The sequence below is a fragment of the Halobacillus salinus genome (assembly GCF_004684905.1).
Taxonomy (GTDB): Bacteria; Bacillota; Bacilli; order Bacillales; family Halobacillaceae; genus Halobacillus; species Halobacillus salinus.
Map to the genome: position 1 here is coordinate 1 of NZ_SRJC01000007.1, position 115,343 is coordinate 115,343.

The window sequence follows — 115,343 nt, forward strand, 5'->3', positions numbered from 1 at the left end:
CATCCATATTTAGGTTAAACTGAAAGTGAGTCATCATTATTCCTCCTGCACAAGTTTTTAGCGGTAAAAACATTGTGGTCGGAATGATGATGGCTTATTCTTTTTACACAATTATAAGGACTTAATCCAACGGAAGACGCACTCGTCGAATTCAACCGTGTATTTCGACGTTTCAGCAACAATGGGAGACGCACCCGTCGAATTCAGCCGGGTATTCCGACGTTTGAGGCTCAACCAGAAAGGCATTCGTCGATATCTCATTCGCATTGCGACGATCCAATAACCCAAAAAGCCAATTACGTCGTATTATCCATAGAAAAAAGCAGTAACGCCTAAACGTCACTGCTTTTACTTATTGGAGGCTATATACCTTTCCCGATGAATCTTGCACATCCAATCCTAAGGCTTGAGCCGTGGAGTGCTCGAGTTCTTTCATGAGTTCTGGATTATCAATCAGAGATTGACCGTAAGATGGAATCATATCCTTCAGTTTCTCTTCCCAATCTCCCATATACTCAGGGAAACATTTGTCCATCAGTTCCAGCATGATCGAAACTGCAGTCGAGGCTCCTGGAGACGCACCGAGAAGTGCGGCTAAGGTTCCGTCTTCTGAGCTTACGACTTCTGTACCGAAGCGAAGGGTTCCTTTTCCTTCCTCCGTATCTTTAATGATTTGTACACGTTGACCGGCAACGACCAGTTCCCAATCCTCGCTGTCTGCTTCTGGAACGAATTCTCGCAGTTCTTCCATGCGCTGCTCTTTCGATAAGAGAAGCTGTTGGATCAAGTACTTCGTGAGCGAAGCGTTTTTCAATCCGCTTGCCGACATCGTCACCAGGTTGTCTCGTTTTACAGACGTGATCAAATCGGACATCGAGCCCGTTTTCAAGAACTTAGGGGAGAACCCTGCGAAAGGACCGAATAACAAGGTCTCTTTGTTCTCGATGAAACGGCGGTCAAGGTGTGGTACAGACATTGGCGGCGCACCGACAGGAGCCTTGCTGTACACCTTCGCATCGTGCTGAGCTACAATGTCTGGTTTCTGACACACAAGAAATAATCCGCTGACCGGGAAGCCTCCAATACCCCGGCCTTCTGGAATCTTGGATTTCTGTAGCAAGTGCAGGCTGCCTCCGCCACTTCCGACAAAGACGAACTTCGCTTTGTGGTGTTCAATGGTACCGTTTTCAAAGTTACGTACCTTCACTTCCCATGATTCATCGTCTTGACGCTCTACATCATAGACTTCTGTTTGATACTGAACATCGACGTCCGTATCTTCTAAATGATTCATCAATAGACGCGTCAGCTCACCGAAGTTCACATCGGTACCAGCATCCACCTTTGTCGCGGCTACCGGCTGATTCGCATCACGGTCTTTCATCATGAGCGGCATCCAGTTTTTCAATGTTTCATACTGATCTGTGAACTGCATCCCTCTGAACAAAGGATGCTCAGACATCGCTTCATATCGCTTACTCAAGAATTCAACATCCCGTTCCCCGCGGACAAAACTGATGTGAGGAAGAGGACGGATGAAGTCACTAGGACTCTCGATTACATTCCGGTTCGCAAGGTAAGACCAGAATTGCTGCGAAACACGGAACTTCTCATTTATATCAAGCGCTTTGCTGATATCGACTGAACCATCTTCCTGTTCTTTCGTATAGTTCAGTTCGCAAAGAGCAGCATGACCTGTTCCTGCATTGTTCCATTCGTTCGAGCTTTCTTTCCCTGCGCTATCCAGTTTTTCAAACACTTTAATGTTCCAATACGGAGCGACCTCTTTTAGCATCGTACCGAGCGTTGCGCTCATGACGCCTGCCCCGATTAAAATAACATCTGTTTCGATATGTTCTTTGCTCATATCTCTCATACTCCCTGTCATTGTTTTAGGACTTTACACTCTTTTTATAATTTTCCGTAATTTTAGTGTATCATTATGAAGAGAATATGAAAACGTTTAGATGGGTGTTCCTTTCTCAATTTTTTACAAATAAAAAGAGAGCGCACACCTTCCGTCGCCCTCTTTAATAGCTATAAAAATCACGCACTGTCCGCAGGTAAACGCTCCACTTCTTCCCCTCGTTGTAAGTACCATCCTTCGAAGGAATGCGTCCAATGAGAAGGTAGATCGTCCACCTTCACCACTTGAACAGGAGTCGCACGTATCGTTGTCGATAGCGATGCCAGCCCAACCCACTTTTGAAAAATGTTCGCAGACTTTTCCATCTCTTCAATCTTGTTCCGCTTAACCAAAAGGCACTTCGTATGGAAGCCTCCCTTTTTCACCTGAAAAATGGATCCGTTGATTGTGTACTCCGAATAGCGCACATCCAGTACGCGTGATGTGATGACTAGCAACAACAGGACTCCCGATAACCACGCCCAGTATTCACTCAAGCCGTATGGAGCGAAGAAGTAGAGAAGCGGCGTCGCTATGATCCAAACCCAACTTGGTGTCAAAAGTCGGAGGATTAGTGCCCGGCGCGGAAGACGATGCATTTGGTTTGAAACCTTGTAGTCTGGCAGCAGTTCCTGTACCAGTCTCTCCGCTTCTTGAACCGTTAGAAAAGGATAGAGCTTATTGACCTCCTCCCCCTCTTCTTCTCCTCCTGCAGAGATCAGCTTCACTTCGGTCAGCGACAGCAGCCTCTTTATAAATGTCTGACGGAATTCAACCGCCTGCACCTGCTTCTTGGAAATGCTGAACGACGTCTCCTCAAAGAAACCTTTCTTCATATAGATCCCCTCAGAATCAGAGGATATTTCATACCGGCTGTAACGAATGTACGTCCAAATGAAACCTCCCACCAAACAGGCGAGGACGGCCGCAATCCCCCACAATGAAAGCTTCCACCATGTATCTCCATAACTATTCAAGAAATCGGAGAAGACAATTGTCTGCCCAGTACCTTTCTCAAACTTTGAAAGAAGAGACCCAAAAACCGGGACGACGGCTAGGAAACTGAAGGAAGAGAAGGTCGCTTTTTTGATATGGTGCATCGATGGCGTAAAGTGAACATGACGGCTCTCCTCTATTTCTTCGATGTAGGATGCTTCTGGTTCCACTTCTTCATCTGGAGAAATTTCCTCTTCCGCCTTAGTTTCTTCGACCTCATTTTCAGATTCATCCGGCGCAGCAGGAAGATGGACAAGGAGTCCCTCCAACCAGTCGGCGTCCTCCAGTTTCAGAACCTTGAAATCTATTGTCTTATCTTCCTGGGAAGCGACTTCTAATTTCATCGAAGTAGTGCCCGTCCATTTATGAAACAGCTTTTTCTTACGATGGACGTGTTGTACCTTAGAAAACGGGACTGTTTGTTTCTGTTCACCGAGCCCTTTCCTCCGTACCGTAATGGCATGACTGCTGACTTGATAAGTGCTTATGTACCACTGAACCGGAATAGCAATCAACCGTACAGCAAAATAAACCAGGACAAAATACTTTCCATAGGTGAACAACCATAGATCCGAATTTCTGATCACTACAAAATAGAAAAGGATGAAAGAGACTATTTCCCTCAAGACGTTCCACAGCTCGTGCAGCATCCAGAGCGGATGATAACGCTGCTCGTTCATTCTGCCTCCACCTCCTCGATCTTGGCATAGTGAGCTATCTTATTCCGCAGGCTCTTGGCTTCTTTTTCATATAAAAAAGGCATCGCATAGTTCGAACCGGTCGTCTGAACAGAAATGCTCATCATTTTATACTTTCGCATCATCATTCCCTGTTTCGTGGAGACGGCCGAGATTTTCGCCATCGGAATGACTTGCTCCGTCTGCTTTAAGGCACCTGTCTTAATAAGAAGAAACTCCTCCGTCACGCCGTATCGGGTATTCTTATACTTGAAGAACGGGGTAATCAAGGAAGGTATAGTCAACAAAACTATCAAAATAGCCAACCCAAGCAAAACCCAGGCCACCCACTCGGGCCACGAGAAGTAGCTATATAAGGCAAATACCCCTCCTAAAACACCTAACGTCACAATCGACCCCAATAATTCCTGCATGACCATCACCTTAACACTGTCCCTAGGCAACCTTTCCGCCGGACTAGGTACGTATGTATCCAACACCCATCACACTCCCAAAATAATCTACTATCCCATACGCACAAGATAGAAAAAAGTTCCAATGAATTTTGGGGACAGGGACCTTGTCCCATTTTCACAAACTAAAAAACCCTTCTGCTTAGGCAGAAGAGTTTTAATTGAGACGTTCCCAAACGATTTCGTTATTCTGTCGCTCGCCTTGAATAAAGACAGGCTCGCTGGAAATAACCATCTGATCATCTCGAAAACGAACATATCTAAGTTGGGTGTCCCCTTCCCAATTGGGATTGAGACTGACTTTAATATTCTGTTCGATTGTAGCTTGTTCCGGGTCGAGTTGATAAGAACCGGAGTAGGCCAAGTATCCATTCGCCGCTGCGGCTACCGCTTTTTGCGGGCCAGAGTGAAGGTCTCCGCCAGCATACGACAAGCGGCCTGCACTCATGATCTGCACTGACATATGTCCATCCTCATGGTAAATGGCAATCCCGTCCGCATCTTCCCCAAGCGGATAGGTCACTTTCCCGTTCTTGTTGCACACTTTATAGCGAACCAATCGCCAAGAGCCTATTAACTTCTCATTCATCGATTGTTTTTCTTGATTGTTCATGTAGAATCTCCTTTTGTTTTCTCTACTTATCATTTTAACAAAAAGACAGCTATAGGGTTTGTAGATTGCTTGCTCTGGTCTGGAGAATATCTTTTTCAAACAGACCAAAAGAATATAGCAACACTTCACAAAAATTATTATAAATTTTAATTTAATATTTTATTTTTATACAAATGAAACTTCTCTAAAATTATAAACGTCTAATATTTTACATAAGAATTAGTTCTATTATCGAATGAACATTCTCTTAAAAAGCTTCTCTCTTTCATCATTAGTGTTAACGAAAACAATATATATTTCTGTCAAAATTAGTACGATAGATCATCACCGTCTGAAATAAGTAAAACCGAAAAAAGAGGTTCAGTGCGAAAATGTTAACTATTTTGTCATAAACCTTGAAAACACACCAACTACAATATATATTCTTTATATAAATAATAAATAACAAAATTTTAACTAGGTGGGGAATAAATGAAAAAATTAATCTTAAAAAATAAAATAGCTTCAATTATAGTAGCAACATTATTAGTAATAAGTTTAGGCGGAGGAGTTTGGATTTATACCTCTTATGCTCAAGAAGCACCTACACTAGAACCCGGTCAGGAATTAACGGTAGAAGTCGATGAAGCAAGTTCTACGGACGAGCATGTGGAAGTAGAGGAGGAAAGAACCCAATCCGTTGAACAAGAGTTTCCGATGGATATGGGGGAAGGAGAAATTCGAACAGCGCTTCACTTGATGTCCCACCAGAAAGTGAAAGCGAAGAAAAAATGGGGAGCCTTGCCATTAACGGAAGAGCGCGTAAATCGTTTGATTACCGTTGTGCAAAGTGGCGATTACAATAACGGTAATCAATACTTGGACATTTTGAACGCCTGGAAAAACAAAGACTTCTCTGAAGCAGATAAACATCACAACACCATTTGGAGATTAAAAGACGGCACCGTAGGAAAAGCGACCGGCGTGTTGAACAAAGAACAAGAAATAGCGTTCGTTGAAGAAAAATTCGGAAAAAAAGAGGAGTGATCTTGGGGGTCAGGGACTTTGTCCCGCTTAGTGGGACAAGGTCCCTGACCCTACCTACTCTCGCCCCATAAACTCATTCACGAAGATGGCTGCAATGATAAGGAGGATTCCGACCCACTGCACCCACTGCACGGACTCTGACAGAATGATCATGGCGGATACGATCGCAACCGGTAATTCCACGGAACTCAGGACGTTCGCAAGCCTTCCAGGAATAAGCGGAGATCCAATGGCAAAAAACAGAGTCGGCATGACCCCGCCAACGAGCGCAATACCTAACCCGATCAGCCAGAACCTGCTATCTGCGACTACCAAGGACGGAATGTCACGGAAGAAGACGACCGAGACCAACACGAGCGATCCCATCACCATCCATGCACTACGCATAATCGGCGGTGCCTGAACCTCGACCTGGCCACTGAAGAAGATAAATCCGGCGTAAGCCGTTCCAGATAGTAATCCGAGAATCATTCCCATAAGAGGCAGCTCCACTTCCCCTCCACCTATCACTCCTGACGCAAACACCACTCCCGTTAAGGTAATGACAAGCGCAAGCAGGTTAAATTTTGTTGGACGATTTTTATTCAAGATCCATTCATAAATCATCCCAATCCAAACAAATTGAAATAGAAAGATAATAGCTAGTGATGCAGTTATGTATTGCATGGCACCATAATAGAAGATACTCGTCATTCCTACCGTCGTCCCCATTGCCATCACTTTCAAAACGGACATCAAAGACATCCCTCTCATATCAGACCCTTTTACCAAACTCACGCTCCAGAGCAGCAAGGAGGCGATCAGCATTTGAATGATGTTGACTTGTCCTAGAGAATAACCGTAAGCAAAACTCGTCTTCACAAAAATAGGCGTGAACCCGAAACTAGCCGCTCCAAGTAAAACGAACACAATCCCTCTAGCTTTCATCGACCCGACACTCCCTTCTGCAATAATGATCACCACTCTAGTATAAGTGCCCGCCGTCTTACCTGAAAAGCACCCACCTCTCCTACTATTAATGAACGAGAATAACGCCCATCACAGAGCCACTTTTCCCTTTTTCTATGAAAAAATTCAATAAAAGCGTTTTCAAAAAGAGGATTCTATGCCATAATACTTGTATACAAGTACACTTGATGAACAAAGAAGGTGACCTCATGAAAGAAAATCATGAAAATCTATATCCATCAAAATGGTTAAATAAAGCTTCTGCAGGTGAACGTGTCGCTAGTGAACTTAGGATGCGTATTATTGCCGGCCGAATTGAAAGCGGTTCAATCCTATCTGAGAACAAGCTGGCTGCGGAATTCTCTGTCAGTCGATCACCGATTCGCGATGCCCTGAAAATGCTCGCATCGGAAAACCGAATCCGACTGGAGCGGATGGGAGCCGTCGTACTTGAACTGACTGAAAAAGAAATTCAAGAAATATATGATGTCCGTCTACTAATTGAATCGTTCGTTTTCGAGCGTCTCGTCAAGATGGACACGAGCGCTGTGGTAAAAGAACTTAGTAAAACACTTGAGATGATGAAGATCGCTATTAAATATCATGATGCCGATGACTTCTCGTTTCACGACGTCCTTTTCCACGAAACAATCATCAAATCCATTGATCATTCCCATATGTTGATGATCTGGAACAACTTACGACCGACCATAGAAGGGCTCATCCTCCTATCGATGAGATTACGATTCGAAGAAAGAATTGAGGACTTCGATCGCGTCATCCGCAACCACGAATTGTACATTGAAGCGATTGAGAAGAAAGACCGTGAACTCATGGTTCAATCCCTTCATAAGAACTTCGACGATGTACAGGGCCGAGTGGATGACCTATGGATGTCGCAGCAGACCTACACTAAAGGAGTCGAACACAATGACTAACTATATGATAGGTGTCGATATTGGCACCACCAGTACGAAAGCCGTCCTTTTCTCAGAAAAAGGCGAAGTGATCGGGAATGAAAATATCGGATACCCGTTACACACACCGGACATCTCCACAGCGGAACAGGATCCGGAAGAAATTTTCCAAGCTGTTCAAACCGCAATGACGAACTTAGTGAAACACCACCCGGATAAAAACATTTCGTTCGTATCATTCAGTAGTGCAATGCACAGCCTGATTGCAGTGGATGATAACGACGAGCCGCTAACTCCATGCATTACATGGGCGGATAATCGCAGTGAAGCGTGGGCACAGAAGATCAAAGAGGAATGGAACGGCCACGAAGTGTACAGACGTACAGGAACACCGATCCATCCCATGTCTCCACTAAGTAAAATCACGTGGATTGTAAACGAACGACCTGAGATCGATTCCAAAACGAAGAAATACATCGGCATTAAAGAGTTTGTTTTCAAACGATTCTTCGATGACTACGTTGTCGATCACTCTCTTGCCTCTGCAATGGGAATGATGGACCTTGAAAAGCTAGAGTGGGACGAAGAAGCTCTTTCTGTTGCAGGCATTAACCGCGACAAACTTTCGAAGTTAGTCCCAACAACAGAGGTTTTCACGGACTGTGATGCTTCATTAGCAAAAGCGATTGGTATCGATTCCAAAACGCCATTTGTCATCGGAGCAAGTGACGGCGTTCTTTCCAACCTTGGTGTCAATGCCGTGAAAGATGGAGAAATTGCTGTAACCATCGGTACGAGTGGTGCAATCCGTACCGTCATCAATAAACCACAAACTGACGATAAAGGGCGCATTTTCTGTTATGCCTTAACGGAAGATCACTGGGTGATCGGAGGTCCCGTCAACAACGGCGGCATGATCCTTCGCTGGATCCGCGATGAATTTGCCGCAGCAGAAATGGAAACGGCGAAACGCCTAGGTATCGACCCTTATGAAGTACTTACGAAAATCGCCGAAGGAGTCCGCCCTGGCTCGGACGGGTTGCTTTTCCACCCTTACTTTGCCGGCGAACGTGCGCCGCTTTGGAATCCAGATGTTCGCGGTTCTTTCTTTGGACTGACGATGTCTCATAAAAAAGAACACATGATTCGCGCTGCTCTAGAAGGTGTCATTTATAACTTGTACACGGTGTACCTTGCACTGACCGAGTGCATGGAAGGACCAGTGACACGTATACAGGCCACAGGTGGATTCGCAAGATCTGATGTGTGGCGCCAAATGATGTCCGACATTTTCGAGTCAGACGTTGTCGTACCGGAAAGTTATGAAAGTTCGTGCCTTGGCGCTTGTATTCTAGGACTCTATGCAACTGGTAAAGTCGACTCGTTCGATGTCGCATCCGAGATGATCGGAAGCACGTTCAAGCATGAGCCGAATGAAGAAGCGTCGAAAGAGTACCGTCAACTACTGCCTATTTTTATTAACCTATCAAGAACGCTGGGAGAAGAATACACAAGTATCGCCCAGTATCAAAGAAGCTTACTTAACAACTAGGAGGTCTTACTATGCCATTATTAATGGTCGCAATCGGAATTGTTGCCCTGCTTATCCTAATCATGGGGCTGAAACTAAATACATTTGTATCCTTGATCATTGTCTCCTTCGGTGTCGCGATTCTACTTGGAATGCCTTTGGATTCGATCGTATCTTCTATTGAAGCTGGACTCGGCGGAACACTTGGACACCTTGCATTGATTTTCGGACTTGGAGCTATGCTCGGTAAGTTGATCACAGACGCCGGTGGTGCCCAGCGTATCGCCATGACGTTTGTAAATAAATTCGGTGAAAAGAACATCCAATGGGCGGTTGTTTTCGCATCCTTCGTCATTGGTATCGCGCTTTTCTTCGAAGTCGGACTGGTTCTTTTGATCCCGATCGTATTCGCGATCTCTAGACAGTTGAAAGTATCGATTCTTTACCTAGGTATTCCTATGGCTACAGCATTGTCCGTGACTCACGGCTTCTTGCCGCCACACCCTGGCCCAACCGTAATCGCAGGTGAATACGGTGCCGACCTTGGGGAAGTACTTCTGTACGGTATGATCATCGCGATCCCAACAGTCATCATCGCGGGACCGATCTTTACAAAAGTTGCTCAGAAATTAGTACCAGAGGCCTTTAACCGCGAAGGCGATATCGCTTCTCTAGGCGAACAAAAGCAATTCGAATTAGACGAAACTCCTGGCTTCGGAATCAGTGTATTCACAGCGATGCTGCCAGTAATCCTGATTGCTATTTCTACCATCATCACGCTTTTCCAGGAAATGATGGGTGCGGAAGCAAGTGGTTTCTTAACTGTAATTAATTTAATTGGTAACGCATCCACAGCGATGGTTATTTCCCTTCTTGTTGCGATTTATACAATGGGAATCGCTCGCAATATCCCGATGAAAAACGTTATGGACTCTTGCTCCGCAGCGATTACTCAAATCGGTATGATGCTCCTTATCATCGGCGGAGGCGGAGCCTTCAAACAAGTACTGATCGACGGAGGCGTTGGCGACTATGTAGCCCAACTGTTCGAAGGCACTTCTATGTCGCCGATCCTGCTTGCTTGGATCATTGCAGCAATCCTTCGTATCTCCCTAGGATCTGCAACTGTAGCTGCGCTGACAACTGTCGGCCTTGTCGTACCACTACTTGGTCAATCCGATGTAAACCTAGCTCTTATGGTGCTATCTACCGGAGCCGGAAGCTTAGTTGCGTCTCACGTTAACGACGCCGGTTTCTGGATGTTCAAAGAGTACTTCGGTCTGAGCATGAAAGAAACATTCGGAACATGGACGATACTAGAAACACTCATTTCTGTAGTCGGACTAGCGTTCATCCTATTGTTCAGCATGTTCGTATAAAACCAAAAAGCCAGACACTGCTCATGGGCAGTGTCTGGCTTTTTTTTTGGGGACAGGGCATTTGTCCCAACGAACGGGACAGATGCCCTGTCCCCTAAAGCGATTCTTCATATACAAGTTCTCCGTCTGTATCGAACCCTTGGATGGAGTCCATATCTACTTCGAGAGTGGACCCTTCTGGCACAAAGTAATAGAAACGCTTATCTCCGTTTTCTATAATCTCCGCTTCTTCCTCATAGCTCTCCCCTTTAATATGTAAAGAGGTAATCTCATCTCCATAGACCTCTCCCCAAATAACCGTTTGATAAGCGGGCTCTGCAAAGGCTTCGAGGTTCCCGTTTGTAGATACCGATGTCCTCGTACTGACCTCTTTTTCGGGAACAGGCTCTTCCATTTCGTAGGTAGCGGCGCCTGTACTGAACCATCCACTTTCTCGTTTTTCCAAATTCGCTAGCCCATAACCTTTCTCTATTTCAAAGAATGCAATTCCTATGCCCTCTGCTGTTTCCGCGGTATAAAAAAGCTCTTCACCGTCTGTATAACTCTCATAGAAAGCTTCTTCCATTGTCGTTTGTTTCTGCTCTTCTTCACCAGATGTGCATCCGGCTAAAAGCAGGGCACAACCGATCCATATTAAAAATCGTTGCATCCAATCACCCCTTCCTTCTCATTTTATCAAACGAAGAAAGGGTTCTCTTTATAGAACATTCTTACTTGTCCTTTTAGACTTGTACATTTTTTCGTCCGCAGTCGTGTACAATTCCTCTTTCGACATGCCCTCGCTGAAACACTGGTAACCGTAGCAGAAACTCAAATCTCGAACGAGAGGATCGTTGCTTCTTTTCAGGAACCGACTAATCTCTTCTACGTATGTTTTCGTGCTTTTCCCCTTTTCCTCTATGATCACGATGAACTCATCGCCCCCGAGACGTGCCGGCAGAGCATCTTGGTTAAACACTTTTCTCAAAACCCGGCTGAATTCAATCAGCAGGTCGTCCCCTTTTTGATGCCCATATTGATCATTGATCTGCTTGAATCCATTTAAATCAATCACTACAACTCCGAACGGCCGCTTCGTTTCCATCAGGTGCTGGAGACGCATCTCGTAACTCTGACGATTGTAAAGCTTAGTCAGAGCGTCTTGTTCAGTAGAGTGGGATTCAAGAAATGTGTATGCGACTAGAATACCTAGTACATTGGCGGTCCAGGAAAAGTAGAGCTGGGATTCGAACAACTGCACCACCATCCCGACGATTGGTAAAGCGAAAAACAAAATGAAGATACTAGACACATAGGATGGGACTTTTCCGCGGTTCTTCATAACGAACAACAACATGTAAATATATAAACCGGCTAATACGAAGTAATGAAGATCTTTGAAGTCACCACTGCTGTAGCGATTGGTAAAATGCTCTACTTGAAAATACAGTGGATAGAAGAAATTGATGAGAAGAATAAGTAAGGTTATCACACTCATATGTTGATAGAATCCTTTTTTGTAAATACGTGAAGGAGTCTTCAGGTGGTGGTAGTCAACATAAGAGAGTAACAGTCCACCGAGAATTGGGCCGATTAAAAACAGCATGAAATTCGTAGCATACTCTAGGAAATAGGCGCCTGGAAATAGCTTCTTATCAAATATCCAAGTCAACGGCTCTAAGACGATTGCCGCGGCTGTAGCTGCCATGATCATCCTAAGCAGCTTCTTCCCGAAACTTTCTACTTTCGCTCTCGCCCTCATGATAATAAACAGCACCGCCAGAATAAGAAGAGCAAAAACATTCAATTGAAACTGAACTAAATACTCCATCTACCCCGCTCCCCCCAAAAGTTTCTACCAACCAAAACTAGGACTATATTCACCTATTCACTTAATCATAATCGATAGTCTCGCCTCCGTCAAAACGGGGACAGGCGCCTCGTCCCAGCGGGACAAAGTGCCTGTCCCCTATAAAGCGTTGACAATTTTTAAAGGGGACTATATCATTGATACTGATAATCATTATCAATGATTTAGGGCCCGAACATTGAAAATAAGAATAAAGGTGGAATTCTTTATGACGACCAAACGGTCACTGTCTCTATTAGCTCTATTAATCTCGACTCTAGTCTTTTCTATTCTTGTAGGTTGTTCCGCTCAAGAATCCAAATCTGAGTCAAAGAGTGCTTCGGCTAACTCCGATTCTTCGGAAGAGGAAGCAACAGAAGAAGAAACATCCAAGTATCCGATAACCATTGAGCATGCTTTTGGTGAAACAACAATCGAAGAAAAACCTGAACGCGTAGCAACCGTCCAATGGAACAACCATGATGTAGCACTCTCCCTTGGTGTCGTGCCAGTCGGCTTCTCGGCTGCCAACTACGGCGTACAGGATGACAGTGGAATGCTGCCATGGACAGAAGAAAAACTGAAAGAACTTGGGGAAGAAAATCCAAACATATTCCAAGATACCGACGGCCTTGATTTCGAAGCAGTTGCCGATTCAAACCCCGACGTCATTCTAGCTGCCTATTCCGGTATCACACAGGAAGATTACGATATACTTAGTCAAATTGCTCCAGTCGTTGCTTACGACAAAGGCCCATGGATTACGCCTTGGCGCGAAATGGTGATCATGAATGCGAAAGGCATGGGGATGGAGGAAGAAGGAAAACAATTGGTCGAAGAGACTGACCAATTCATTGAGGAAAATGCTAGTGAATACCCTGAACTCAAAGGAAAAACCGTAGCCTTTGCCAGTATTTCCGCAGACGACCTGTCTCAACTTTATATTTACACACCCGAAGACCCTCGTGGGGCATTTCTAGAAGAGCTCGGAATGAAATATCCAGAAAGTGTTTTGAATGAAATCGGAGAAGACGGTGGCTTTTCCATCACGATCAGTGCAGAAAACGCAGACATTCTGAACGAGGCGGATATCATTGTCAGCTACGGAAATGAAAGTCTACTAGAAACGCTTCAAAATGATCCACTACTTGGAGAAATTCCAGCAGTGAAGAATGGATCGATGGTGTTTGTCGGAGACGGCACAACGCTTGCAGCATCATTGACACCTAGTCCTCTTTCGATCCGCTACACACTTGAAGAGTACTTGAAACTACTTGGAGAAGCGGCTGCTAAAGTAAATGAGTAACCTGGCAGAAGTGAAAGATAATCATGTAATCCCCCAACAAGTACCGAGGTATTTCCCTTCGGTACTTGTGGTTGGTTTTGTACTGCTTGTGGTCAGTATTGTGGCTTCTTTAGCTCTTGGTTCCAGGCCGGTAAGCTTGGAAGAAATTATGAACGGATTGTTTACAACGAACCCTGATTCTTATGGGGCAAACGTCGTTGAAAAGCGTGTGCCGCGTACTGTTTTCAGCCTGTTGTGCGGAGCGGCCCTAGGTGTGTCCGGTTCCCTGATGCAGGCTGTTACCCGTAATCCGATTGCCGATCCTAGTATTCTCGGAGTAAATACAGGAGCCGCTCTCTTTGTTGTTGCTGGGATCGCTTTTTTCAATATCAGTACAGCTGGGGAATATATTTGGCTCGCTTTAGCCGGAGCGCTGCTCACTTCTTTTCTTGTCTTTGGAGTAGGTTCGATGGGACGCGGTGGTGCGACACCATTGAAGCTGCTATTGGCAGGAGCGGCGACTAGCGCAGCGCTCTCCTCATTAGTCATCGCCATTATGATTCCACGTTCTTACGTGATGGACCAGTTCCGTTTTTGGCAGGTTGGCAGTGTGGGGACAGCGGATTGGAGCTCCGTCCAACTATTTATTCCCTTCGTCCTTGTAGGACTCTCTATTGCGATTCTTTCAGCGTCTGCCTTGAATGCGATGGCGTTAGGAGATGAGATGGCTACAGGACTCGGTGTCAAAACAAGTACGCTAAGACTGATTGCGGCAGTTGCAGCCGTTCTATTATGCGGCGCAGCTACAGCACTTGCCGGACCGATCGGTTTCGTCGGACTTCTTGCTACGCACCTGATCCGATTGCTTCTCGGCTCGAACCTGCGTTACCTCATTCCGATGTCCGCGCTGGCAGGGGCTGTTGTGCTGACGATATCGGACGTATGCGGACGGCTCATTGGGCGTCCGGGAGAACTGGAAGTCGGTGTCGTGACAGCCTTTGTCGGAGCACCGATTCTTATTATTCTAGCTATGAAAGCGAAAGTGCGATCTATATGACTACTCAAACCGTTGAATTTATTTTATCAGGCAGAACACAACGCAAACGCAGGTGGTACACGGTTACAGGGATACTCGCTGCTCTTGCTTTCGTGTTGATGTGGGCAATGCTGTTACTCGGAAATACGATTTACCCTGTACAAGATGTAATTCGTGTTCTTTTTGGAGAACAGGTGAGCGGTGCCTCCTTCACGGTCGGAACTCTTCGACTGCCCCGTATGCTGTCAGGTGTATTGGCCGGATTCGCGTTTGGCATTGCAGGAAACACGTTTCAGACCATGTTACGTAACCCACTTGCCAACCCGAATGTGATCGGGATTACATCCGGATCCAGTGCAGCGGCCGTATTTTGCATTATCATTCTGCAAGCGAGTAATTCCGTCGTTTCCATAGCAGCCATTATCGGCGGCTTGGTGAGCGTCTTGTGTCTATACTTTTTATCTCGTTCCAAAGGGAAATCTTTTTCTATCGGAAGGGTCATCCTTGTCGGGATTGGCCTTCAAGCCATGCTGAATGCAGTTGTATCTTACCTTTTATTAATTGGAGCGGAACAAGATATCCCAGCCGCGATCAGGTGGCTCAGTGGAAGCTTGAACGGCATTCAGATGGAGGAAATAACACCAATGTTCCTTATTGTCCTCATCTGTTCCCCGATTCTCATTGTTTTAGGAAAACAACTAAGTATTCTCGAACTCGGTGAGCAGGCAGCTACGTCCCTTGGTGTCCGAACAGATCAAGTAAGAATGGCACTTGTACTAAGCGCTGTCGGCATGATTGCCCTCGCTACCGCAACCACAGGTCCGATTGCGTTTGTCGCCTTTTTATCTGGTCCTATTGCCAAACGGCTTGTAGGTGCCGGAATGTCGAATGTGATTCCATCTGGGCTCGTCGGCATCAACTTAGTACTCGCGTCCGATTTGATCGGCCAATTCGCCTTTGACGTGCGCTATCCGGTCGGTGTTATCACCGGTATTATCGGCGCCCCTTATTTGATCTATTTACTTATACGCATGAATAGGAAAGGAGACTTGTAATGAAACCGACTCATTCTTTTCAGGCAGAACACATCGCCGCTGGTTATGATCAGAAAACGATCCTTCAAGATATTAGTCTCGACATCCCGAGCAATCAAATCAGTGTCATTATTGGTGCCAATGCTTGCGGGAAATCAACCCTTCTGAAAACGATGGCACGACTACTTCCGTCCACATCTGGCGATATAAAGCTCGATGGTAAACCGATTGGCAGTATCCCTTCTAAAAAACTGGCTCGCACCCTTGGACTACTGCCACAGTCCCCGATCGTTCCAGAAGGTATTACCGTTGCGGACTTAGTCGGACGGGGCAGGTTTCCTCACCAAACCTTATTCAGCGGCTGGTCGAAGAAGGATTATGAAGCCGTAGCCGAAGCGATGGAAATCATGAATGTGACCGAGCTCGCCAACCAGTCTATTGATGAACTTTCCGGTGGCCAGAGGCAGCGAGTTTGGATTGCGATGGCACTAGCACAGCAAACCGACATCTTATTCTTGGATGAGCCCACGACCTTCCTGGACATCACCTATCAGGTGGAGATCTTAGACCTCCTCACAGACTTGAACCAGAAATATGGCACAACGATTGTAATGGTGCTGCACGACATCAACTTATCCGCGCGCTATGCCGATCATATCTTTGCCCTTAAAAAAGGTGAACTCATCTCGCAGGGGGAACCTTCTGAGGTCATCACTAGTGAGTTGATTCACGATCTCTTCGGCCTTCATTCCACTGTCATCGAAGACCCGGTCTCGGGATCACCTTCCGTTATTCCGATTGGACGTCATCATGTGAAAAAGGAACCCGTGCTAACATAAAAAGAACGCTTCCCAATGAGAGTCTTTACTCTTTGGGAAGCGTTTTTTTATTGAAGAAAACGGGACAGATGCCCTGACCCTATAAGACCAGCATGAGCAGTTGCATGGTAACGTGGGTCATCATGTGGGCGGTGATGCTGGATACGAGGCCGTATCGCCAGAACAGGTAGCCGTACACAATGCCGCCGATGCCATTTAATAGTAGAGCGCGGGTTGCGACCACTGGAGTCAGCTCTCCGAATATTGCAATGTTGGCTGGGAAGTGTCCAACCGCAAACAGAACGGCTGTAATTAGAATCGCCAGCCAATAGGCTCCATCAGATAAGTTGATCCGTTTTTTCACTTTAGCAATTAAGAAAATGATTAAAGACATGAGAAACATCCGTAACATCACTTCTTCAACTACTCCACCGTAAAAGATGCCCATGAGGAGGCCGACAATGGAAAACGATGAGGACAACTCTTCAAGCTCGGGTAGGAACGCGGTAAAAAGGAGACGATCCGCTCCTACAAGAACCAATCCGACAAGTACTCCTCCTATAATGGCTGCCTTCCATCCACGACCTTTCCAAAGGGAGAGCTCTGTACGCTTCAGCAAAGCCCAACCGGCCAAAGCTAGTAAAAATGTCAAAAAAGCCGTTTGAACAGTGACGGCAACAATCACCAATGTCGTATCAGGAATCGGTACAGGCGGGTTCTTTACCGTATTCAATCCTACAAAAAAGCCCCCGATCACTCCCGCGAGTGTAAACGCCAATACAACCGACCACTTATTCTTCATTATGCTCTCCTCTTTTCTTCTGCTCTGGAATAAACGCCGTCGCCATCGATATTTTCTGCCGGCCTTCTGTAGGCTTGTTTCCTACATAGGGCATCAACACTTGGTTGATTTCCTTGCCCAGCTGATGTGCTTCTTCTTCCGATACATACAAGTCCAATTGATTATATCCAAAGAAGTCCTCCCCCATTCGCGTTTCTCCATCTATATAATTCTCCATATCCCTCATCAAATTCGCAAAGAACATCATAAACAACTCCATATGATCATCCTTCGTCATCTCTTTCGCTTCGTCAGCTGAGAAATGAGCTCCATTTTTCTCGAGAGAATAGGTTTTCTCGACGGCTCCGCGCACTTGTCTTTCTTCGATCACATTTATAATATTATTTTCGGTTAAAGCCTGCAGATGGCGATAAAGCGTTGCCTGCGGGACATCGGTAACCCAATCTTTCAAGTCTTGAACCGTTGCTGGTCCTCTGGCCAAACATTGAATGATCTTCATACGCACTGGATGCAAAATCATGTCTGCTTTATTTTTCACGTTCTTTCACCTCATATTGTTATCATTATCGATAATAATAACAAAAGAATGTAAAATAGTCTATAAAATATAGTTGGGCGTTTCGTTTTTATTGTTAATTGGCATCGCACATGCGGATTAATCAATACCACTAACAAACAAAAAGCCCTGTTCCTTAGAAAATAGAACAGGGCTTTCGTTTACTGAAGCTTCTTAAATACATTTTTCACTTTTGGCACCACATCATGACTGCCACCCTCGGTATTCTCAAACATCATCGATACGAGAAGGTCCTTGTTGCTTGTATCCCAACCGATAAACCATCCATTCTCTTGAAGTTCTTCTCCATCTCCCTGTACTTGGGCAGTTCCCGTTTTCCCGGCTAAACTCAGCCCTTCCACAGGCTCATGTGCTGTACCTTCTGGATCTTTCACAACAGCTTGAAGCTGTTTCGTAATAAAGTCAGCCGTTTCGGCACTGATAACTTGTTCATGCCAGGCCTGACTTGTCTCTTCGTCAGCCAGTAGCGTCGGCTTTAATAACGTACCACCCGTCACAAATGGAGTGTACGTCATGGCTAGATGAAGCGGGCTCATCAATACCTGCCCTTGTCCATAGCCAGTTGCCGCCAGAAGGGCTTCGCTTTCGATTGTTCCTTCTTTTGCAACCTGAGATGACTGAAACGGATAAGCGAAAGGAAGCTCCTCTCCAAAACCGAACTGCTTCGATTCTTCAAGAAGCGTCTCTGCACCAATTTGCACTGCTTTTCTTGCAAAGAAAATATTGTCAGACCGGACCAGTGCATCTCTTACATCGACCTGATTATCAACCGCTGCTCCCGGAACTCGTACCACTTTATATCCCGCATCCGCTCTGTATTCTCTACCGTTGATCGTCAATTCTTCTCCAGGGGTGATCGCTCCTGTCTCTAATCCTATCGATGCCGTGATTGGCTTGAACGTCGAACCTGGTGAGTACGTTTTATTGAATTTATTTCGTGTCGTTCCGTCTGACCCAAGCCCCAAACTGAGTTCATTCGGGTCATAAGAAGGAGTACTGACCAGTGCTTTGACTTCTCCTGTAGAAGGATTAATCGCAGAGGCTGCGCCAGATTCTTTTTTCATTTGATTGAATACGGTTCGCTGAATGGTGGACTCTATGGTCAACGTTACGTCTTCTCCGTCTTGGACAGGCTTTTTAGCGAGCACGATGTTCTGAGGTTCTTCTGACTCTTTTGAAATGAGTACGTTCACTCCTGGTACTCCTCTCAACTGTTCTTCAAAAACCTGCTCTAGCCCGGTCTTACCAATCCGGCTAGTCGTAGTGTATATTTGCCCTTCTCGTTCTTCAAGCTCTTCCGCTGTAATGAAACCAACATACCCGGTCAAATGAGCCGCGGCTGCTCCTAAAGGGTAAATACGTCCTTCACTAGGTTTCTTTTGCACTCCAGCTGGAAAACTTTTGTCTGAAAGAGCGTTCAAACGCTTTTGATCATCTTCAGTAACCTTGGCTATCGGAACAAAAAAGTCATCTTTTACCCATGATTGGTTAATCTCTGCTTCTATATCTTCCACCGATAGGCCTAAAACTTCCGATAAACTCTCTTTCAGCTTTTGTTCATTTTTAATATCCCCAGGAACAACTCCAATTTCTATCACTGGAGCATTCACAGCAAGACCCTTCCCATTCGCATCGAAAATCTCACCACGCTCAGGATCACTCTGCTCCGTACTCACCACATCCCCTTTCTCCATCTCTGGGAACAACAATGCCGGCGACCACTCAATTGCCCAGCGATCAGAATCTTCCCCTTCTTCATAAATCAAATTAGCCGCTTGATCGAAACGGATCTCTCCTCCGACTGACTCCATCGAGGCACTGAAATCAAACGACGGCGTCGATTCTTTATCATATTCCTGTTCTTCTTCAGGAAGTTCATATGTAACTTTCAAATTATCCATCGCCATTTCTTCGTAGTTCGACTGATAGAATTCGATAAACTCCTCTTCTGGCATACCTTCTTTATCTTGTTCACTCAGAAGCTTGTACATCTTTTCGTAGCTCCCACTTTCCCACGCATCTACATAGGAGACGAACGTGTCCTCTGGCTTCGGCTGTTCCGAACAAGCCGCAAGCAAAAAGACAACGACAGCTATTCCGATCCATTTCCAACCGCTCTTCATTCGACCTCTCCTTCCTGATTCCTACTTCCTTAGACAAAAGTATCTTTGTTTTTACTAATTATAACAAAAAACCATAGACTAACGGTGGATTTGGCATTATGGGGACAGGGACCTCGTCCCACCGGGACAAAGTCCCTGTCCCCTTTTTCTCGTTTTTTTCCCTTTTGTATATGCTTTCCATCTCTTATAATTCAAAACTATGGAAATTTTCTAACTAATAATAAAAGAAAGTTACATCAAAGGAGGCAATCATCATGGAACATTTCGGCATTTTATCATTACTACCCTCAGTGCTTGCACTGATCTTGGCTATCTGGTCAAAACGAGTCATACCTTCCCTACTTCTTGGTATTTTAGTAGCGACAGTCATGATCGATATTCAAAACAACGGTCCGCTTCATGCTATTTTATTTTCTATCGTAAACTTATTCGGGGCCGTAGCGGGACATCCGGCTGATGCCGATGCTGGTCTTCAGGGTGTCGGCCTAGTGAAAGGAGCAGGGCGTGCGGAACTCGTCATCGTCGTGTTCTTACTCGGCGCCTTTATCGGCGTACTCAACAAGTCCGGTGGCGCTTATGCTTTCGGACACTGGCTTGCTGACAAAGTGAAAGGGAAAAAAGGCGCACAGCTTTCTACGGCTGCCATGGGAAGTTCTTTATTTACGAGTGCTTACTTCAGCTCGCTTGCTACAGGGGCTGTCTTCCGCCCAATCTATGACCGGATGAATATTTCCCGGGCAAAGCTCGCCTTTTTCCTGGACTCGACTTCCTCCCCAATCAACGTCCTTGTGCCTATCTCAGGCTGGGTCGCGTTCATGGGGGCCTTAATGGTTGATAACATCCCTAGTGTGGACGACCCGGTTGCGGGAATCGCCCAGACCGTACCGTTCAACTTTTATAATATCGTTATCCTTGCGGTTGTGTTCTTAGTCTCAGCTGGAAAAATAAAAGACTTCGGACCGATGAAAGAGTCTGAAAAACTTGCACAAATGACGTCCACCGCTGAAGCGGAAGCCGCAGCATCCAAGGAACCAGACGCAAACGACCGTGCATCGGCTTCCGATATGATGCTGCCACTCGGTATCTCCGTCGCATTACTCGTCTTTCTCGGCTTGTGGAACTATACGTTGATTTACTTTTGGGATCTTCCTAAACTGCCGCTCGATGGAAACAAAATGCTGATCATCAGCTTCTCTGTCGGGATTGTCGTCGCTTATTTCAAATACTTAAGTAAAGGACTGATGACGACACCAGCCTTTCTCGAAGAGCTGTTCGAAGGAAGCAAGTCCGTGATTTTGGGTGGTGTCATCATCATTCTCGCGGTCACACTGGGCGACCTTATGCGCGCCACAGCACCCGAGGGAGTCGGAGCCTCTGCCTTCATCTCAGAAGTTGCATCAGGCGTCATCCCGAGCAGTATCATTCCCGTATCGGTATTTCTACTATCCGGATTTGTCGCCTTCTCTATGGGTACTTCCTTCGGTACTTGGGCCATCATGATGCCGATTGGCGTATCGCTTATGATCGCAACCGGAGGCGACCCGATCCTTGCTGCCGCTGCCGTCCTCTCTGGAGGAGCACTCGGTGACCATACGTCCCCGATATCCGATACAAGTGTCATGTCGTCTATCGGAGCTGACGTGAAACATATGGAGCACATTAACACGCAGCTTCCTTATGCGCTCGTATCGGCCGCTATTGCTTCTGTTATGTTCTTAGTTGCCGGTTTTATAATGTAAAACAAGAAAGGCATGACCAGGATATCCTGGTCATGCCTACTTTTTTGCTGATAGCTCACACTTCGCTTTCACTATCTAAAGACAAGTGTGAAAAGTCTCTCCAAATAAATTGATTATAGAAAGTGATGAGCAACCCAATATTCGCAACCGCAAACGGCCAAAATAGCGGGGTATGCCACACTTCAACCTGAAATAAAGACGGTATATAAATGTAGGCGATCACAAGCTGTATGTAGAAGGAGATGAAGGTCACTTCCAGCCCTTGCACCACTTTTCTCAATACCCTTCCCTCCGTAATTTCACAAAGAGACTCCCAATTGAAGTCTTTATGAAAAAAGGAAGCCAGACTTCTTTCACAATGTCCGCCTACAGGTAAAAGTACAAAGCTGATCGCGAAAGGGAAAAGCCACTTTAAGACCCCGTTCACCTCAAAATAATCAATAATGACGCTACACATCGTCAAGCTCAAGAATGCGGAAAAGAAAAACGGTCTGATTTTTCTTTCTATCCACTTTATCTTCGTATCTTCCATATTTCCATCCTCCCCCAACTAACGAACAAACCTAAGCTTACCAGTTTTTCCAACATGGGGACAGGCACTTCGTCCCAGCGGGACGAGGTGCCTGTCCCCAACGAACCAAAAAAAGCGCCCCATAACAGGGCGCTTCTGTTTTGTTAGTTATTATCCTGTTCTTGTAAGAATGTTAATACTTGTTTCGTTGTCGGCATACCACTTTGGGCACCTGGTTTCATTACCGAAAGTGCAGCTGCCGCATTCGCAAATGCGACCGATTCGTTTAATTCCGTTCCGGCAGATAATTTAGCTGCTAGAGCACCGTTAAAAGTATCGCCTGCTCCAGTGGTATCCACAGGTTCAACAGGGTATCCTTGTACGGTAATCTGTTCTCCCTTCACAAGGATTGAGACGCCCTCTTTTCCTTTTGTGGTAATTAGTTTCGACTCTACCCAAGGATCATCAGCTGTTAACATACGAGCCTCCGTCTCGTTCGGTGTAACAAACGAAGCCCTTTCTAAAAACGTTTCAGGGAGCTTCTGGTAAGGTGCAGGGTTCACAATCAACAGAATTTCGTGCTTCTCTGCCAGTACAGCCACTGCCCCAATTGTCTCAATCGGAATTTCTAACTGAACGAGCAGCACATCACATTGTTCGATCAAGGACTCCTGTTTGTACACCATCTCTGGTGTCAGACCGTGATTTGCCCCTGGTGCCACAATAATACGATTGTCGTGATCGTTAACAATAATCGTTGCCGTTCCAGTAGCCATTCCGGAAAGTTGATAAATGCCGCCCGTGTCTACTCCTTCGCTTGAGAGATGATTAAGGAGGTCTTTTCCAAACACATCATCGCCTACCACTCCGATCATCCGCACAACTGTGCCAATCCGAGCTGCCGCAACAGCCTGATTCGCTCCTTTACCGCCCGGATATGTTGCAAACTGTTCGCCAAGCACCGTTTCGCCTTGTTCGGGCATCACTTTCGTCGTGACGGTCAGATCCATATTAATACTTCCGAATACGGTCACTCTGCTCATGATCGTCCCTCCTTTTGATCGACCTTCTCCCACTGCAGGTTTTTCACCATATTACTATCAACAACCTGTTATATCAAAGCCTTTAGCCGTATTATGTTAATCGGTAGAGGCATAGTGGTCAGTCTAGAGACGTCATTCATTACCAGTTCTTTTTATTATATAATTCCCTGCATCCGCAAAATCACTTCCGCAATCAATGCCGAACCGAGAAACGTTCCGACCATTACACACATCGCCACCACAATACTGCGCCAGCCAAGCTTCACGAAATCCGTCCAAGAGCGACCAATCGCGATTCCGGCATAGGCAAGAATCGGCGTCGTAATTGCAAGTAGATTCACTTCATTTGTAAAAGAAACGACGAGGTCCGATCCCGGGATCCACGGCATGGAGAACAACACACCGATGATCGCAACATACGCAACACTCGGAATATCCCCAGGCATTACTTTTCCAAGAATGAGACCGATCAGGCAAATCCCAATCAAAATCAGCATGCCAGGAACCGCCCCAACAGGCATAACATCATAGCCGATCCAGTTTCCGATCAGCACGACTCCACCATAAATCCCGAGCAGCAACAACCATTCCTGTATATTCTTTATCATCTTATGCGCCCTCCTTCACTTCACGCTTTGCTTCTGTCTTCTTTCTTCTCGTCATGACGTCATACAGCTTCTCTGTCAGAGGGAGCCCGATAAAGATACTCATATAAAGACCAGTCGATAACGACAACAGGTTACTTGCTCCCGCGAAAGCCAAAATCTGTTGTTCCATAGCTGGGAATGCTGCCACGAGAGAACCACTCGCCGCGGCCATCATACTTCCGCTTCCAATTCCTGAAGCCATTGCAAACGACAAAGGATCAAGCGGTGTCCACGTCGCAAGGAAACCGGAGATCAAGCCCATGAACACAGCTCCGAACACCGTTCCGAATATGTAGATAGCCATCACACCACGACCTTCAGGCGAACTGAAACCGTACTTATCCATGATGAGTCCCACATTCGGCTCGCGCGCAACCGAGTGAGTCATCCCTATACTCTCTCGCTTCAAACCAAGCGTCACCGCTACCGGAAGCGCAACCAGAATCGTTGCAAGGTTCCCGAACTCTTGTAGCAGCAGTGCTGGTCCCGCTGCGATAATCTCAGGCAATGCCGGCCCAATGATCACCCCGATCTTCGCAATCAGAAGCGTCACTCCTAACACAATCAGAGGCTCCGCATTCTTTGACTGCTTGTCCTTGACAAGCGGTGTAAAAAAGAGTCCAAGTCCAATCAGAATCGCATAAAGCATCGGTAACAATAAAATAACGCCAGGTCCTACCGTGAAGGAATGCGTCCCCACCATCTCTGTCACCAACACAATACCGAGTACGATGGCGTGGAGTCGCCAGTCTTTCCAAATGTTCGTCAGCTGTTGCTTCACTTGAATCTCCTCCTAACATTTTATTCCTTTTATGTACTAAAGGGTGTTGGTGTTATTATAATATTGTGAATTTTTAAGTCAAGGTGCAACCTTGTTCTCTAATTTGATAAGGAGAGCGTACTTGCTACCAGGAAAATAAAGTATAATTAAGTAGTGCACTCTTATAAAAGGGGAATGATCTTATGTATGTACTAGATAAAGAAAAAAACAGGTTAAAAGAAGTAACTGGAACAACTTTCTTTGAGAATGACCTGAAAGAGAGAGAACACATACAGGAATGGATTCGTAAAAGCCCTGAAGTATTGGGGGAAGAGTTACTCATCATCGGTTGTGAATACGACAAATTCGAAGTAAATGAAAGAATTGACCTTCTCGCCTTAGATAAAGAGGGTAACGTTACAATCATTGAATTAAAAAGGGACATAACAGGATCTAATGTCGATTTCCAAGCATTAAAATATGCCTCTTATTGCGCACGCCTGACACCTTCTGATGTTATCGAAATTCATGAAGACTATGCGAAAAGAGAAGGCTCAACGATAGATCCAACTGAATCATTAATAGAGTTTCTCGAAGTAGAGGCAGAAGAAGAACTCTACACTAAAATAAACACCAACCAGCGAATCATCATTGCCGGTAAGAACATCGATAAACGAATTCTATCTGTATGTACGTGGTTATATGAGAACAACATCGACATTAAGTGTGTCACGATCGAACCTTTTATTCTGAACAATGGTGAAATCCTTATAGACACCAATCAAATCCTTCCCCCATCCAAATTGGAAAATTACTATATTCAGAAGAAACAAGTGAAGAATGACCGTAAAGCATCTGCGAGCGGCGTGGCCCAAGAATTTCTCCAATCTGTAGCAGATGCCATTAACCAAAATAGCGACTATAAAGTGACGTATAACGGAAAGAGAAACTACTTTAAAGGGCGAAAGTTTCTCGACTATCCATGGAACTTCGTATTTGCATATCCAAAGAACAACGATCACGCTACTTGTTTTATAGAGTCTTATGATTCAACTACCGTACAACTGATTGACCAAATTGGAAAGGAATATAAAGAGCAGCTCAGTCAAATGTTAAATGCACCTGTTTATTTAAAACCAGGAGTGAAAAACGAAAATTTACTCCGATTAGTTGTTCAAGTTGACTTCAATGAGAAAGAGCCATTGGAAGAACGAATCAACCGATTCACTCAAGCCTTCTTCAGATTCAAGAGCTTTTTAGAAGAAAAGGCATAAAGAATCTAAACCAAAAGGTGCCCTCCATATGGAAGGCACCTTTTTTTCATTTTCCAAACCAGGCTATCACACCTACCCTATCGATCTCCATAGCAGTGTTTGAACAAAAAACGGTCCTAGATGCACGTCCATCCATATAAGGCAAATCGTTCCCTTGCATCTTTCGCTCGATACTATTAAAGTATATACTGGTTGAATTTTAGCTAAGTTGGTAATGGATAAGATATAGATTTTGTTTACTTTTAATTTTGGGGACTCGAATCCCCTTAAGGAAAGGGTTCAGATATACTATGAAAGAAAATTTCTGGCATGAGTTGCCGAAGCCGTTTTTTGTACTGGCACCGATGGAAGCAGTCACAGACGTCGTGTTCCGTCACGTCGTAAGTGAAGCCGCGAGACCGGACGTGTTCTTTACAGAGTTTACGAATACGGAAAGCTACTGCCATCCAGAGGGAAGAGACAGCTGTCGCGGACGCCTGACATTCACAGAGGATGAACAGCCGATTGTCGCCCACATTTGGGGAGACAAGCCGGAATACTTCCGTGAAATGAGTATCGGCATGGCCGAGATGGGCTATAAAGGAATCGATATCAACATGGGCTGCCCCGCTCCAAACGTGGCACCAAAAGGAAAAGGCTGCGGCCTGATCCGTCGCCCGGATGTAGCTGCTGAAATAATTCAGGGAGCGAAAGCAGGCGGACTGCCCGTCAGCGTAAAAACCCGTCTAGGATATACAGAAGTGGAAGAATGGCGCCACTGGTTGAAGCACCTATTAGAACAGGACATCGCCAACCTGTCCATCCACCTTCGTACGAAGAAGGAAATGAGTAACGTCGACGCACACTGGGAGCTGATCCCGGAGATCAAGAAACTCCGTGACGAAGTAGCACCAGATACGCTTCTAACGATAAACGGCGACATCCCTGACCGTCAAAAGGGGCTCGAGCTCGTTGAGAAATACGGCGTAGACGGCGTTATGATCGGACGTGGGGTCTTCCACAACCCGTTCTGCTTCGAAACCGAGAAGAAAGAACACACAAGCGAAGAGCTACTCGACCTCCTTCGCCTGCAGCTTGATCTTCATGACAAATACCATGAAGAACTAGAGCCGCGCCAATTCAAACCGCTCCGTCGTTTCTTCAAAATCTACGTCCGCGGATTCCGTGGAGCAAGTGAACTGAGAAACCGACTAATGAGCACGCATTCGACCGATGAAGTCCGTGCGCTGCTTGATGAGTTTGCGGAGAATGGTGGCGTGAAGGAAGAGAAGAGCTTCACTGTTTCTTAAAAGCCATATAAAAGAGAGGAAAGCCGTTTGAGCTTTCCTCTCTTTTTTTGCCTTACTTATATTTATTCATGATTTGTTCTGGGATGTGGCAGTAATCATCCGGACATCGCTCTAATCTGTCTTGGTGTTCTTCTGCACTTTTTACATAGTTTACTAGAGGCAGTACTTCCACGACGATACGTTCATGATCGTCCCTTTGATGGATGAACGACCTCGCTTCTTCCAAGTGCTTGGGGTCTTCGCTATAAAGCCCTGTCCGATATTTCTCTCCAACATCTTCCCCCTGTTTATTCAAACTATAAGGATCGATGATTTCGAACAGATACCCCATGAGTTCCTCAATTGTCACTACGTTTGGATCGAATTCTGTTTTGACGCACTCTGTATAGCCGTCATAATCACCTTCGAGCGTGTTGCTTGATCCGTTTGCTCTTCCTGCTTCTGTAGAGATTACGCCGGGTAGTGTTCTAATGAATGCTTGGACGCCCCAGAGGCATCCTCCTGCTAGATATACGGTTTCGATTTTGTTTCACCTCCACCTTTCAAGGGGTTCCTTAACTAATTACTATTCCAGCGAGCAACGCAATCCACGAAACGAAAAATGCCAAAACTGTAAAAGGGAAGATATACCGCAACCATCTTCCATAAGGAACTCGGCATAGGCCAAGCATCGCCATTAATCCCCCAAGTGTAGGGGTAATAAGGTTAGTGATTCCGTCTCCAACCTGAAAAGCCGTTATGATGAACTGTCGTGGGATTTCGACTATATCACCAACAGGAATCATGATTGGCAGCGTAACAAGCGCTTGCCCACTTCCACCTGGTATAAACAGATTGATGATCGATTGTGATATCGACATGAATATGGCTGCAGCCGAAGCAGGCAAATGCTCCAATACCGATACAAAGCCGTATGCAATTGTATCACTGATGTTTCCATGATTCATAACCACTTGAATCCCTTGAGCGACACCGATTAATATGGCAGCAAGTGCACTGGGTCCGAGTGCTTTTGAAAACGTATCGGCGATCTGACTGCCATTCATACGAGCAATCAGTCCATTTACAATACCAACCATCAAGAATATAGCCGATATCTCATTGATGTACCACCCTTTGGTGAATACGCCATATAACATGACGGCAAGCCCCGCCAAAAATACAAGCAGCATAGCAACATCTTTTTTTCTCATTTTATATGAATCAAGAGGCTGAGATAATTGCATATCATCTGTATTAATATTACCGTCCAGACTCTTTTCTCTATCCTTTAAAATCTTCTTGAAATACCTTACATTATAAGCTGCTAAAAGACTCAAGATTACAAGAACAAGAACGCTTCTGAAGGCCCACCCTGAAAACAGTGGCATCTCCGCTATTTGATGACCCACACCGACGGTATACGGATTAAATGGAGACAACCCAAACCCTACCGATACACCGGCGATTGCGATTCCAGCTCCAAGAATAACGTCTCCTCCAATTGCAATACTAAGTAACACAGCAATTGGTATAAGCGCAATATTATTTTCATAGCCGACAAAAATTCCTAATAGACCATAAACAAAAGTCATGATTACCACAACAAGATACCGTCTTCCTAATCCCAACTTCCTAACAAAGGTTCCGACGGTACGTTCCAACATACCCGTCTTTTCCAAAATCCCGAACATCATTGCTGCTGCAAAAACTATAAATACGATGTTAGCAATCTGCTGGAACCCTTCTGGTATCGCCGTAAATAACTCTAGTACATTGACAGGACTCCTTTCTGTCAGCTCATACGTTCCTGGAATCGTCCTTGTCGCGCCGCCGATCTCCTCTCGTTCGTAGGAACCAGCTGGAATGATGTATGTAAGTATTCCTGCAAATACAACGATATAAAACAGTAATGCTAATGGATGGGGGATACGATCAAGCCAACTTTTCTTTTTTTCTGACATTAGAAATTACACACCTTCCAATAAGGATTATACTCAAAATATTCCGACTCCTATCCTCGGACGATTGCTACAAGTTGAACAAGGTTTCCTTGAAACAAGTAAAAAAACTGGTCTAATCTTCTTGAGTTACCTTTTCTAATAAATCCTTCAATACATGGGTACCTTGCATGCAATCATTCAATGATGACCACTCTTCAGTATTGTGACTGACCCCATTCTTACTCCTTACAAATAACATAGAAATCGGCAGGTGACGCCCCAGAATCATGGCATCATGTCCGGCTCCACTTGGGAGAAAAACAGGCCTGATTCCTTGGCTCTGAACAGATGCTTCCATAGTCTTCTGTAAATCCTCTTGGATAGGGACGGGTTCCGTCCGAGTTGTCTCCTCCCATTCCATTCTAACCCCGTGCTTGTTCACTATTTTCTCGGCCCTATCAATCACCAGATCGACGAGCATATTTCTCTCGGGTGAATGAATGTCACGAATATCAACGTAGAATTCCACTTCGCCCGGAATTACGTTAATTCCGTTCGGGTGGACATGAACCTTGCCTACAGTTGCTACAGCAGATGTGCTTACCTTTCCAGGAAGAGATGGAATCTGGTAAATCAATTCACTAGCAGCCACCAATGCATCTTCCCGGTCGTTCATCGGCGTGTTCCCTGCATGGCCTGCTCTGCCTTGAACATTGAATTTCAGCCTAGAAGGCCCTGCAATTCCTGTTACTATACCTACGGGAACATCTTCTTTTTCTAACTGTTTGCCTTGTTCTATATGGACCTCCACGAACATTTTGATGTTCTGCAACTCGCGTTCGGCATCCGGCAAACGTTCAATCGACAAACCGACCCTCTTCATGACTTCTTCAAAAGATAAACCGTCAATATCTTTCAATGATTTCTGCTCTTCAGGATCAATCTCACCGACTAATGCTTTACTTCCGGTAAACCCACGATTAAACCTGGATCCTTCTTCATCGCTGAATACTACAACTTCCAACGTCCTCAAAGGCTTATAATCGGTTTCCCTCCAGGCTTCTACCACTTCCAAAGCACTCAATACACCGAGCACGCCATCAAAGTGCCCTCCGTTTGGGACCGTATCAACATGGGATCCGGCTAATACGGCTGGCAGTGTTACATCTCGTCCTGGAATCTTGCCAAACACATTCCCAGCTTCATCAACCCACGTAACCATTCCAGCTTCATTCATCCAATGCTTCACAAGGTTTTTCGCCTGCTTCTCCTCTTCGGAAAAACCGACCCTATGTGAGCTTCCCTTTTCTCCAGGTCCAATTTCAGATAAAGCCTGAATCCGCGCGGCCAAACGCTGTCCGTTTACGCCTGAATCATTCAAACGGTGATCGAAACCTTTTAACAGTTTCTTTTCCAGCAAATTTCCCTCTCGTTCAACCATTCTCAATAACTCCTTTCAATACGATCTTCCCGTAGGAATGTATCTAAAAATAATAATCGGAATCCGCTTTCAAAACTTCACTCTTTTATATACGGTTCATTTACGGCTATGTCCTTAATGTTAGGTGGACTGTTCCTTCATGTCAATGTAGAATTTTTTAAAAATTAAAAAAGTGACAGAAACAATGTTTCTGTCACAGTGAAAAGCGATATATTTTTCTTGGGCGCCCTCGTGGAAACGGGTTTTCTTCCCCAACGACCTTCACATACCCTTTGGTTTGGAGGGCCACAATGATTCTTCTTGCGCTTCTCGGCATTATCTGCATCTGCTGTGCCAATTCATGAGCCGTCATCTCAGATTTGCCCCATTTATCCAAGATAGATTTGATTTTTCCCAGTGTCGAAACACTTAGAGAAGTTTCTTCACTTATTCCCTGAAGTTCGGCAGATGCATAGGAATAGGAGATTTTTTCCGCACTCCCCAAAGGCCCGTTAATTGTTTTATCCTCAAAAAGTACCATCCATGCACCCTCACCATACTCCTTGGCATTCAACAAAGCTCTACCAGCGTTGATCTCAGCATCGTATGCTGAATTACCTATCCCGATACCACAGGTTACGTCCTGTTTACCGATTCGAAGTGTCTCTTCTAGTTCCGGAACAATAGTGAAGCGTTCCGTAATCGCATCAATCTCTCCCCGAGTCGTAAAAATAACATACCTACCCGGACCGGACGTTTTCAGCGAACCCTGCACTTTCTTTGCATAGTTTAATAATTTCTGTGAATTTCTCATTTCAATATTACTAATTTCATCCGATGAAAATACTCCCTCAGACAAACCAGAAAATGGATCTATTTCCAACATTTGAACGGCAATCTGACTATTCCTGAAGCGCACCATCTCATGAGTTCTTACAATAATGTTCAGAACAGATTTGATAGCCGAATTTGCAGGAGTGACCCTAAACACCGGAACTCCCAGGCGTTTCAACTCAGTATAAACAGCCCATACACAAGTTACCGCCGCCTTCGTGTGATTTTCATTCCAAAGGTCATAATGGTGCTGCACAAACTTTTCCACAGACTTTTTGTAATGCTCTAAATAGGTTTGACTATTTTCAATATCGGATTCATCAATAAATTCTTCTAAGAAAGCCGGGTCGTATTCCATCCCCAACTCGTCGAATATTGTATTCAATTCTGAGGAATGGACTGCATCGAAACTGAGCTCATCAGCTTTGATTTGTTCGTTATTCAAAATATGATAGAGGGTTTTATACAAGCTGGAACCCGTATAAGGCGTATGGTACATTGGTTGACTGGTTTTCCCCCATTTAATGGCCGTCGAGTAAGGAAGAAAACCTGAGAACAACCATACATCTACATGATGCGAATGCGCCTCCAAATGCTCAACAAGCTCTTCCTCTCCGGAATGTTCAAACGATAAGCAATTAAATTCAGGGTATTCATCTACAATGGATTTTATCAACCCCAGATTATCTTCTGCTCCTATTAATCCTAACCTGATATTCATAATAGCCTACTTTCTAAAATAGATATTTCAACGATCTTGGATTTTGCTTCCCATAATAACATGACCATTATTGCCGGCAATCAAACACTTACCTATCCCTTAAACCTTCTCCTCTACACGTCTCTATATCCACTTCAGGGAGGATCCTTATATAAAGAAGCCCCCAAGCATAATTACTCAGAGGGGATAGTCAAGATTGATAATAAACTTACGGTATGGTTTTCATTACTTGTGATACGGTTCGTTACGAATAATCTTAAACGCCCGATAAACCTGCTCCACCAACATCAGCCGCATCAACTGATGAGGAAACGTCATATTAGAAAACGACAACCCATAATCACTCCGCTCCAGCACCTCGTCACTAAGACCTAATGATCCCCCAATAACAAACGCCACCTTACTCTTCCCGTAAGTCGCAAGGTCATCAATTTTCTTGGCTAGCTTCTCCGAAGTAACCTGCTTCCCTTCAATCTCAAGCGTAATGACATAACTGTCCTGGCTGATTTTCTGCAGGATGCGTTCCCCTTCTTTTTGTTTCACTTCCACCATCTGCGCTTCGCTTAAGTTTTCTGGAGCCTTCTCATCCGGCACTTCTACAATATCGACCTTTGCATAAGGTCCAAGTCGTTTTACGTATTCTGCGATGCCTTGTTTTAAGTACTTCTCTTTTAATTTCCCGACCGTTACAATGGTTATTTTCATGTGTAGATCCTCCGTAGTTGGTATTGATATTAGTGTATCACAGACATAAGGGATGGGCTTCGCCATTCAAATGAGGGAAGTTATTAATGAGTTGAAAGAACATTGGCCGAAAATGATAGAAATCTGCCGCCCCTTATGTCTAAACAACGAACCTCTTGCAGAAATAGATCGATATTTCCCGGGAAATTGTAAAAAATTCAAAGAAAAATCCTCCCCGCAGTAGGAAGGATTAATTTATTTACGGAACAGTAACGCGAAGAACTTTTCGAGACCGCTTTTCCGTTCTTTGACGGTAGCTTCGAGGCGCGTGTTGAAGTCGTTCTGGGCACGCCATACTTTCTGTTGTTCTTGTCGCATGTTCTCTATATCTTTTTGTAGTTGGTCGTTCTTCTGCTTTTCTTCTTCCAGCATCTCCTCGTATTGCTTCTGTTGCTGGTCGATCAGCTTGTTCATCTTCTGAGTCGAGTTGCCGATGCCGGAGCTGATGACGTGGTGGTCTTGGCGTAGGCGGCCGACATTCTCTTTCATCTCAGCCATATCGTTTGCCAGCTGTGTATTCATTTCACGGGATGCGGCGAGTTCCTGGGAGATGTAGATGAGCAGTTCGCGCATTTTGTTTGGATCTTCTAATGGCATATCGTATGTATCGTTGGTCGCTACATCGGTTGTGCTAGAGGTTAAGCGGCTATCCTGCTGTTCTACGAGCTCTACGGCGATTTCTTCTAGAGGCTTGTCCGTATCACGTATCGTTTGGAGCGCTTCGATATCGGATTGAACGAAGACTCGTCTGGTGCCGTTCTTAAAGAACTCGTATCCGCTTCTTTCCAGTATCTGTCCATACTTCCTGACGGTCGGGGTGGCAATGTTCAGCTCTTCGGCTACTTCTTTCGTCGAATAAGCGCGTTCGTTCGGTTGTATATCGTGTCGCATATCGGACCTCCTCCTCTCTTAAATATGCACGTTTTGAAGCGCTTTTTCAAGAGTATATCGTCATACGATACAAGAAATTTTCAACTAACATATCGCGGGGCGATACGAGCATGCTTCTATGGTTTTTCTCTCCCCTTTCCGGGAATGTTTAGAAGAGGAAGATTGAAGGAGGAAACAGCATGGATACTTGTGTCATAGTATGGTTCCGCAAAGACTTGCGCGTCCATGACCATCAACCCTTAATCCGAGCAGCCAAAAGCAGCTTACCTGTTCTCGGTGTATATAGTTTTGATCCAGATGAATATAGCGATACGGCTTATGGTTTCACGAAAACCGACCTCCATCGCGCCCAGTTCATCCGCGAGAGTGTAACCGATCTACGCGATACCCTATCCGATATTGGTGTACCGCTCCTGATACGTCATGAACACCCAGCCAATACGTTCGCTTCCATCCGTAAGGAAATGAACATCGAGTCCGTATTTTTGCATGAAGAGATCGGCAGCGAGGAGCAACAGGTCGAACAAGCAGTACGCTCCGAGTTACCCGGTACGACCTTCGTCGTCGACCATGGCCACAACCTGTATCACCCAGACGATCTCCCTTTTGACATACAGGACCTACCCGATACCTTTTCACAGTTTAGAAAAAAGATCGAGAAAAACGGGACAATGGTGCGTCCATCTTTGCATCCGCCCAAACACGTCCAAGGCGCTGACCTACCCTTCAACCCCGGTGAACCCCCATCCTTATCAGAGCTTGGCCTGGAGGAGCCGGAGCGTGAACCGAGGTACAGAGGTGGATCCTCCAATGCGAGGCAACGCCTGATGGGATATGTGTTCGAGAAGGACCGCCTCCGAATGTACAAGGAAACCAGGAACGGCATGCTGAAGGAAGACGATTCATCCAAGTTTTCGCCATGGCTTGCGAACGGTTGCTTATCTCCTAAGATCGTGTACGAGCAGATTCTCAAATACGAGGCAGAGCGCGTAAAGAACAAGTCGACTTATATGCTCTACTTCGAGCTCTTGTGGCGGGACTACTTTCACCTCGTTCACAGAAAGCACGGCAACCGTATCTTCTTCCCTTCAGGATTACGAGATGTGGAAGTACCTTGGAATTACAACAAAGCGCATGCTGAAGCATGGCGTGAAGGAAAAACTGGCTACCCGCTTGTCGACGCTGCTATGCGCGAGCTGAAAGAGACCGGCTTCACCTCGAACAGAGCTCGCCAAAACGTAGCCAGCTTTTTCACGAAGAACCTCGGCCTTGACTGGCGGGAAGGCGCTGCCTGGTTTGAGTCTCAGCTTGTCGACCATGACGTGGCGAGCAACTACGGCAACTGGCTCTATATCGCAGGTGTCGGTAATGACGCCGTCCAGTTCCGGGCCTTCAACGTGGAAAAACAAGCAAAAGACTATGACCCTGAAGGCGCCTATTTACGTTACTGGCTGCCGGAATTGAAAAACGTACCTGCACCGTGGATCTTCAATCCGCGTGAGATGGGAATGGTTGAACAGGAACAATACGACGTCATCCTAGGAGAGGACTACCCGCTTCCAATCGTCGATTTACTAGCTGCGATGCAGGAGCGTAAGTCCGTGTTTTTGGACGCGATGCAGAACGAGTAAAGGTTTTGGCGCGATTTTCTCTATTTGCGCGCGACCCGACCAAAACCAGATACAAGCACAAAAAAAGCTCGCCCAAACAGGCGAGCTTTCTTCATTTCTGATATTCCTCTAACATATGAATCCGCTCCATCATCGTCGGATGACCATAATACAAGTACTTGATCACAGCAGGCGGATTCACATCGCTCAGGCCATTGACCGTGAGCTCCTGAAACGAGCCGATGGCGGCATCGACATCGCCAGTCATTTCAATCGCATATCGGTCTGCGTCCGCTTCCGCTCCTCTGGAGAACGTCATTTCTATCGGTTGCGCGACGAAGCTCAAGATCGATAACACGATGAACAGGACAGGTAAGCCTGCGATATCGGCAACACCCTTGATATTCATCCGCTTCCCATAGCGACGGAACAGCCACGTCAGAATCCTGTAAGTGAGGTACAGTCCGACGAAGCTCCCAGCTAATACGCCTACTAAGTTCCAGTATAGATGGTTCATCACGTAATGTCCGATTTCATGGGCCATGATGAACAGGACCTCGTTATCCTTAAGGCGAGTCAGCGTCGTATCCCATAGAACAATACGGAGACTCGAGCCAATTCCGTTCACGTACGCGTTCATGCTGTTGGTCTCTTCCGACATGTTGACTTCATACACTCGGTCAGCCGGCACCTCTGCTTCATCGGCAAGTGCGAGAATCTTTTCTTCCAATTGCTTATCTTGTAGTTCATAAAAATCGTTATATAGTGGATCAATAATGACAGGCTGAATGAACATCATGAGCGCGATAAACGGGATGAGGCCGATCCAGGCATAGAGCCACCACCGTTTTTCGAAACGCTGCATCAGTAAATAAAGCACGGTAATAAGCAGAGCCATCGTTATGTAGCCGATCCAGAAGCTGATCATCTCGTCGCGCATCCACCCGGAGAACGTGTCGGTGGAGATGCCGTATCGGACGGATAGGAAACGATATGCGTAATCAAACGGAAACGTCAGAAACCAGGAGAGACCGGACAATAGCAGGACATAGATCGGGATCGATACGATACGAAACCGTGAGATGCTCTCTCCGAACTTTTTGAAAAGGTGAGACAATCCGAACAGGAACACGCCTAGATAAATAATCCACTCCAAAGGAATCGTGGCAAGCGATAAGAAGTTCCGGTAGCGAGAATATTCCTGACTCAACTCGAGCTGACGGTCGGTCATAAAGGTGGCGGGATCGGCGGCAGAGCCTTGGTAAGCGGCCGGTACTCCGAAATCGGACCACTGGAACAAGTAGAGCCAGACGAGCAGGAGGTAGATCGGATATAGGATCAACGTCCACTTCACTATTTTCTTCTTCAAATGTCACACCCCCGTCCATTTTCTTCTATTGTACAAGTCTCCCCTCAAAATTAGAACTTATAACGTAAAAGAGGCTACCTGAAAAGGCAGCCTCATGAGATATTAATTATTGTTGAACTTCCAAATGAACGTTATCGAGCTCGATTGTATGCTCTTCTGCAAATTGTCCCATCAGATACTTCAAGGACACGGTCTCATTCTTCGGCATTTCAAACTCGTAGGTGAACGTTTCGAACTCATTAGATAGGGTGATAATTTTCTCTAGGTAACGAGAATATTGCGCATCCTCCAACGTGAATTCAATATCACGAGCGATAGAAGACCTAGCATCAAATGAAAGCTTGTACGTCACCCCTTTGGCTAGCTCCAGTCCAGGGTGCTCCGCTAACACGCTCCACGCTTCATTACCAGCGTTCGTAATATCGATTGTCAGCACTTCTTTTTGTACATCTACATTAGCATTAGCATCAAAGTGGATATACTCAGACCAGGCATCCATTCCGTTAGCGAAATCACCGTTGGTTAGTGGCGTCAGGTCAATGTTGTCGTAATCAACGTACGTAGACGTCTGCATTAATTCAACGTCGTCCATATAAACATCAGATGCCGACTGCCCCATATAAAACTTCAGCTGTCCCTCAAGGTCTGAATTCTCTGTCGTCATTTCAAATGGTACCGTGTATGTCTTCCATTCCTCTGTTAAGGAAACCGGTTTCGGTTCCGCGTAATTCTTCCTGTCTTGGCCGATGAATCCAACTTCTATTTCTCTTGCTTGCTCCGCTCGAGCTCGGAATGTCAGTTCATATGTGTTCCCTTTCAGGAATTGGAGACCAGTTTGTTGCAACTGGATATCTTCTTGGCTTTTGCCTTCTGCCTCGATGTCCATATGCATGACACGCTCATCTGGGTTCACGACTGCTTCCGCTTCTGCACCGTTTTGAACGATTGTATCCCAATAAGCTAAGCGTGTTGCGTCCCCTTGGTCAAACGTACCGTTGTAAACATGGTTCCCATCACCAAGCGGTTCTTTTTGAGTTGATTCTTCTTGTTGTCCCGTAATATCTTCTACACGTACATTGCCGATCCAAACTGGGTTCGCATTCGTTCCCATGTTGAATTCTAAGCGTGCAGCTAAGTCATTCTCTTGCTGGTGTGTAAACGTGTAGGAATAGGACTGCACGTCACTAGTCAGGTTGAACGTCTTCTCGCCGGAATAATTAGCATACCCGCGTTCCGATCCGCCAGATACTTTTGTCATCAGCGTACGGCTCGCATCCGTTTTGGCATCAAACGTCACTTCATACGTATGCCCCTGCATGATCGCAAGGTGCTGAATGAGTTGAAGCGACCATAGTGCATTACCGGCATTCGTGATTTCTGTCTTAGCGAACGTTTCGCCGTTCACTTCATCCGTCGCAATGCTTCCTACTCCGGCGAAATCAGGCAGCGTGAGGAAGTTCCAATACGTATCGTCCATCGTATCTGTGTTCTCGTCTACTACATTAAAACCTTCTTCGTAATTTTGATCATAGATTAGGTTACCGTCTTCTGTCGGCTGCTTCGCATCTTCTGGTAATGGTTCGATTTCACGTGTCGGCTCGACCGGCTCGCGGTAGTCGCGTCCTGTCAGTTCATAGGCACGCACATAGTCGACTTCCATTTGACCAGGGAATTCGGTTGTCGCATCCGGATCGCCACCATACCAGCCGCCTACTGCTAGATTCAGAATCATATAAAATTCTTGATCAAACGGTGCCGGGTACGTGTAGTTCGTTGCTTCATTCGTTCCCTTCGTGAACCAGTCGTTCAATGTCTGGTAGAGTTCGCCGTCTACGTACCAACGAATTTCACCAGGCTCCCATTCGATCGAGTACGTATGGAAGTCTGTATAGTCGCTGCCTTCAGGGAAGTGGTAATCCTTCGCTTTGTACGTGTTGTTCGGAAACTCTTCTCCGAAGTGTATCGCACCACCGATTGTATCGGTGTCACTCCCCGCTGCTTCCATAATGTCGATCTCACCGGAAGTCGGCCATTCACCATAAACGCTGTCTTCAGGCATCATCCAGAATGCCGGCCAGTAGCCTTGACCTTCCGGAAGCTTCATTCGTGCTTCGAACTTCCCGTACTTTTTACTGAACAAACCTTTCGTCTTCAGCTTTGCAGACGTATAATCATACGTTCCGAACTGATCAGTTGTTTGTTCTTTTTTCGCCTTGATGACAAGCTTTCCGTCTTCGATAAAGGAGTTTTCTTCAGAGTCCGTATAGTACTCCTTCTCATTGTTTCCCCAGCCTGGAGATACGCCGTCTCCATTCTCATCAACAATCCAGTTTCCAATGTCGTACGTCCATTTATCAGGGTCGATCTCTTCTGTTAAAAACTCATCGCTCCATACAAGCGACCAGTCAGAAGAATCCGTTCCAAACGCATAAATAGAAACTTGCCCAACATCAGAGTCCATCAATTTCACTGCGTTCTGCACCGTCTCATCAATATAAACGGTACCTTCCACGGTTACGGAATCAAGCACGACGCCTTCTGTTCCGATTCCTCTTGTAATATGAAGGTCACCTTTGATCGTGACATCCTTCAATGTGACACCAGGTCCACTGATCAAAGCGTTTCCTTCTACCGTTTGGTCGCTGTACGTTCCTTCGGTGTACACACTTTCCGCTAATTCGTTCGCATAATGTACCGCATCCTTAAGCTTTAGAGGCTTATTCGCCTTCTTTGCATCAGGCCATTCTACAGTCGGAAAAACATAGGAAAGTACTTCTAATGCTTCCCCTTGCTTCATCACAGACTTTTCATTCGCCTTGAAATCCGGCAGATATCCATTCGATTCTGCAATTTCAAGTGCATCCCCTTCACCCTCTGACACCCCGATCCATTGATTCACCATATCGATAAATGCCAGTTTAGACATGGCAGCATTGGATTTAGGTGGGTAGAACGATTTTTCTTCCAGCCATCCCAAAGAATCGTCTTTCTTCTCAGCAAATACAGCTGTTGTTCCAACCAACGACAGGGTCAGAACCATACAGAGTAACAGAAATTTTCTCAAAGGATTACCTCCTAAAGATTTTAGGAAACCGGTTTCGTAAAAGACGAAAAAAAATCGTGGATGTTATTTTTCTATGTAGATCGCCCATCCAGAAAGCGCTTTCCTGTATAGTTGTGTTTTATCGTACCACAATAGAACGCTCTTTCAAGAAAAAAATTCTGACAAATCAGAAGTTGGTACAAAAGAAGCACATACAAAAAAGGACTTGGTTTTACCCAAGCCTCTTTAAAAACGTTTCTCCATTCTAATATCGGACCACTTCTTCCCGTCCCAATAGGTAAACTCCTTCAACCTGCCAATTTCCTTATATCCAAGTCGTGAATAAAGATGGTGAGCCCGGGTATTGAATTCAAACACCCCAAGTTCGATACGACTCAGTCCGTGATTTTGGATTTCCTCCTCTAAGAATTGGACGGCCTTAGCCCCAACGCCACGTCCGCGCCCAGTAGATTCTCCGATTGTAATACCAATCCATGCTGTACCTTCTTCTCTTTTCAGTAAGTGGGGAGGGTCCACCATGTAATTCATTTCCCCTACAAGCTCACCGTCTACGTTGATCAGGTAATAGAAATGGTTCTTCAGACGTTCCCTTAAGTCTTCCAGTGTTACAGAATGACGCTTTTCTAAATCCTCTTTTGTGTGATGAGGACGTGTTAATGGAATCAGCTCCGCATTATTTTCCCAGCGGGTAAAAGCATCCGCGTGCTCATGTTTCGGTTCGGTCAATGGTAGGAATTCGATCGTCATCTCAGCTCTCCCCTTTCAAAATAAGGTGTTCAGGTGAATCAGGAATCTCGTTCAGGCGTTTATGAAGAAAAGTGGGTCTTATGTCATAATGGTGCAAGTCACGAAGGGGCAGCCACTGATAAATCAAACGGTCTCCCTCTTTCCCTGAGAATGGTTCGGTTTGTACTTTTCCTTGTTTCCGTTGAACCAAGTAATAGAATGCGAGCTCATGCAACGGTTGTTGCTTGTATGTAAAGAAGTTCTCTGTGACCCAAAGTGTGGATGCAACGGTGATGTCCTCTCCCAATTCTTCTCGCCACTCTCTTACAATACTTTCGTTCGTTGACTCGCCGATCTCGACGCCACCACCAGGGAGCGCCCAATAGCTATCCTTTTGCTGACGGTGGAAAAGAATATGATCATCCTCTATTAATATGCCAGCCGCTCGATAATTGAATCTTGTCTGCTCGATTTGAAAACGAATGTCCATTCTCATCCCCCTTTCACTCTATTATATCGAATTCTAAACAAACGGGTTGTCATTTTGACCGATTCGTTATATACTCTACATGTGAATCATTTCACAATATCACCTTGGGCTAACCAAGTTTTTTAATAGCACCTATTGTGAAATGTTGAGCAAATGATTGGCAATCTTTTTTTAGAGAGATAAAATGTATTTATAAATTATCATGTGAATCATTTCACATAAATCATCTAGGAGGTAACACATCTATGAAAATCGCTGTTATTGGAAGTACGCACGCAGGAACCGCAGCAGTGAAAAACATGGCTCACTTGTACCCGGAAGCTGAAATTACAGTCTATGAACGAAATGACAATGTATCTTTCCTATCTTGCGGATTAGCGCTTTATGTTGGGGGCGTCGTCGAGGATCCCCAAGGACTTTTCTATTCTTCTCCAGAAGCATTGCAAGAGCTTGGCGTAACGATGAAGATGCAGCACGATGTGGAAGAGATCGATACAGAAAAACAGACGATTAAAGCGACCAATCTAGTTACAGGAGAAAACGTACTGGATTCGTACGACAAACTCATTATGACGACTGGATCATGGCCGGTCACTCCGAATATTGAAGGGATTGATCTTGGGAATGTCTTACTTGCGAAGAACTACAATCAAGCAAATACCATTATCGACCGCTCCAAGGATGCTACAAAAGTGACCGTTGTCGGAGGAGGATATATCGGTGTCGAGCTCGTAGAAGCTTTTGAAAAAGCGGGAAAAGACGTAACCCTCATTGACGGGGCGGACCGTATTTTAAATAAATATCTGGATCCTGAATTTACAGATCAAGTAGAAGAAGACTTTCGTAATCGTGGTATCACACTTGCGATGAATGAAACGGTGCAACGCTTTGAGGGAGAAAGTGGCAACGTTCAGCGTGTCCTCACCAATCAAGGCAGTTATGAAGCAGATCTTGTCATTATGTGTGTCGGCTTCCGTCCGAACACAGGATTAGTGAAAGGCAAAGTAGACATGCTTGAGAATGGTGCAATTAAAGTGGATGAATATATGCAGACAAGTGATGCGAACATTTACGCTGCAGGAGATTGCTGTGCGGTGAAATACAACCCGACTGGAAGTCATGCTTACATCCCACTTGCTACAAATGCTGTAAGGATGGGAACGCTAGTCGCACGAAACGTGATGGGACCGACTATGAAACACGTAGGCACGCAAGGAACGTCCGGTTTGCATATTTATGATTTAAACATGGCTTCTACCGGGTTAACAGAAACATCAGCTTCTATGATGGATATTCATGTGAAAAGTGTCACAATCGAAGATAGCCACCGTCCTGACTTTATGCCGACAGCAGAGAAAGCGAAGATGAAAGTAACGTATGATCCGGCTACCCATCGTATTCTTGGGGCACAGGTGATATCCAAAGCCGACCTCACCCAGTCAATCAATACGCTGAGTGTTTGTATTCAAACTGGCATGACGGTGGATGAACTCGGGTTTGTCGATTTCTTCTTCCAACCGCATTTCAACCAGCCATGGAACTTGATCAACCAAGCGGGACTCGCCGCAACACAATAAAAAGAAGCTGCCTGAGCGACTCAGGCAGCTTTTTCTATTTAAGGTTAACGTCTCTTTTTATGATAGTCCTTGTGACTTTTCGTCTGACGTAAGTGTTTTTGAAGTTCATCCAAAGGGATTCCATCTACAAAGCAATCTCTTCTAATCATCTCATCGAAGGCGGGGTTCCTTTCCAACGGCGACCGACTGGCTTGACTCGTCTTTAGCTCAGGCATTGGAATTACCTCCATCTCTTGTATTAAGATGTAAATACCTCAGAATGGACAATGTTAAACACAAAATCACGATATATAATAATTTATGAAACGATGCAGGTGTTTATGACGAAACGGTACCGAAACGATTGTGGATACGTTCGGTTACTGTATCAATATCTTTACTAGCAACACCATAATTGGTAACAAACCGGATGGTGTATGGACCGTACTTTACTGCTTTTATCCCTTCCTCTTCTAACGCTGCTAGGAAAGAATCAGCATCATGACCAGCTTCTTTTACATTTACCAGTACCATATTCGTATCGACCTGCTCCTCTAAAACCAATCCTCGCCCGTTCGCTAAGCCATCAGCCAATCGTTTGGCATGATCATGATCTTCCTTCAGACGATCGATCATTTCGGTAAGGGCGATGAGTCCTGGGGCTGCGATCATGCCGACTTGACGAAGTCCGCCTCCTAGACGTTTCCTCCATTTGCGAGCCCGTTGAATAAATTCAGAAGAACCTGCGATAATTGATCCCACAGGCGCACCGAGACCTTTGGATAAACAGACTTGAACGGTATCGGTCTGAGCAGCATACCGTTTCAAAGACACACCGCTAGCAACGGACGCATTAAACAAACGCGCTCCGTCTAAGTGGACGGGGATACCATGTTCACGAGCGACTTCATATATTTCCTGCATATTCTCAAGCGGAACCACTACACCGCCCGCTTTATTATGCGTGTTCTCCAAACAGATCAGTCCGGTTTCTGGGAAATGGATGTCCTCGGAACGAATGGCTCCCCTGACATCATCCGGAGCCATTGCGCCACGCTTCCCTCGAATCGTACGTGGTTGAACCCCAGCAAAGGCAGATATCGCTGCCCCTTCATATACGAATAAATGGGCATTCTCCTCCATAACGATTTCATTTCCAGGCTGACAATGCGTGAGCACAGCAATTTGGTTACCTTGTGTGCCGCTTGTGACAAACAATGCCGCCTCTTTCCCAAGCATCTCGGCTGCGGTAGCTTCAAGCCTCGTGACCGTCGGATCTTCCTCATACACATCATCGCCGACTTCTGCTTCAAATGCTGCCTGACGCATCGCTTCTGTCGGTTTTGTTACGGTATCACTTCTAAGATCGATCATATGTATCTCCTCCTTAACTCTATTGTACGAAAAATAGACAGGGAAGCAATTATCGCTAAAACATGATATCCTTAACAAATAAAGTTATATTAATATATTAAAATGAATAATTATAAACACGAAACGACAAGAAATTGTTTTCTTTGACACTTTAGTGGGAAAGAATACCTCTATGGGGCAATAGTAATTTTTAACCAGTACTAGTATTATTGTCTTAAATCCAATAGTTTTATGTGGGTGATAAGTAATGGATTTTGTACAGTCATTTACATTCTCAGAAGAAGAACTCCAGGATCTCATTTACGCAATTGAAACAACGCTAGGAGAACAGGATTTTGGCGCATCGTACGAACGATCCGTAAGATTGGAAGAAACGTTACGCCTTCTAAGAATCCACTCACAGAAGCATGACCAGGAAAAAACGAGGAAAAAAGAGTTGTTGTCACACAGAGAGCGGGAAATTTTCAATTTGTTGATGTCTGGTAAGTCAAATGATGAAATCGCGTCCTCTACTCATATATCGGAACAAACGGTAAAATCGCATTTGAAGAACATTTACAGCAAGTTAAACGTAAAAAACAAAGTAGAATTGATTCTAACCTATTACGTGCCACAAACCTAAACCAAATAGAAAAAGGCAAACCAATTGAAAAATTGGGACGCAAAGCCACGGGTCTACGGTAGCAGTGCTACTAAGATCGCCGGGCTACCTAAGGATGATGCGAGCGCATATGACCTCATTCTTATGGGGTCATTTTTTATACGCTTTTTTAAGGAAAGGAGGAAAAACTTAGTGCCAATCACCGATTTATTCGTCGATGAAACGTTCACTCATTATTTTCAACCCATCTATCACTTATCCCATTGGGAACCGATAGGGTATGAAGCTTTGTTTCGTTCAAACATAACCGAGACGCCTCCAGAAGCCTTTCAGCTTGCTAAGACACACTCCAGACTTCATGAATTGGACCTTATGTCTATTGGAAAAGCGATCCGCACTTTCTTTCATAACCGTAGCACAATGTTTCGCAGTAAACAGCTGTTTGTGAACATTTTCCCGTCTACTGTCCTTCATTCCGATTTCCTGCCGTTTATGAGAAGTCAGACTCATGACCTATCCTACTTAGTTCTCGAGATTAACGAATCCGAAAAAGTTGAATCCCTATCCAAATGGAGCTCCACCGTAGAAGAGCTGAAGGAAATGGGAGTCAAGATTGCACTCGATGATGTTGGAAAAGGGTTCTCAGGAATCGAGAGTATTATACAACTGAAACCTCACTACATCAAAATCGACCGTCATTTAACGCAGAATGCGCACCGTAACCGTGAGAAACAGGCATTCATCGAACTCGCTCTTCAATTCTGCCGCAAGTTCGATATTAAGATGATTCTCGAAGGAATCGAACACGACGACGAACTGCAGCTCGCCAAATCTTTACGCGTTCCATTTGCCCAAGGCTATGCCATTGGGTATCCAGAACCATTACTATCACATGCGAGGTGAAGAGGATGTATTACTTAATTTTCTACGAAGTGGTCCTGAATCTTGTATTTCTAGCCGTTATTTTCATCAGCCAGAAGAAGGTCCGGAAGCTAAAAGCACAAATCGCCGGATTAAATGAGGAAAAGAACCGCCTATCTCTAAAATACAATAAAGAAATGATGTACGACCAAAGAAGCAACTTCCGCCTGGAACTGCAAAAAGAAGCGAAGTTATTCATCGAATCGATCGATGGAGACAAAGATGGCCGTTTGACCGGTAAAATGATTAATGGAAACATCGAGAACATAAGCGTTTCCGGCATAAAATTCACTTGCCCATACAGCTTGCCTGTTGAATCGAATATTATGGTGAAGTGTGTGTTCACCTTAGGCAGTACTGGATTCCACTTAGATGCGGCAATCGTCCGTAAAGAAGAAAGCATTAAGAAAAAACAGAAAGTCTATGGTCTTAAATTCATGAATGTCGGACACCGAGAGCTTGAACGACTTAATGTAGAGATCCGTAAACTGGACGCACAGAAACGAAACAAAGTAACGAAAATATCGTAACACGGTTAATAGAAGCGGCTTATTTGTCGCTTCTATTTCCATTTTTCTGCATTCCCTCCGCATCACTCGCTTAAACTTTCGAATGTCGTTAATTTCCTGAGCAGGTCTCTGTTTATTCCCCCCTCATTAATCGCTGAAAAAGAGATTAAAACGTGTCCACATGTGGAAAACAAGACTAACGAAAATAGTTACTCACATTTGTCCACAGGTTTATGCACAACTATTGTCAATTTTCTAATATACACAGGTTTTCCCACTCTGTAAACAGGTTATACACAGAAGTTATCCACATATACACAAATCAATAACGTATATGGTATCAGAATCCCTGTTCGCCACCATATATGGGATTTATCCAGAGGTATATTCACAGGGTGTGGATAGTTTATTTAAATAAAAAACTCTCCGGGTTATCAGCCCAGAGAGTTTTTCTTATTCTTGTGATCCTAATGTTAAGGTCACCGTATTCTGTTCTCCATCTCGGTAAAAAGTGATTTCAAGCTCATCACCAGTATCTTTTTCTTCATACAAGTACTTGCGTAAATCGATGATGTCGTTTACGGCTTGTCCGTCTAATTGCGTGATGACATCCAGCGGCCTGAGTCCTGCCTTAGCAGCCGGAGACATCTGACTGATACTGCGGATATAGAGCCCACCCTCTACGTCTTCTGGAAGGTTCAATGTATTTCTCCACTCAGAAGTCGGTACTTCATTCAATCCGTACGCTTCTATTCCAATGTATGGACGAGTCACTTGCCCCGTTTGTTCGAGTTCGCTGATGATTGGCTTTGCTGAATCGATCGGGATAGCAAATCCGATCCCTTCGACAGCTGAACGGGCAATCTTCATAGAGTTAATTCCGATTAACTGTCCTTCTATGTTGATGAGGGCACCACCGCTGTTGCCTGGGTTGATTGCTGCATCTGTCTGGATGACCTCTGCCTGCCAATCTTCCATACCATCGCCGTTGAAGTCCTGAGGAATCGCTCGCTCTCTTCCACTAATGATCCCTTTCGTAACAGATCCTGAGAACCGTAGTCCAAGTGGGTTACCGATTGCAATGGCTGGTTCTCCGACTTGCAAGTTATCAGAGGACCCAAGTTTGATCGGTTCTCCAACCTTATCCGCCGGCATCTTCAGAACAGCCAAATCCGTAAACAAATCTCCTCCAACAAGGGAGGCGGTCACTCTTGTTTCATCAGAAAGGACAACTTCGATCTCGTTGGCTCCCTGTATCACGTGCTGGTTTGTTACAACGTAAGCATTGCCATCTTCTTTCTTATAGATAACCCCTGAGCCGACTCCTGCTTGTTGGGGATCTGTTGATCCGTTTTCGTTCCAGAAGTCCCTCTGTGTTTGTAAATTGACCACCCCAACAACAGAAGTCGATACTTCTTTCACGATATCTGTAATTTGAGTGTTCACATCGACTTGTACGGTCTTTGCCGTGTTCGTCAAGCTTTGGTCATCTTCCACGAGGCCGCTCTCATCTTCTGGGATGGTAATGTCATATGGTAGTAGTTCCGTTTGCACCAGTGCTGGGAGCGCCAACAATATCAATACGGCACCGAGGATGACACCAACGACTGTCGGCATGATCCACCGCCCTTTTTGTTTCTGACGCTGGGTGGCTGGTGAATGATCATCGTAGTAACCCACGCTTTTCACCTTTCCTTTCTTCTCCATCAATGAATTATCTACGTTATTATTTCCTTTTCCTTATGAAAATAAAACGTGCTTACACTTCATAGATTGGAGTGGCTTCGCTCGGGTCTGTGTCATGCAGTTCCAGTCGTGAACCTATCTGAAAACCGCGTTCTTCTAAGGTGTTTTTGACAGACATCCGTGCTAAGTCTTTCATATTGTTATCAAGACTTAAGTGGGCTAAATAGATCCGCTTCGTCTGATCGGTTAGAATATCGGTTAATGCCAGGGCACAGTCCTCATTCGAAACGTGACCTGAGTCGCCTAGAATACGACGTTTTACACTCCAAGGATATCTCCCCATGCGTAGCATGCTGACATCATGGTTGGATTCGAAAATATACGCATCCGCGCCTTCCACCGTCTTTTTGATCCGCTCGGACACATAGCCGAGATCCGTGACGAGAGCTACTTTCTTCCCGTCCTGATGGAACGTGTAAAACATCGGATCTGCCGCATCATGCGAGACAGCGAACGATTCGACATCGATGGATCCGAAGCTTTTCGTCTCTTCCATGTTGAAAAGGAACTTCTGATCTGTCGAAATCTTACCGATTTGACCGTCCAACGCATTCCACGTTTTTTCGTTCGCATAAATAGGGAGATTGTATCGACGTGCCATGATCCCTAAGCCTTTAATGTGGTCACTGTGCTCATGGGTCACGAGGATTCGGGAAAGCTCGCTTGGATCCAAATTCACTTGCTGCATCAACTGTTCGATCTTTTTACCACTAAGTCCTGCATCGACGAGGATTTTTTCCTCACCAGACTCTATATAAAAAGCATTCCCTGTACTGCCGGAAGCTAGTACACTAAAACGTAAAGTCATTCTTCAGACACTCCTGTTAGGAAAAGGTTATTCATCTTGGGTGTTTTCTTCTTCAAACGTATAGTCTCGAAAGTCAAAAGCCTGCTTCATATCTTCGATAAAATCATCTTCAGATACCTCAATGATCTCTCCGCTGATTGCGAAAGCGAAGTAGGACTCTTCGTCATTCACAACAATTTTCCACGTCGGCTCAAAGAGCTGTGGTCCAATGTTTTCGCTCGGATTCAAGGCATTGTAATAGCCTACTTGCATTGAAGTGATCTCATCGCCAGATTGAATGTATCCATTTTCCGAAAGCTGGTTGATGATGGTCACTTTAGAGGTCAACCGACTAGATTCACTCGCTGCCTCTTCTTCCTCTGGTAAAGACAACAGAGTCGCCACATAGTCAGTGATGGCTCCCTCCTCAATCCTCACCATCAATAGTCCACCCTGGTTAAAGTAGACCGTCCGGTTATTGACCTTCTGGAAAAAGAGAGCGACGCCTTCCTCTTCATTATAGCCCCAATAAGAGTACTGGTCAGCAAAAGGTACGACCTGTGCAACCTCGCTTATGATGGCATCACTTGAACCATCCGTTAACTCTGCTGGTTCCTCTAGGCTCGCCATCAAGACGCCTTCTGTTTCAAGTAAGTCAATCTGTTGGCTGCCGTCCTCTTCTAATTGTTTAATCTGGCTTCGCACACGATCAGAAAACGCTACATCCTCCGAGGAAATACGGGAAACGGTCGGTGCCTCTTCATTCAGGATATCATCAGAAAGTTCAATACCACGATTCTCTAAGCGATCGATAATCTGTTCACTCTCTATCGTAAGCTGCCTTACCCCTGAATCACTTTGTTTTTCTAAAAATACTTGGAGCAAAAAGAGGTCGAGGATTAGAAAGCTCAGTATAAATAACGTTTTAATTTGTCCCCATTGCATACACTCTTTCCCCCATTACGATACTTGTTGATTTTGAGAGACATCTTCTTTGAAGAGTGGCTCCCATGTGCCGTTTTGCTTGATGTACCACATCGGCTTCAGGTTATAGACGAGACTGCTGCTCTGCTCTTCTAACGTATAGCCGACCTTGATATCATCCACTTGACTAATGTCTACGCTGTCTTGTCCATTCAAATACGAAAGCACCGCTTCTCCCGACTTCAGTGTAGAAGTCGAAAGTGGACCCTCAGGCAAAGATAAGAATTTCACGAGCGGGCGGTTATACTCCTGGATGTCCCGCTGTTCGTATTGTAAGAAAATCGTCGCTAACGGATGGCCCATGATTTCAAGACCATTGAAATAAATATGATACTCCACACGACCAGTGTCAGTGGACAGCTGGCTTAGACGGAAATCGTTGGTCCAACCGTTGTGATTGTTCAAGTCTTCAATACTTTTGGTCAACATATCGAAGGCATCCAAACCGATTTGGTTGGTGGAGTTGAGAATAGCGAATTGATACGTCATATATTCTTCATTATTCAACACTTCCAGTACACGCTTGGAATCGGAAATCCGCTGTCCGGAACTTCCTTCATAGCGTTGTACTTCCGCTGGGAACAAGTAGTTACGGAGCGGCAGTACGTTCACAGACTCCGTTTGTAGCACTTCTTGAGGATAAGCGACCGCTTCGCGCGGAATGAAAATATCATCGATAAAAAGTTGATCCCCAGGTTTCGCCACCCTAATTTGTTCTTTTAACTTCTCTTTCGTTTCCAACTCATCAAAGACGATGGTTCCCGCATTCTGGTTAATCGTCCCTTTGAATTTAGCTGGGTTCACGTCTTCTTCGCTATCAATTGCCCATAGATTGTAGACATTACCGTCGCCATCACTCTCTGTCTGGGTGATGAACAGACGGTCGAACGACTGGTTCGTTGCTAACTGTGTATCATCTGAATACGCAAAGATAGAAGAAAGAGTACGCATCGGAACTTGCGTAGGGAAAATGATTTCCACATAGTTTCGCCCTTCCAAGTCTGGCGTAGAAGGGTTCAGGTTCGATGGTACGAGTCTCCAATCCTGCATGTTTTGATAGATCAGCGTTTGGTCTTGTGGGTCCTGATACGAATAGTGCCGCCCTGCTTCATGGAAGACAAACTGAGACGGCTGAACGAGCTCGGAAAGGGACATCTCTGTACCTTTATCAAGCTTCGTCTGGCCAATAGACTCACCCGTCTCTTCCACTTCCGTTTTCGGCTGATAATTCCATAAGGCGACGGATAACAACAAGCTGAAAGCAATCAGAATAACCAAAATCACGGACTTCATTGTTTCGACTTTCATGAATGATCCCCCCGGTTCTGGTTCATAAGAGGAAGGGTAAATAGAACCGATGTCCCCTTACCTTCTTCACTCTCCGCCCATATCTTCCCGTGGTGGGCATCAATCATTTCCCGGGCAATGGCAAGACCAAGTCCGGTTCCTCCCATTTCTCTCGTTCGTGATTTATCGACACGATAGAAACGATCGAAGATTTTATCTACGGTGTCAGGAGGCATACCGATCCCTTCATCGCTTATACTGACTCGTAATTGTTTCCTTGTTGAGTGAGCAGAAAAGCGGACCGTCCCTCCTGATGGAGAGTACTTGATCGCGTTAGAAATAACGTTATCTAACACTTGTGTGATTTTATCTTCATCGATCCACACATAGATCGGACGCTTCGGAATGTTTCGCTCGAAGGTCATGTTCTCGTCTTTGTTCATCTCAAAGCGATCGACGACACGATTGAAGAAATCGGTGAAGTTGACGCGCTTCTTCATGATGCTCGTTTCTTTATGATCCATTTTAGTCAGCTGCAGCAAGTCATTGACAAGGCGGATCATGCGGTCTGTTTCGTTTTGAGTGACATCAAGGAACCTCGGAGCAATTTCCGGGTCCTGCCAGGCTCCGTCATTCAGCGCCTCAATATAGCTGCGCATCGTAGTCAGTGGTGTCCGTAACTCATGGGATACGTTCGAAACGAACTCCCGACGTTCCTGCGCTACTCGTTCTTGTTCTGTGACATCACTGATTACGAGAATGAAGCCATTCATTTCGTGGTTTTCGTCCTCGACAATCGAGAAGTTCGCCTTGATCAACAAATGCTGGTCTTCACTGCTCAAGTCAACGACCATGGAACCAGCTTGCTCCATATCGGCAATGTCCTCTATTTGGTCATTGATATCGAGCACATCCAAGAGCGACTGCCCTTGCACTTGTTCGAAAGTATGCCCGATCAACTTAGAAGCTGGCGCATTCATCAGCGTGATCGCTCCGACTCGGTCCGTTGCAATTACACCATCCGACATGTTGGAAAGCACGGAACTTAGCTTGCGGCGCTCCCCTTCAGTCGTTGCTTGGGATAACCTCAATTTATCGTTCAGGTCATTGAAGGTGATGCCCAACTGGCCGATCTCGTCATTCCCTTTGACATCGACCTTTTGTGAAAAGTCCCCCGTCGCCATCACTTGTGCCTGCTTCTTCATCTCCGTAAGCGGCTTCGTGATCGTTCGGGCAACTAGAATACCTAATAAGGCCGTGACCGTAATAGCAAGGAGGGTTCCTTTTGTGAAGATGCCGTTGATGTCCTGCATCTGCTCATAGACATCGTCCATTTGAGCAGTGTAGTACAAGGCACCGACGGTCTGGTCCCCGTCATCGACAATTGCTTTCGCACCAGACAATACCTGTCCCGAAATAGTCGGGTCGGTATTCCCGAGAAGACTTACTTTGACAATCCGCGAATCAGATACGATTTCCCCTACTTGAGCGGTCGTGTTCCCGTAGGCGGCAATTACCGTACGGTTTTCGTCCATAACAAGTAGGCTGCTGATATCTTGACTGCGGCCGTTCGCTTCTGTGAATTCATAAATCAATTGTTCGACTTCTGCTTGAAGGGAGATTTCCCCTTCCCCGCGCTCTGCTTCGAACGCATTTTGAAGGCTGAACGTCAACGAGTTCAGCCTGTCATTAATAGAGCTTGTGAATTGATCTTTCAACTGTTCTTCTAATTTATCGACAAAATAAAACCCGATGACCTGGATGCCTAACAGGAGTAGTAAAATGTACACGATAATAAATTTCAGCCGGACCGACTGAAAGAAGCCAACCTTTTTCATGCAAAGCTTACTCCTGCTCTGGGTTTCTTAAATAGTATCCTACACCGCGGCGTGTAACGATCCACGTTGGATTACTCGGGTTCTCTTCAATTTTCTCACGCAGACGACGGACGGTTACATCGACCGTACGTACATCTCCGTAGTAGTCATATCCCCAAACTGTCTCCAATAAGTGTTCACGTGTCATCACTTGTCCAATGTGACGAGCTAAGTAGTGGAGCAGTTCAAATTCACGATGGGTAAGCTCAATATAGTTGCCATCGCGCGTCACCGTATACGCATCAGGGTGGATCGCAAGGCGGCCGATTGAGATATCTCTCGGCTGATCCGCATTGTCTTCCGGCTCTTGCTGCTGGCGGCGAAGGTTCGCTTTGACACGCGCAATCAGCTCACGGTTACTGAATGGTTTCGTCACGTAGTCGTCCGCTCCCATTTCAAGACCGAGCACCTTATCGATTTCAGCATCTTTCGCTGTAAGCATAATAATCGGCATGTTATGTTTTTTACGTACTTCACGACATACTTCGTTTCCGTCTTTATTCGGAAGCATGATGTCTAGTAAAATCAGTTCGGGTTGTTCTTCGTCTGCTTTGGCGATTGCCTCATCCCCGTCATACGCGCAAACGACTTCATACCCTTCTTTCTCTAAGTTGAATTTCAATATATCCGCAATTGGTTTCTCATCATCTACGACTAAGATCTTTTGTGCCATCGAATGTCACATCCCTTTCGCAAGCTTCGATTCTTTCCCTCATTTTAACTCATTTTCAACCAAATGTCTTATCTCATTCCATTTGCTCGAAAAAACCGCCATGATCCTCGATCATGACGGCCTCTTCTTTAAAGATAGTCCATCGGGTTTTTGACTGCTCCATTTTTGTGAATTTCAAAATGAAGGTGAACACCGGTTGAGTTTCCAGTTGTCCCCATTACACCAATGTCGCTGCCCTTTCTGATAGTTTGTCCTACCCGAACATCTATCGACGACAAGTGGGCGTATACGGTTCTATATCCATTATTGTGATCGATGACCACTTTGTTCCCGAACCCACTCTGGTATTCTGCTGTCACAACCGTTCCGTTATCGGCTGCACGTATCGAGCGATTGGTTACACCAGCAATATCAATCCCTTTATGCTGGCGACCCCAGCGCTTTCCTTTATAACTGGTGATCGTTCCACCATGTGCCGGCCACTTGAACGACCCTGTGCCGACGGACGGGTCTTTCGTTCCCTTCAGCACGACTCGCTTAACAGGCTCTTTCTCAACGGTTTCTTTAATCACTTGTTCGTTCTTTTCTTTCCCGTTTTCGATTGTTTTCACATACTCTACGGTCTTTTCACCATCGGAACCGGACTCTTTCACTTTCGTTTCCCCTTGGTACAAATCTTCGGATTTTATAACTTCTTTTTCCCGTTTAATCTCTTCAGTACGAATGCCCTTTTCCGTTACGATGACATCCGCGAGCGGAGAAAGTTTCACTTCTTTTTCAGAAGAAGAACCTTCAGACGACCGGGTACTCATTAGTTGATCACTAGACAGGTGAATCGTCTTCTTTCCTGTTTGAAGTGCCTGCAGCGCTTCGTCTACGGATGCCACTTTTTCTGGGTCCATCATTTTCGGTTCATAAGATACGGGCTCTGAAAGTTGGACATCTACGATTTCAGATTCATCCACTGCTAGTTCGACTTCTTTTCCTTCTGACTTACGCTCTTCTACCTTTTTCAGCATCGCGGGCTTCACGAATTCTGCCTTCCATTTATCGATCACGTTCTCTGCCGATTCTTCGCTCGGTAGATAGGCTACCGTTTCGTCGTCTATTTCAAGCTCTACTGCCTTCACGTCGACTGTCAATTCTTTATCTAAATAGGAGAGAACCTTCTCCTCTGTATATTCGGGTGAAAACGCACGCTCTTGTTCAAAGGAGATCTCTTCAGCCGTATTAAACTGCCAGTCTCCATATTTATCTTCCGCACTGCTTAATTGATCTTCGATATAAGAATGCACAATCTCTTTATCTTCTACGGTGCCTATAGGTTTATCATCAACATACACGTGGTATGTATCTTCTATAGTGCTTTCGGCATATACGGTCCCTACACCGATCAATATTCCGAACAATGCAACAACGGACGTTTTCTTTCCCACTCCTTTTCTTAGTTTCATTCCCTGCTCCTCCTGTGTTTGTTAACCATTTTTTCTCTCTATTTATAAAAACTATGGTCTATTTCATACTCTCACAATTTATCATAATAAGATTTTGCTTCATATAGAATTCAATAGATGTAAAGAAGATATAATATTCCTTCCATTTTCTCGTAAAAGATTATAAATATGACATGGAAAATTAATCATTGATTAGATAAAAAGGACAAAACAACACAAAAAAACGTCCACATTTCTGTAGACGTTTTTCATAAAAGTGGCTCGGGACGGAATCGAACCGCCGACACACGGATTTTCAGTCCGTTGCTCTACCGACTGAGCTACCGAGCCATGTAATGAAATTATTAGTGGCGGTCCGGACGGGACTCGAACCCGCGACCTCCTGCGTGACAGGCAGGCATTCTAACCAACTGAACTACCGGACCAGACGGTTTGTGCCAACCGCAACGATATTTATAGTATCACATCCTAAAGAGGGGTGCAATAGATTTTTTCAGTTTCCTGACAAATTCCTATGTAACTACTACATAATTTGCCTCCATACCATCATAAAATAATAGAGAAAGGAGGAACTGTGGTGAAGGTGATCCTGAAACGAACATTAATTTCCTGTGTACTTATTCTCCTCATTCTCATTGGATTTTTAAAGATTAATCCGCCACTCGCTTATGGATCCGTCGGAACGACCAGTGATCAACACTCGATTATCGTAGCGTTAGGGAACAAACATGTATTTGGAAGCATACGAATTCAGCAGGTGGCCATCAACGGAACGAGTCAACCTTCCAACATTCATCTACAAGTGAGCGACGCGGGAAGTGGCTTCATTATGTCTGACTTAGCAGCCACTACAAACAAGAGAATGTCGGAAGACTTCTCAGCCATCCGACTCCTTCCGAATAGCTCTCCACACGCCAAAGAGCCTGTCCGTTCATCTCCTAAGCACACCATTTACGGACTTAGCATCTCAGAGAACGCTCCGATTCAAAAGATTGATGTGACGTACACGTATTTAGGCCTTACTTTTCAAGAAACGATCCAGATCTAATCTGTGAAATTATTCATCTTTTGTAAAAGAGTAGAGGGGTGATCCGCTTGGAGGATCATCTCTTTATTATTCTCTGGGACAAAACCAGCTTCAATCGCATGTTCCACTAACCTAATCAACGGGCTGTAGTACTCCTCGATATTGAATAACGCAAGCGGCTTCGTATGTAACCCGATCTGAGCCCAACTGATCACTTCAAATAGCTCTTCGAACGTACCAAAACCCCCGGGTAGAGCGATATAGCCATCTGCTAATTCACTCATTTTGGCTTTCCGCTCATGCATGCTTGCGACTTGGATCAATTCAGTCAGCCCTGTGTGAGCCACTTCTTTTTCAAACAAATGGGTCGGCATCACACCGGTCACTTGACCTCCTCTGTCTAATATTTCATCAGCCAAGACTCCCATCAATCCACTTTGGGCTCCTCCATAGACTAAAGACAGTCCTTGATCTACAAAGGCTTGTCCGAGAGCTTTCGTTTGTTCTGCAAATGCCTCATTGTTTCCTTTACTGGATCCTGCGAATACACAAATTCGTTTCACATGAAACACTCCTTTTTCTCTATGATAATCAAAACACGCCTAACTTAACAAAGTTAGGCGTGTTTTGTATTATTCACTATATACGCTGCGGACGACGTTAGTCTGATTTCGATCAGGACCAACAGAGAAGACAGACAAAGGAATGCCTGTAAGTTGAGAGACGCGCTCGATATAATGACGAGCATTCTCAGGCAAGTCACCAAGTGTTTTAGCACCTGTAATATCTTCGCTCCACCCTGGCATTTCTTCATATACCGGCTCACATTCAGCAAGCACTTTAAGACTAGCAGGGAACTCTTCTATTAATTCCCCTTTATAACGATAAGCGGTACAAATCTTCAACGTTTCGATACCTGTTAGTACATCAATAGAATTCAGAGATAGATCCGTAATGCCACTTACGCGACGAGCATGTCGCACGACAACACTATCAAACCAACCTACACGGCGCGGGCGCCCTGTCGTCGTTCCGTATTCACGGCCGACTTCACGGATTTGATCGCCGATTTCATTGTCCAATTCCGTTGGGAAAGGACCGTCTCCTACACGTGTCGTATAAGCTTTGGAAACACCGACAACGTGCTTAATCTTCGATGGGCCGACACCAGAACCGATCGTCACTCCGCCGGCAATTGGGTTGGATGACGTAACGAATGGGTATGTTCCTTGGTCGATATCGAGCATGACACCTTGGGCACCTTCGAAAAGCACACGACGTCCTTCGTCCAAGTTATCGTTCAACACTTTAGACGTGTCGCAAACATACTTCGCAATCTGTTGTCCGTAATCGAAATATTCCTCGAAAATCTCGTCGACTGTGAAAGCATCTGACTCGTACACTTTCTCAAACAAGCGATTCTTCTCTGCCAAGTTCTGTTCAAGCTTCTCTTTGAAGCTCTCCTTATCTAACAGATCGGCAATACGGATGCCTGTACGTGCAGCCTTATCCATATAAGCAGGGCCGATCCCTTTCTTCGTCGTACCGATCTTGTTATCCCCTTTGTCCGCTTCTTGAAGCTCATCTAACTTCAAGTGGTATGGAAGAATAACATGCGCACGGTTACTGATTCGTAAGTTATCGGTTGATACGCCTTTATCATGTAAGTATGCTAATTCATCAAGCAATGCTTTCGGGTCAATTACCATGCCGTTGCCTAATACACAAACTTTTTCATCAAAAAAGATCCCGGATGGAATCAGGTGTAGTTTATACGTAACATTATCAAATTTAATCGTATGGCCTGCGTTATTTCCGCCCTGATAACGAGCGACAACTTCCGCATTCTGTGATAGAAAATCGGTTATCTTGCCTTTTCCTTCGTCCCCCCACTGGGTTCCGACAACTACTACTGAAGACATAAGGCACCTCCGCCAAAATTATTGTTTTAAACACATTCACCGTCAGTTTACCAATCCAACTAAACAAAGTCAATGCCAAAACCGAACATTATTAAGTTTAAAACTTATGATCGTTCGCAAATTACAAATAAGTAAAAGTACTTATTTTCACTTAAAATAACTTATAATAATTGAGTTAAATATGAATTTCACTTATAATACCTTATATAGGATTTAATTGGAAGGGTGCAGGAAGATGTATCAAGAAGAGCGACTCATTCAAATTATGCGCTATTTAGAGGAGCATCACAGGATCTCAGTAGATGAGATTTGTGACCAACTTGCCGTTTCACGAGATACTGCTCGCCGAGACTTGGTCAAGCTTGAAGAACAGAAAGCCATCGTACGCACGCGTGGAGGTGCTATCCTTCCATCGCGTCATCAAGAAGTACTGGATTACAGCAGACGCCTGCAAACCGTATCAGACGAGAAGAAACAAATAGGCGAACTAGCTGCTTCCTTGATCCAACAAGGGGACACCATCATTCTTGATGCATCGACGACGGTGCAGGCTTGTGCGAACGCTATGTCACAACGGTCCGTAAATGTGATGACAAACTCCATTCACCAAGCGGAAATATTATCTTCCAAGCCTGAAGTTGACATCCAACTGCTCGGGGGGCTTCTGCAGAAGGAGCACGGGTTCCTATACGGGACCTCTGTGATAGAACGACTTCGACAGTTTCACGTGAAAAAAGCGTTCATCGGAGTGGTTGGTTTATCTGAGCATGGACTGACGATCGCCCATGAGGAAGATGGCATGGTGAAAAGAAACATGATCCAGCAAGCGGAGCAAGTCATTGTACTTGCGGATCATACGAAAATTGGGGAAACGGAACTATTCCGTTTTGCCGAACTTAAAGATGTCGACCTGATTATTACAGACCAAGTACCTTCTGAAGAATTCCAAACGGTTTTGAAAAGGGAACAGGTTGAATTGATGGTCACTCCATAATCGCTCATCCCCTTTGTCCAGCGTTACTTTTGGTAGGCGTGATGGTCAAGGATGATGATAAACGAAGGAAGTTCTCTCAGGAGGACTTCCTTTTTTATGGGAACTTTTTGAAAACTCGTCCGTATACCTATGGAGAGGAGGAAGTTATGAGGCGTAGTCTATCATTCATCACGTATCTTAGCGTTGTTTTTCTAACCTTTTACATAGATTGAGAGGGACTGACTTTAGGTTGGGTACACTTAAAGACTAAATCCATTCTACCGTCCCTGATTGTACATATTGGATGGAATGCTTATCACTTACTCGTCTTGAACTTTGCATTTGAATTCATCCCCAGATGGTGAAGCCCACCAGTCTGATACTTATTTCGAGAAATCTACAGGAAGTTCTTCATTTTTAAACCATAGAGGGAGGAAGGTCATGAAAATGACACTAATTATCGCTGTTCTACTCATTACAATCGGCATTATCGGCTTTATCACCACACAATCTACTAATGTACTATCCTTCAACACGACCACACTAGATGAAAAGAAGACCCTGCCAGCAGAAGGCATCAAGCATATTGACGTTACGACCTCTTATGCTGATATTGAAGTCGCCGCCACTTCTTCAGAAGATATTCAAGTAGCCCTAAACGGAAAAGTCAGTAACAAAAAGGATACCCTTCACGTCGAGCGGAAGGGGGATCAACTTTTCATAGAATTTCCCGAAGAACAAAATGGGGTTTCTTTTTCCTTAGGTGGTCAAAATCATGCACAGTTAAAAGTATTACTGCCAGAACGAGGCTATGACGCCATGAATCTCGACTCTTCATCTGGAGATATTGAAGTACAAGGTATGTCTCTCTTTAAATTGACTACGAACTCCAGCTCAGGCGACCAGGCGCTTATGAATAATGAAGTTGAAGAAACAATACAACTAGCATCCTCGAGCGGATCTATTCGGACAAAAAAACTGAGAGCACATCATATCTCAGTCGACACGAGTTCAGGAGATGTAATCAACCACGGGACGATAGCTGAAAAAAGCGAAGCCAACACCTCTTCTGGAAGCGTAAAATGGCTGGAACACGAGGAAGACACAGACATTACCGTCCAAACGTCTAGTGGAGATACAGAAATATCACTCAGAGACGAGCCTCTCTCCACTTCGTTGTTGTACACTTCAAGCTCTGGGGAGGCAAGTATTAAGCACGCTGGATTTTCTTTCACGGAAGTATCGGACGACCGCATCAACGGGACAATTGGCGACGGGGAAGCGAAGATACGTGTCGATTCGAGTTCCGGTGACTTCCGTTTGCAGTAAAGGGGGATCGTCTATGGTCGATGAGAAAAGAGATGACCGAAGGCTTTCTACTATTGAGATGGGATCAGAGGGAGCGACAGGATGCGCGGGATGCGGTCTTGGATGTTTAAGTGGTCTTTTGCTGTTCGTTTCCATTCCTACTGCCATTTGGATGATTTAGCGACCGTTTCTCGGTCGCTTTTTTTATTCATAAAAAAACCACCTCCCGGAGGAGATGGTCTAAGCAGGCGGGACGTCGGCATCACTGTAGCGATAGTCTAAGTCCACGAATTTGTTGTATTCTTTGACGAAGGCAAGTTCCACTGTTCCAACTGGCCCGTTACGTTGCTTGGCGAGAATGATCTCGATAATATTTTGACTCTCCGATTCCTGATCGTAGTAGTCATCACGATACAGGAATCCTACGATATCGGCATCCTGCTCGATCGATCCGGATTCACGCAAGTCGGACATCATTGGTCGCTTATCCTGACGAGATTCTACACCACGGGACAACTGAGACAATGCGATCAGTGGGACATTCAGTTCACGTGCTAGTCCTTTCAAGGAACGGGAGATTTCCGATACCTCTTGTTGACGGTTCTCTTTAGAGTTGGCACTACCTTGAATCAACTGCAGGTAGTCGATCAGGATCATCCCAAGACCGTGCTCTTGCTTTAAACGGCGGCATTTGGAACGGATTTCACTGACCCTTATACCAGGCGTATCATCGATATAGATTCCGGCATTGGATAGACTACCCATCGCCATCGTAAGCTTGTTCCAGTCATCAGCTTCCATGTGACCGGTACGGAGGCGCTGAGCATCGATGTTCCCTTCCGCACACAGCATACGGGAAACCAGCTGATCGGCTCCCATCTCGAGACTGAAGATCGCAACGTTTTCATCTGTGTGTACGGCTACGTTCTGGGCAATGTTCAGTGCAAAGGCGGTCTTACCCATTGATGGACGTGCTGCGATAATAATCAGGTCGTTCCGCTGGAAGCCTGAAGTAATGTTATCGAGGTCCCGGTACCCTGTCGGAATACCCGTCACGCTTCCATCACTGTTGTGCAGTTCTTCAATATTGTCATAGACATCGATCAGGACGTCTTTAATACTCTTGAAGGCTCCTGAACTTTTTCGCTGGGAAACCTCTAGAATATCCTTCTCTGCTGAGTTAAGAACGTCTTCTATACTGTCTTCCTCTTCATAGCCGGACGTGACGATGTTGGTCGCCGTACGAATCAAGCTGCGGAGCGTTGCTTTCTCACTGACAATCTTCGTGTAATAGCTGATATTGGCAGCTGTCGGTACGGAATTTGCAATATCCGTTAAGTAAGATACGCCTCCGATCTCCTCCAGCACCTTATTATTCGATAGCGCGGTCGTAACCGTTACGAGATCAATCGGCTCACCACGATCGGAAAGCGAGAGCATCACTTCGAAAATCCGCTGATGGCTGGCACGGTAGAAATCTTCCGGGAGCAAAAACTCCGCTGCTGTCGACATCGCTTCTGGTTCTAAGAAAACCGCCCCCAGCACAGCTTGTTCCGCTTCAATATTATGAGGCGGGGTGCGGTCATTCCAAAATTCACTCACTTGCGTTTCCTCCTCTAGGACGATGGCCATTCACTTAAGCGTACGTAAATTCCTCTATCAAAGCAAAAAGCACATGAATGGCCCTCATGACGAGGGGTAAACAAGTGCTTCTCGCTTCAAACAAACATAACCATCTATTTTTCTTCTACGTGTACGCGAATCGTGCCTGTCACTTCATTGTGAAGTTTTACAGGGACATTGGAATAGCCTAGTGTGCGAATCGGCTCGTCCAACTCGATTTTTCGTTTATCAAGCTTAATATTGTGCGTCTTCTTCAGCTCTTCAGCGATTTGCTTACTTGTGATCGATCCGAAGAGTCGGCCGCTATCGCCGGATTTAGCTGTAAGTTTCACCTCAAGGTTGGACAGCGTCTCTTTTAGTTTCTTCGCTTCATCCACCTCTTGTTGGGCAAGTTCTTCCTGCTTTTGGTCTTTCGCTTGCTGTGCTTTCATGTTTCCTTTTGTCGCTTCAACAGCAAGGTTGTGTTTCAGGAGATAGTTACGGGCATATCCGTCATTTACGTTTTTAACTTCCCCTTTTTTACCTTTACCTTTTACATCCGAAGTGAAAATCACTTTCATTGTGTGTCTCCCCCTTCAAAATATTCATCAACTATATCTTGCAACAATGCTTTCGCATCTTCAATCGTTGTGTCTTCGAGCTGGGTGGCGGCGTTCGTCAAGTGGCCTCCCCCGTTCATCCGTTCCATGATGACCTGGACGTTTATATCACCGAGGGAACGCGCGCTGATTCCGATCCGTCCATCGCTTCGTTCTGAAATAACAAACGAGGCAATGACGCCACTCATCGTGAGAAGCGTATCGGCAGCCTGCGCAATAATGACAGGGCCGTATGCTTCGCCTTTATCTCCAGTGGAAATCGCAATACCATCACGGTACACCTCTGCTCGCTGTATCAGGAAACTTCTGCGAATATATACATCGAGGTCTTCTTTCATGAACTTCTGCACTTGTACGGTGTCGGCTCCTTTGGAACGAAGGTACGAGGCAGCATCAAACGTCCTCGATCCAGTTCTAAGCGTAAAGCTCTTCGTGTCTACGATGATACCAGCTAGAAGTGCCGTTGATTCAAGCATCGACAACTTCAATTTCTTCGGTTGATATTCTAATAGTTCTGTTACGAGTTCTGCAGTAGAAGAAGCGTATGGTTCCATATACACCAGCGTCGGATCGGCGATGAACTCTTCCGCCCGGCGGTGGTGGTCGATGACAACGACATGCTCTGTCTTCGATAGGAGCTTCTCTTCCATGACTAGTTTCGGCTTGTGCGTATCAACAACGACGAGCAGCGACTCATTCGTCACCATTTCCATTGCATCTTCAGGAGTAATGAAATAACGCCATAAGTCTTCATCTTTGCGGATCTCTTCAATCATCCGCTGAACACCTGTATCGATATCATCCGGATCCAGTACAATGGCTGCTTTCTTATCGTTGGCCTGGGCTATCTTCAGAATCCCAATGGAAGCACCGATCGAGTCCATATCAGGGGATTTGTGACCCATAATCAAGACTTTCTCGCTTTCTTGTACGAGTTCTTTCATCGCATGGGAAATGACCCTGGCACGGACACGGGTCCGTTTTTCCATCGGGTTCGTCTTACCGCCGTAGAAGCGGACTTTTCCTGAATCGTCCTTGATCGCTACCTGGTCTCCCCCGCGTCCCAGCGCTAGATCCAAGCTGGATTGAGCAAGCTCTCCCAAATCAGGCAGGCTGACAGGTCCAACTCCGATTCCGAAACTTAACGTAAGCGGGACGTTCTGATCCGTAATCAACTCACGGACGTCATCCAAAATCTCGAACTTCGCTTTTTCAAGGGAATGAAGGATTTCTTGATTCATGACGGCGATAAATCGTTCCTGAGAGGTACGCTTCAAGTAAATACCGAAATCGCCTGCCCATTTATTCAGAATGGATGTCACTTGGGAGTTGATATGACTCTTGGCGGTATCATCCATCCCTTGTGTGATCTCTTCATAGTTGTCCAAAAAGATGATCGACAGGACAGTCTGTTCATTTTGATAAAGGTTGTGAATTTCCGTCTGCTTCGTCCGATCAAACAAGTAAAGCAAACGCTCGTCACGCTTAATGACGGTCTGCAATTGGTAACCATCAATGTTAATCCAGCATTCCTCGGAGTCTTCTTTAATTTGAGGAATCAGCTTGTCCGACAAATTCTTAAGAGATTTACCCACAATCGAATCCTCTTCCGTGAAGCGATTCATGTAAGGGTTCGCCCACTCAATCGTATATTCGTCGCTATAGAGGACAATACCAATAGGCATCTCCAAGAGAGCCTCTTCCCCTACCTTTTTCACACGATAGGAGAGGGTCGATATATATTCTTCCGTTTCGTTGATCATGTGTTGTTCCGTACGGACGCTGTAAAAGATAGAAGCCGCTAAGAACAACGTCATCATCAATCCAAGCATCCACTGGTAATACCAAATAAATCCGAGCAGCACGAGCGAGATCAGATAAATGATCCATAAGTGTCCGCTCATTGTTGGTTTTTTAAAAAAGTTAGGCATTTCTCATTCAGCTCCTACCATTCTATGCGAGCTCTATTTCTTATCCTCGATCCGTTCTCGTAATGAAAACCCTAAGTCAATTATACCTAAGATTCGAACTAGGTACAGTAAGAGTTGTGGAAGAAGTAGGGAAAAAACGACAATCAATATAGGAATCACCTTTGGCCACTTTTTCTTGTTCGCATAGAAGAAGACGAACGAGAACCCTTGCAGAACCAGTAAGAAGCCAGTTAAGACAAAGAGGTTGATGACAGCAAGGTAAAGAACCCCGTCTCCTGCACTTACGAAATAATTCATAATCAAAGCGATAAAGTAATACCAAAGAATCGACGTCGGCCACTTCAGATCTTGAAAAGCAGGAAAGCGAAACTGCTTTCGCTCCAGGCGATTGATTACTTTGTAAGAAAGCCACTGAGCGATAAACGCAACCATGATACCGACAGTCACCAGTCCGCTAGGTATTAAGTCTGGAAGCATGTTGATCGACTCTCGGAATACATCAAGCTGTTCTTGGTTTTCACTCGATAGTAAACTTCCAAACATACTTTCCGTCATGTCCAGGCTACGATTCAAACCATCCTGGATTTCCTCGCTCCAGTTCATACTGAAAAGAAGCTGAGTGGATAAGTAAAGTAACAAGAAACCGATGCTGAATCCTACAGAACCAACTGCCCACGTTTCATATGCCGTACGTTTCTGATGAAGGGCAGATCCCAAGAACAATCCCCCAACACCTGCAAACAAAGTAGCCGGTAGTGATAAAGCGGTGGCAAACAAAACAGTGAATATTAAGGAAGCAACCAGCATGATGAGTCCCGGCTTCCAGTTATAACGATAACTATAAAAAATAAAAGGGACTGGCAGTGCAAATATGATAACGCTACCTACTATGGATGGCGTGAAAATAATTACCAACAACAATAGCAGATAAACGCCAGTCATTAAAGCCCCTTCCGTAATTCTCTTCGTGTCATTCATTTCCAACGAGCACCTCTATTTCTTTCGGTGAGTTCTAACTCATTTATTTTAACATATTAGCCCTATGAGATTCTTCTCCTATCTTTCTTTCGTAGTACTCGCTCATTTTTGATAAAATAGACTAAACTTTCAGTAAACGAAGGGATGAGGTTATTCATGCTTACCGATTATCACGTGCACATGGCAGAGACCGGAGATTTGGATGTAGAGTATTTAAGAACGTACATAAAGAAGGCGAAAGAAGAGGGGATCAAAGAGCTAGGAATCTCTGAACATGCATACTTCTTTGAAGAAACAAGACCGATTCTTTCTAATCCATGGGTGGAGAACCGTCGTACACTCGAGTTCGAGACGTATCAGAAAATGTTCGACGCTGCCGCGGAAGAAGGGCTTCCGATCAAAATGGGGGTTGAGATGGACTACATGCCTGGGAAGGAAAAAGAGATGGAGGAATTCATCCAAGCTCATCCGTTCGATTACGTAATCGGATCGGTGCACTGGATTGATGACTGGGGAATCGACCTTGCCATTTACCGCGATGAATACGAAAAACGAGACTTGCACGAGGTGTACCGTCAGTATTTCGATCGTGTCGTCACCCTCGCTCAGTCCGGACTTTTCGATTTCGTCGGTCATATCGATGTCATTAAAGTCTTCGGCTATGAACCTGAGGACCGCGAATTTCTGAGAGAACAATATGAACGCGCAGCTAAAGCCTTAGCTGAAACCGATACGTGTATCGAAATCAGTACAGCTGGATTACGCAAACCAGTAGGCAAACTGTATCCCGATCCGGAACTCTTGCAGATATGTAAAGCCCATGGTGTAGGCATTGTCATCTGTTCCGATGCCCATAAACCGGACCATATCGGGTACCGATACAGAGACGCAATCGAACGTGCCCGCTCTGCCGGATACGAAGAACTACACACCTTCACCAAACGTCAATCCCAAACCCACCCGATCGGGTGAGTCCATGGGGACAGGGTGATCGTCCCAAAAGGTGGGACAATCGCCCTGTCCCCCTATAACAACAACGATACACCCCAGACTAAGGCGACTACGAAGGTGAGGAGATTCAAGTAGCCTACGAAGCTCTTCTTCGATGCTTTCAGCGCCCGAACACCGGATAATAAGGCGACGATTCCAAGCCCGATCAGGATGAAAGGAAGGAGTTGGCCTGAGTTTGTGACTAGAGCAAACATCGCGAGCATTAAGAGCATAACGGCAAATAAAGCTTCGAATTTATTCACTCTGTAACCTCCTCATGATGAGACGTATCTGCTTCCATGATTACATTCCATTTCCCATCTTTCTTTTCAATAACCGTGAGTGAGGTTTGATGCATAAATTGACCAGACCAGAAATCCTCTACATCTTTTTCGTGACAATAAGCAAGCAGCGCCTTCAATACCACCGCATGGGTTACGACTAAGACCGGAGATTTGTAAGTTGTCAGCTTCTCTATTTCTGTTCCAACCCGCTCGATCACCTCTTCAAAACTCTCTCCTTCAGACGCTTCATATGTATGAGGTTCTTCCCAAAATATCCGGAAGTTCTTTCCATCCTCTTTTTCTAACTCTTTTGTTAGCCTGCCTTCCCATGCTCCAAGATCAATCTCCTGCCATTCATCCATCTCATGTAACTCTATATCCCGATTTCCTCGAATCAATTCTGCTGTCTGCTTCGCACGTCCGCTGGAACTCGTAATCACTTTCGTAAAAGGTACGTCGAGTAATCGTTTCCCGAGCCGCTCCGCTTGTTCCTCTCCAAGACGAGTCAACTTCGAATTTTTACGTCCTTGCATACGCCCTTCAAGATTCCATTCTGTTTGTCCATGTCTAGTAATATATATCTTTGTCATCATGCAGCACCACCTTCGTTGTTATTACGCTATACGTCGAGAAAATGTTTCAAATTTTGACGAGAATCTTCCATTATGTATGCGTTTTCTTTCATGCTTGAAAAAGAGCGGCTCAAAGGCCGCTCCAGTCTATAGATTCAAGCACTTCACTTTTCGAATATCCGCAATGCCTGCGAGCTCTTCACGACACTTGCCTTCTACTTCCCTGTCTACAGTTAGAACCATGACCGCATCTCCTCCGAGATTCGTACGTCCAACCTGCATCGTGGCAATGTTCATATCATGTCCTGCTAACAGACTTCCTACGCGTCCGATCGCACCAGGTTGGTCTGTATGTTGTATGACGATCAGGTGACCTTCTGGGACGACATCGACCGAATAATGATCGAGTTGAACGATTCGGGCACCTAAGCCGTTCAGCAAAGTCCCTGCAATGCTTCGTTTCTCCTGATCAGTTTCAATTTCAACCGTAATCAGATTAGTAAAGCCTTTTGTGGAGGTCGACTTCTGTTCATTGATTTCTATGCCTTTATCAGAAGCCGTCCGGAAAGCATTTACATCATTTACGCGTTCTCCGATGTGACGTTTCAGGATACCTTTCACTGAAATCCTCGTAAGCGGCATCGTATCAACGTCCAGTAATTCGCCTGAATAATAGACATGTATTCTTTCAAGCGTTCCTTCGACGACCTTGGATAAAAAGGCACCGAGTTGTTCGGAGAGTCGGAAATAAGGTGATAGTTTTTCCATCATCTCGGATGAAACGGATGGAAGGTTTACCGGATTTTTAACCGTTCCGCCTCTTAAGAGTTCGAGAATATCATAGCTTACGTCGGTAGCAACGTTCTCTTGTGCTTCGACTGTACTCGCCCCGAGGTGTGGCGTCGCAATAACCTCTGGAAAATCGAGAAGAGGGTGTTCTGTCGCCGGCTCTTCTTCAAAAACGTCAAGCGCCGCACCGGCTATTTTTCCAGATTGAATCGCTTCAAGCAGAGCATCTTCCTCAATGATGCCTCCGCGTGCACAATTCAGGATTCGTGCGCCTGGCTTCATCAATTCGATTGCTTCTTTATTTATCAGGTGCTTCGTTTTTTCAATCAGAGGAGTATGGACAGTTAAGAAGTCCGCAGCTTTCAACACTTCTTCGAGCGATCCGTTTTGCACGCCAACTTTCTCCGCCTTCTCATCGTTGAGAAAAGGATCGAAGGCAATGACATTCATACGGTGGCCCTTCGCTCTTTGGGCGACTTCGCGACCGATACGTCCGAACCCGACAATGCCGAGTGTTTTCCCTTTTAATTCCACACCGACGAACTTCTTACGTTCCCAGCGCTTTTGTTTCAGCTGATGGTACGCTTGCGGGATATTACGGGCTAAAGACATCAACATCGCCATTGTATGCTCTGCCGTTGAAATCGTATTTCCGTCTGGAGCATTGACCACGATTACCCCGTGTTCGGTCGCAGCATCCACATCTATGTTATCGACACCGACACCAGCACGGCCGATCACTTTCAACTGGGGGGCGTGCTTCATGACTTCTTCCGTGATTTGTGTTTGGCTTCGTACAATGATTGCCTCCACATCTTTCACAGCTTTCAACAGTTCCTCATGGCTCATTGACGTCTGAACTACGGTTTCAATTTCCTCAGCATCCAGCAATGGACGGATGCCGTCTTCACTTAATGGGTCACATATCAATACGCGCTTCATGCTTTCCCCTCCCTTGTTGCATCTAAGTAAGCTTCCTGGGCAGCTGCGGTACCTGCCCCTGGTTCGAATGTATGACCTAATCGCTTCAATATGATCTCTAGAATACTAATGTATTGAAGCACGTTGGCCGGTCGAGTATATCCCATATGACCTATCCGGAAGATCTCACCCTTCAAATGTTTCTGACCACCTGCAAGAATCAGTCCAAATTCTTCTCTCGCCAGCTTTCGTAATTGTTCCGCTTCAAACGTTTGAGGGTGAATGGAAGTGACAGTGGTGGATGCCTCTTCATCACTTGTAAGCAATGGAAGTTGCAACGCTCTGCACGCTTCACGCGTCATCTTCTGCATCAATTGGTGACGTTCAGCCACACTGTCGATGCCACCTTCCTCTTCGATCAACGTCAACACTTCTTCAAGTCCAAATAAAAGGGAAAGCGCTGGGGTGAACGGTGTCTGTCCGTCTCCGATCCGACCCTCGTAGGAACGTAAGTCTAAATAGAAGCGTGGACGACTCGTCGTTTGAATTCTTTCCCAAGCACGATTGCTCATCGCTACGAACGCAAGTCCTGGGGGAAGCATCATCGCTTTTTGAGAGCCTGTGACTAAGAGATCGATTCCAAAGCGTTTCATATCTAATGTAGCGCCTCCAATCGAAGAAACTCCGTCTACAATCACAAGCGCTTCACTGATTTCATTGACTCGTGCAGCAATTGCTTCGATCGGATGCATCACTCCCGTGGAAGTTTCAGAGTGCGTAAGAAAAACAGCCTTGGTCTCACCGTTCGCGCGTAATACATCTTCCACTTCAGCAACATCGACTGCTTTGCCCCATTCTACATCGATACGATGGACAACTAATTCATACGTTTCACAGATCTTGGCGAAGCGATCCCCAAATGAACCGGCAACGACTACAACAACTTCATCTCCTGGATTCGTCGTGTTTACCACGGCCGACTCCAGCGCCGAGGTTCCACTCCCTGTCAAAATCAATACGTCTCGTTCGGCCTTAAAAACAGGCTTTAAACGCGGGGCAATCGATTGGATCAATTCTTTACATTTCTCCCCACGGTGGCCGATCATTGGTTGGTTCATTGCCCGTTCTACACTCGGTGGAATCGGTGTAGGACCAGGCGTATGCAACAAATCCCATTCACGCTTCACTGCACAAACACCCTCCTCATAAGTTCCTTCTATCTTAAGATAGAAATAAAAATGATATTCCTTAATGCTATCAAAAGAACGAACGTTGTCAATCTAATTCGAATTTTCAGTTTTATGACTTTTTTTCTTTTTTTTCTCTCAGAATAGGGTGAAAATTTATGCATCCATATGTATAATTCGAAAAGTAGTTATTTTTAGAAAATTTGAAAATCAATTAGGGGGAATCACGATGAGAAAACACCAAAGCCTTTGGCTGCTGTTCACACTCTTCGCTGTTCTAATACTTGCAGCATGTAGTGGAGGAGATTCAGACGCCAACACAGAGAATGGTGAAGAAAGCGACTCGACCGAACAATCAAGTGAAGATACGGAATCTTCTGAGGCGAGTGGCACACAAGAAATTACCGTAACAGCGAAAAGTGAAATTCCTAGTATGGACCCATCACTCATTACCGACTCCGTTGGTTTCCAATGGGCCGGCGAGACGATCGAAGGTCTTTATCGTCTAGATGAAAATAGTCAATTAACAGAAGGTATGGCAGTCGATTCATCTGTAAGTGAAGATGGCCTGACTTGGACATTTAACCTTCGTGAAGATGCTGTATGGTCTAACGGAGACCCTGTAACAGCAGATGACTTCGTATATTCTTGGAGAAGAGCAGTAGACCCTGAGGTCGGAAGTGAATACGGCCCTTACTTCCTTGGCGGCGTTGTTAAAAATGCATCAGCTGTCAGTAACGGAGAAGCAGACATAGAAGAACTTGGAGTTAAAGCTGTTGATGAAAAGACATTAGAAGTACAACTTGAAAAACCAGTACCATATTTCCAATCCATGACGGTATTCGTAACATTCATGCCGCTTAACCAAAAGTTCGTTGAAGAACACGGTGACAAATTCGCTACAGAAGCGGAATACACACTTTCTAACGGACCATTCAAAATGACAGAATGGAACCACGGCGAAGGCTGGACAGTAGAGAAGAACGAAGACTACTGGGACGCAGACGCGGTTCAACTTAAGAAAATTGACGCTAAAGTCATTAAAGAAATTGCAACTGGCGTAAACTTGTATGAATCTGATCAAATCGATCAAACAGAACTAAACGCTGAATTCGTAGACAAGTACCGTACGGAGGAAGCATTCAATATCGCTGAGAAACCATACTTATACTTCTTGAAGTTCAACCAAGATGCAAACGAAGCGCTTGCAAACGTAGATGCACGTAAAGCGATCTCTTATGCCATCGATCGTCAGTCTCTTGTAGATGTTATTTTAAATGACGGTTCTGTTCCTGCAGAAGGTTATGTACCGTCCAACTTCGTTTCTATGCCAGATAGCGAAGAAGACTTCCGTGATGCACAAGGACCACTTGTTGAATCTAGCGAAGACAAAGCAAAAGAACACTGGTCTAAAGCAAAAGAAGCGCTTGGACAAGACGAAGTTACAATCGAGCTAATGGGTGATGACACTGGTACATCTAAGAACGTTATGGCTTACTACAAAGATCAGCTAGAATCCAAACTAGACGGTCTTACAATCAAAGTCGTAGAAGTACCATTTAAAGAACGTGTACGTCGTGACAGTGCTTCTGAATTCGAAATCGAAGCAGCTACATGGGGACCTGACTACGTCGACCCTAACACGTACTTGAACATGTACCTTACAGATGGTCAAAACAACAACATGAACTACTCTAACCCTGATTACGATGCACTGATCGAGAAAGCGAACGGTGAACTTGCTCAGAAACCAGATGAGCGTTATGAAGCATTCCTGGAAGCAGAACAACTACTTCTAACAGAAGACGCAGCTGTTGCCCCAATCTATCAAGATGCAAAAGCACAGCTATTCCGTCCATCGATCAAGGGAGTATTCACAACAGCTACAGGTCCTGAATTCGAATTCAAGTGGGCTTACGTAGAAGAATAAAATAGTAATAGAAGAAGCAGTCGCGATACTATCGCGACTGCTTTTTTATGGTTGAAACAATCCAGAAGAAAGCGTATAGTCCAAATCAGAGATTTAAAAAGAAAGGAGGATTCGGGTGAAACGTTCTTATCAACGGATTTTCTTCTATGTAACTGGCATTCTGTTACTGGCACTCGGCATCGCCTTGACGATCCAGTCCCGTTTAGGTACCTCCCCATTCGACGCTTTATTAGTCGGGTTGTATCGCACTTTCGGACTTACCATCGGGAGCTGGGAGATCGTGGTCGGGTTCAGCATGATCGTATTCAATTCTATCGTCAGTAAAAAAAGGCCAGAATTGTTCGCGATCGGCACCTCACTCCTCACCGGTGGTGGGATCGACTTCTGGCTCCTGATTGTTCAGGATGCAATTGTTCCGCAATCTCTAACCGGCCAATGGGTTTGTTTAATTCTCGGGATACTCATCTCAGGTTTAGGGATTGCTATCAATCTGCAGGCTGATTTCGCCCCGAACCCTTTCGATCGTATGATGCTTGTCGTCAAACAGCTGACAGGCTGGTCTATTTCGTTCTCACGAGTCGTCATCAGCATTGTATTAGTTCTGCTTGCTGCCATATTTGGTGGAGCAATCGGTATCGGTACAGTGCTTATCGCCTTGCTCAGCGGGGCGATCATCCATCGCTTCATGATGTATATCGACCGATTCGACCGACGTTTCTTCCTTTCTCATACAACGGTATATCAAGACTCTTAAACGAAGAGAGAGCAGGCCCCTTAGGGGTACCTGCTCTCTTTTTATAACTGTGCTTGTGTACCAAAAAACTCGTAATGAAGGCGATCCTCCGGAATATCCCATTCACGTAAAGACTTCACCACCGCTTTCATAAAACCTTCCGGACCACAGAAGTAAAAATCAGCTTCTCTAGGTACATAATGCTCAAGCCAACCGAAGTCAATCCGCCCTTCTCGATCATAACTTCTATCTTCCGGTCCCGGCTGCTCATAAAATACGGTCGTATAGAAGTTTGCCTCCTTGGCTTTCATTTCATCCTTTAAAGCATGCACACGTCCATTCCTTGCAGCGTGGATAAAGAAGGCTTGCCGCTCATCCGAATACTGCTTCATCGTTTTCCACATACTCATTAAAGGAGTAAGACCGACACCTCCACTTAAGAATACTACCGGGCGCTCTGTATCGTTTAAGTAAAAATCTCCAGCAGGTGCACTAATCGGAAGCACATCCCCCTCGGATACGTTTCTGTGCAACCAATTGGATACGATTCCAGCAGGTCCTCTACCTTCTCTTTCTTTTTTGACACTGATCCGGAAATAATCCTGACCAGGTGCATCGGATAAACTGTATTGTCTCAAGTGGTCATGTGGTTCTCCATCGATCTCTGCTTTTACTGTTAAGTATTGGCCAGGTTTGAAATAGGGTACAGCCCCCTCGTCACAAGGCTTTAAATAAAAGGAAGTAATCTCTTCACTTTCTTCTTTTTTCTGAACGACTTTGAAATCACGGTAACCGACCCAGCCACCTTCTTGATCGGCCGTTTCTTTATAAAGGTTCTTCTCTACCTGAATGAATGCATCCGCGATTACTCCGTAAGCTTTACCCCAAGCATTGATAATGTCGTCTGTCGCAGCATCACCAAGGACCTCTTTAATCGCCCCTAATAAATGTTCTCCTACAATCGGATAATGTTCTGGTTGTACATTCAGACTCCGGTGCTTCTCCGCGATCTGCTTCACGCGTGGAAGAATAGCTCCAAGGTTATCGATATGAAGAGCAGCGGCATAGACAGTATTCGCTAGTGCTCTCGGTTGTTCCCCTGCCTTTTGATGGGTCTGGTTAAAAACATTTTTCAATTCAGGATGATTTTCAAATAATTGTTTGTAAAAATGACTCGTAATGGTCTCCCCATGCTCTTTCAAAACAGGCACAGTCGATTTGATCGTTGCAATAGTCTGTTCATCTAACGGTTGCTGGACACGTTGGGTCATAAAACAGCACTCCTTTAAAGATGTATTATAAATACACCTTTATTATAAAGAGATTCCACCACTAAAAGCAATATCCTAAATACATCTTTTATGTCCATTTTGTAAACAAAGAGAAAGAAATCCGTCGATTCTTATGATAAGATGAATTTAAAATTGGTAAACGAGGGTAGATCCACATGCGGTTAAAAAAATACACAGATTATGCACTACGCGTCCTCCTGTACACAGCTTCCAAGAATGAAGGGGAGCTTGCGAATAAGAAAGAGATTTCAGAGGTTTTTCATATATCGGAGAACCACTTGGGTAAAATCATTCACGAATTGAATAAGTTGTCCTTGATCGAAACGATTCGCGGGAGATCAGGAGGCATCCGTCTTGCTAAGCCGCCCAAAGAAATCAATATCGGATACGTTGTACGTGCCATGGAAGATGATTTTCATTTGTTGGAATGTTTTCATTGCGCAACGAACTATTGTGTCATTACTCCAGCCTGTAAGTTAAAACATGTTCTTCATGATGCTTTGCGAGCTTTCTTAGAAGTAGTGGATTCTTATACGCTAGCTGATTTGCTTACCAACCAGGATGAACTGAGGGAATTAATGGGGATTTCAACTGAATAATTTCTTTTTTGAGTGCTGTCTTCATAGACGGCACTTTTTTAGTTTCATAAAAAAAAGAGTGCTGAAGTCTTAAAAGACCTCAACACTCTTTTTGCGCTATCCCTTATTCAGTAGAGTAAGGAAGTAGAGCCATCTGACGAGAGCGCTTGATCGCTTTCGTCAATTTACGCTGATATTTAGCAGACGTTCCTGTTACTCGGCGAGGAAGGATCTTTCCACGGTCAGAAACGAAACGTTTTAGCAAATCAGTATCTTTGAAATCGATGTGTGTGATTCCGTTAGCTGTGAAGAAACACACCTTTTTACGTTTTCCGCGTCCACGACGTGCCATGTAGCGTCACTCCTTTCTGTTTTAGAATGGTAAATCGTCATCTGATATATCGATGGGTTCCCCTTGGTCTGCAAAAGGATCATCGTTACGTTGTTGGTTGTTGTTATTAGAACCGAAGTTATTTCCTGATGGTTGTTGATTCTGATTCGGTTGGTATCCTGAGCCTCCGCGGTTTCCTCCACCTTGGGAAGAACCTTTGGATTCTAAGAATTGTACGCTGTCTGCAACAACTTCTGTTACAAACACACGCTTGCCTTCCTGGTTATCAAAGCTTCTGCTCTGTAGACGTCCGTCTACACCGACTTGGCTACCTTTACTCATAAAGTTCGCTAAGTTTTCAGCTGCTCGTCTCCAAACTACACAGTTGATAAAGTCCGCATCCTGCTCGCCCTGTTTGTTCGAGAAAGGACGGTTTACCGCAATTGTGAAGTTGGCGACAGCGACTCCATTTGGCGTATAGCGTAAATCAGGATCCTTCGTCAATCTGCCGACTAAAACGACACGATTTAACATCAGAATCACTCCTTATTTGTCATCTTCGCGTACAGCGATGTGGCGGATAATATCATCCGTGAACTTCGCTTGACGGTCGAATTCGTTAATCGCTTCACTTGTACCAGCGAAGTCGATGGTTACGTAGATACCATCACGGTAGTCGTTAATTTCGTAAGCAAGACGACGCTTACCTACTTCTTTAACTTCTTCGATCTCCGCTCCGTTATCAGTTAGGATTTTGCTGAAACGATCTTTGACAGCCGTTTTAGCTTCCTCTTCGATGTCTGGGCGGATGATATACATGATTTCGTATTTTCTACTCATCCGTTTTCACCTCCTTATGGACTTAGCGGCTCCTTTTTGTAAAGGAGCAAGGAGTAATTACATCTTTAATTACTCACAATGAAGTATTATAACAAAGTTGTCCAAGATATACAATACTTTAACGGAAGAACCTGATTTATGCTTTATACGTTGAAACGGAAATGGATAACGTCGCCATCTTTCACAAGATACTCTTTACCTTCTAAACGAACTCGTCCACGGTCTTTGGCAACGGCCATTGTTCCGGCATCGACAAGGTCGTCGTAGGATACCGTCTCAGCACGAATGAACCCTCGTTCGAAGTCCGTGTGGATGATACCAGCACATTGAGGAGCTGTCATGCCCTCTTTGAAGGTCCAAGCACGTACTTCCTGCTCGCCTGCTGTGAAGTACGTAGCTAGTCCGAGAAGGTTATACGTCGCTTTGATCAACTGATCAAGACCAGACTCTTCGATTCCCAAATCTTCTAGGAATTCTTCTTTCTCATCGCCTTCAAGCTCAGCGATTTCAGACTCGATCTTCGCACAAACCACAATGACTTCTGCGTTTTCTTTGTCTGCAAACTCACGGATCTGCTTCACTTTCTCATTGTCCGCTTCACCAATTTCATCTTCACTTACGTTGGCTACATAGAGGATCGGCTTCGAAGTTAGTAGATGAAGGCCTTTTACAACTTTCTCCTGATCGCTAGAGAATTCCACCGCACGGGCAGGTGTCTCTGCTTCTAATGCTTCTTTAAGCTTCTCGAGCACCGTTTGTTCTGCCAGCGCATCTTTGTCTTTTTGACGTGCAAGTTTCGCTACACGCTCAAGACGCTTCTGTACGGTTTCAAGGTCAGCCAGAATCAATTCTAGATTGATCGTTTCAATGTCTGAAATCGGGTCGACTTGACCGGAAACGTGCGTAATATTATCGTCTTCAAAAGCACGAACGACGTGACAGATCGCGTCTACCTGGCGGATGTGAGACAAGAACTTGTTACCTAGTCCTTCCCCTTTACTCGCACCTTCGACGATACCCGCGATATCGGTGAATTCAAAAGCCGTCGGGACTGTTTTCTTCGGATTTACAAGCTCGGTCAACTTCTCCAGACGACTATCCGGTACTTCCACGATTCCTACGTTCGGATCGATCGTGGCAAACGGGTAGTTCGCTGATAGAGCTCCTGCCTGCGTAATTGCGTTAAATAACGTAGATTTCCCTACGTTCGGTAAACCTACGATTCCTGCTGTTAATGCCATATAAGACTTTCACTCCTTAAGGATTTACATACATGCATGTTAGTCTCTTCAATTATAGATACTGTACTAGAAAATAACAACCAATCAAAAAGGAAAAACACACCGCTTCCTACGTTCTGTTTTCCCTTTTTCGTTAGAGAAAATAACTGAATTGAATCGTTTTTTCACCATAACTTTTAATCTTTAACAAGTTGAAACGAACAACAAAGGTCAGTCGTCTAATCCCATAGAGGAAAAACTTGCTATAACTCTTGCAGAGAAAGAAAGGGAAGATGGAATGAGATTCTTGATGATGACCCTATGGATCATCGTTTCGGCATTGCTCTATGGGTGCAGTGCCACCTCGGATGCTAAGCCACTTAAAAATGAGAAAGTATTAGAGTTAGAGGAACAAAATCAGCGATTAAAAGAAACGATTGAAGATCAACAACGGGATATGGAGAAATACGAACAACAGACAGAGGAATATAGAAGCCTTACGGAACAAATCGCTTCTATGCTGAATGATAGGCAAATAAAATCCGTAATGGAAAAGCAGACAGACATGGAGCTGACTATAAACGGAGAACAAGTCCCTGAGAATGGCGTAATGGACGTCGAAAGTGGTGATGTAGAAGTAACGCTCACAAGTAAACAGCCTTCGGTATCATTACCAGGTGAAATGATGCAGTTCGCTCCAAAAGGGAGTCTACTAGATCATGTTATACTCTCATCCGAGAAACCAGATCAAACATCAGGTAGTGACGGAACACTCTCGTCCAGTCGTTCTCTCATTTTCTCCGATACCCCGTCTGGCAAGGAATTCGAATTCTCCATTACGGATGAACTAAAACGGATGCTTGGACTCAAAACCAATACTATCACTATTCAAGTCAACTAAACGAATAAAGAGGCAGGTGTCATTTCTAACACCTGCCTCTTTTTTATTCTTGTTCAGCAGTCTCTAAGACTTTCTTCATCTTCGTTTGGAATTTACGACGTGGAATGAGCACACTATGCCCGCATCCCTCACACTTGATGCGGATATCTGCGCCCATTCGGATGATCTTCCAACGATTCTCTCCACATGGGTGGGGTTTTTTCATCTCGACAATGTCATTCAATTGATAGTCTGCCATGCGTGTCGACCTCCTTTACGCTTCTTGGTCTTGTCTCGAATACATCACCATACGAGGGAACGGAATTTCGATGCCCTCTGCATCTAAGCGGTTCTTCACTTCTTTACGAATCATACGAGCGATGATCCAATGCTCCATTGGTACAGTTTCGCTGATAATTCTCATGACGACATCAGAAGCCCCCAAACTTTGAACCCCAAGAAGCTGAGGCACGTCCAGCATGGAAGGGTACCGTTCCGGCAGCTCCTCCAAGAGATCTGCAATGACGCGCTCTGCTTTCTCAATATCTTCTTCATATGCCACACTCACGTCAACGACAGCAATACTGTTATGGATGGAGTAATTGGTGACTTGGGTGACGTTACCATTCGGCAGAATATGCACTTCGCCTGTCCAAGCTTTCACTTTACACGTTCTTAGGCCTACTTCTTCCACAAACCCCTCGACTCCGGACGTCCGGATATAATCACCGACGGAGAATTGATCCTCGAATATGATGAAGAAACCGGATATGATATCGCGAACGAGGTTCTGGGCACCGAAACCAATAGCAAGCCCGGCAACCCCGGCACCAGCTAACAATGCTCCAATTTCAAGCGTGAACGTTTCTAAAATCATAATAAACGCAATGAAATATACTACGTAAGATAACGCATTGGCGACCAGTTTACTTAAAGTAGACTCCCGCCTCTGTGAAATCTTAAAAGGCCCTTTGGTTCGGTTCGCAAAAAATTTCGTAATTAACCGACGGCCTACTCTTATCACTAAAAAGGAGATTACAAGGATGAAGAAAATTTTCAAGGCGCCTAACCCAACCGTAATCCATAGATCTGGCCCTAAAATATAATCGGTCGCTTCATCCACTTTGTTTTTTGCATCTTCCACCCGGTTCCCTCCTGTATGACCTGGAATATGAAATCTATTCTAACAGGTTTCTACCGGATTTTGAATCGGGAAATAAGCGGATGTACAAGCAATGCGACAAGCACATATAAATTCAATAGGCCATATAGAGGATACAAATATTGGATCAACGTTGAGAAACCGAAAGAAGTGAACGGAAGCATGATCGCAATCATCCCCATCGACAAGATCCAAAGCGGTTGTCTGACGTATTCACGGAACCTTGTCACCAGTCCTAACGTCCCGGATGCTGCGGTTGTAAAGATGGCAATCCAGAGCATAGCCGACATAAAGAGCATCATCTCGTACGGATAGTGTTTTAAAATCGCAAATAAGGGGATTTCATATAATATAATCTCTTCTGATATTTGAATAAGGCTATTGTTGTAAAGATAGGAAATAGCACCAATCAACACCCCACTTCCAATACTCGCAATCCAGACTTCCCCCTTATGTTTCATCTGGTTGCCGATCGCTCCGAGAACCGCAACCAGCGGAAGGATATTCAAAGCCGTAAACGGAAAAGCAGAGAGCCAATTGCTCGTTTCCATAACGTGTCCAAATAAGGACAAGTCCTGATCAGAGATAAATAAGATCAAAACGAAGAGCAATCCGGTGATGAGAAGCGGGAGTACAAAGCTATTGACGATGACGATTCCTTTGACGTCCCAAATGAATAGGAGAATCAAGGGAATTGCAATCACGAGAACACCGAATCGATAGGAAAAATGAAACGCTTGCCACGTTGCTCCACTCCCGGCAAGCATTACGACAGTTGTCGTAAACAAATAGATGATGATCATCCAGTCATAAATACCGGTTAAATGCTTGCCTACTATCGCACGAAGAACGGGGAGATAGTGCCCGGATTGCTTTTTGTAGCTAATCGACATAATGGTGTAACAACACGAGGTGAACATGAGGGCGAATAATAGGATCGCTAAATTGCTATCTTGTCCAAAGAACTGCCACAACTCACGACCAGATGCATAACCTGCACCTATAATCGTCCCAATGATGAGAAACATCCATTTCAATCCTGATTTAAGCATGACCTTCCTCCACCTCTATGTATTTGCCGCGCACATGTATAGAATGACGGACATCCCTATATACTGTTACTACTATGAATTTGGAGGAGAAGCTATGAATCTTAAGGACAAGTTTTCAAACGATGAACGCCGAGTCAACATTGAGGAAGAGATGATGAGCGATACGTTGAGTACCTACTTGAATGAATGGCTTCCTCCGTCCAGAGAGGTCGTTATTGCTTGTATCGGGACCGATCGTTCCACAGGAGATTCATTCGGACCTCTTGTCGGGTCTATGTTACAGGACCAGACCCTCGAGACCTTCCACGTCTATGGTACGCTTGAGGATCCGTTACATGCTTTAAATTTGAAAGAACGCGTCCAAACAATGAACGATGAACACCCGAACCCCTATATTTTAGCCATCGATGCCTGCCTCGGTCGCGCCACTTCGGTTGGCTCCGTCGTCCTTGGGAAAGGGACTCTGTCCCCTGGTTCTGCTTTGAAAAAGGATCTCCCGCCCATCGGAAACCTTCATATCAGTGGAATGGTGAATGTGAGTGGGTTCATGGAACATGTCGTCCTGCAGAATACACGCCTTCACGTCGTAATGAAGATGGCAGCTAAAGTAGCCGCCGCCATTCAGCTCGCGGATACAGAACGTCGTCGTATCCGACTGGAAACGTCCCCTGTCCAGGCATTCACTGCCGCAACGAAGCGCGAATCCCTGTTTGGAAAAGCGGGCAAACCGAGAATGGATGGAACGCTATAGAAAAAAGCATCGGAGAGGCCTCCGATGCTTTTTTTGGTACAAATTATTCGATCTTTGGTACAAAACGCACTGACTTTGGTACATAATTGCTAAGTATTGGTACAAATCAGTCCATTATTAGTACAAATTATCGGTATCTTGGTACAACTACCGCATTAGGAAAACGATTGAGCGACCGCAAGTACAATCCCTACCATTACTAATGCCGGCAGCAAGTTCGCCACACGAATCTTCGTCAGCTTCAACATATTCAGTCCAATCGCCACAATCATCAGACCACCAGTAGCTGTCATTTCTACAATAAACAAGTCCAACAACTCTTGTGGTACAAAGCGATTGATCTGCGTAGCAAAGAGAGCGATCGATCCTTCGTACAACACAACAGGGATAACGGAAAAAATCACGCCGATTCCTAGCGTCGATGTCAGTACAAGCGAGACAAATCCATCGATAATCGCTTTGGTGATCAACACCTCATGGTCATTCCGGAGTCCGCTATCGAGGGCTCCAATGACCGACATAGCACCTATCACAAAAATAAGCGACGCCGTGATGAAGCCCTGCGCCACGCTGGATGATGACTCTGGATTCGTAAATTTACGCTCGATCCAACGGCCGATGTACTCCAGCCGCTCTTCCAAATGAGCAGCTTCCCCGATGATGGCACCGATCAGCAAGCTAATCAGCACCACCACAATACTTTCTGTTTCAAAGGCCATTTGTAAACCGATCAAAATGACAACAAGTCCCACACCACTCATTACGGTTTCTTTATAGCGCTCCGGAATTTTAGTGAAGAAGAGACCGAGTAACGTCCCAACCATAATGCACAAGCCATTTACCAATGTTCCGAGTAATACCATGATCTTTCTCTCCTATATGTATATGTTTAAGAAAAAAGAACCCGGCGCTTTTCACGGCACCAGGTTCCTCATTCCGTCTGGAAGTAATCTAAAATGCGCTCCAAGTCTTCTTCATTCATAAATTCGATTTCAATCTTCCCTTTGCGCTTGCCTTTGTGAATTTTGACGCCTGTTCCGAGTTGCTGTTTCAACGTATTTTCGCGTTCTTGCAAGAAGACATCTCTCGGAGAGACTTTCTTTTTCTTCTTCGGCTGTGTCATCTCCTGAATGAGACGCTCTACCTGACGGACACTGAGCTTCTCCTGTTCGATTCGCTCAGCCATCGCAAGAACGGCTTCCCGTTTCTTCAAACCGAGCAAGGCGCGTCCATGTCCCATCGAGAGAACACCGTCATTGATCTTTTGAATGACTTCAGATGGAAGCGATAGTAAACGGATCAAGTTTGCAATATGGGAGCGGCTTTTGCCAAGACGTTCGGACAGCTCGTCCTGGGTCACTCCGAGTTCACTTTGCAGACTTTGATACGCCTTCGCCTCTTCAATAGGCGTCAAGTCTTCGCGCTGCAAGTTCTCGAGTAGAGCTAGCTCCATCATTTGCTCATCCGTCCATTCGCGCACCAATGCAGGCACTTTCTCTAGGCCCGCCCGTTTCGCAGCACGGAAGCGGCGTTCTCCTACAACAATTTCATAGCCTTTGATGCTTTTTCTGACTATGATGGGCTGCAAGATGCCATGCTCTTGGATCGATTGCGTTAACTCGTGAATCGCTTCGTCATCAAATGTTAATCGAGGTTGATAAGGATTGGGACGACAATGTTCAATCGAAAGGTGGTGTACTTGTTCTTCTTCTTTCACTTCATCTTCCGGAAAATAGGCTTGGAACCCTTTACCTAACCCTCTCGCCATCCTGAATCACTTCCTTTGCTAATTCTAAATATGCTTCTGCTCCTTTGGACTTGGCGTCGTATAAAATGACAGGTCTTCCGTGGCTCGGAGCTTCACTTAGCCGTACATTACGCGGAATGATAGACTGATAGACTTTGTCCTGGAAGTACTTTTTCACTTCATCAACCACTTGGATGCCGAGGTTTGTCCTCGCATCGAGCATCGTAAGCAAGACACCTTCGACCATCAGTTGTTTATTGAAATGCTTCTGCACAAGTCGTACGGTATTCAGAAGCTGACTGAGCCCCTCTAAAGCATAATACTCGCACTGTACAGGAATCAATACGCTATTAGACGCAGTAAGCGCATTCAGCGTTAATAGTCCAAGAGAGGGTGGACAGTCGATAATGATGTAGTCGTACACTTCTTTCAACTCATCAATGGCGTGCTTCAAACGTACTTCCCTCGAAATCGTCGGGACGAGTTCGATTTCCGCTCCCGCCAGCTGAATCGTCGCAGGGATCGCATCTAAATTTTCCACGAGGGTCTGGGTACATACTTGTTTCGGCTCTGTTCCCTCTACCAAAATGTCGTAGATACACATATCCATATCAGCCTTCTCTACACCAAGACCGCTCGTCGCGTTACCTTGAGGATCGATATCTACAAGCAGCACCTTATGATTCAAGTAAGCAAGACATGCACTTAAATTGACGGCTGTCGTCGTTTTACCGACACCGCCTTTTTGGTTTGCAATCGAAATGACCTTTCCCATGACCACACCCGCCTTTTAAAATGACCATTTTTTAGTGAAAAATCGGATTAAGTTTAAGAAAAGACCCACCTGCGATAACAAGATGGGTCAAAAGAAACTATTTTTTCTTCGCGATTTTAATCGTAATTTGATAGTAGTCGTCGTGGTCCTCTTCGTTTGTCTCAAGATCCGTTCCTGTATCCCGGACCATATCCAACGACTGGCGAATCGTATTCATCGCAATCCGCATATCTTTATTGACGCCTTTGAGCGTCGGTTTCTTCTTCTTCTGTTTCGGCTCGTTCAGTTTGGCAATCCGCTCTTCGGTCTGCTTTACGTTCAAGTGTTTTTCTATGATCTCACTGAGAATCTTTTCTTGTACTTCTGGGTCCTTCACAGCGATCAGGGCTCTGGCATGACGTTCTGTAATCTTCTTATCCATCACCGCTTGCTGGACGGATTCCGGCAGTTTCAAGAGACGTAATTTATTCGCGATCGTCGATTGGCTCTTACCTAATCGCTGAGCTAAAGCTTCCTGAGTCAACTCATGTAATTGTAACAACTTCGCATAAGCCACCGCTTCTTCGATGACAGTAAGCTCTTCACGTTGCAAGTTCTCAATCAGCGCAACAGACGCTGTTTGAGAGTCGGACATTTCGCGAATGATCGCAGGAACCGTTTCCCATCCGAGTGATTGAACGGCACGCCAACGTCTTTCTCCGGCGATCAATTCATACTCGGTCTCATTCAACTTTCTGAGAACGATCGGTTGAATCATCCCATGCGTATGTATCGTCTGGGCAAGTTCACTGATCTTCTCGTTGTTAAAAATCGCTCGCGGCTGATAACGATTGGGTTGAACCAGATCAACAGGGATCTGCATTACCTCATCTGGGTTGTATCCTTCCTCATTGTTGCTATTCTCTGATTCCGGTTTGTCCCCAAGCCCGAACAATCGACCAAAAGGATGTAACACGATCAGACACACCACCTTTATACGCTTCAAGCCATACGCCAATAGAAAAAAGCGCTGCAGGCTCATCAGGCTGCTCGCGCACGTATGCCTTTTTTACTCTTTTCCTATTTTATCATATTTCATAGATTAAAAGTATCTTGAAGGTTGAAGAAATCTAGACAATACCTGTCGAATTATGTTCTATTCCTCTCGACTTTTACGTAGAGACTTTGAGAAAGGGAGGGAAATTTTGTCGAACTTTTTTTATGAAAAGAAGGGGAAACGAGTGATGCGACGAATAGAGTAGAAAGAGACTTTAAAGGAGGAATTAAAGGATGCAAAACAACTTAATGATCTTCTCAACACCATCAGCAGGGGTGAACGCAAACTAAACCGTGCTGACACTCCTGCTGAATCCAGCAACCAAGAATCACTAGAAAGCAGGAGGAAATGTCATTGAAAAAGAATACACTCGCATCACACAATATTCGTTTATTATTTTGGGCAGAACTGTTCGGAAGCGTCCGTTTTCTGCAGCCTGTCTTAACCTTATTCTATTTTGCCCGGGGATTAGATGAAGCATTGATTCTCGTCGTGCTCCTCTTTTTCAGCATCGGTGTATTAGTCGGAGAAATACCGACTGGTGTCTTTGCCGACCGCTTCGGAGCCAAACGATCGTTCCTAGTCGGGTCTATCGTCGCCATTTTAGGATACAGTCTACTGTTTGTCGCTTTTGAACCTTGGGTGTTTTTCCTGAGCAGCTTCTTAACAGGGTTTGCTGCGACCTTCTTCAGCGGTGCTGATGAAGCACTGATTTACGAATCATTGAAGCAATCAGAGGAAGAACACTTAATGGATAAGGCAATGGGTCAAATCGGTTCCGCTACATTCATCGTTGCGATGGTTGCCGTGATTATTGGGGCTGCACTCGCTCAAGATCTGACAGAACCGCAGTTCCGGTTGTTAATTACATTAAGCCTTCTATGTATGAGCGTTCAGTTCTTATTGCTCTTATTCGTGAAAAATCCACCAACACAAGGTGGAATTACGACACCGATGCTCGACCAAATACGTAACGGGCTTCGCGCCATTCGTAATACTCCGCAAGTACTATGGATGTTTATTAACGTGACGCTGGTCTTCATACCCGTCGGGGCGATTTTCACGAAGTTCGATCAAAAACTGCTCGTTGATGCTGGACTGCCTGTCTTCTGGATAGGCATCGTCTATGCCATCGCGTCCATGATTGGCTTCATCGCCTCCCGTTCCATCGGGTGGATGACAGCACGTATCGACCGGGTGGTGCTGCTATTTATTACGGGATTGATTGCGGTAGTCGGCCTATCAGGCGCCGCTTTATTGCACGGCTCTCTTGCGGCTGTACTTGTCATTATCTTTATGCTGAAGCTCGTCACAGCCATTCGTTATCCCGTTTACTCGCAACTTTCCAATGATGTCATTCCATCGAATGTCAGGGCTACGACGATTTCGTTATTGTCGATTCTGGACTCATGCTTTGATCTTTTGGTGTTTACATCAATCGGTTTGATTGCCGTGAACGGATTCACACCAATGTTCATTGGGTGTGCGATCGTTGCTCTAGCAGGGGTACTAATCCCGGTTCAATCCAAGAGAATAAACTAATCACACGACCTGGGGATCGATATCCCCAGGTTTATTTTCATTAAACGAAAAACCCCAAACCTTAAAGGCTTGAGGTTTCTTAAAGATTATTCTTCCTCTGTTTCCTCTGGGAGAACATTTCCTCTCAGACGACGGCCTTGGAAGATCTTCCGGTTCACTTGACGCTCCAGACAACAAACTTGATCGAGTACACCTTGTACAGAATCGTTAATTTCTTTCAAGTCACTTAGTGCCGTTTCGCTATCACAATGGTGAGTGACATAATGCGCTGCCGCTTTAACCTTCTTCGCTTCCGCTCCAATTACCTCTGCCAATTTGAACTCAGTCAAAAGCGCAGACAAGATAACCAAACCACCAAGACCGCGATCTCCTAGAGCCTCTACTGCTTGATGTGATTCATTAATCATATCCATCACTTCATGTTTATCAGCCATGCTATTCCCTCCTTTTTCACTTGATAATTTCATCTTATGTAAAAGAAGGAGCACCGCTTGGACAAGTGGCATGCTACAATAGCTGATTTTACAATGTTCCACGTGAATAGTCGTCCTTAAGGAGACCATACAACTCTACATCGTGGAATGCGCCTCGATGGAAGAGATCCTGTTTCAATGTTCCTTCTAACCTCATCCCGGCTTTTTCCATGACACGCGAGGAAGCGGGATTCACCGTCAAGGTCGCAGCGTATATGCGGTTCAGTTCAAGGGCCTCAAATCCGAATGCAACCATCGCCTCGGCCGCTTCCGTAGCATAGCCTTTCCCCCAGTAGGACTGTCCGACCCAATAGGCAAGCTCGCCTTTTTGATGATTGTGATCCACTCGGAGCGTCATCGTCCCTATGAGTTCTCCATTTCCTTTTTTCATCATTGCTAAAGGATAAGCAGAGCCTGCTTCGATCCATTCTTTGTGAGCCTCAATCCACTCTTTCGCCATTTCAAGCGTATATGGATGTGGAACAAACGTCGTTTCAGCTACAGCAGAATCTCCCGCTAGTTGTTGGACACGCTCTGCCTGTTAAATTCGATAAGGCTTGAGCATAAGTCGATCTGTTTCTAATTTCACCGTCATATCACCCTCTCCCTTCAAGTTCCTTCCATGTTACCACTTATTAGCAAAGAGACAACCTTCTCATAATTCCCGCATTTTGTGGAAAAATGAGCACAGACTCTACGATTAGAAGAAAGCAGGTGGAAGAATGGAAATGAATGAATACAACTATCGTGCTGGTGATATCGTGTATGTCATTTACCGCAACCCCCATACAGGAGACGTCGCCAATGTGCAACAAGCTGCTGTCGTGAAAGACCCGGAACAACCGGGGGATCTGGCCTTATTTTTATATGAAACGTACTTTCCACTCGATTCGGACATTGCTGTCTACGCATCCGAAGGGGAAGCAGAACGTGCCTATCATGATGCATTCGGCGGCGGAGTAGAATCGGAGGGAGAGCTGTGGTAAAACCCTTCGTACCAGAGTTAGTCTATATCGAACCCCGTGCGCTGGACTATCCGTTAGGGCGAGAGCTAAAGGAAAAATTCGAAGGCATGGGAATTGAAATCAGAGAGACGACGTCGCATAACCAAGTCCGCAATTTACCCGGCGAAAATGACTTTCAGAAATACCGAATGGCAAAGTCGACACTAGTCGTCGGTGTACGCAAAACGCTGAAATTCGATACGTCCAAACCATCAGCCGAATACGCCATTCCATTTGCCACCGGATGTATGGGGCACTGTCACTACTGCTATCTCCAGACAACGATGGGAAGCAAACCGTATATCCGGACGTATGTGAATACAGATGAGGTTTTTGAAGCAGCAGAGAAATACATGAAAGAGCGCGCTCCAGAAGAGACACGATTCGAAGCCTCTTGTACGTCGGATATCGTCGGCATCGATCATCTTACACACACGCTCAAACACGCCATCGAATATTTCGGCCAGACGGAACACGGACGGCTGCGCTTTGTGACGAAATTCGCCCACGTTGACCATTTGCTTGATGCGAAGCACAATGGACGCACCCGTTTCCGTTTCAGTATGAATGCCGATTACGTTATCAAATACTTGGAGCCGGGAACCTCCCGCCTCGATGACCGCATTGAAGCTGCCGCGAAAGTTGCTAAAGCAGGGTACCCTCTCGGATTCATCATCGCGCCGATCTATTTATATGACGACTGGAAAGAGGGCTACCGTATTCTCTTTGAGAAGTTACATGCCAAATTGCCGGACTACGCCACCAAGGATCTGACGTTTGAGTTGATCCAACACCGCTTCACGAAGCCTGCGAAACGCGTCATTCAGAAAAACTACCCGATGACGAAGCTTGAGATGGATGAGGAGAAGCGCAAATACAAATGGGGACGTTACGGTATCGGTAAATACGTTTATCAAAAGGACGAACAAGAAGATATGAAGAGCACACTAGGAGGCTATATCAACCAGTACTTCCCTGAAGCTTCCCTAGAATATTTCACATAAAAAAAGCCCTTCCTCAAAGTCTTGGGGAAGGGTTATTTCAATCGTCTGCGGACAAATTCTCTTTGTTTAGTAAAGCCTTGTTTTTCATAAAAGGTTTGTGCTCCTTCATTCTCAAGCCAATAATCCAATTCCACTTCATGAATCCCTTTCTCTAGAGCTTGTTCTTCAACTTTATTCAACAGCTGACGGCCGTATCCTTTTTGCTGTTTCGTTGTATCGACACTGATTTGGTGTACATACATCGAGGAGTGGGACTTCTTGAAATCATTCTCTTCCTGATGACGCTCTTCCACCCACACAAACCCGACTGGCTCGTCTTCGTCTTCAATCAGGAAGAAGATATGTTCCGGTTGTTTCATTTTTTCTTGCATCATCTCGTGAATCAATTCGTAGTTGTAAGGTTTAAAAATATCTGGATACCATTCTACGTGTAAATCATGCACAAACCGATTCAATTTTGCCACCACAGCGGCATCCTTTGTTTCCGTAATCATTGTACCTCTCCTTTTTTACTCACTATACGCTCTTCGATGCGTAGTGTCACGGAGAATGTGGAACGATATTGTAAAAGGAGAGATGAATAATATGAGTAGATCTGAAAGACAGTTAGGCGGCCAACCAGCCCAAACCCAGAACAAGCAGCCAGGTGTCGAAGGTGGGATGAACCCACAGCCACTGCATGCAGATACCGATTACCATAGTGGAAATAAACTGAAAGGGAAAGTAGCTTTGATTACGGGTGGAGATAGCGGAATCGGAAAGTCTGTCGCGATCGGCTTTGCGAAAGAAGGCGCAGATATCGCCATCGGATACTTAAATGAACACGAAGATGCAGAGAAAACGAAGCAGCTCATTGAAGCGGAAGGACGTAAAGCCGTACTATTTCCAGGTGACGTCGGGGAGGAGACATTTTGTCATAACTTGATCCAACAAACCATCGATACATTCGGTCAGTTGGACATTCTCGTCAATAACGCAGCAGAACAACATCCGACCAACGATATTCTGAACATCTCAGCTGACCAATTGGAGCGTACCTTCCGTACGAATATTTTCTCCATGTTCCATTTAACGAAAGCGGCGCTGCCTCATTTGAAGAAAGGGAGCTCGATTATCAACACGGCATCCGTTACGCCATATGTAGGAAATGAGAAGCTTGTGGATTACACGTCCACAAAAGGAGCCGTCGTCGCCTTCACACGGTCTCTTGCCAAACAACTGGTCTCCAAAGGAATCCGCGTCAACGGCGTAGCACCTGGGCCGATTTGGACCCCACTCATTCCGTCCACCTTCCCGGCGGAAGAAGTCGAGAAGTTCGGTGCTGACACGCCGATGGGACGGCCTGGACAGCCCGTTGAGCACGTTGGAAGCTACGTGTTACTAGCATCAGACGACTCTTCTTACATGACGGGGCAAATTCTGCATGTGAACGGCGGAGCTTACACATCGAGCTAAGCAACTCAGTTGCAAACCGCTTCCTCCCTTTTACAATAGATAGTAGGAAGGGAGTCGTTCACCAATGCCAGAAGGTCCAGAAATACGTAAAGCAGCAGATTACGTAGAGAAAGCCGTGGTCGGACGGGAAGTGTTGGATGTATTCTTTGCTTTTGAGCACCTTCAAGATTATGAAGAAGTGCTGAAAGGACGACACATTCTCCGTATCGATACAAAAGGAAAAGCAATGCTCACCCGCTTCGATAACGGTTATACCGTTTATTCGCACAACCAGTTGTACGGAAAATGGTACACGCGCAATGCCTACAATTATCCGAAGACGAACCGACAACTACGCTTCGCGATTCATAATGAAAAGAAATCCGCGCTTTTGTACAGTGCCTCGGATATTGAAGTGTTAAGAGACGAAGAAGTCGAAGACCATCCGTTCATCTCAAAAGTGGGGCCGGACATTTTGAGTGAAGAGGTGACAAAGGATCAGTTGGTCGAACGTTTTCAAGACAAACGCTTTTATCGTAGGAAGTGGACTTCTCTTTTGCTGGATCAAGCCTTTATCGGAGGGATCGGCAACTATTTGCGTAGTGAAATCCTATTTGTCGCTGGCATCCATCCTGACCTAAGACCGATGGACTGCACAGCGGAACAGCTCGATAAAGCTGCACAGGCGAGTATTCACTTGATGTGGCAGTCATATCAGCATAAAGGGATCACCAACGACCTCGAACTTGCCGAAAAGCTGAAAGCAGAAGGGGCGAAGCGGAGGGATTATCGTCACTGGGTGTTTAACAGAGAAGGCAAGGCGTGTCGAATCGACGGCACCGAAATTGTGAAAATACAAGCGGGGTCGAGACGTTGTTATTACTGCCCGACCTGCCAATCAAAGTGAGCCAGGAGGACTTGTCCTTCTGGCTTTTTCACGTGAAAAAGATATGCTCAGCCCGGATATTTGTGTCGATGGTCAGAATGCCAAATGAGTAGTTAGGTGATCTACGCTTGTCCGTCACAGAACCAGGGTTGAACAACATCGTTTTCTTAACGAATCTAAGGAGAGGTAAATGCGAATGCCCGAAAATAATCAGATCGAGTTCTTCCTCTCCGAAAGCCTCCACCACCCTTTTTTCAGTCGTCTTCTTCTCTCCGTGACCATGTACGAGGCCGATCCGCTTCCCTTCTGCTTCAATAATTTGCTTGAATGGGAAGATTGCTTGGATGTCTTCTCCATCTACGTTTCCATAAACCCCTTTTACAGGAGCATATGCTCTCAATTCTTCATATAGATCAGGTGTCTGCCAGTCTCCGGCGTGGATGATAAGGTCTGCTGAAGGCAGTTCTTCTATCAGGCGATCCGGCAGCTGTTTCGCTTTCTTCGGCATGTGAGTGTCAGATAATACGACGATTTTCACCTGGGATACCACCCTTTCCTTAACTTTTCATTGCATAACTTTCTTTTCTTCTGTACAGTAGTCAAGTATGTGTTAGGAGGAATGCAACATGAATCAACAACAACAGAAGGTACAGATGGTTACAGCTGATCCATCTGCTATCGGTTTATTCGGCCTGGCAATGGTCACGCTGGTCGCCTCATCAGCTAAGCTCGGCTTTACAGACGGAGTATCCTTTATCCTGCCGTGGGCGATTTTCTTAGGAGGAATTGCGCAGCTGATCGCAAGTATGCTCGATGCGAAACACAATAATACGTTCGGCACGACCGCTTTCGGCGCGTTCGGTTTATTCTGGCTCGGCGTCGGCACTTCTTGGTTGATCGAGTTCGGTGTTTTCGGTGAAGCAGCAGCTCAAGCAGTTGATCCGAACCAGCTTGGTATTGCTTATATCGGTTATTTGATTTTCAGTGTGTTCATGACGATCGGAGCCATGGAAACGCACAAAGTCTTATTCTTTATTTTCGTTCTTATTGATTTCTTATTCATAGGATTATCTTTATCCACTCTAGGGTTCATGCCAGAAGCGATGCATACGGTCGCCGCTGTAGCGGAGTTCGGTATTGCGCTACTCAGCTTCTATGGATCTGCTGCTAGTGTACTGAATACTCACTTCGGAAAAGTCACACTACCGGTCGGTCAGCCGTTCGGTGTGTTCAAATAAGTAAGAGTGAGACTGATTCTTACAGAGTGTCTAGAAAGCCTTCGGTTCTTCTAAGTGTAGAAAAACGGTGTTGAAGAAACGGTCCGCTTTCCGCAGGCGTCCGGTGAGCCTCCTCGCTCCCTTTGGTCTCTGCGGGGTCTCACGCTGTACTTTGATCCTGCAGGAGTCTTCCCGTTTCTCCAACACCTTTTTAAAATAAGTATGAACCTCTTGTGCTCCCTGTTCAAGAATAGCGGGCTAAAACCACACTTAATAGGATTTCCACTCAATTGTGCATGGTTTTGTTCGCACGTTTAATGCAAAGTGGGCTGGAAAACAATATCTATAACAAAACCAAACTCTACCCTTTATTTAACAACCTGAGACCGATTCTTACAGCGAATCGGTCTTATTTTTGTGCTTCCAGCCAGTCCGTGATCACTTCTACGATTTCATCCTGCTGTTCTTTCACCGAAATATCCGCTTGATTATCGCCTTTTTGCTCCCCGTACACACCGAACTGAGCATGGTTTCCACCTTCAATTTCGTGTAGTTCCGCTTCATCAGAGAGATAGGCTTTCGTCTCTTCAATCTTAGCCGGCGTACTTAAGCCATCTTGCTCTGCATAAATCGATAGAACGGGCGTATCAGTACCTGCGAAGCTACTTCCTTCTGTCGGATAGGAAGCTAGGAATATGACTCCATCCGCATTCTTTTCACGCGCAAAGGTAGCAGCGGCCACGCCTCCAAGTGAGTGACCCCCGACGTACCATTCTTCAATGTCCGGATAGCGGTCGACTAATTCTTGCGCTTTATTGGCATTCAAAAGGGCAAGATTCAGGCGGACATTTGGAACACCTGCGACATAACCAGCTTCCGAGAGCTGTTCTGCAATATAGCTGTATGCTTCTGGTTCTACTTTGGCGCCAGGATAAAGTACAACTCCCCCCTCCGGCTCTCCGTCGGGCTCAAACACCACCCAGCCGTCATCCGTATCCACTTCTCCGATCCACTCTTCTATATTGCTTGATGCAGCATAGGTCTGCTGACTCCATACATAGAATCCGATTCCTGCTATAATCAACAATCCTAGTAAAATAAAAAATGCGAATTTAAGAAATCGTTTCATCACAGCCCCTCCTCATGCTTCTATCATACTCCATCCGTGTGTCAGATGGTATTCACTTGTCCTTCAACAGAGGCTTTAAATGTCCTCGTCCTATGTCTTTTCAAACCGAACCGGATTCCTCTTCAAAACAAAAAAGCGACTCTCGGTGAGAGTCGCTTTTTCGTTTATTCAATCGGCTGTTTGTTGGGAGTACCAGCTTTACGCGGGTATTTCTTCGGTGTTTTTCTCCGCTTCTCAATAATGGCAATGTTGCGTTCACTATCTTCTTCAGGCAAGTGGAACGTAAATACGTCCTGTACTTCCCCGCCGACTGTTTGGATGGCTATTTTCGCATCTTCCATTTCATCGACTAAGTTCGGACCTTTCATCGCCATAAAGTGGCCGCCTTTTGCCGTGAGCGGCAAACATAACTCGCTCAATACGCTCATGCGAGCTACCGCACGGGCCATGACGAGATCGAACCCTTCGCGGAATTTGGCATTTTTCCCGAAATTCTCAGCACGGTCGTGGTAAAACGCCACGTCATCCAGCTCGAGTTCATGGGCTAAGTGATTCAAGAACGTAATCCGCTTCTTCAAGGAATCGACGATGGTCACTTTCAGCTGAGGAAATGCGATTTTGAGCGGCAGACTAGGGAACCCGGCTCCCGCTCCGACGTCACAGATTCTGAGTTCCTTGGTGAAATCGTGATGAAATGCGGCTGTCAGCGAATCATAGAAGTGCTTCAAATAAACGCCTTCCTGGTCGGTGATTGCCGTCAGATTCATCTTTTCGTTCCATTCCACAAGAATCTCAAAGTACCGCTTGAATTGATTTTGTTGTTTTTCATTTAGTTCGATGCCTTGTTCTTTCAAAGCATTCAAAAACGTATTCGTATCCATAGCTTCCTCCCTTTGGTTTACTCCCCGGAAACGCGGGCGATGTTGCCTTGTTCAATATAAACAAGCAAGATGGAAACGTCCGCTGGGTTTACGCCAGACACGCGGGAAGCTTGGCCGACAGATAGTGGGCGGACTTTCTTCAGACGGTCACGCGCTTCTGTTGCAAGGCCGTTGATTGCATCGTAATCGATGTTTTCTGGAATTTTCTTCGAGTCCATTTTCTTCATTCGATCGATTTGCTCTAAGGCTTTCTTGATATAGCCTGCGTATTTCACTTGGATTTCGACTTGCTCTTTTTCATCAGCAGTCAGAGATTCCTCACTCGGCGTCAAACGCTCGATGTGTTCGTACTTCATCTCAGGGCGCTTCAATAGATCGATTGCTGAAATCGCATCTTTGAGCTTAGAACCGCCAGCTTCTTCGATGACTGTCTGAACTTCATCAGTCGCTTTCAAAATCTGTTTATCCAATCGCTTCTTCTCGACTTCGATTTTACGCTTTTTCTCTAAGAAACGTTGGTAACGTTCTTCTGGAATCAGACCGTGCTCATAGCCGATTTCAAGAAGACGCATATCCGCGTTGTCATGACGTAGCATCAAGCGGAATTCAGCACGGGAAGTGAGCAGACGATACGGCTCGCTTGTCCCTTTTGTGACCAAGTCATCGATCATGACGCCGATGTACCCTTGGGAACGGTCTAGTACAAGTGGATCCAGATCAAGAGCTTTTGCTGCTGCGTTAATACCAGCCATCAGTCCTTGTCCAGCCGCTTCTTCATACCCTGACGTTCCGTTCAGCTGACCTGCTGTAAAGAGACCGGAGATCTGCTTCGTCTCAAGTGTCGGCCATAGCTGTGTTGGTACGACGGAATCGTATTCGATGGCATAACCGGCACGCATAATCTCTGCATTTTCAAGACCTGGTACGGTACGCATCATTTCATTTTGTACATACTCAGGAAGTGACGTGGAAAGTCCTTGTACATATACCTCTTCTGTGTCACGACCTTCTGGTTCAAGGAAAATCTGGTGACGAGGCTTATCGTTGAAACGGACGATTTTATCCTCGATGGATGGGCAGTAACGCGGCCCTGTCCCTTTGACGGCACCTGAGTACATTGCGGACAATCCTAGGTTGTCGTCGATGACTTTGTGCGTCGTTTCATTCGTGTACGTCAACCAGCACGGAATTTGATCCATAATGAATTCGGTCGTTTCATAAGAGAAAGAGCGTGGCTCTTCTTCTCCTGGCTGAATTTCCGTCTTCGAGTAGTCGATGGTCTTGCTGTTAACACGCATCGGAGTACCGGTCTTGAAGCGGACCATTTCAATACCCATTTCTTCAAGCTGTTCCGATAACGAAACAGTAGAACGCTGGTTGTTCGGTCCACTCTCGTAGGAAAGATCACCGATCAGCACTTTTCCGCGCATGAACGTACCAGTTGTAACAATTACGTTCGGTGCGTAGAAAGCCGCTTTTGTTTCGGTTACTACCCCTTTCACCTGATCATCTTCGACAAGGACTTTTTCTACCATGCCTTGCTTCAGCGTCAAGTTATCCTGACTCTCAAGAACGCGCTTCATTTCTTTAATATATAGAGGCTTGTCCGCCTGCGCACGAAGCGCTCGTACAGCGGGACCTTTTCTCGTATTTAAAAGACGCATTTGAATATGCGTTTTATCGATGACTTTACCCATCGCGCCGCCTAATGCATCGATTTCGCGTACAACAATTCCTTTTGCTGGTCCACCGATTGACGGGTTACATGGCATGAAGGCGACAAGGTCGAGGTTTAGAGACAGCATCAATGTCTTCGCTCCACGTCGCGCCGCAGCTAGCCCTGCTTCTACCCCTGCATGACCGGCACCAATTACAATTACGTCATAATGCCCTGCATCATATGTCATGTTGGATGACTCTCCTTTTATTGATTATTTTCCTAAACAGAACTGCGAGAACAATTGGTCAATCAAGCTTTCGTTCACCGTATCCCCGACGATTTCACCGAGTATCTCCCATGTACGGGTGACGTCGATTTGGACAACATCAAGCGGCACACCCATTTCCATGCCTTCTTGGGCATCTTCGAGTGCCTGCTTCGCTTGTTTCAAGAGCTGCACGTGACGAACGTTGGACACATACGTCATGTCGCCTGCGTCCAAGTCTCCTTCGAAGAACGTGTTGGCGATCGCATTTTCTAACTGGTCGATACCTTCTTCGCGGATTAGTGCCGTTGTAACCACTGGATTCTCTCCAGCAAGTTCTTTCACACGGTCGATGTCTAGCTTAGGATCAAGGTCTGTCTTGTTCACGATCGTAATCACGTTCAAGTCTGAGACCGCTTCAAACAGTTTTTCATCTTCTTCGGTCAGTTCTTCTCCGTAGTTCAACACGAATAGGATAAGATCCGCTTCTTTCAGAACTTGTCTGGAGCGCTCGACACCGATCCGCTCGACAATATCTTCTGTTTCGCGAATACCTGCCGTATCAATTAGGCAGAGCGGCACGCCGCGGACGTTCACATACTCTTCAATCACGTCACGCGTCGTTCCGGGCACTTCCGTGACAATCGCTTTATTCTCATGAACGAGCGCATTCATCAAGGATGATTTTCCGACGTTCGGACGACCGATGATGGCCGTACCCAACCCTTCACGCAAAATTTTCCCTTGGCGTGCTGTTTCGAGGATCTTCGTTACCTCTTCGTGTACTTCTTTCGTTTTCTGCTCCATCATTTCATGAGACATCTCTTCGACATCGTCATACTCTGGGTAGTCGATATTCACCTCGACGTGAGCGAGCGTCTCGAGCAGCTTCTGCCTCAATTCCTGGATCAGCTTCGACAAGCGCCCATCCATTTGCTTCAAGGCAACGTCCATCGCACGGTCGGTCTTGGCACGGATCAAATCCATGACCGCCTCTGCTTGAGATAAGTCGATTCGACCGTTCATGAAGGCACGTTTCGTAAATTCTCCCGGTTCAGCCAGGCGTGCTCCGCTTGCTAGGACAATTTCGAGCAGGCGGTTTACGGAAACGAGTCCTCCGTGACAGTTTATTTCTACTATATCTTCCCTAGTGAACGTCTTAGGTGCTCGCATGACGGAAACCATAACCTCTTCCGCCAAGTCTCCTGTTTCAGGATCGATGATTTTTCCGTAGTGCATCGTGTGGGAGTCGACTTCATTCAAGTCCTTGCCTCGAAATAGCTTTGCAGCAATTGAGACTGCTTCTGGACCGCTGAGTCGTACAATCGCAATCGCTCCTTCCCCCATCGGGGTCGATATGGCGGTTATTGTATCAGTTTCCACACGCGCTCACCTCCGTTTCCTTTTGTCATTTCTCTATTATCCACAGACTTCTTTGTTTTTATATTCACTAACAACTTAGAATACCACACACCCTGGTGTTTTGAAAAGCTATCCACATGAACGGATCTTCCAAAAACATGTTCGGGTTATCCACATGTGCATAACTCTTCAACCCATTCTTCTCTCCTAGCCATGGTGATTCAAGCTTTCTCAAATAATAATAGAACAAAAAAATACTCCCGCCTTAGACAGACGGAAGTACTTATTTTACCTGCTCGGACGGATGACCACGAAACGACGTGGTTCCTTTCCATCCGAATACGTCTCTACTTCACGATTATTTTGCAATACGGAGTGAATGATCTTGCGTTCATAAGAAGGCATCGGCTCGATTCTTACGTCTTTTCCTGTACGGATCGCTTTGTCCGCCAGGCGTTCAGCTAAGCTCTCGAGCGTTTCACGACGGCGTCCACGGTAGCCTTCCGCATCGATCATGACCGTATAGAACTGGTTCGACTCTCGATTGATAACTAGTTGAGCCAAATATTGCAAGGAGTTGAGCGTTTGTCCTCTTTTTCCGATAAGCATCGCGACTTTATCACTTTCAAGATCCATCATGATATCGCGGTCTTTTACATCGGTTTTAATTGTGACAGGTGCCCCCATCTGCGCTGCTACATCCTGAATGAAAGACTCGGCATCCTGCACGGGGTTTTTTCTAATGGATACTTGTACAATGGCTGGTTTCGATCCAAAGCCAAGAAATCCTTTTTTCCCTTCGTCAATAACATGAACGTCGACTTGATCTTTCGATGTCTGTAATTGCTTCAATGCTGATTCAATTGCCTCGTCCATCGTCGTTCCTGTAGCAGTAATTTGTTTCACTAGTTTTCTCCTCCTGCTTCTTTATTCATCATTGGCTTACGAATAAAGATGGTTTGAAGAATCATTACAAGGTTACCTACGATCCAGTACAACGCAAGTGCGGACGGGAAGAAGAAGGCAAATGTACCGATCATAAGCGGCATGATGTAAAGCATCATCTGCATTTGCGGGTTCTGCTGAGCAGCTCCGCCTGCCATCATCAATTTCTGTTGTAGGAATGTCGTAGCTGCTGTAAGAATAGCTAGAAATGGATCAGATGTTCCAAGTTGTAACCACAAGAAGTCGTGCGTCTGAATTTCAGTTGTCCGCATAATTGCGTGATAGAATCCGATCAAGATCGGCATTTGGACGACGATCGGTAGACACCCTGCGAGCGGGTTGACACCGTTCTTTTGGAACAACTGCATCGTTTCTTGTTGAAGTTTCTGTTGTGTTTGAGCGTCTTTAGACGAATACTTTTCGCGTAATTCTTTCAATTCTGGTTGAATATCCTGCATCGCTTTAGAGCTCTTCAGCTGCTTGACGTTCAATGGTAACAGAAGAACACGGATGATGATCGTTACTAGAATGATCGCAAGTCCGTAGCTCCCTCCAGTCAAATCAGCGAAGAAAAGCAACGTTTTAGATAATGGAAAAACAATATATTCATTCCAGAAGCCTGTACTATCCGAGGTGATTTCCTGGTTAACTTGAGTACACCCGGATAGGAACGTAAGCACACCTGCCATAGCAAGCAGTGCAATTATTTTATTCCGCAACGTTCCTTCCTCCTTACTAAATCTACCTATAACCCGTTGACTACGTTTTCATTCAACAGTGTAGCATTGTTTTTCATAAAAAATCTATTTTTTCTTTTGGAAAAGCCGGGACCTTTTTAAGACATGGGTCAGGCTACGTTTAATTTCGTGGAAATTCATTTGGTTGGTGGGCTTTCTAGCAATGATGACAAGGTCATAACCTGGGCGGATATCCTCTTCCATTTCAAGAAAAGCTTGTCGCAGATAGCGTTTCACTTGATTCCGCATAACAGCATTGCCGATTTTCTTACTGACGGATAAACCGATGCGAAAATGCGTCTGATCGGATTTCTTCATAAAATAAACAACCAATTGACGGTTCGCAAACGACTCACCGTGTTTGAAAATCTTTTGGAATTCTTCATTTTTCTTGATGCGATACGCTTTCTTCATGAAAGATCCTCCTATTGACCAAGGCTCAGAAAAAAATCGTCCGTTAAACGAAACTCATACGTGATTCCTTAGTGGGAAATACTTATGAAAGAATCTGGACGCGAGCCGGACGCAACCCTAGCGGCTGCCCCTATAAATCCCCAGATAATGACGAAAGCACAAGCATCCCAAACGAGCGCTTGGAACACTTGAGCTTTCGGAGAGCGACTCAAGGCCGCTTCGATCCTTGTTTCTATACCTAGAAAAAAGACCACTGATTGTTTTCAGTGGCCTATGCTGATAAAACTTTTCTTCCTTTGCGACGACGACGTTGAAGAACTTTACGTCCATTCGCAGTGCTCATACGAGAACGGAAGCCGTGTACTTTTTTGCGTTTACGGTTATTTGGTTGAAATGTGCGTTTCATTCTATATACACCTCCTGCGGAATATTTCAAAAAACATACATCTAAAAGGCAGTCCCGACAATTATAATAAACAATCCTACTATCTGTCAACGTGTTTTTGACTTTCTTCTTGAAACCTCTTTAAGAGAAGATCACCGTTATATAACAGTTTCTGTACTACAACACGCATCCTCTTTTTCGCACATTAACAAGTGCTGTGAATAACTTTCAACCCCCAAAACGACTGTCCACAACAAATATCGACAAGATAATCACAAAATCTAGTACTGTGGATAGAAACTGTCTACAACGTGTTATGATTGTGGATAAGTTAAAGAGATCCGTTGCAACTCAAGTTTTTATCTGGTATTATATTTGTGTTTAACCGTGAACGACATTCAAACCCAATAAAATCTTTTCCACAGATTGTGGATAACGTGTGGACATTTGTTAACAGGATTGTTTATTCTATTATGCACAAGATTGTGGACAATGAAAATAACTGCTTCAAACGCTGATATTTACAGTCTTTAAACGTCCACATTTCTAGTAACGGTATAGGGGCCTCATATTTATACAACATGTTAAAAACGACCTTTCGATCCTTTTGTTACGTTCGAAAAAGAGAACGAAAGGTTTTTTTGTTTTCCAATGATAGAGAAAGGGGTGAAAAATTTGGAGAACATCCATGAACTTTGGAGTAACACCTTGGAGAAGATCAAGGAGAAAATTAGTAAGCCAAGTTTCGAAACGTGGTTGAAAGCTACCAAAGCTGACTCTCTTAGCGAAAACACATTGACGATCGTCGCTCCAAATGAATTCGCTAGAGATTGGCTTGAAAATCAATACGAAGGGTTGATCACCGAGACCCTTTATGAAGTGACGGGAGCTGAACTAGCCGCAAGGTTCATCATCCCTGAAACGAAAGATGAGACACTTGATGATGTAAAGCTTCCAAAGAAAGTACCCGATGTGAAAAACAACGGAAATGAAGAGTCACCACAAAGCATGTTGAACTCTAAGTACACGTTCGATACCTTTGTCATCGGCTCTGGCAACCGCTTCGCTCACGCAGCATCGCTCGCTGTCGCGGAAGCACCAGCTAAAGCTTATAACCCTCTGTTCATTTACGGGGGCGTTGGGTTAGGGAAGACCCACTTAATGCATGCCATTGGCCATTATGTATTAGACCATAATCCGAATGCGAAAGTGGTTTATTTGTCATCGGAAAAATTCACAAACGAGTTCATTAACTCCATACGTGATAACAAGGCCGTCAACTTCCGCAACAAATACCGTAGCGTGGACGTACTTCTTATTGATGATATTCAATTCTTAGCTGGTAAAGAACAGACACAAGAAGAATTCTTCCATACGTTCAATACGCTGCACGAAGAATCCAAACAAATCGTGATCTCTAGTGACCGTCCGCCTAAAGAGATCCCGACACTGGAAGACCGGCTGCGTTCGAGGTTCGAGTGGGGCTTGATCACTGATATCACGCCACCAGATTTGGAGACGCGTATCGCGATTCTTCGTAAGAAAGCCAAAGCAGAAGGACTCGATATTCCAAACGAAGTCATGCTTTATATTGCAAATCAAATCGACACGAACATCCGTGAATTAGAAGGAGCTCTCATTCGCGTTGTCGCTTATTCTTCGTTGATCAACCGTGATATCAATGCCTCCTTGGCAGCGGAAGCGTTAAAAGATATCATTCCAAGTTCCAAGCCGAGAGTGATTACCATTGAAGCCATTCAAGAAATGGTTGGAGAGAAATATAATATTCGACTCGAAGACTTCCCAGCGAAGAAACGAACAAAGTCCGTTGCGTTCCCACGTCAGATTGCCATGTATCTATCTAGGGAACTTACAGACTTCTCCCTGCCTAAGATCGGTGAAGAATTCGGTGGTAGAGATCATACGACTGTCATACACGCTCATGAGAAAATCTCAAAAATGATTGATGCTGATCAGCAACTGCAACGGGAAATCGATGATATTCGTGAACAATTGAAATCTCACTAACGTGGATAATGTGAATAACGATTGCACATTCGTCAACAGCCTATCCACATGTGGACAACCTTGTCTTTATAGTCTTAAACCCTTTTATCCACAAATCCACAGCCCATACTATTACTATTACGGGTTTTATATAAAAAAATAATTAATATATGATCAGTAGGAGGATTATTCATTATGAAATTTGTGATTCAACGCGATCAATTGATTGATAGCGTCCAACATGTCATGAAAGCTATCTCGTCTAGAACGACGATTCCTATTTTGACCGGAATGAAAATTGAAGCGACAGAGGAAGGTATTAAATTAACGGGTAGTGATTCTGACATTTCGATTGAATCCTTTATTCCTAAAGAAGAAGACGGTATTGTCTATATCGATCATATTGAACCTGGAAGTATTGTGCTTCAGGCGAAATATTTCCCTGACATCGTTAAGAAACTTCCTCAGAAAACAGTAGAAATAGAAAGTGATAATAACCGTAACGTAACCATTCGCTCAGGAAACGCGGAATTCCACCTGAACGGCCAAGACCCAGAAGAATATCCGCACCTTCCGCAGCTGCAAACGGAAGATAGCTTTGAACTGCCTATTGATCTACTGAAAAACCTGATCCGCCAAACGGTATTTGCCGTATCTACTTCTGAAACACGCCCGATTCTTACAGGAGTTCACGTCAAAATGGAAGACGGACAATTAGAGTTCATCGCAACCGACAGTCACCGTCTGGCATCACGTAAAATTCCTTTAGATCAACCTGAAGGAAAGAACGTCCCAGCTGTTGTTATTCCAGGAAAAAGCTTGACCGAACTAAACAAAATCTTAGGGGACTCCGAAGAGACGATTGAAATCAGTGTGACGGAAAACCAAGTTCTCTTCCGTACGAAACACTTGTATTTCCTATCCCGCTTGCTGGATGGAAACTATCCGGAAACGTCTCGCTTAATTCCTGAGCAAAGTAAAACGGTTGTCACTATCGATGGAAAAGAGCTACTGAACTCCGTCGATCGTGCTTCGCTACTAGCGAAAGAAAACCGTAACAATGTGGTTCGTTTGATGACGAAAGAAAACAATCACTTAGAAATCACTGGTAACTCTCCGGAAGTCGGTAATGTGGTAGAAGAAGTTCTAGCTAATGAGGTAGACGGAGAAGATTTGAAGATTTCTTTCAGTGCGAAGTATATGATGGATGCTCTGAAAGCAGTCGACCATGATCAAGTGAAGGTCGAATTCACGGGAGCCATGCGTCCATTCCTGATTCGTCCGGTCGACAATGATCAAATCCTTCAGCTGATCCTTCCAGTTCGTACGTACTAAATCTCGTACATGAATTTAATATAAACAGCCATCATAAAAAAGGTACGGTTATGAATCGTCATAACCGTACCTTTTCTTGTTCTCAAGCCCCTTTAGTATTTGGTCTAGTGACCAAAAGGAAGTTGTCCTTTTTCAGTTATCCACATGTGGACAACAAAAATCTTTCCCAGTAATGTAGCAGGCTTTTCTTACACCTTCATCTTTAGTAAAATAGAAGAAGGTGAATTCATGAAATAGGGTGAATAATAAATGAGCGAACGTATAGAAATCTCAACAGAATACATCCCTCTTAAATCTTTTCTTAAATTAGCCAACATCGTGGAATCCGGTGGTATGGTGAAAGTCTTTCTAGAGGAGTTCGATGTATTTGTAAATGGTGAATTAGAACAACGCCGCGGGCGAAAACTGTACCTGGGAGATACGGTGGAAATCGAAGAATTCGGCACCTTTGAAGTGGTGCGGGAAGAATAGGCTGACTTTCTCCGCCTATGCACATACAAGACTTAACCCTCCGGTCGTATCGGAATTATGATCAGCTTTCGCTGAGTTTCGATCACACGATCAACGTCATTATTGGTGAAAACGCCCAGGGAAAAACCAATTTGATGGAGGCGATCTACGTCCTAGCGTTCACGAGGTCACATCGAACGCCCCGTGACAAAGAACTGATACAATGGGACGCGGAGTATGGTAAAATAAAAGGGACTATATTTAAACGGAATCGACGCTTTCCGCTTGAAATCATTCTTTCGAATAAAGGCAAGAAAGCGAAATTAAATCATATTGAGCAGAAGCGCCTAAGTGATTATATAGGTGCTTTAAATGTTGTGATGTTTGCACCTGAGGACCTGAACTTAGTCAAAGGGAGTCCTCAGGTGCGTCGTCGGTTTATTGACATGGAAATCGGCCAAATTCAACCGACATATATTTATCATTTGGGGCAGTATCAAAAGATTTTGCGTCAACGAAATCATTTACTGAAAGAGCTTCAGAGGAGACGGGAATCCGACTTGACGATGCTCAGGGTCCTGACGGATCAATTGATCGAGCACGCGGCAACGATCATCGAACGCCGTTTTCGATTTCTCCAACTGCTTCGTGAGTGGGCAACTCCGATTCACGAAGGCATCAGCCGGAAGCTTGAAAAGTTGGAAATAGCTTATGATGCTAGTGTGAAAGTATCAGAAACTATGAATTTGGAAACAATAAAGAGTACGTATCAGGAAAAGTTCGAAAGCATTGAGTCGAAAGAAGTAGAACGAGGAACGACGCTTGCTGGTCCTCACCGGGATGATTTGATTTTCTATGTGAACGGAAAAGACGTTCAGACATACGGATCTCAAGGACAGCAGCGCACGACGGCTTTATCTTTGAAACTTGCGGAAATTGAGCTGATTCATAGTGAGGTAGGCGAATATCCGATTCTTTTACTGGATGATGTTCTGAGTGAGCTCGACGATTTCAGACAGTCTCATCTCCTGCACACCATTCAAGGTAAAGTGCAGACGTTCGTTTCGACGACCAGCATTGATGGCATCGAACACGAAGCGCTTGAAGAAGCAGAGATTTTTCACGTCAAAGAAGGAACGATAGAAGTACAGAAATGAGGGGTTCCATTGTTCATTCACATTGGTGACGATCATGTCATTCAATCCAAAGACGTCGTAGCGATCATCGATCATAGCCTGGTAGGTTCGTCTTCGATCATCGAAGAAATGCTTTTCAATCAACGCAAGAACAGACGTGTAGTGGAAACGGAGGACCATGAGGCGAAATCGATTGTCATTACCCAAGACGTCATTTATTTCAGTCCGCTATCTGTTTTCACTTTGAAAAAACGAGCCAATATGATGACGACTTTAAATAAATTAGAAGATTTCTCAGAAGAAACTGAGGAATAGAGACAGGTTCCGTGTCAAACCACTTGAGAAATGTAGGTGAGTACCATGAAAGAGGAAATTATTGGAGAGCAGCAATCCTATGATGAAAGTCAAATACAGGTGCTTGAAGGACTTGAAGCCGTTAGAAAACGTCCTGGTATGTATATCGGGTCTACTAACGAGAAAGGACTTCACCACCTCGTATGGGAAATCGTCGATAACAGTATCGATGAAGCGATGGCCGGTTTTTGCGATCATATTCAAGTCAGTATCGAAGAGGACAACAGTATCACTGTAACCGATAACGGTCGTGGTATTCCGGTTGGGATCCAAGAGAAGACTGGTCGCCCGGCGGTTGAAACGATTATGACCGTATTGCACGCCGGCGGTAAGTTCGGCGGCGGTGGCTATAAAGTATCAGGAGGTCTCCACGGGGTAGGTGCGTCTGTCGTAAACGCCCTATCGACAAAGCTTGAGGTGTTCGTCCATCTCAACGGAAATATTTATTACCAGTCATTCAGTCGTGGTGTACCTGATGAAGACTTGAAGGTGATCGGAGAAACCGATATTACCGGTACCCGCATTCAATTCAAGCCGGATCCTGAGATTTTCACTGAGACGGAAGAATACAAATTCGAAACATTGGCGAACCGTCTTCGTGAGCTTGCTTTCCTGAATAGAGGATTGACAATTACGGTGGATGATAAACGTACCGAAGAAGAAGCTGTCGAGTATTATTACGAGGGCGGAATTGTATCTTACGTGGAGCATATGAACCGCACGCGTGAAGCGTTACACGAACCTTTCTTTGTGGAAGACGAGCAGGATGAGATTTCGATTGAGATCGCTCTGCAGTACAATGACGGCTTTGCTAGTAATATATACTCGTATGCCAATAATATTCACACATATGAGGGAGGCACACACGAGTCCGGCTTCAAAACGGGCTTAACACGTGTCATCAACGATTATGCGAGAAAGAACAATATGTTCAAAGAGACGGACCCTAACTTGACGGGAGACGATGTGCGTGAAGGTCTGACAGCCATTATCTCAATCAAGCACCCGGACCCTCAGTTCGAAGGACAGACGAAGACGAAGCTTGGTAATAGTGAAGCGAGAACGGTCACAGACGCCTTGTTCTCAGAAGGCTTCTCTAAATTCTTGTTCGAGAATCCATCCATGGCCAAGAACATCGTAGAGAAGGGCTTGATGGCCTCTCGTGCGAGAATGGCTGCCAAGAAAGCACGTGAACTGACTCGACGTAAGAGTGCACTTGAAGTCTCCAACCTTCCAGGTAAACTCGCGGATTGCTCTTCCAAAGACGCTAAGGTTTCGGAACTTTATATCGTGGAGGGTGACTCTGCCGGCGGATCGGCGAAGCAAGGGCGAGACCGTCACTTCCAAGCGATTCTGCCGTTAAGAGGTAAAATCATCAACGTGGAAAAAGCGCGTCTCGATAAAATCCTCTCCAACAACGAGGTTCGTACGATCATCACAGCGCTCGGTACCGGTATCGGCGAAGATTTCGATATTTCTAAAGCACGCTATCACAAAATCGTCATCATGACGGATGCGGATGTAGACGGTGCACACATCAGAACGCTGCTGTTGACCTTCTTCTACCGTTACATGAGACCGTTACTGGAACATGGCTATATTTACATCGCCCAGCCACCGCTATACAAAGTACAGCAAGGTAAAGCGATTTACTACACTTATAGCGATAAGCAATTAGATAAGATCATGGCAGAGCTTCCGAACGCACCAAAGCCAGGCGTACAGCGCTATAAGGGTCTTGGAGAGATGAATCCGGAGCAGCTATGGGAAACGACGATGGACCCAGAGACGAGAACGCTCTTGCAAGTAAGCCTTCAAGATGCGATCACGGCCGATGAAACGTTCGATATCCTGATGGGAGACAAAGTCGAGCCTCGTCGTAACTTCATTCAAGAAAATGCCCAGTACGTCCAGAACTTGGACGTCTAAAGTTTTAGATGAATAAAGTGGAGAAGCTATTCTGAGCTTTGAAGCTAAAAGTATAAAAATTCAGAGGTAGCACTTGGTAGCTGGTCACGCCACGTCCGGCTCCAGCGCCCAGACACTCGCTAACGTAAAATCCGTCCTGCGGGAGAGAAGGACATTCTCCCTCCGGCCGTTTTGCTTATGCGTGTCGTGTCTTACAGGGCGCTTGCGCCTTTGCTTTTAGGAGGTAACGAGAATGGTGGATCAACCAGAACGCCCCCGCGTACAGGAAGTCAATATAAGCGATGAGATGCGGACATCGTTTCTAGATTATGCGATGAGTGTTATCGTCGCCCGCGCTCTTCCGGATGTACGTGATGGCTTAAAGCCCGTACACCGCCGAATTCTTTATGCGATGCATGATTTGGGAATGCATGCAGATAAAGCCTATAAGAAATCAGCGCGTATCGTAGGGGAAGTAATCGGTAAGTATCACCCGCACGGTGACTCAGCTGTTTACGATACGATGGTGCGTATGGCACAGGATTTCAACTATCGCTATATGCTCGTCGATGGACACGGTAACTTCGGTTCAGTAGACGGTGACGCTGCCGCTGCGATGCGTTATACCGAAGCTCGTATGTCCAAGATTTCGATGGAAATCCTGAAAGATATAAACAAAGACACAATTGATTATGATGATAACTATGACGGTACAGAACGCGAACCACTTGTCCTGCCAGCTAAATTCCCGAACTTACTTGTTAATGGTGGTTCCGGAATCGCTGTCGGAATGGCAACGAATATTCCGCCTCACCAACTAGGGGAGGTCATTGATGCTGTTCTTGCCATCAGTAAGGATCCAGAAATCACGATTCAAGAGTTGATGGAGAACTATATCCAAGGACCCGATTTCCCGACTGCCGGTAAAATCCTCGGGCTAAGCGGCATTCGCAAAGCTTATGAAACGGGGAAAGGATCGATTACGGTTCGTGCTGATGTCGAGATCGAAGAGCAGGCGAATGGGAAGGCCCGCTTGATTGTGACAGAACTGCCTTACCAAGTGAACAAAGCACGACTAGTGGAGAAAATCGCCGAGCTTGCCCGTGACAAGAAGATAGATGGAATTACGGACTTGCGTGACGAATCCGACCGTAATGGACTCCGTGTCGTGATCGAACTTCGTAAAGACGTCAATCCGAATGTACTGCTGAACAACCTATACAAAATGACGGCCTTACAGTCTACATTCGGTATCAATATGCTGGCACTGGTCAACGGCCATCCGAAAGTATTGAACCTTAAACAGTGCCTTGAGTATTACTTGGAGCACCAAAAAGAAGTTATTCGTCGTCGTACCCAGTATGAGTTGAACAAAGCAGAAGCACGTGCTCACATCCTAGAAGGATTGCGTGTAGCTCTAGATCACTTGGACGAAGTGATCAAGCTCATCCGTGAATCCCAAACGACAGATATCGCCCGTACAGGGTTGATGGAACGCTTCGGACTGTCTGAGAAGCAGGCCCAAGCTATCCTCGATATGCGTTTACAGCGGTTAACTGGTCTAGAACGCGAAAAAATCGAAAACGAATATCAAGAGATTATGAGTCTTATCGCTGAATTGAAGGCCATTTTAGCGGACGATGAGAAAGTATTGGAGATCATCCGTGAAGAACTTCTCGATGTGAAAGAACGCTATAATGATGAACGTCGTACGGAAATCGTACTTGGCGGAACAGACTTCATTGAAGACGAAGATCTCATACCAGAAGAAACAGTGATTGTAACGCTGACACACCAAGGCTATGTAAAACGCCTGCCGGCTAATACGTACCGTTCCCAGCGAAGAGGCGGACGTGGTGTTCAGGGGATGGGTACCCATGAAGAAGACTTTGTGGAGCACTTACTCTCGACTTCAACCCACAATACCTTGTTGTTCTTCTCCAACAAAGGAAAAGTGTACAAGGCAAAAGGGTATGAAGTACCTGAGTTCAGCCGAACAGCGAAAGGGATTCCGATTATCAACATGCTGAACATTGAGCGTGATGAGTGGATCAATGCTGTGATTTCTGTCGAAGATTTCGTAGATGATTGGTACCTTGTCTTCACCACTCGTAATGGTATTACGAAGCGTACGACGCTTTCCCAATTCGCAAACATCCGCCGAGGTGGATTGATTGCGCTTGGACTCCGTGAAGATGATGAACTCATTTCCGTTCGCATGACGGATGGCTCGAAAGATGTCATGATCGGAACCGAGAATGGCTACTTGATCCGTTTCAACGAAGATCAAATCCGCACGATGGGGCGTACAGCTGCCGGCGTCAAAGGTATTTCCCTAAGAGATGACGACCGTGTCGTATCTATGGAAATCCTTGAGGATAGTCTGCAGGTCCTTACCGTTACTTCCAAAGGTTATGGTAAGCGTACACCAGCTAGTGAATACCGTATCACCAACCGTGGTGGTAAAGGGATCATTACATGTAACCTTACCGATAAGAACGGTAAAGTTGTTGCGACCAAAGCCATCAACGGGGAAGAAGATATTATGATCATTACAGAGAGCGGTGTCCTTATCCGTATGCCGATGGATACCATCTCTGAGACCGGACGAAACACGCAAGGTGTCCGCTTGATTCGCTTAGGCGATGGAGAAGAAGTGGCGACGGTTGCTCGTGTCGAGTCGGAAAAAGAAGAAGAGGAACTTGCAAAACAAGCAGAAGAACAAGCTGATCTTGAGAATGCACCTACGAATGAACCTACAGAAGAAAAAGAAACACCTGACGAAGAATCATAAGTATGACCATCGTCGCCTGTCGAATTCACACGGCAGGCGGCTTTTTTTATCAAATGATAGGTGGTGAACGAATGTGAAGGTGCATCCCTCACAAGTTGTCGCAGGTTGTATGATCATTCAGGACGTTATGGGAAAAACAAATCGTCCGATCATACCTAAAAATACTGTAGTACATCCTATACATATGCGGGTTTTAAACCAATTTAAAGTTGGGGTAGTTGAAGTAGCCAATCGACTGTCTGATGGGTCTCCGTTTATTCCAGAGGAAAGCATAGAGTATAACGAGGTGGAAGAACACAAGAAGCAAGAAAGTCAGGAATCCCTAAGTACGTTGTCCTTCCAAGAACAGTATCTAGAAGCGGTGCAGGCCTATAAGAAATGGTTCGAAGATTGGCGTGGTGGCACACCGGTAGATATTTCAGCAGTCCGAAAGGTCATGGTTCCATTATTAGAGCGCGCTGCTCAGTCTAATCGCGACGTGTTCTTACTCCACCACTTTTCCTCAAAAGACGATTACTATTATCATCACAGCGTAGCAGTCGGGCTTCTATCCGGTTATATCGCATCTAAGATGAATTACAGTTATGGAGACTGGATTCAAATCGGATTGGCTGGTGTACTGAGTGACAGTGGAATGGCGAAGGTTGAAGCAAGAATCATAAATAAGACGGGGGCTTTGAGAGAAGAAGAATTTAATCAAATCCGCAAACATCCGACTTATTCTTACCGTTACGTAGAAAAAACCCCTCTGTTGACTCAAAATGCGAAGCTAGCGATCTTGCAGCACCATGAACGTCTGGACGGGAGCGGCTATCCGCTTGGTCTGCAACAGGGGAAAATCCATAGCTACAGCCAAATCATTGCGGTCAGTGACATGTACCATGCCATGACATCAGAACGTGCTTACCGCAAGAAGCATTCACCATTCCGTGTGTTGGAAGAAATCCAAAAAGAACAATTCGGTCGCTTTGACCATACCGTCGTCCAAGCTTTCATTAAAGAGATGACGAACTATTCACAAGGCACAAAAGTCAAATTGTCCAACAACCAGAAGGCTGCAATTGTTTTCGTAGAATCTTCACATCCGACAAGACCGATGGTGCAGTTAGAAGATCAATCTATCTACGCTTTAAGGGACCATCATGATCTGTATATCGAAGAGGTGCTGGATTGACTAACGTATATGAACTTTAGAGGAACTTCCAAATGGGAAGTTCCTTTTAGTTTGTCGAGATAGTATTGTCGGTTCTCTTAGCTATAATCGGTGTTGGAATAAAGGTTCGCATTTTTTTACAGACCTGGTATGTCACCTATTCTGGTAGAGAGGTGAACTGGTTCTCTAACCAGGAGGAGACCAATGTCGGAATCTCAACAGCAGCCGAACGTAGGAAGTGAACGATGAATACATAGTCATCCCGGTCCCGCATTTGCTGCATTTCCCCCCACCACTCCCCTTCATATCGCACAAGCATACTCAAGTTGTATAAGACGGCGAAATAAGTCATCAAGGCTGGCCATTCCTCTTCCGTTTTCGAAAAGGATGTCCCCTTCAGACCGTACAAGTCCTGCATAGTCGGAAGCGGACGTAGTAACTCATCCATGGAAATCTTTTCTTGGGCAGACTGAAATCCGAACAAATGCCAGGAAGCATAAGGAAAGAGACCGTGAGGCTGGATGCGGATATCATCCTCGAGGAAGCGGTAGTGTTGTTTCTTACGCTTTCTAGTGGATAGGCCGTGGGCAAGCACTTTAGCAGTGGCTGGATAACCTGGGTCTACTGTCAGGAGACAGCTCTTGATCATATGGTTCAGGCCGTAATAATACAGAAGCGGCTGTACGCTTAAAGACGTGGAGGCAGCGGCCTTCCAGAAATCCTCCCCCAATATCAGTCCATGAATGAATCGTTCTGCGTTCTGATAGGCATGGTGATCGGACTTAGGGTGTTCTTGTTTGTCGTAGCACTTCTTCAAAAAAGGTCTGGTGTGTGATGTGACTTGCAAATAAGTAAGAATGGTCGACTCATTCAAATCGGTTCTCCTCCTTTCTTTTCCAATTAAAGTTTCTGTCGAATCGATTGATTTTTTAGGTTGAAAAAGCCTTGTTGTTGTCGTATTGTAAATAACAATAAGAAAAGCTGACTTACGTATGATGTCGATGGAATCATGTTGGAAAGGACGATCCCTTCAATCGTTTTCCTTTTTCTGATGTATCTTTATAGGTCCCTTGCATCTTTTAAGTTAGGTTACCCACCTTTACCCGAAACTATTTGAAAAGAAGGAGAGTTGAAGCATGCGAGAAGATAAGTTTGCCAAAGAAAGCCTGACGTTTGATGATGTGTTGTTAATGCCAGCCAAGTCAGATGTATTACCACGTGATGTATCATTATCAACAGAGTTGTCTCCAAGCTTGAAGTTGAACATGCCGATTATTAGTGCAGGAATGGATACCGTGACAGAAGCAAGTATGGCTATTGGGATGGCGCGCCAAGGCGGTCTCGGCGTCGTGCACAAAAACATGTCTATTGAAGACCAAGCAGAGCATGTGGATCGTGTGAAACGTTCGGAAAGTGGTGTCATCACCAACCCATTTTTCTTAACACCCGACCATCAAGTATTTGATGCGGAGCACTTAATGGGCAAATTCCGTATTTCCGGTGTTCCGATTGTAAACAACACGGAAGAACGTATTCTCGTAGGAATTATCACGAATCGTGACTTGCGCTTCATTGAAGATTATTCGATGAGAATCAGTGCTGTCATGACAAGTGAGAACCTCGTGACTGCTCCTGTTGGTACAACATTGAATGAAGCAGAGAAGATTCTACAGCAGTACCGAATCGAAAAGCTTCCTCTCGTTGATAATCAAGGGGTCCTAAAAGGGCTGATCACCATTAAAGATATTGAAAAAGTCATCGAATTCCCGAATTCAGCAAAAGACGCACAAGGTCGTCTTCTTGTAGCTGCAGCTGTCGGCGTGACGGCTGATGCGATGACTCGTATCGATAAACTAGTAGAAGCTGGTGTGGACGCACTTGTCGTCGATACAGCACACGGTCACTCTCAAGGTGTCGTAGATCAAGTGGGCCGTATCCGAAGCAAGTATCCGGAAGTGAACATTATTGCAGGTAACGTGGGAACACCGGAAGCTACTCGCGAACTGATCGAAGCAGGTGCTGACATTGTCAAAGTCGGTATTGGACCAGGGTCGATCTGTACGACACGTGTCGTAGCAGGTGTCGGTGTACCACAAATCACCGCTGTATTTGATTGTGCACAAGAAGCAGAGAAACATGGAAAGACGATCATTGCTGATGGAGGAATTAAGTACTCTGGAGATATCGTCAAAGCGATTGCTGCTGGCGGACATGCTGTCATGGTCGGTAGCCTGTTAGCTGGTGTATCGGAAAGTCCTGGTGAGACAGAGATCTTCCAAGGACGCCGTTTCAAGGTTTATAGAGGAATGGGCTCTGTCAGTGCAATGGAATCTGGCTCGAAAGACCGTTACTTCCAAAACGAATCAGAGTCGAAAAAGCTTGTGCCAGAGGGAATCGAAGGTCGTATGCCATACAAAGGTCCATTGGCTGATTCGATCCACCAAATGCTAGGGGGACTTCGTTCTGGAATGGGATATTGCGGAACAGCAACCATCGATGCCCTTCGCAATGATGCAGTGTTCACCCGCATTACCAATGCCGGTTTGCGTGAGAGTCACCCCCATGACGTTCAAATTACGAAAGAGTCGCCAAACTACTCCGTTTGACCCTCTTAAATGAACCATAGACAGGGACTTTTCCCTGTCTATTTTTTTGTGAAACCATGTGATAAAATAATAGAGATGCATAATTTACAGGGTGGAGGTTGAGAAAGTTGATACAACGATTGAAAGCATCAGTAGCCATAACAATGGTATTTCTTCTAAGTATGACTTCTGTATTTGTTAATCCTGATCGTACATACGCAGCCGTAGATGTCGGCGCGAAATCAGCGATTTTGGTTGATGCTGAGACAGGAAAGGTTTTATTCGAAAAAGAGGCAGATTTAACCCTACCTCCAGCAAGTATGACAAAAATGATGACAGAGTACTTAGTGTTAGAAGCGATAGATGAAGGCAAAATCAGCTGGGACACGACAACACAAATCAGTGACTATCCGTACGGAATCTCGGCTAATGCGAATTTCTCCGGTGTCGGTCTTACTCAAAATAAAGATTACACAGTAGAACAACTTTATAAAGCGATGGCAATCAACTCAGATAATGCGACGACGATTGCTCTAGCAGAAATGGTTGCAGGAACAGAAGGCGAATTTGTCAAAATGATGAACGAAAAAGCGGCTGAAATGGGTCTTCCAGACTATGAGTTTGTGAATGCGACCGGATTGAACAACAGCCACTTAGGTGACAACTATCCAGAAGGTACGGCACCGGATGCGACAAACTTGATGTCCGCCCGTTCGGCTGCGATGCTAGCTTATCACCTGACAAATGACTACCCAGAAGCGCTTGAGTATTCAAGCATAGCGCAGACAGAATTTGATGGACAGACGATTACGAACTGGAACTGGATGCTTCCAGATATCCCGGGACAACTCTCTCAATTCAGTTATGATGGGGTAGACGGGCTAAAAACCGGCTATACAGAACTCGCCGGAAACTGCTTTACAGGAACAGCTTCTCGTGATGGCCGTCGTCTCATCTCCGTCGTGATGAAATCGGAAACACGTGAATCCCGCTTCCAAGAAACGGAGCAGTTATTCGATTACGGTTTCAAACAATTTGAGAAACAAGAATTGTACGCATCTGGCTACCAAATGGATGACCAGAAACAACTCTCCGTTGCAAAAGGGAAAGAAGACAGTGTACAAATCCAAACAAACGCAGCACTCGAAGAGGTAATCCGTAAGGGTGAGAACGATCAATATTCGATTGAATATAAGATCAACGAGGAAAACCTCGATGAAGAAGGAAACCTTGTAGCCCCGATTGAAAATGGCCAGAAAGTCGGAACAGCTCACTTGGTTTATAGTGGTGAAGAGAACTACGGCAACTTGATGGGTGAGAATGCACAAGGTGTAGATATCGTCACAATGTCTGCTGTAGAAAAATCGAACTGGTTCATGCTGATGCTCGGTAACGTCGGCGAATTCTTCAGTGATATTTTCACAGGCGCTGTTGATATGGTGAAAGGCTGGTTCTAATCCGAACCATCGTTTTGGGTTAGAATAAGTGGGGAGAGGGATGAACCCTCCCCGCTTTTTCTATATCTAAGGTTCTTCAACTAGTAAACATAATTCGTTTATTATCCAAGAAAATCAGTAGGATTTACCTCCATGATGCGTTACAATAAAGGATAAGTGAAAACTTTGAAATTAAGAGCTTAATAAGATAGAGCGAAGGATAGGGAGGAAAAATATTATGTCTCAAACAGGTACTGATCGAGTAAAACGTGGAATGGCTGAAATGCAAAAAGGCGGCGTTATCATGGACGTTGTCAACGCAGAACAAGCAAAGATTGCGGAAGAAGCAGGTGCTGTAGCGGTTATGGCACTTGAGCGAGTACCAGCGGATATCCGTGCAGCAGGCGGTGTCGCTCGTATGGCGGACCCAAGCATCACAGAAGAAGTCATGAACGCTGTATCCATTCCGGTAATGGCGAAAGCGCGCATTGGTCACATTACAGAAGCACGCGTACTAGAAGCTATGGGTGTCGACTACATCGACGAAAGTGAAGTGCTTACGCCAGCAGACGAGATTTATCACATCAAAAAAGATGAATATACCGTACCATTCGTATGTGGTTG

At 45.2% G+C, this 115,343-nt stretch carries 112 protein-coding genes, 2 tRNA genes, 1 pseudogene and 1 riboswitch (1 of these 116 running past the window's edge); of the genes and pseudogenes, 44 read left to right on the forward strand and 71 right to left on the reverse strand.

Annotated features, from left to right (window positions below):
* Positions 1 to 352: 352 nt before the first annotated feature.
* The 4 genes from mqo to E4663_RS17065 all read right to left on the reverse strand — a co-directional run bounded on the left by mqo (position 353) and on the right by E4663_RS17065 (position 4,665).
* The gene (gene mqo / locus E4663_RS17050; protein WP_135328534.1) at positions 353 to 1,867 is read right to left on the reverse strand and encodes a malate dehydrogenase (quinone); all 1,515 of its coding nucleotides are present in this window, start codon (positions 1,865 to 1,867) and stop codon (positions 353 to 355) included.
* Positions 1,868 to 2,046: 179 nt separating this feature from the next.
* On the reverse strand, positions 2,047 to 3,582 hold the full coding sequence (locus tag E4663_RS17055) for a PH domain-containing protein (protein WP_135328535.1): 1,536 nt from the start codon (positions 3,580 to 3,582) through the stop codon (positions 2,047 to 2,049).
* A complete protein-coding gene (locus E4663_RS17060; protein WP_135328536.1) occupies positions 3,579 to 4,079 on the reverse strand; it encodes a PH domain-containing protein in 501 nt (166 codons plus the stop codon). The genes E4663_RS17055 and E4663_RS17060 overlap by 4 nt, the downstream gene beginning before the upstream one ends.
* Before the next feature lie 130 nt (positions 4,080 to 4,209).
* The gene (locus tag E4663_RS17065; protein WP_135328537.1) at positions 4,210 to 4,665 is read right to left on the reverse strand and encodes a lipocalin-like domain-containing protein; all 456 of its coding nucleotides are present in this window, start codon (positions 4,663 to 4,665) and stop codon (positions 4,210 to 4,212) included.
* A 471-nt stretch (positions 4,666 to 5,136) separates the two neighbouring features.
* Between E4663_RS17065 and E4663_RS17070 the strand changes: the two genes are divergently transcribed.
* Positions 5,137 to 5,691: a DUF6241 domain-containing protein gene (locus tag E4663_RS17070; RefSeq protein ID WP_135328538.1), complete on the forward strand. Its 555-nt coding sequence runs from the start codon at positions 5,137 to 5,139 to the stop codon at positions 5,689 to 5,691.
* Positions 5,692 to 5,745: 54 nt separating this feature from the next.
* Here E4663_RS17070 and E4663_RS17075 read toward each other — a convergent pair whose 3' ends face one another.
* A complete protein-coding gene (locus E4663_RS17075; RefSeq protein ID WP_241657235.1) occupies positions 5,746 to 6,654 on the reverse strand; it encodes an EamA family transporter in 909 nt (302 codons plus the stop codon).
* Positions 6,655 to 6,848: 194 nt separating this feature from the next.
* Here E4663_RS17075 and E4663_RS17080 point away from each other — a divergent pair, with 194 nt between their 5' ends.
* From E4663_RS17080 to E4663_RS17090, 3 genes are read left to right on the forward strand one after another with little or no spacing between them, the layout of a single operon-like run.
* A complete protein-coding gene (locus E4663_RS17080) occupies positions 6,849 to 7,577 on the forward strand; it encodes a GntR family transcriptional regulator (protein ID WP_079477575.1) in 729 nt (242 codons plus the stop codon).
* Complete coding sequence (gene gntK / locus E4663_RS17085) at positions 7,570 to 9,108, forward strand: gluconokinase (protein WP_079477574.1); 1,539 nt, start codon at positions 7,570 to 7,572, stop codon at positions 9,106 to 9,108. Before E4663_RS17080 ends, gntK begins: the two co-directional genes overlap by 8 nt.
* Before the next feature lie 11 nt (positions 9,109 to 9,119).
* Complete coding sequence (locus tag E4663_RS17090; protein ID WP_079477573.1) at positions 9,120 to 10,466, forward strand: GntP family permease; 1,347 nt, start codon at positions 9,120 to 9,122, stop codon at positions 10,464 to 10,466.
* Between the two features lie 94 nt (positions 10,467 to 10,560).
* Here E4663_RS17090 and E4663_RS17095 read toward each other — a convergent pair whose 3' ends face one another.
* The gene (locus E4663_RS17095; protein WP_135328539.1) at positions 10,561 to 11,115 is read right to left on the reverse strand and encodes a hypothetical protein; all 555 of its coding nucleotides are present in this window, start codon (positions 11,113 to 11,115) and stop codon (positions 10,561 to 10,563) included.
* 48 nt (positions 11,116 to 11,163) lie between these two features.
* Entirely contained in the window at positions 11,164 to 12,276 is a 1,113-nt protein-coding gene (locus E4663_RS17100; protein ID WP_135328540.1) for a GGDEF domain-containing protein, read from the reverse strand.
* A 247-nt stretch (positions 12,277 to 12,523) separates the two neighbouring features.
* Between E4663_RS17100 and E4663_RS17105 the strand changes: the two genes are divergently transcribed.
* The 4 genes from E4663_RS17105 to E4663_RS17120 are packed head-to-tail and all read left to right on the forward strand — an operon-like array spanning position 12,524 to position 16,488.
* A complete protein-coding gene (locus E4663_RS17105; RefSeq protein WP_135328541.1) occupies positions 12,524 to 13,600 on the forward strand; it encodes an iron-siderophore ABC transporter substrate-binding protein in 1,077 nt (358 codons plus the stop codon).
* Positions 13,593 to 14,636: a FecCD family ABC transporter permease gene (locus tag E4663_RS17110; RefSeq protein WP_135328542.1), complete on the forward strand. Its 1,044-nt coding sequence runs from the start codon at positions 13,593 to 13,595 to the stop codon at positions 14,634 to 14,636. Before E4663_RS17105 ends, E4663_RS17110 begins: the two co-directional genes overlap by 8 nt.
* On the forward strand, positions 14,633 to 15,670 hold the full coding sequence (locus tag E4663_RS17115; RefSeq protein ID WP_135328543.1) for a FecCD family ABC transporter permease: 1,038 nt from the start codon (positions 14,633 to 14,635) through the stop codon (positions 15,668 to 15,670). The genes E4663_RS17110 and E4663_RS17115 overlap by 4 nt, the downstream gene beginning before the upstream one ends.
* Entirely contained in the window at positions 15,670 to 16,488 is an 819-nt protein-coding gene (locus E4663_RS17120) for an ABC transporter ATP-binding protein (RefSeq protein ID WP_135328544.1), read from the forward strand. The genes E4663_RS17115 and E4663_RS17120 overlap by 1 nt, the downstream gene beginning before the upstream one ends.
* A 79-nt stretch (positions 16,489 to 16,567) precedes the next feature.
* Here E4663_RS17120 and E4663_RS17125 read toward each other — a convergent pair whose 3' ends face one another.
* The 3 genes from E4663_RS17125 to E4663_RS17135 form a co-directional block, all read right to left on the reverse strand.
* On the reverse strand, positions 16,568 to 17,269 hold the full coding sequence (locus tag E4663_RS17125; RefSeq protein ID WP_135328545.1) for a CPBP family intramembrane glutamic endopeptidase: 702 nt from the start codon (positions 17,267 to 17,269) through the stop codon (positions 16,568 to 16,570).
* On the reverse strand, positions 17,259 to 17,807 hold the full coding sequence (locus E4663_RS17130; RefSeq protein ID WP_135328546.1) for a helix-turn-helix domain-containing protein: 549 nt from the start codon (positions 17,805 to 17,807) through the stop codon (positions 17,259 to 17,261). Before E4663_RS17130 ends, E4663_RS17125 begins: the two co-directional genes overlap by 11 nt.
* A gap of 179 nt (positions 17,808 to 17,986) precedes the next feature.
* The gene (locus tag E4663_RS17135) at positions 17,987 to 19,969 is read right to left on the reverse strand and encodes a penicillin-binding transpeptidase domain-containing protein (RefSeq protein WP_135328547.1); all 1,983 of its coding nucleotides are present in this window, start codon (positions 19,967 to 19,969) and stop codon (positions 17,987 to 17,989) included.
* Between the two features lie 254 nt (positions 19,970 to 20,223).
* On the opposite strand from E4663_RS17135, the gene E4663_RS17140 reads away from it, so the two are divergent.
* On the forward strand, positions 20,224 to 21,708 hold the full coding sequence (locus tag E4663_RS17140) for a Na+/H+ antiporter NhaC family protein (protein WP_135328548.1): 1,485 nt from the start codon (positions 20,224 to 20,226) through the stop codon (positions 21,706 to 21,708).
* A gap of 55 nt (positions 21,709 to 21,763) precedes the next feature.
* Here the strand turns inward: E4663_RS17140 and E4663_RS17145 are convergent, their stop codons facing one another.
* From E4663_RS17145 to E4663_RS17160, 4 genes are all read right to left on the reverse strand, one after another.
* The gene (locus E4663_RS17145; protein WP_135328549.1) at positions 21,764 to 22,240 is read right to left on the reverse strand and encodes a hypothetical protein; all 477 of its coding nucleotides are present in this window, start codon (positions 22,238 to 22,240) and stop codon (positions 21,764 to 21,766) included.
* 143 nt (positions 22,241 to 22,383) lie between these two features.
* On the reverse strand, positions 22,384 to 23,262 hold the full coding sequence (gene rbsK / locus E4663_RS17150; protein ID WP_135328550.1) for a ribokinase: 879 nt from the start codon (positions 23,260 to 23,262) through the stop codon (positions 22,384 to 22,386).
* Between the two features lie 155 nt (positions 23,263 to 23,417).
* Positions 23,418 to 23,870, reverse strand: coding sequence for a hypothetical protein (locus tag E4663_RS17155; RefSeq protein WP_135328551.1), 453 nt, complete (start codon positions 23,868 to 23,870; stop codon positions 23,418 to 23,420).
* A 1-nt stretch (position 23,871) separates the two neighbouring features.
* Complete coding sequence (locus tag E4663_RS17160; protein ID WP_135328552.1) at positions 23,872 to 24,690, reverse strand: DUF3100 domain-containing protein; 819 nt, start codon at positions 24,688 to 24,690, stop codon at positions 23,872 to 23,874.
* Positions 24,691 to 24,872: 182 nt separating this feature from the next.
* Here E4663_RS17160 and E4663_RS17165 point away from each other — a divergent pair, with 182 nt between their 5' ends.
* Together E4663_RS17165 and E4663_RS17170 are read left to right on the forward strand one after the other, a co-directional pair.
* Positions 24,873 to 25,943: a PDDEXK family nuclease gene (locus tag E4663_RS17165; RefSeq protein WP_135328553.1), complete on the forward strand. Its 1,071-nt coding sequence runs from the start codon at positions 24,873 to 24,875 to the stop codon at positions 25,941 to 25,943.
* A gap of 290 nt (positions 25,944 to 26,233) precedes the next feature.
* Entirely contained in the window at positions 26,234 to 27,232 is a 999-nt protein-coding gene (locus tag E4663_RS17170) for a tRNA dihydrouridine synthase (protein WP_135328554.1), read from the forward strand.
* 52 nt (positions 27,233 to 27,284) lie between these two features.
* Here the strand turns inward: E4663_RS17170 and E4663_RS17175 are convergent, their stop codons facing one another.
* The 6 genes from E4663_RS17175 to E4663_RS17200 form a co-directional block, all read right to left on the reverse strand.
* Positions 27,285 to 27,755 carry a peptide-methionine (S)-S-oxide reductase gene (locus E4663_RS17175; protein ID WP_135328555.1) on the reverse strand — a complete coding sequence of 157 codons (471 nt, stop codon included), beginning with the start codon at positions 27,753 to 27,755 and terminating at the stop codon, positions 27,285 to 27,287.
* 31 nt (positions 27,756 to 27,786) lie between these two features.
* Positions 27,787 to 29,175 carry a YfcC family protein gene (locus E4663_RS17180; RefSeq protein ID WP_135328556.1) on the reverse strand — a complete coding sequence of 463 codons (1,389 nt, stop codon included), beginning with the start codon at positions 29,173 to 29,175 and terminating at the stop codon, positions 27,787 to 27,789.
* Between the two features lie 112 nt (positions 29,176 to 29,287).
* Entirely contained in the window at positions 29,288 to 30,595 is a 1,308-nt protein-coding gene (locus E4663_RS17185) for a Zn-dependent hydrolase (protein ID WP_135328557.1), read from the reverse strand.
* 193 nt (positions 30,596 to 30,788) lie between these two features.
* Positions 30,789 to 32,129 (reverse strand): helix-turn-helix domain-containing protein, encoded by a 1,341-nt coding sequence (locus tag E4663_RS17190; RefSeq protein WP_135328558.1) that lies wholly within the window; start codon positions 32,127 to 32,129, stop codon positions 30,789 to 30,791.
* Between the two features lie 225 nt (positions 32,130 to 32,354).
* Positions 32,355 to 32,834 carry a 23S rRNA (pseudouridine(1915)-N(3))-methyltransferase RlmH gene (rlmH, locus tag E4663_RS17195; RefSeq protein ID WP_079477548.1) on the reverse strand — a complete coding sequence of 160 codons (480 nt, stop codon included), beginning with the start codon at positions 32,832 to 32,834 and terminating at the stop codon, positions 32,355 to 32,357.
* Positions 32,835 to 33,068: 234 nt separating this feature from the next.
* Positions 33,069 to 33,764, reverse strand: a complete 696-nt coding sequence (locus E4663_RS17200; RefSeq protein WP_135328559.1) for a MerR family transcriptional regulator — start codon at positions 33,762 to 33,764, stop codon at positions 33,069 to 33,071.
* Between the two features lie 179 nt (positions 33,765 to 33,943).
* Between E4663_RS17200 and E4663_RS17205 the strand changes: the two genes are divergently transcribed.
* Entirely contained in the window at positions 33,944 to 35,395 is a 1,452-nt protein-coding gene (locus tag E4663_RS17205) for a DASH family cryptochrome (protein ID WP_135328560.1), read from the forward strand.
* Between the two features lie 91 nt (positions 35,396 to 35,486).
* Here the strand turns inward: E4663_RS17205 and E4663_RS17210 are convergent, their stop codons facing one another.
* The 4 genes from E4663_RS17210 to E4663_RS17225 form a co-directional block, all read right to left on the reverse strand.
* Entirely contained in the window at positions 35,487 to 36,743 is a 1,257-nt protein-coding gene (locus E4663_RS17210) for a M48 family metallopeptidase (protein WP_135328561.1), read from the reverse strand.
* 106 nt (positions 36,744 to 36,849) lie between these two features.
* A complete protein-coding gene (locus E4663_RS17215) occupies positions 36,850 to 39,807 on the reverse strand; it encodes a carbohydrate binding domain-containing protein (protein WP_241657236.1) in 2,958 nt (985 codons plus the stop codon).
* Positions 39,808 to 40,032: 225 nt separating this feature from the next.
* On the reverse strand, positions 40,033 to 40,554 hold the full coding sequence (locus E4663_RS17220; protein WP_135328562.1) for a GNAT family N-acetyltransferase: 522 nt from the start codon (positions 40,552 to 40,554) through the stop codon (positions 40,033 to 40,035).
* Between the two features lies 1 nt (position 40,555).
* Positions 40,556 to 41,023, reverse strand: a complete 468-nt coding sequence (locus E4663_RS17225) for an NUDIX hydrolase (protein ID WP_135328563.1) — start codon at positions 41,021 to 41,023, stop codon at positions 40,556 to 40,558.
* 245 nt (positions 41,024 to 41,268) lie between these two features.
* On the opposite strand from E4663_RS17225, the gene E4663_RS17230 reads away from it, so the two are divergent.
* Positions 41,269 to 42,600 (forward strand): FAD-dependent oxidoreductase, encoded by a 1,332-nt coding sequence (locus tag E4663_RS17230; RefSeq protein ID WP_135328564.1) that lies wholly within the window; start codon positions 41,269 to 41,271, stop codon positions 42,598 to 42,600.
* A gap of 44 nt (positions 42,601 to 42,644) precedes the next feature.
* Here the strand turns inward: E4663_RS17230 and E4663_RS19860 are convergent, their stop codons facing one another.
* Together E4663_RS19860 and ltaE are read right to left on the reverse strand one after the other, a co-directional pair.
* Positions 42,645 to 42,815: a hypothetical protein gene (locus E4663_RS19860; RefSeq protein ID WP_158290532.1), complete on the reverse strand. Its 171-nt coding sequence runs from the start codon at positions 42,813 to 42,815 to the stop codon at positions 42,645 to 42,647.
* A gap of 103 nt (positions 42,816 to 42,918) precedes the next feature.
* The gene (gene ltaE / locus E4663_RS17235) at positions 42,919 to 43,953 is read right to left on the reverse strand and encodes a low-specificity L-threonine aldolase (RefSeq protein WP_135328565.1); all 1,035 of its coding nucleotides are present in this window, start codon (positions 43,951 to 43,953) and stop codon (positions 42,919 to 42,921) included.
* Positions 43,954 to 44,200: 247 nt separating this feature from the next.
* Here ltaE and E4663_RS17240 point away from each other — a divergent pair, with 247 nt between their 5' ends.
* From E4663_RS17240 to E4663_RS17250, 3 genes are all read left to right on the forward strand, one after another.
* Positions 44,201 to 44,575, forward strand: a complete 375-nt coding sequence (locus tag E4663_RS17240) for a response regulator transcription factor (RefSeq protein WP_135328566.1) — start codon at positions 44,201 to 44,203, stop codon at positions 44,573 to 44,575.
* A 4-nt stretch (positions 44,576 to 44,579) separates the two neighbouring features.
* Positions 44,580 to 44,667: riboswitch (cyclic di-GMP riboswitch) on the forward strand.
* Positions 44,668 to 44,746: 79 nt separating this feature from the next.
* The gene (locus E4663_RS17245; RefSeq protein ID WP_158290533.1) at positions 44,747 to 45,457 is read left to right on the forward strand and encodes an EAL domain-containing protein; all 711 of its coding nucleotides are present in this window, start codon (positions 44,747 to 44,749) and stop codon (positions 45,455 to 45,457) included.
* A gap of 5 nt (positions 45,458 to 45,462) precedes the next feature.
* Positions 45,463 to 46,005 (forward strand): PilZ domain-containing protein, encoded by a 543-nt coding sequence (locus E4663_RS17250; protein WP_079477538.1) that lies wholly within the window; start codon positions 45,463 to 45,465, stop codon positions 46,003 to 46,005.
* A 432-nt stretch (positions 46,006 to 46,437) separates the two neighbouring features.
* Here the strand turns inward: E4663_RS17250 and E4663_RS17255 are convergent, their stop codons facing one another.
* From E4663_RS17255 to E4663_RS17295, 9 genes are all read right to left on the reverse strand, one after another.
* Positions 46,438 to 47,664: a S1C family serine protease gene (locus tag E4663_RS17255; protein ID WP_135328618.1), complete on the reverse strand. Its 1,227-nt coding sequence runs from the start codon at positions 47,662 to 47,664 to the stop codon at positions 46,438 to 46,440.
* 79 nt (positions 47,665 to 47,743) lie between these two features.
* Positions 47,744 to 48,538 carry an MBL fold metallo-hydrolase gene (locus E4663_RS17260; RefSeq protein ID WP_079477537.1) on the reverse strand — a complete coding sequence of 265 codons (795 nt, stop codon included), beginning with the start codon at positions 48,536 to 48,538 and terminating at the stop codon, positions 47,744 to 47,746.
* Between the two features lie 27 nt (positions 48,539 to 48,565).
* Positions 48,566 to 49,462 carry a two-component system regulatory protein YycI gene (locus E4663_RS17265; RefSeq protein WP_079477536.1) on the reverse strand — a complete coding sequence of 299 codons (897 nt, stop codon included), beginning with the start codon at positions 49,460 to 49,462 and terminating at the stop codon, positions 48,566 to 48,568.
* Positions 49,463 to 49,477: 15 nt separating this feature from the next.
* Complete coding sequence (locus E4663_RS17270; protein WP_079477535.1) at positions 49,478 to 50,809, reverse strand: YycH family regulatory protein; 1,332 nt, start codon at positions 50,807 to 50,809, stop codon at positions 49,478 to 49,480.
* On the reverse strand, positions 50,806 to 52,626 hold the full coding sequence (walK, locus tag E4663_RS17275; protein WP_135328568.1) for a cell wall metabolism sensor histidine kinase WalK: 1,821 nt from the start codon (positions 52,624 to 52,626) through the stop codon (positions 50,806 to 50,808). Before walK ends, E4663_RS17270 begins: the two co-directional genes overlap by 4 nt.
* A 7-nt stretch (positions 52,627 to 52,633) precedes the next feature.
* Positions 52,634 to 53,338: a response regulator YycF gene (gene yycF / locus E4663_RS17280; RefSeq protein WP_079477533.1), complete on the reverse strand. Its 705-nt coding sequence runs from the start codon at positions 53,336 to 53,338 to the stop codon at positions 52,634 to 52,636.
* Between the two features lie 128 nt (positions 53,339 to 53,466).
* Complete coding sequence (locus tag E4663_RS17285) at positions 53,467 to 54,792, reverse strand: peptidoglycan DD-metalloendopeptidase family protein (protein WP_135328569.1); 1,326 nt, start codon at positions 54,790 to 54,792, stop codon at positions 53,467 to 53,469.
* Between the two features lie 257 nt (positions 54,793 to 55,049).
* Positions 55,050 to 55,122 (reverse strand) — tRNA-Phe (locus E4663_RS17290).
* A gap of 18 nt (positions 55,123 to 55,140) precedes the next feature.
* Positions 55,141 to 55,217 (reverse strand) — tRNA-Asp (locus E4663_RS17295).
* A gap of 152 nt (positions 55,218 to 55,369) precedes the next feature.
* On the opposite strand from E4663_RS17295, the gene E4663_RS17300 reads away from it, so the two are divergent.
* Positions 55,370 to 55,840 (forward strand): hypothetical protein, encoded by a 471-nt coding sequence (locus tag E4663_RS17300; protein WP_135328570.1) that lies wholly within the window; start codon positions 55,370 to 55,372, stop codon positions 55,838 to 55,840.
* On the opposite strand, the gene E4663_RS17305 is transcribed toward E4663_RS17300, so the two are convergent.
* Positions 55,837 to 56,382, reverse strand: coding sequence for an LOG family protein (locus E4663_RS17305; protein WP_079477530.1), 546 nt, complete (start codon positions 56,380 to 56,382; stop codon positions 55,837 to 55,839). The genes E4663_RS17300 and E4663_RS17305 overlap by 4 nt on opposite strands.
* A gap of 69 nt (positions 56,383 to 56,451) precedes the next feature.
* A complete protein-coding gene (locus tag E4663_RS17310) occupies positions 56,452 to 57,741 on the reverse strand; it encodes an adenylosuccinate synthase (protein WP_135328571.1) in 1,290 nt (429 codons plus the stop codon).
* A 235-nt stretch (positions 57,742 to 57,976) separates the two neighbouring features.
* Between E4663_RS17310 and E4663_RS17315 the strand changes: the two genes are divergently transcribed.
* From E4663_RS17315 to E4663_RS19865, 4 genes are all read left to right on the forward strand, one after another.
* Positions 57,977 to 58,735 carry a DeoR/GlpR family DNA-binding transcription regulator gene (locus E4663_RS17315; RefSeq protein ID WP_135328572.1) on the forward strand — a complete coding sequence of 253 codons (759 nt, stop codon included), beginning with the start codon at positions 57,977 to 57,979 and terminating at the stop codon, positions 58,733 to 58,735.
* Between the two features lie 218 nt (positions 58,736 to 58,953).
* Positions 58,954 to 59,079 (forward strand): hypothetical protein, encoded by a 126-nt coding sequence (locus E4663_RS20370; protein WP_421803927.1) that lies wholly within the window; start codon positions 58,954 to 58,956, stop codon positions 59,077 to 59,079.
* Between the two features lie 76 nt (positions 59,080 to 59,155).
* Positions 59,156 to 60,043, forward strand: coding sequence for a DUF4097 family beta strand repeat-containing protein (locus E4663_RS17320; protein ID WP_135328573.1), 888 nt, complete (start codon positions 59,156 to 59,158; stop codon positions 60,041 to 60,043).
* A 13-nt stretch (positions 60,044 to 60,056) separates the two neighbouring features.
* Complete coding sequence (locus tag E4663_RS19865) at positions 60,057 to 60,203, forward strand: hypothetical protein (RefSeq protein ID WP_158290534.1); 147 nt, start codon at positions 60,057 to 60,059, stop codon at positions 60,201 to 60,203.
* A 59-nt stretch (positions 60,204 to 60,262) separates the two neighbouring features.
* On the opposite strand, the gene dnaB is transcribed toward E4663_RS19865, so the two are convergent.
* The 4 genes from dnaB to E4663_RS17340 all read right to left on the reverse strand — a co-directional run bounded on the left by dnaB (position 60,263) and on the right by E4663_RS17340 (position 65,153).
* Positions 60,263 to 61,624 carry a replicative DNA helicase gene (dnaB, locus tag E4663_RS17325; RefSeq protein ID WP_079477526.1) on the reverse strand — a complete coding sequence of 454 codons (1,362 nt, stop codon included), beginning with the start codon at positions 61,622 to 61,624 and terminating at the stop codon, positions 60,263 to 60,265.
* A gap of 134 nt (positions 61,625 to 61,758) precedes the next feature.
* Positions 61,759 to 62,205 (reverse strand): 50S ribosomal protein L9, encoded by a 447-nt coding sequence (rplI, locus tag E4663_RS17330; protein ID WP_079477525.1) that lies wholly within the window; start codon positions 62,203 to 62,205, stop codon positions 61,759 to 61,761.
* Complete coding sequence (locus E4663_RS17335) at positions 62,202 to 64,175, reverse strand: DHH family phosphoesterase (protein WP_135328574.1); 1,974 nt, start codon at positions 64,173 to 64,175, stop codon at positions 62,202 to 62,204. The genes rplI and E4663_RS17335 overlap by 4 nt, the downstream gene beginning before the upstream one ends.
* 33 nt (positions 64,176 to 64,208) lie before the next feature.
* Positions 64,209 to 65,153 (reverse strand): YybS family protein, encoded by a 945-nt coding sequence (locus tag E4663_RS17340; protein WP_079477523.1) that lies wholly within the window; start codon positions 65,151 to 65,153, stop codon positions 64,209 to 64,211.
* A gap of 156 nt (positions 65,154 to 65,309) precedes the next feature.
* On the opposite strand from E4663_RS17340, the gene E4663_RS17345 reads away from it, so the two are divergent.
* On the forward strand, positions 65,310 to 66,125 hold the full coding sequence (locus tag E4663_RS17345) for a histidinol-phosphatase HisJ family protein (protein ID WP_135328619.1): 816 nt from the start codon (positions 65,310 to 65,312) through the stop codon (positions 66,123 to 66,125).
* Positions 66,126 to 66,178: 53 nt separating this feature from the next.
* Here E4663_RS17345 and E4663_RS17350 read toward each other — a convergent pair whose 3' ends face one another.
* The 4 genes from E4663_RS17350 to E4663_RS17365 form a co-directional block, all read right to left on the reverse strand.
* Positions 66,179 to 66,406, reverse strand: a complete 228-nt coding sequence (locus E4663_RS17350) for a hypothetical protein (protein WP_079477521.1) — start codon at positions 66,404 to 66,406, stop codon at positions 66,179 to 66,181.
* Positions 66,403 to 67,017 (reverse strand): histidine phosphatase family protein, encoded by a 615-nt coding sequence (locus E4663_RS17355; RefSeq protein WP_135328575.1) that lies wholly within the window; start codon positions 67,015 to 67,017, stop codon positions 66,403 to 66,405. Before E4663_RS17355 ends, E4663_RS17350 begins: the two co-directional genes overlap by 4 nt.
* 129 nt (positions 67,018 to 67,146) lie before the next feature.
* Complete coding sequence (serA, locus tag E4663_RS17360; RefSeq protein WP_079477520.1) at positions 67,147 to 68,730, reverse strand: phosphoglycerate dehydrogenase; 1,584 nt, start codon at positions 68,728 to 68,730, stop codon at positions 67,147 to 67,149.
* On the reverse strand, positions 68,727 to 69,896 hold the full coding sequence (locus E4663_RS17365) for a pyridoxal-phosphate-dependent aminotransferase family protein (RefSeq protein WP_135328576.1): 1,170 nt from the start codon (positions 69,894 to 69,896) through the stop codon (positions 68,727 to 68,729). The genes serA and E4663_RS17365 overlap by 4 nt, the downstream gene beginning before the upstream one ends.
* A 229-nt stretch (positions 69,897 to 70,125) precedes the next feature.
* Here E4663_RS17365 and E4663_RS17370 point away from each other — a divergent pair, with 229 nt between their 5' ends.
* Together E4663_RS17370 and E4663_RS17375 are read left to right on the forward strand one after the other, a co-directional pair.
* Positions 70,126 to 71,826 (forward strand): peptide ABC transporter substrate-binding protein, encoded by a 1,701-nt coding sequence (locus E4663_RS17370; RefSeq protein WP_135328577.1) that lies wholly within the window; start codon positions 70,126 to 70,128, stop codon positions 71,824 to 71,826.
* 115 nt (positions 71,827 to 71,941) lie between these two features.
* Positions 71,942 to 72,580 (forward strand): YczE/YyaS/YitT family protein, encoded by a 639-nt coding sequence (locus E4663_RS17375; RefSeq protein ID WP_135328578.1) that lies wholly within the window; start codon positions 71,942 to 71,944, stop codon positions 72,578 to 72,580.
* A gap of 41 nt (positions 72,581 to 72,621) precedes the next feature.
* On the opposite strand, the gene hmpA is transcribed toward E4663_RS17375, so the two are convergent.
* Positions 72,622 to 73,830 carry an NO-inducible flavohemoprotein gene (gene hmpA, locus E4663_RS17380; protein ID WP_135328579.1) on the reverse strand — a complete coding sequence of 403 codons (1,209 nt, stop codon included), beginning with the start codon at positions 73,828 to 73,830 and terminating at the stop codon, positions 72,622 to 72,624.
* 176 nt (positions 73,831 to 74,006) lie between these two features.
* On the opposite strand from hmpA, the gene E4663_RS17385 reads away from it, so the two are divergent.
* Complete coding sequence (locus E4663_RS17385) at positions 74,007 to 74,450, forward strand: Rrf2 family transcriptional regulator (protein WP_079477515.1); 444 nt, start codon at positions 74,007 to 74,009, stop codon at positions 74,448 to 74,450.
* Positions 74,451 to 74,553: 103 nt separating this feature from the next.
* Here the strand turns inward: E4663_RS17385 and rpsR are convergent, their stop codons facing one another.
* The 4 genes from rpsR to ychF all read right to left on the reverse strand — a co-directional run bounded on the left by rpsR (position 74,554) and on the right by ychF (position 76,841).
* Positions 74,554 to 74,781 (reverse strand): 30S ribosomal protein S18, encoded by a 228-nt coding sequence (rpsR, locus tag E4663_RS17390; protein ID WP_079477514.1) that lies wholly within the window; start codon positions 74,779 to 74,781, stop codon positions 74,554 to 74,556.
* A 21-nt stretch (positions 74,782 to 74,802) separates the two neighbouring features.
* The gene (gene ssb, locus E4663_RS17395; protein WP_079477513.1) at positions 74,803 to 75,294 is read right to left on the reverse strand and encodes a single-stranded DNA-binding protein; all 492 of its coding nucleotides are present in this window, start codon (positions 75,292 to 75,294) and stop codon (positions 74,803 to 74,805) included.
* A 12-nt stretch (positions 75,295 to 75,306) separates the two neighbouring features.
* Positions 75,307 to 75,600: a 30S ribosomal protein S6 gene (rpsF, locus tag E4663_RS17400; protein ID WP_079477512.1), complete on the reverse strand. Its 294-nt coding sequence runs from the start codon at positions 75,598 to 75,600 to the stop codon at positions 75,307 to 75,309.
* 143 nt (positions 75,601 to 75,743) lie between these two features.
* The gene (gene ychF / locus E4663_RS17405; RefSeq protein WP_079477511.1) at positions 75,744 to 76,841 is read right to left on the reverse strand and encodes a redox-regulated ATPase YchF; all 1,098 of its coding nucleotides are present in this window, start codon (positions 76,839 to 76,841) and stop codon (positions 75,744 to 75,746) included.
* Between the two features lie 289 nt (positions 76,842 to 77,130).
* Here ychF and E4663_RS17410 point away from each other — a divergent pair, with 289 nt between their 5' ends.
* Positions 77,131 to 77,721: a GAS domain-containing protein gene (locus E4663_RS17410; protein WP_206663499.1), complete on the forward strand. Its 591-nt coding sequence runs from the start codon at positions 77,131 to 77,133 to the stop codon at positions 77,719 to 77,721.
* Positions 77,722 to 77,764: 43 nt separating this feature from the next.
* Here E4663_RS17410 and E4663_RS17415 read toward each other — a convergent pair whose 3' ends face one another.
* Genes E4663_RS17415 through E4663_RS17425 form a run of 3 tightly spaced genes read right to left on the reverse strand, consistent with a single transcriptional unit; the run spans position 77,765 to position 79,914 of the window.
* Entirely contained in the window at positions 77,765 to 77,959 is a 195-nt protein-coding gene (locus E4663_RS17415) for a DUF951 domain-containing protein (protein WP_079477509.1), read from the reverse strand.
* Positions 77,960 to 77,974: 15 nt separating this feature from the next.
* Complete coding sequence (locus tag E4663_RS17420; RefSeq protein WP_079477508.1) at positions 77,975 to 78,844, reverse strand: mechanosensitive ion channel family protein; 870 nt, start codon at positions 78,842 to 78,844, stop codon at positions 77,975 to 77,977.
* A gap of 50 nt (positions 78,845 to 78,894) precedes the next feature.
* Positions 78,895 to 79,914 (reverse strand): YkvI family membrane protein, encoded by a 1,020-nt coding sequence (locus E4663_RS17425; RefSeq protein ID WP_135328581.1) that lies wholly within the window; start codon positions 79,912 to 79,914, stop codon positions 78,895 to 78,897.
* 94 nt (positions 79,915 to 80,008) lie between these two features.
* Here E4663_RS17425 and yyaC point away from each other — a divergent pair, with 94 nt between their 5' ends.
* A complete protein-coding gene (gene yyaC, locus E4663_RS17430; RefSeq protein ID WP_079477506.1) occupies positions 80,009 to 80,665 on the forward strand; it encodes a spore protease YyaC in 657 nt (218 codons plus the stop codon).
* Between the two features lie 155 nt (positions 80,666 to 80,820).
* Here yyaC and E4663_RS17435 read toward each other — a convergent pair whose 3' ends face one another.
* The 4 genes from E4663_RS17435 to noc all read right to left on the reverse strand — a co-directional run bounded on the left by E4663_RS17435 (position 80,821) and on the right by noc (position 84,142).
* On the reverse strand, positions 80,821 to 81,528 hold the full coding sequence (locus E4663_RS17435; RefSeq protein WP_079477505.1) for a DUF554 domain-containing protein: 708 nt from the start codon (positions 81,526 to 81,528) through the stop codon (positions 80,821 to 80,823).
* Positions 81,529 to 81,596: 68 nt separating this feature from the next.
* Complete coding sequence (locus E4663_RS17440) at positions 81,597 to 82,433, reverse strand: ParB/RepB/Spo0J family partition protein (protein ID WP_135328582.1); 837 nt, start codon at positions 82,431 to 82,433, stop codon at positions 81,597 to 81,599.
* Entirely contained in the window at positions 82,414 to 83,187 is a 774-nt protein-coding gene (locus E4663_RS17445; protein WP_079477503.1) for a ParA family protein, read from the reverse strand. Before E4663_RS17445 ends, E4663_RS17440 begins: the two co-directional genes overlap by 20 nt.
* A 97-nt stretch (positions 83,188 to 83,284) precedes the next feature.
* Positions 83,285 to 84,142, reverse strand: a complete 858-nt coding sequence (gene noc / locus E4663_RS17450) for a nucleoid occlusion protein (RefSeq protein ID WP_079477502.1) — start codon at positions 84,140 to 84,142, stop codon at positions 83,285 to 83,287.
* A 435-nt stretch (positions 84,143 to 84,577) separates the two neighbouring features.
* On the opposite strand from noc, the gene E4663_RS17455 reads away from it, so the two are divergent.
* Positions 84,578 to 85,765 (forward strand): MFS transporter, encoded by a 1,188-nt coding sequence (locus E4663_RS17455; RefSeq protein WP_193554865.1) that lies wholly within the window; start codon positions 84,578 to 84,580, stop codon positions 85,763 to 85,765.
* Between the two features lie 86 nt (positions 85,766 to 85,851).
* Here E4663_RS17455 and E4663_RS17460 read toward each other — a convergent pair whose 3' ends face one another.
* Positions 85,852 to 86,199: an alpha-helical endospore appendage domain-containing protein gene (locus E4663_RS17460; RefSeq protein ID WP_135328584.1), complete on the reverse strand. Its 348-nt coding sequence runs from the start codon at positions 86,197 to 86,199 to the stop codon at positions 85,852 to 85,854.
* A gap of 88 nt (positions 86,200 to 86,287) precedes the next feature.
* Positions 86,288 to 86,761: pseudogene (locus tag E4663_RS17465) on the reverse strand (GNAT family N-acetyltransferase); the annotation flags it as partial.
* A gap of 199 nt (positions 86,762 to 86,960) precedes the next feature.
* Between E4663_RS17465 and E4663_RS17470 the strand changes: the two are divergent.
* Entirely contained in the window at positions 86,961 to 87,224 is a 264-nt protein-coding gene (locus tag E4663_RS17470; protein WP_079477500.1) for a transcriptional regulator SplA domain-containing protein, read from the forward strand.
* Positions 87,218 to 88,246: a spore photoproduct lyase gene (splB, locus tag E4663_RS17475; RefSeq protein ID WP_135328585.1), complete on the forward strand. Its 1,029-nt coding sequence runs from the start codon at positions 87,218 to 87,220 to the stop codon at positions 88,244 to 88,246. Before E4663_RS17470 ends, splB begins: the two co-directional genes overlap by 7 nt.
* Positions 88,247 to 88,278: 32 nt before the next feature.
* Here the strand turns inward: splB and E4663_RS17480 are convergent, their stop codons facing one another.
* Entirely contained in the window at positions 88,279 to 88,740 is a 462-nt protein-coding gene (locus tag E4663_RS17480) for a GNAT family N-acetyltransferase (protein WP_135328586.1), read from the reverse strand.
* A gap of 91 nt (positions 88,741 to 88,831) precedes the next feature.
* Here E4663_RS17480 and E4663_RS17485 point away from each other — a divergent pair, with 91 nt between their 5' ends.
* Both E4663_RS17485 and nei read left to right on the forward strand, forming a co-directional pair.
* A complete protein-coding gene (locus E4663_RS17485; protein WP_135328587.1) occupies positions 88,832 to 89,701 on the forward strand; it encodes an SDR family oxidoreductase in 870 nt (289 codons plus the stop codon).
* Positions 89,702 to 89,765: 64 nt separating this feature from the next.
* The gene (gene nei, locus E4663_RS17490; RefSeq protein WP_135328588.1) at positions 89,766 to 90,587 is read left to right on the forward strand and encodes an endonuclease VIII; all 822 of its coding nucleotides are present in this window, start codon (positions 89,766 to 89,768) and stop codon (positions 90,585 to 90,587) included.
* Between the two features lie 28 nt (positions 90,588 to 90,615).
* Here nei and E4663_RS17495 read toward each other — a convergent pair whose 3' ends face one another.
* Positions 90,616 to 91,104: a metallophosphoesterase family protein gene (locus tag E4663_RS17495; RefSeq protein ID WP_135328589.1), complete on the reverse strand. Its 489-nt coding sequence runs from the start codon at positions 91,102 to 91,104 to the stop codon at positions 90,616 to 90,618.
* An 88-nt stretch (positions 91,105 to 91,192) separates the two neighbouring features.
* On the opposite strand from E4663_RS17495, the gene E4663_RS17500 reads away from it, so the two are divergent.
* A complete protein-coding gene (locus E4663_RS17500; RefSeq protein ID WP_079477494.1) occupies positions 91,193 to 91,804 on the forward strand; it encodes an acetate uptake transporter in 612 nt (203 codons plus the stop codon).
* Between the two features lie 388 nt (positions 91,805 to 92,192).
* Here the strand turns inward: E4663_RS17500 and E4663_RS17505 are convergent, their stop codons facing one another.
* The 9 genes from E4663_RS17505 to rpmH all read right to left on the reverse strand — a co-directional run bounded on the left by E4663_RS17505 (position 92,193) and on the right by rpmH (position 99,582).
* Positions 92,193 to 92,912 (reverse strand): alpha/beta family hydrolase, encoded by a 720-nt coding sequence (locus E4663_RS17505; RefSeq protein ID WP_135328590.1) that lies wholly within the window; start codon positions 92,910 to 92,912, stop codon positions 92,193 to 92,195.
* A 164-nt stretch (positions 92,913 to 93,076) separates the two neighbouring features.
* Positions 93,077 to 93,793, reverse strand: a complete 717-nt coding sequence (rsmG, locus tag E4663_RS17510) for a 16S rRNA (guanine(527)-N(7))-methyltransferase RsmG (RefSeq protein WP_079477492.1) — start codon at positions 93,791 to 93,793, stop codon at positions 93,077 to 93,079.
* Between the two features lie 17 nt (positions 93,794 to 93,810).
* On the reverse strand, positions 93,811 to 95,700 hold the full coding sequence (mnmG, locus tag E4663_RS17515) for a tRNA uridine-5-carboxymethylaminomethyl(34) synthesis enzyme MnmG (RefSeq protein ID WP_079477491.1): 1,890 nt from the start codon (positions 95,698 to 95,700) through the stop codon (positions 93,811 to 93,813).
* 24 nt (positions 95,701 to 95,724) lie between these two features.
* Positions 95,725 to 97,101, reverse strand: coding sequence for a tRNA uridine-5-carboxymethylaminomethyl(34) synthesis GTPase MnmE (gene mnmE / locus E4663_RS17520; protein WP_135328591.1), 1,377 nt, complete (start codon positions 97,099 to 97,101; stop codon positions 95,725 to 95,727).
* A 267-nt stretch (positions 97,102 to 97,368) separates the two neighbouring features.
* On the reverse strand, positions 97,369 to 97,986 hold the full coding sequence (jag, locus tag E4663_RS17525) for an RNA-binding cell elongation regulator Jag/EloR (RefSeq protein ID WP_135328592.1): 618 nt from the start codon (positions 97,984 to 97,986) through the stop codon (positions 97,369 to 97,371).
* Positions 97,986 to 98,744 carry a YidC family membrane integrase SpoIIIJ gene (gene spoIIIJ / locus E4663_RS17530; RefSeq protein WP_079477487.1) on the reverse strand — a complete coding sequence of 253 codons (759 nt, stop codon included), beginning with the start codon at positions 98,742 to 98,744 and terminating at the stop codon, positions 97,986 to 97,988. Before spoIIIJ ends, jag begins: the two co-directional genes overlap by 1 nt.
* Positions 98,745 to 98,828: 84 nt before the next feature.
* Positions 98,829 to 99,176 carry a ribonuclease P protein component gene (gene rnpA, locus E4663_RS17535; protein WP_079477486.1) on the reverse strand — a complete coding sequence of 116 codons (348 nt, stop codon included), beginning with the start codon at positions 99,174 to 99,176 and terminating at the stop codon, positions 98,829 to 98,831.
* Positions 99,177 to 99,244: 68 nt separating this feature from the next.
* Entirely contained in the window at positions 99,245 to 99,430 is a 186-nt protein-coding gene (locus E4663_RS17540) for a hypothetical protein (RefSeq protein ID WP_135328593.1), read from the reverse strand.
* Between the two features lie 17 nt (positions 99,431 to 99,447).
* Positions 99,448 to 99,582, reverse strand: coding sequence for a 50S ribosomal protein L34 (rpmH, locus tag E4663_RS17545; RefSeq protein ID WP_079477485.1), 135 nt, complete (start codon positions 99,580 to 99,582; stop codon positions 99,448 to 99,450).
* A gap of 654 nt (positions 99,583 to 100,236) precedes the next feature.
* Between rpmH and dnaA the strand changes: the two genes are divergently transcribed.
* The 8 genes from dnaA (at position 100,237) to E4663_RS17585 (ending at position 110,719) form a co-directional block, all read left to right on the forward strand.
* Positions 100,237 to 101,589, forward strand: a complete 1,353-nt coding sequence (gene dnaA / locus E4663_RS17550; RefSeq protein WP_135328620.1) for a chromosomal replication initiator protein DnaA — start codon at positions 100,237 to 100,239, stop codon at positions 101,587 to 101,589.
* A gap of 174 nt (positions 101,590 to 101,763) precedes the next feature.
* A complete protein-coding gene (dnaN, locus tag E4663_RS17555; protein ID WP_079477483.1) occupies positions 101,764 to 102,903 on the forward strand; it encodes a DNA polymerase III subunit beta in 1,140 nt (379 codons plus the stop codon).
* 249 nt (positions 102,904 to 103,152) lie between these two features.
* The gene (gene yaaA, locus E4663_RS17560) at positions 103,153 to 103,374 is read left to right on the forward strand and encodes a S4 domain-containing protein YaaA (RefSeq protein ID WP_079477482.1); all 222 of its coding nucleotides are present in this window, start codon (positions 103,153 to 103,155) and stop codon (positions 103,372 to 103,374) included.
* A 17-nt stretch (positions 103,375 to 103,391) separates the two neighbouring features.
* Positions 103,392 to 104,510, forward strand: coding sequence for a DNA replication/repair protein RecF (gene recF / locus E4663_RS17565; protein ID WP_079477481.1), 1,119 nt, complete (start codon positions 103,392 to 103,394; stop codon positions 104,508 to 104,510).
* Between the two features lie 9 nt (positions 104,511 to 104,519).
* A complete protein-coding gene (gene remB / locus E4663_RS17570) occupies positions 104,520 to 104,804 on the forward strand; it encodes an extracellular matrix regulator RemB (RefSeq protein ID WP_079477480.1) in 285 nt (94 codons plus the stop codon).
* A 45-nt stretch (positions 104,805 to 104,849) separates the two neighbouring features.
* Positions 104,850 to 106,772 (forward strand): DNA topoisomerase (ATP-hydrolyzing) subunit B, encoded by a 1,923-nt coding sequence (gene gyrB / locus E4663_RS17575; protein WP_135328621.1) that lies wholly within the window; start codon positions 104,850 to 104,852, stop codon positions 106,770 to 106,772.
* 232 nt (positions 106,773 to 107,004) lie between these two features.
* On the forward strand, positions 107,005 to 109,545 hold the full coding sequence (gyrA, locus tag E4663_RS17580) for a DNA gyrase subunit A (protein WP_135328594.1): 2,541 nt from the start codon (positions 107,005 to 107,007) through the stop codon (positions 109,543 to 109,545).
* Between the two features lie 73 nt (positions 109,546 to 109,618).
* Positions 109,619 to 110,719, forward strand: a complete 1,101-nt coding sequence (locus tag E4663_RS17585) for an HD-GYP domain-containing protein (RefSeq protein WP_135328595.1) — start codon at positions 109,619 to 109,621, stop codon at positions 110,717 to 110,719.
* A 136-nt stretch (positions 110,720 to 110,855) separates the two neighbouring features.
* On the opposite strand, the gene E4663_RS17590 is transcribed toward E4663_RS17585, so the two are convergent.
* Positions 110,856 to 111,572, reverse strand: a complete 717-nt coding sequence (locus E4663_RS17590; RefSeq protein ID WP_135328596.1) for a YaaC family protein — start codon at positions 111,570 to 111,572, stop codon at positions 110,856 to 110,858.
* 262 nt (positions 111,573 to 111,834) lie between these two features.
* Here E4663_RS17590 and guaB point away from each other — a divergent pair, with 262 nt between their 5' ends.
* The 3 genes from guaB to pdxS form a co-directional block, all read left to right on the forward strand.
* Positions 111,835 to 113,304, forward strand: coding sequence for an IMP dehydrogenase (guaB, locus tag E4663_RS17595; RefSeq protein WP_079477475.1), 1,470 nt, complete (start codon positions 111,835 to 111,837; stop codon positions 113,302 to 113,304).
* A gap of 107 nt (positions 113,305 to 113,411) precedes the next feature.
* Complete coding sequence (locus E4663_RS17600) at positions 113,412 to 114,740, forward strand: serine hydrolase (protein ID WP_241657237.1); 1,329 nt, start codon at positions 113,412 to 113,414, stop codon at positions 114,738 to 114,740.
* Between the two features lie 217 nt (positions 114,741 to 114,957).
* Positions 114,958 to 115,343, forward strand: partial view of a pyridoxal 5'-phosphate synthase lyase subunit PdxS gene (gene pdxS, locus E4663_RS17605; RefSeq protein ID WP_079477474.1) — the 5' portion only. It continues 499 nt past the right edge of the window; only the first 386 of its 885 coding nucleotides appear in the window; the start codon lies at positions 114,958 to 114,960; its stop codon lies beyond the right edge, outside the window.

Coding starts and splice junctions, on each gene's coding strand:
- dnaN (WP_079477483.1), top strand. CDS start 101,764: ATGAAATTTGTGATTCAACGCGATCAATTGATTGATAGCGTCCAACAT.
- E4663_RS17095 (WP_135328539.1), bottom strand. CDS start 11,115: ATGCAACGATTTTTAATATGGATCGGTTGTGCCCTGCTTTTAGCCGGA.
- E4663_RS17110 (WP_135328542.1), top strand. CDS start 13,593: ATGAGTAACCTGGCAGAAGTGAAAGATAATCATGTAATCCCCCAACAA.
- E4663_RS17250 (WP_079477538.1), top strand. CDS start 45,463: ATGTATTACTTAATTTTCTACGAAGTGGTCCTGAATCTTGTATTTCTA.
- E4663_RS17230 (WP_135328564.1), top strand. CDS start 41,269: ATGAAAATCGCTGTTATTGGAAGTACGCACGCAGGAACCGCAGCAGTG.
- E4663_RS17335 (WP_135328574.1), bottom strand. CDS start 64,175: ATGCCTAACTTTTTTAAAAAACCAACAATGAGCGGACACTTATGGATC.
- recF (WP_079477481.1), top strand. CDS start 103,392: ATGCACATACAAGACTTAACCCTCCGGTCGTATCGGAATTATGATCAG.
- yycF (WP_079477533.1), bottom strand. CDS start 53,338: ATGGCACAAAAGATCTTAGTCGTAGATGATGAGAAACCAATTGCGGAT.
- E4663_RS17505 (WP_135328590.1), bottom strand. CDS start 92,912: ATGAAACGATTTCTTAAATTCGCATTTTTTATTTTACTAGGATTGTTG.
- rsmG (WP_079477492.1), bottom strand. CDS start 93,793: ATGGATACGAATACGTTTTTGAATGCTTTGAAAGAACAAGGCATCGAA.
- serA (WP_079477520.1), bottom strand. CDS start 68,730: ATGAAGCGCGTATTGATATGTGACCCATTAAGTGAAGACGGCATCCGT.
- E4663_RS17310 (WP_135328571.1), bottom strand. CDS start 57,741: ATGTCTTCAGTAGTAGTTGTCGGAACCCAGTGGGGGGACGAAGGAAAA.
- E4663_RS17135 (WP_135328547.1), bottom strand. CDS start 19,969: ATGAAGAGCGGTTGGAAATGGATCGGAATAGCTGTCGTTGTCTTTTTG.
- E4663_RS17080 (WP_079477575.1), top strand. CDS start 6,849: ATGAAAGAAAATCATGAAAATCTATATCCATCAAAATGGTTAAATAAA.
- E4663_RS17445 (WP_079477503.1), bottom strand. CDS start 83,187: ATGGGAAAGGTCATTTCGATTGCAAACCAAAAAGGCGGTGTCGGTAAA.
- E4663_RS17415 (WP_079477509.1), bottom strand. CDS start 77,959: ATGGCAGACTATCAATTGAATGACATTGTCGAGATGAAAAAACCCCAC.
- gyrA (WP_135328594.1), top strand. CDS start 107,005: ATGGTGGATCAACCAGAACGCCCCCGCGTACAGGAAGTCAATATAAGC.
- E4663_RS17115 (WP_135328543.1), top strand. CDS start 14,633: ATGACTACTCAAACCGTTGAATTTATTTTATCAGGCAGAACACAACGC.
- E4663_RS17500 (WP_079477494.1), top strand. CDS start 91,193: ATGAATCAACAACAACAGAAGGTACAGATGGTTACAGCTGATCCATCT.
- E4663_RS17190 (WP_135328558.1), bottom strand. CDS start 32,129: ATGAATATCAGGTTAGGATTAATAGGAGCAGAAGATAATCTGGGGTTG.
- E4663_RS17285 (WP_135328569.1), bottom strand. CDS start 54,792: ATGAAACTAAGAAAAGGAGTGGGAAAGAAAACGTCCGTTGTTGCATTG.
- rplI (WP_079477525.1), bottom strand. CDS start 62,205: ATGAAAGTGATTTTCACTTCGGATGTAAAAGGTAAAGGTAAAAAAGGG.
- E4663_RS17090 (WP_079477573.1), top strand. CDS start 9,120: ATGCCATTATTAATGGTCGCAATCGGAATTGTTGCCCTGCTTATCCTA.
- E4663_RS17355 (WP_135328575.1), bottom strand. CDS start 67,017: ATGACAAAGATATATATTACTAGACATGGACAAACAGAATGGAATCTT.
- E4663_RS17070 (WP_135328538.1), top strand. CDS start 5,137: ATGAAAAAATTAATCTTAAAAAATAAAATAGCTTCAATTATAGTAGCA.
- E4663_RS17200 (WP_135328559.1), bottom strand. CDS start 33,764: ATGCGACACGATATACAACCGAACGAACGCGCTTATTCGACGAAAGAA.
- E4663_RS19860 (WP_158290532.1), bottom strand. CDS start 42,815: ATGCCTGAGCTAAAGACGAGTCAAGCCAGTCGGTCGCCGTTGGAAAGG.
- E4663_RS17425 (WP_135328581.1), bottom strand. CDS start 79,914: ATGCTTAAATCAGGATTGAAATGGATGTTTCTCATCATTGGGACGATT.
- ssb (WP_079477513.1), bottom strand. CDS start 75,294: ATGTTAAATCGTGTCGTTTTAGTCGGCAGATTGACGAAGGATCCTGAT.
- E4663_RS17205 (WP_135328560.1), top strand. CDS start 33,944: ATGGATACTTGTGTCATAGTATGGTTCCGCAAAGACTTGCGCGTCCAT.
- E4663_RS17225 (WP_135328563.1), bottom strand. CDS start 41,023: ATGGACATTCGTTTTCAAATCGAGCAGACAAGATTCAATTATCGAGCG.
- yyaC (WP_079477506.1), top strand. CDS start 80,009: ATGAATCTTAAGGACAAGTTTTCAAACGATGAACGCCGAGTCAACATT.
- E4663_RS17470 (WP_079477500.1), top strand. CDS start 86,961: ATGGAAATGAATGAATACAACTATCGTGCTGGTGATATCGTGTATGTC.
- rnpA (WP_079477486.1), bottom strand. CDS start 99,176: ATGAAGAAAGCGTATCGCATCAAGAAAAATGAAGAATTCCAAAAGATT.
- E4663_RS17345 (WP_135328619.1), top strand. CDS start 65,310: ATGCTTACCGATTATCACGTGCACATGGCAGAGACCGGAGATTTGGAT.
- E4663_RS17265 (WP_079477536.1), bottom strand. CDS start 49,462: ATGCAATGGGGACAAATTAAAACGTTATTTATACTGAGCTTTCTAATC.
- E4663_RS17185 (WP_135328557.1), bottom strand. CDS start 30,595: ATGGTTGAACGAGAGGGAAATTTGCTGGAAAAGAAACTGTTAAAAGGT.
- E4663_RS17105 (WP_135328541.1), top strand. CDS start 12,524: ATGACGACCAAACGGTCACTGTCTCTATTAGCTCTATTAATCTCGACT.
- E4663_RS17340 (WP_079477523.1), bottom strand. CDS start 65,153: ATGAATGACACGAAGAGAATTACGGAAGGGGCTTTAATGACTGGCGTT.
- yaaA (WP_079477482.1), top strand. CDS start 103,153: ATGAGCGAACGTATAGAAATCTCAACAGAATACATCCCTCTTAAATCT.
- gyrB (WP_135328621.1), top strand. CDS start 104,850: ATGAAAGAGGAAATTATTGGAGAGCAGCAATCCTATGATGAAAGTCAA.
- rlmH (WP_079477548.1), bottom strand. CDS start 32,834: ATGAAAATAACCATTGTAACGGTCGGGAAATTAAAAGAGAAGTACTTA.
- E4663_RS17270 (WP_079477535.1), bottom strand. CDS start 50,809: ATGAAAGTCGAAACAATGAAGTCCGTGATTTTGGTTATTCTGATTGCT.
- E4663_RS17165 (WP_135328553.1), top strand. CDS start 24,873: ATGTATGTACTAGATAAAGAAAAAAACAGGTTAAAAGAAGTAACTGGA.
- ychF (WP_079477511.1), bottom strand. CDS start 76,841: ATGGCATTAACAGCAGGAATCGTAGGTTTACCGAACGTAGGGAAATCT.
- E4663_RS17485 (WP_135328587.1), top strand. CDS start 88,832: ATGAGTAGATCTGAAAGACAGTTAGGCGGCCAACCAGCCCAAACCCAG.
- E4663_RS17440 (WP_135328582.1), bottom strand. CDS start 82,433: ATGGCGAGAGGGTTAGGTAAAGGGTTCCAAGCCTATTTTCCGGAAGAT.
- E4663_RS17385 (WP_079477515.1), top strand. CDS start 74,007: ATGCGGTTAAAAAAATACACAGATTATGCACTACGCGTCCTCCTGTAC.
- E4663_RS17180 (WP_135328556.1), bottom strand. CDS start 29,175: ATGTCAGAAAAAAAGAAAAGTTGGCTTGATCGTATCCCCCATCCATTA.
- guaB (WP_079477475.1), top strand. CDS start 111,835: ATGCGAGAAGATAAGTTTGCCAAAGAAAGCCTGACGTTTGATGATGTG.
- E4663_RS17220 (WP_135328562.1), bottom strand. CDS start 40,554: ATGACGATCGAATTCCTACCATTGACCGAACCGAAACATGAGCACGCG.
- E4663_RS17480 (WP_135328586.1), bottom strand. CDS start 88,740: ATGATTACGGAAACAAAGGATGCCGCTGTGGTGGCAAAATTGAATCGG.
- rpmH (WP_079477485.1), bottom strand. CDS start 99,582: ATGAAACGCACATTTCAACCAAATAACCGTAAACGCAAAAAAGTACAC.
- E4663_RS17260 (WP_079477537.1), bottom strand. CDS start 48,538: ATGACTTTACGTTTTAGTGTACTAGCTTCCGGCAGTACAGGGAATGCT.
- E4663_RS17315 (WP_135328572.1), top strand. CDS start 57,977: ATGTATCAAGAAGAGCGACTCATTCAAATTATGCGCTATTTAGAGGAG.
- E4663_RS17240 (WP_135328566.1), top strand. CDS start 44,201: ATGGATTTTGTACAGTCATTTACATTCTCAGAAGAAGAACTCCAGGAT.
- E4663_RS17055 (WP_135328535.1), bottom strand. CDS start 3,582: ATGAACGAGCAGCGTTATCATCCGCTCTGGATGCTGCACGAGCTGTGG.
- gntK (WP_079477574.1), top strand. CDS start 7,570: ATGACTAACTATATGATAGGTGTCGATATTGGCACCACCAGTACGAAA.
- rpsF (WP_079477512.1), bottom strand. CDS start 75,600: ATGAGTAGAAAATACGAAATCATGTATATCATCCGCCCAGACATCGAA.
- E4663_RS17320 (WP_135328573.1), top strand. CDS start 59,156: ATGAAAATGACACTAATTATCGCTGTTCTACTCATTACAATCGGCATT.
- E4663_RS17140 (WP_135328548.1), top strand. CDS start 20,224: ATGGAACATTTCGGCATTTTATCATTACTACCCTCAGTGCTTGCACTG.
- E4663_RS17120 (WP_135328544.1), top strand. CDS start 15,670: ATGAAACCGACTCATTCTTTTCAGGCAGAACACATCGCCGCTGGTTAT.
- E4663_RS17460 (WP_135328584.1), bottom strand. CDS start 86,199: ATGGCTGATAAACATGAAGTGATGGATATGATTAATGAATCACATCAA.
- E4663_RS17125 (WP_135328545.1), bottom strand. CDS start 17,269: ATGAAGAATAAGTGGTCGGTTGTATTGGCGTTTACACTCGCGGGAGTG.
- ltaE (WP_135328565.1), bottom strand. CDS start 43,953: ATGATCGATCTTAGAAGTGATACCGTAACAAAACCGACAGAAGCGATG.
- E4663_RS17370 (WP_135328577.1), top strand. CDS start 70,126: ATGAGAAAACACCAAAGCCTTTGGCTGCTGTTCACACTCTTCGCTGTT.
- E4663_RS17145 (WP_135328549.1), bottom strand. CDS start 22,240: ATGGAAGATACGAAGATAAAGTGGATAGAAAGAAAAATCAGACCGTTT.
- nei (WP_135328588.1), top strand. CDS start 89,766: ATGCCAGAAGGTCCAGAAATACGTAAAGCAGCAGATTACGTAGAGAAA.
- E4663_RS17100 (WP_135328540.1), bottom strand. CDS start 12,276: ATGGAGTATTTAGTTCAGTTTCAATTGAATGTTTTTGCTCTTCTTATT.
- mnmG (WP_079477491.1), bottom strand. CDS start 95,700: ATGACATATGATGCAGGGCATTATGACGTAATTGTAATTGGTGCCGGT.
- mqo (WP_135328534.1), bottom strand. CDS start 1,867: ATGAGCAAAGAACATATCGAAACAGATGTTATTTTAATCGGGGCAGGC.
- rpsR (WP_079477514.1), bottom strand. CDS start 74,781: ATGGCACGTCGTGGACGCGGAAAACGTAAAAAGGTGTGTTTCTTCACA.
- rbsK (WP_135328550.1), bottom strand. CDS start 23,262: ATGAGCAGAGTGACCGTATTCGGAAGTATTAATATGGATCTGACCGTC.
- E4663_RS17410 (WP_206663499.1), top strand. CDS start 77,131: ATGATGACCCTATGGATCATCGTTTCGGCATTGCTCTATGGGTGCAGT.
- walK (WP_135328568.1), bottom strand. CDS start 52,626: ATGAAAAAGGTTGGCTTCTTTCAGTCGGTCCGGCTGAAATTTATTATC.
- hmpA (WP_135328579.1), bottom strand. CDS start 73,830: ATGACCCAACGTGTCCAGCAACCGTTAGATGAACAGACTATTGCAACG.
- E4663_RS17170 (WP_135328554.1), top strand. CDS start 26,234: ATGAAAGAAAATTTCTGGCATGAGTTGCCGAAGCCGTTTTTTGTACTG.
- E4663_RS17065 (WP_135328537.1), bottom strand. CDS start 4,665: ATGAACAATCAAGAAAAACAATCGATGAATGAGAAGTTAATAGGCTCT.
- E4663_RS19865 (WP_158290534.1), top strand. CDS start 60,057: ATGGTCGATGAGAAAAGAGATGACCGAAGGCTTTCTACTATTGAGATG.
- E4663_RS17155 (WP_135328551.1), bottom strand. CDS start 23,870: ATGATAAAGAATATACAGGAATGGTTGTTGCTGCTCGGGATTTATGGT.
- E4663_RS17435 (WP_079477505.1), bottom strand. CDS start 81,528: ATGGTATTACTCGGAACATTGGTAAATGGCTTGTGCATTATGGTTGGG.